Annotated in this window: 92 protein-coding genes and 3 tRNA genes (2 of these 95 cut by a window edge); 52 read left to right on the top strand and 43 right to left on the bottom strand. The window is 49.5% G+C overall.

The annotated features are described in order from the left end of the window. From MJZ26_01645 to MJZ26_01635, 3 genes are all read left to right on the top strand, one after another. Positions 1-299: the 3' end of a hypothetical protein gene (locus tag MJZ26_01645; protein ID MCQ2104471.1), read on the top strand. The gene continues 421 nt to the left of window position 1, outside the view; only the last 299 of its 720 coding nucleotides appear in the window; its start codon lies off the left edge, out of view; the stop codon is at positions 297-299. Positions 300-338: 39 nt separating this feature from the next. Next, positions 339-1487, top strand: coding sequence for an efflux RND transporter periplasmic adaptor subunit (locus MJZ26_01640; GenBank protein ID MCQ2104470.1), 1149 nt, complete (start codon positions 339-341; stop codon positions 1485-1487). Between the two features lie 127 nt (positions 1488-1614). Next, positions 1615-4674 (top strand): efflux RND transporter permease subunit, encoded by a 3060-nt coding sequence (locus tag MJZ26_01635; GenBank protein MCQ2104469.1) that lies wholly within the window; start codon positions 1615-1617, stop codon positions 4672-4674. Between the two features lie 42 nt (positions 4675-4716). On the opposite strand, the gene MJZ26_01630 is transcribed toward MJZ26_01635, so the two are convergent. After that, complete coding sequence (locus MJZ26_01630; GenBank protein ID MCQ2104468.1) at positions 4717-4947, bottom strand: septum formation initiator family protein; 231 nt, start codon at positions 4945-4947, stop codon at positions 4717-4719. 52 nt (positions 4948-4999) lie between these two features. Further along, the gene (locus MJZ26_01625) at positions 5000-5962 is read right to left on the bottom strand and encodes a DNA-protecting protein DprA (protein ID MCQ2104467.1); all 963 of its coding nucleotides are present in this window, start codon (positions 5960-5962) and stop codon (positions 5000-5002) included. On the opposite strand from MJZ26_01625, the gene mazG reads away from it, so the two are divergent. Beyond that, the gene (gene mazG / locus MJZ26_01620) at positions 5963-6805 is read left to right on the top strand and encodes a nucleoside triphosphate pyrophosphohydrolase (GenBank protein ID MCQ2104466.1); all 843 of its coding nucleotides are present in this window, start codon (positions 5963-5965) and stop codon (positions 6803-6805) included. 363 nt (positions 6806-7168) lie between these two features. Here mazG and fusA read toward each other — a convergent pair whose 3' ends face one another. From fusA to purU, 10 genes are all read right to left on the bottom strand, one after another. Next, positions 7169-9298 carry an elongation factor G gene (gene fusA / locus MJZ26_01615; GenBank protein ID MCQ2104465.1) on the bottom strand — a complete coding sequence of 710 codons (2130 nt, stop codon included), beginning with the start codon at positions 9296-9298 and terminating at the stop codon, positions 7169-7171. A gap of 159 nt (positions 9299-9457) precedes the next feature. Next, positions 9458-10144: an EcsC family protein gene (locus MJZ26_01610; GenBank protein MCQ2104464.1), complete on the bottom strand. Its 687-nt coding sequence runs from the start codon at positions 10142-10144 to the stop codon at positions 9458-9460. A 42-nt stretch (positions 10145-10186) separates the two neighbouring features. Further along, a complete protein-coding gene (locus MJZ26_01605) occupies positions 10187-10522 on the bottom strand; it encodes a hypothetical protein (GenBank protein ID MCQ2104463.1) in 336 nt (111 codons plus the stop codon). Further along, complete coding sequence (gene map / locus MJZ26_01600) at positions 10522-11283, bottom strand: type I methionyl aminopeptidase (GenBank protein ID MCQ2104462.1); 762 nt, start codon at positions 11281-11283, stop codon at positions 10522-10524. The genes MJZ26_01605 and map overlap by 1 nt, the downstream gene beginning before the upstream one ends. 67 nt (positions 11284-11350) lie before the next feature. Beyond that, positions 11351-12766 carry a DEAD/DEAH box helicase gene (locus MJZ26_01595; protein MCQ2104461.1) on the bottom strand — a complete coding sequence of 472 codons (1416 nt, stop codon included), beginning with the start codon at positions 12764-12766 and terminating at the stop codon, positions 11351-11353. Between the two features lie 41 nt (positions 12767-12807). Beyond that, positions 12808-14079 (bottom strand): hypothetical protein, encoded by a 1272-nt coding sequence (locus MJZ26_01590; GenBank protein MCQ2104460.1) that lies wholly within the window; start codon positions 14077-14079, stop codon positions 12808-12810. Further along, positions 14076-14765 (bottom strand): hypothetical protein, encoded by a 690-nt coding sequence (locus tag MJZ26_01585; GenBank protein ID MCQ2104459.1) that lies wholly within the window; start codon positions 14763-14765, stop codon positions 14076-14078. Before MJZ26_01585 ends, MJZ26_01590 begins: the two co-directional genes overlap by 4 nt. A 146-nt stretch (positions 14766-14911) precedes the next feature. After that, positions 14912-15583, bottom strand: coding sequence for an orotate phosphoribosyltransferase (gene pyrE, locus MJZ26_01580; GenBank protein MCQ2104458.1), 672 nt, complete (start codon positions 15581-15583; stop codon positions 14912-14914). Positions 15584-15622: 39 nt separating this feature from the next. Beyond that, positions 15623-16138, bottom strand: a complete 516-nt coding sequence (locus tag MJZ26_01575) for a hypothetical protein (protein ID MCQ2104457.1) — start codon at positions 16136-16138, stop codon at positions 15623-15625. Positions 16139-16147: 9 nt separating this feature from the next. After that, on the bottom strand, positions 16148-16993 hold the full coding sequence (gene purU, locus MJZ26_01570; GenBank protein ID MCQ2104456.1) for a formyltetrahydrofolate deformylase: 846 nt from the start codon (positions 16991-16993) through the stop codon (positions 16148-16150). Between the two features lie 180 nt (positions 16994-17173). On the opposite strand from purU, the gene MJZ26_01565 reads away from it, so the two are divergent. Then, a complete protein-coding gene (locus tag MJZ26_01565) occupies positions 17174-18301 on the top strand; it encodes a fibrobacter succinogenes major paralogous domain-containing protein (GenBank protein MCQ2104455.1) in 1128 nt (375 codons plus the stop codon). Positions 18302-18432: 131 nt separating this feature from the next. Here the strand turns inward: MJZ26_01565 and argS are convergent, their stop codons facing one another. From argS to miaB, 9 genes are all read right to left on the bottom strand, one after another. After that, entirely contained in the window at positions 18433-20145 is a 1713-nt protein-coding gene (gene argS, locus MJZ26_01560) for an arginine--tRNA ligase (GenBank protein ID MCQ2104454.1), read from the bottom strand. Further along, a complete protein-coding gene (gene rsfS, locus MJZ26_01555) occupies positions 20132-20542 on the bottom strand; it encodes a ribosome silencing factor (GenBank protein ID MCQ2104453.1) in 411 nt (136 codons plus the stop codon). Before rsfS ends, argS begins: the two co-directional genes overlap by 14 nt. After that, positions 20539-20895, bottom strand: coding sequence for a LytR C-terminal domain-containing protein (locus MJZ26_01550; protein MCQ2104452.1), 357 nt, complete (start codon positions 20893-20895; stop codon positions 20539-20541). The genes rsfS and MJZ26_01550 overlap by 4 nt, the downstream gene beginning before the upstream one ends. Positions 20896-20933: 38 nt before the next feature. Further along, on the bottom strand, positions 20934-21551 hold the full coding sequence (locus MJZ26_01545) for a hypothetical protein (protein MCQ2104451.1): 618 nt from the start codon (positions 21549-21551) through the stop codon (positions 20934-20936). An 89-nt stretch (positions 21552-21640) separates the two neighbouring features. Further along, a complete protein-coding gene (locus tag MJZ26_01540; protein MCQ2104450.1) occupies positions 21641-21988 on the bottom strand; it encodes an aspartate 1-decarboxylase in 348 nt (115 codons plus the stop codon). Positions 21989-21999: 11 nt separating this feature from the next. Continuing rightward, a complete protein-coding gene (locus tag MJZ26_01535; protein MCQ2104449.1) occupies positions 22000-22752 on the bottom strand; it encodes a hypothetical protein in 753 nt (250 codons plus the stop codon). Between the two features lie 22 nt (positions 22753-22774). Next, a tRNA-Leu gene (locus tag MJZ26_01530) sits at positions 22775-22858 on the bottom strand. Between the two features lie 77 nt (positions 22859-22935). Beyond that, positions 22936-23979, bottom strand: a complete 1044-nt coding sequence (locus MJZ26_01525; protein MCQ2104448.1) for an SPOR domain-containing protein — start codon at positions 23977-23979, stop codon at positions 22936-22938. Between the two features lie 41 nt (positions 23980-24020). Further along, entirely contained in the window at positions 24021-25346 is a 1326-nt protein-coding gene (miaB, locus tag MJZ26_01520) for a tRNA (N6-isopentenyl adenosine(37)-C2)-methylthiotransferase MiaB (GenBank protein MCQ2104447.1), read from the bottom strand. Between the two features lie 494 nt (positions 25347-25840). Between miaB and MJZ26_01515 the strand changes: the two genes are divergently transcribed. Both MJZ26_01515 and MJZ26_01510 read left to right on the top strand, forming a co-directional pair. Next, a complete protein-coding gene (locus tag MJZ26_01515; GenBank protein MCQ2104446.1) occupies positions 25841-26671 on the top strand; it encodes a hypothetical protein in 831 nt (276 codons plus the stop codon). Between the two features lie 40 nt (positions 26672-26711). Next, complete coding sequence (locus MJZ26_01510; protein MCQ2104445.1) at positions 26712-27335, top strand: TonB family protein; 624 nt, start codon at positions 26712-26714, stop codon at positions 27333-27335. A 14-nt stretch (positions 27336-27349) separates the two neighbouring features. Here the strand turns inward: MJZ26_01510 and MJZ26_01505 are convergent, their stop codons facing one another. Beyond that, positions 27350-28327, bottom strand: a complete 978-nt coding sequence (locus MJZ26_01505; GenBank protein MCQ2104444.1) for an HAD-IA family hydrolase — start codon at positions 28325-28327, stop codon at positions 27350-27352. A 35-nt stretch (positions 28328-28362) separates the two neighbouring features. On the opposite strand from MJZ26_01505, the gene MJZ26_01500 reads away from it, so the two are divergent. Both MJZ26_01500 and MJZ26_01495 read left to right on the top strand, forming a co-directional pair. Continuing rightward, entirely contained in the window at positions 28363-29082 is a 720-nt protein-coding gene (locus tag MJZ26_01500; GenBank protein MCQ2104443.1) for a hypothetical protein, read from the top strand. A 90-nt stretch (positions 29083-29172) separates the two neighbouring features. Next, positions 29173-29246: transfer RNA gene (locus tag MJZ26_01495), tRNA-Pro, on the top strand. A gap of 65 nt (positions 29247-29311) precedes the next feature. Here the strand turns inward: MJZ26_01495 and MJZ26_01490 are convergent. Together MJZ26_01490 and MJZ26_01485 are read right to left on the bottom strand one after the other, a co-directional pair. Then, positions 29312-31132 (bottom strand): diguanylate cyclase, encoded by a 1821-nt coding sequence (locus MJZ26_01490; GenBank protein ID MCQ2104442.1) that lies wholly within the window; start codon positions 31130-31132, stop codon positions 29312-29314. Positions 31133-31149: 17 nt separating this feature from the next. Continuing rightward, positions 31150-32703: an extracellular solute-binding protein gene (locus tag MJZ26_01485; protein ID MCQ2104441.1), complete on the bottom strand. Its 1554-nt coding sequence runs from the start codon at positions 32701-32703 to the stop codon at positions 31150-31152. 569 nt (positions 32704-33272) lie between these two features. Here MJZ26_01485 and MJZ26_01480 point away from each other — a divergent pair. Beyond that, the gene (locus tag MJZ26_01480; protein MCQ2104440.1) at positions 33273-33710 is read left to right on the top strand and encodes a DUF3332 domain-containing protein; all 438 of its coding nucleotides are present in this window, start codon (positions 33273-33275) and stop codon (positions 33708-33710) included. 203 nt (positions 33711-33913) lie between these two features. On the opposite strand, the gene MJZ26_01475 is transcribed toward MJZ26_01480, so the two are convergent. Next, positions 33914-33986: transfer RNA gene (locus MJZ26_01475), tRNA-Ala, on the bottom strand. A 184-nt stretch (positions 33987-34170) separates the two neighbouring features. Here MJZ26_01475 and uvrA point away from each other — a divergent pair. The 3 genes from uvrA (at position 34171) to MJZ26_01460 (ending at position 42486) form a co-directional block, all read left to right on the top strand. After that, positions 34171-39594 (top strand): excinuclease ABC subunit UvrA, encoded by a 5424-nt coding sequence (gene uvrA, locus MJZ26_01470; GenBank protein ID MCQ2104439.1) that lies wholly within the window; start codon positions 34171-34173, stop codon positions 39592-39594. Between the two features lie 103 nt (positions 39595-39697). Next, on the top strand, positions 39698-41923 hold the full coding sequence (locus MJZ26_01465; GenBank protein ID MCQ2104438.1) for a formylglycine-generating enzyme family protein: 2226 nt from the start codon (positions 39698-39700) through the stop codon (positions 41921-41923). Beyond that, positions 41923-42486, top strand: coding sequence for a hypothetical protein (locus tag MJZ26_01460; GenBank protein ID MCQ2104437.1), 564 nt, complete (start codon positions 41923-41925; stop codon positions 42484-42486). The genes MJZ26_01465 and MJZ26_01460 overlap by 1 nt, the downstream gene beginning before the upstream one ends. Positions 42487-42623: 137 nt before the next feature. Here MJZ26_01460 and ychF read toward each other — a convergent pair whose 3' ends face one another. Next, positions 42624-43721: a redox-regulated ATPase YchF gene (ychF, locus tag MJZ26_01455; protein MCQ2104436.1), complete on the bottom strand. Its 1098-nt coding sequence runs from the start codon at positions 43719-43721 to the stop codon at positions 42624-42626. 122 nt (positions 43722-43843) lie between these two features. Here ychF and MJZ26_01450 point away from each other — a divergent pair, with 122 nt between their 5' ends. The 4 genes from MJZ26_01450 (at position 43844) to MJZ26_01435 (ending at position 48741) form a co-directional block, all read left to right on the top strand. After that, the gene (locus MJZ26_01450; protein ID MCQ2104435.1) at positions 43844-45202 is read left to right on the top strand and encodes an MATE family efflux transporter; all 1359 of its coding nucleotides are present in this window, start codon (positions 43844-43846) and stop codon (positions 45200-45202) included. 79 nt (positions 45203-45281) lie between these two features. Beyond that, positions 45282-46463: a hypothetical protein gene (locus MJZ26_01445; GenBank protein MCQ2104434.1), complete on the top strand. Its 1182-nt coding sequence runs from the start codon at positions 45282-45284 to the stop codon at positions 46461-46463. A gap of 18 nt (positions 46464-46481) precedes the next feature. Further along, positions 46482-47624, top strand: a complete 1143-nt coding sequence (locus MJZ26_01440) for a hypothetical protein (GenBank protein ID MCQ2104433.1) — start codon at positions 46482-46484, stop codon at positions 47622-47624. 346 nt (positions 47625-47970) lie between these two features. Beyond that, on the top strand, positions 47971-48741 hold the full coding sequence (locus MJZ26_01435) for an Rpn family recombination-promoting nuclease/putative transposase (GenBank protein MCQ2104432.1): 771 nt from the start codon (positions 47971-47973) through the stop codon (positions 48739-48741). A 109-nt stretch (positions 48742-48850) separates the two neighbouring features. Here the strand turns inward: MJZ26_01435 and MJZ26_01430 are convergent, their stop codons facing one another. Beyond that, entirely contained in the window at positions 48851-49162 is a 312-nt protein-coding gene (locus MJZ26_01430; protein ID MCQ2104431.1) for a helix-turn-helix domain-containing protein, read from the bottom strand. A 901-nt stretch (positions 49163-50063) separates the two neighbouring features. Here MJZ26_01430 and MJZ26_01425 point away from each other — a divergent pair. The 6 genes from MJZ26_01425 (at position 50064) to MJZ26_01400 (ending at position 58962) form a co-directional block, all read left to right on the top strand. Then, positions 50064-56522, top strand: coding sequence for an InlB B-repeat-containing protein (locus MJZ26_01425; protein MCQ2104430.1), 6459 nt, complete (start codon positions 50064-50066; stop codon positions 56520-56522). Between the two features lie 12 nt (positions 56523-56534). Next, positions 56535-56684: a hypothetical protein gene (locus MJZ26_01420; protein MCQ2104429.1), complete on the top strand. Its 150-nt coding sequence runs from the start codon at positions 56535-56537 to the stop codon at positions 56682-56684. Further along, positions 56677-56841: a hypothetical protein gene (locus MJZ26_01415; protein MCQ2104428.1), complete on the top strand. Its 165-nt coding sequence runs from the start codon at positions 56677-56679 to the stop codon at positions 56839-56841. The genes MJZ26_01420 and MJZ26_01415 overlap by 8 nt, the downstream gene beginning before the upstream one ends. 66 nt (positions 56842-56907) lie before the next feature. Further along, the gene (locus MJZ26_01410) at positions 56908-57126 is read left to right on the top strand and encodes a DUF3791 domain-containing protein (protein MCQ2104427.1); all 219 of its coding nucleotides are present in this window, start codon (positions 56908-56910) and stop codon (positions 57124-57126) included. After that, complete coding sequence (locus tag MJZ26_01405) at positions 57123-57596, top strand: DUF3990 domain-containing protein (GenBank protein ID MCQ2104426.1); 474 nt, start codon at positions 57123-57125, stop codon at positions 57594-57596. The genes MJZ26_01410 and MJZ26_01405 overlap by 4 nt, the downstream gene beginning before the upstream one ends. A 250-nt stretch (positions 57597-57846) precedes the next feature. Next, positions 57847-58962: a nucleotidyltransferase family protein gene (locus MJZ26_01400; protein MCQ2104425.1), complete on the top strand. Its 1116-nt coding sequence runs from the start codon at positions 57847-57849 to the stop codon at positions 58960-58962. Positions 58963-58980: 18 nt separating this feature from the next. Here MJZ26_01400 and MJZ26_01395 read toward each other — a convergent pair whose 3' ends face one another. After that, on the bottom strand, positions 58981-59922 hold the full coding sequence (locus MJZ26_01395; protein ID MCQ2104424.1) for a tyrosine-type recombinase/integrase: 942 nt from the start codon (positions 59920-59922) through the stop codon (positions 58981-58983). Between the two features lie 57 nt (positions 59923-59979). On the opposite strand from MJZ26_01395, the gene MJZ26_01390 reads away from it, so the two are divergent. From MJZ26_01390 to MJZ26_01370, 5 genes are all read left to right on the top strand, one after another. Further along, entirely contained in the window at positions 59980-61284 is a 1305-nt protein-coding gene (locus MJZ26_01390; GenBank protein ID MCQ2104423.1) for a hypothetical protein, read from the top strand. Between the two features lie 69 nt (positions 61285-61353). Further along, complete coding sequence (locus tag MJZ26_01385) at positions 61354-62007, top strand: STAS domain-containing protein (protein ID MCQ2104422.1); 654 nt, start codon at positions 61354-61356, stop codon at positions 62005-62007. A gap of 5 nt (positions 62008-62012) precedes the next feature. Continuing rightward, the gene (locus MJZ26_01380; protein ID MCQ2104421.1) at positions 62013-62933 is read left to right on the top strand and encodes a peptidase M23; all 921 of its coding nucleotides are present in this window, start codon (positions 62013-62015) and stop codon (positions 62931-62933) included. A gap of 13 nt (positions 62934-62946) precedes the next feature. Beyond that, positions 62947-64071 (top strand): hypothetical protein, encoded by a 1125-nt coding sequence (locus MJZ26_01375; protein MCQ2104420.1) that lies wholly within the window; start codon positions 62947-62949, stop codon positions 64069-64071. A 22-nt stretch (positions 64072-64093) separates the two neighbouring features. Then, complete coding sequence (locus tag MJZ26_01370; GenBank protein ID MCQ2104419.1) at positions 64094-64816, top strand: NUDIX domain-containing protein; 723 nt, start codon at positions 64094-64096, stop codon at positions 64814-64816. On the opposite strand, the gene MJZ26_01365 is transcribed toward MJZ26_01370, so the two are convergent. After that, on the bottom strand, positions 64813-65022 hold the full coding sequence (locus MJZ26_01365; GenBank protein MCQ2104418.1) for a hypothetical protein: 210 nt from the start codon (positions 65020-65022) through the stop codon (positions 64813-64815). The two genes, MJZ26_01370 and MJZ26_01365, sit on opposite strands and share 4 nt — an antisense overlap. 135 nt (positions 65023-65157) lie before the next feature. On the opposite strand from MJZ26_01365, the gene MJZ26_01360 reads away from it, so the two are divergent. Genes MJZ26_01360 through ribF form a run of 6 tightly spaced genes read left to right on the top strand, consistent with a single transcriptional unit; the run spans position 65158 to position 72171 of the window. Next, on the top strand, positions 65158-65604 hold the full coding sequence (locus MJZ26_01360) for a ribosome maturation factor RimP (GenBank protein MCQ2104417.1): 447 nt from the start codon (positions 65158-65160) through the stop codon (positions 65602-65604). Between the two features lie 15 nt (positions 65605-65619). After that, positions 65620-66792 (top strand): transcription termination factor NusA, encoded by a 1173-nt coding sequence (gene nusA, locus MJZ26_01355; GenBank protein MCQ2104416.1) that lies wholly within the window; start codon positions 65620-65622, stop codon positions 66790-66792. A 26-nt stretch (positions 66793-66818) separates the two neighbouring features. Further along, positions 66819-69890 (top strand): translation initiation factor IF-2, encoded by a 3072-nt coding sequence (infB, locus tag MJZ26_01350; protein MCQ2104415.1) that lies wholly within the window; start codon positions 66819-66821, stop codon positions 69888-69890. Next, positions 69890-70243, top strand: coding sequence for a 30S ribosome-binding factor RbfA (rbfA, locus tag MJZ26_01345; protein MCQ2104414.1), 354 nt, complete (start codon positions 69890-69892; stop codon positions 70241-70243). Before infB ends, rbfA begins: the two co-directional genes overlap by 1 nt. Continuing rightward, positions 70244-71251 carry a tRNA pseudouridine(55) synthase TruB gene (locus tag MJZ26_01340; protein MCQ2104413.1) on the top strand — a complete coding sequence of 336 codons (1008 nt, stop codon included), beginning with the start codon at positions 70244-70246 and terminating at the stop codon, positions 71249-71251. 20 nt (positions 71252-71271) lie between these two features. Beyond that, positions 71272-72171, top strand: coding sequence for a riboflavin biosynthesis protein RibF (gene ribF / locus MJZ26_01335; GenBank protein ID MCQ2104412.1), 900 nt, complete (start codon positions 71272-71274; stop codon positions 72169-72171). A gap of 20 nt (positions 72172-72191) precedes the next feature. On the opposite strand, the gene MJZ26_01330 is transcribed toward ribF, so the two are convergent. The 6 genes from MJZ26_01330 to MJZ26_01305 form a co-directional block, all read right to left on the bottom strand. Continuing rightward, positions 72192-74288 (bottom strand): hypothetical protein, encoded by a 2097-nt coding sequence (locus tag MJZ26_01330; protein ID MCQ2104411.1) that lies wholly within the window; start codon positions 74286-74288, stop codon positions 72192-72194. Between the two features lie 87 nt (positions 74289-74375). Next, a complete protein-coding gene (locus tag MJZ26_01325; GenBank protein ID MCQ2104410.1) occupies positions 74376-76493 on the bottom strand; it encodes a hypothetical protein in 2118 nt (705 codons plus the stop codon). Between the two features lie 86 nt (positions 76494-76579). Next, the gene (locus tag MJZ26_01320) at positions 76580-79327 is read right to left on the bottom strand and encodes a valine--tRNA ligase (GenBank protein MCQ2104409.1); all 2748 of its coding nucleotides are present in this window, start codon (positions 79325-79327) and stop codon (positions 76580-76582) included. Positions 79328-79522: 195 nt separating this feature from the next. Continuing rightward, positions 79523-80011: a type II toxin-antitoxin system MqsA family antitoxin gene (locus tag MJZ26_01315; GenBank protein MCQ2104408.1), complete on the bottom strand. Its 489-nt coding sequence runs from the start codon at positions 80009-80011 to the stop codon at positions 79523-79525. A 361-nt stretch (positions 80012-80372) separates the two neighbouring features. Then, positions 80373-80717 (bottom strand): putative addiction module antidote protein, encoded by a 345-nt coding sequence (locus tag MJZ26_01310; GenBank protein MCQ2104407.1) that lies wholly within the window; start codon positions 80715-80717, stop codon positions 80373-80375. Further along, positions 80704-81009: a type II toxin-antitoxin system RelE/ParE family toxin gene (locus MJZ26_01305; GenBank protein MCQ2104406.1), complete on the bottom strand. Its 306-nt coding sequence runs from the start codon at positions 81007-81009 to the stop codon at positions 80704-80706. The genes MJZ26_01310 and MJZ26_01305 overlap by 14 nt, the downstream gene beginning before the upstream one ends. Before the next feature lie 225 nt (positions 81010-81234). Between MJZ26_01305 and MJZ26_01300 the strand changes: the two genes are divergently transcribed. Then, the gene (locus MJZ26_01300; protein MCQ2104405.1) at positions 81235-81792 is read left to right on the top strand and encodes a hypothetical protein; all 558 of its coding nucleotides are present in this window, start codon (positions 81235-81237) and stop codon (positions 81790-81792) included. Positions 81793-81806: 14 nt separating this feature from the next. Here the strand turns inward: MJZ26_01300 and MJZ26_01295 are convergent, their stop codons facing one another. Then, positions 81807-83279, bottom strand: coding sequence for a hypothetical protein (locus MJZ26_01295; GenBank protein MCQ2104404.1), 1473 nt, complete (start codon positions 83277-83279; stop codon positions 81807-81809). A gap of 138 nt (positions 83280-83417) precedes the next feature. On the opposite strand from MJZ26_01295, the gene mutT reads away from it, so the two are divergent. The 4 genes from mutT to MJZ26_01275 all read left to right on the top strand — a co-directional run bounded on the left by mutT (position 83418) and on the right by MJZ26_01275 (position 87284). Next, positions 83418-83825, top strand: a complete 408-nt coding sequence (gene mutT / locus MJZ26_01290; protein MCQ2104403.1) for an 8-oxo-dGTP diphosphatase MutT — start codon at positions 83418-83420, stop codon at positions 83823-83825. Between the two features lie 303 nt (positions 83826-84128). Continuing rightward, positions 84129-85565, top strand: a complete 1437-nt coding sequence (gene der / locus MJZ26_01285) for a ribosome biogenesis GTPase Der (protein MCQ2104402.1) — start codon at positions 84129-84131, stop codon at positions 85563-85565. After that, a complete protein-coding gene (plsY, locus tag MJZ26_01280; GenBank protein ID MCQ2104401.1) occupies positions 85462-86133 on the top strand; it encodes a glycerol-3-phosphate 1-O-acyltransferase PlsY in 672 nt (223 codons plus the stop codon). Before der ends, plsY begins: the two co-directional genes overlap by 104 nt. Positions 86134-86270: 137 nt before the next feature. After that, positions 86271-87284: an NAD(P)-dependent glycerol-3-phosphate dehydrogenase gene (locus tag MJZ26_01275; GenBank protein MCQ2104400.1), complete on the top strand. Its 1014-nt coding sequence runs from the start codon at positions 86271-86273 to the stop codon at positions 87282-87284. An 89-nt stretch (positions 87285-87373) separates the two neighbouring features. Here MJZ26_01275 and MJZ26_01270 read toward each other — a convergent pair whose 3' ends face one another. Beyond that, the gene (locus MJZ26_01270; GenBank protein MCQ2104399.1) at positions 87374-88300 is read right to left on the bottom strand and encodes a flippase-like domain-containing protein; all 927 of its coding nucleotides are present in this window, start codon (positions 88298-88300) and stop codon (positions 87374-87376) included. 112 nt (positions 88301-88412) lie between these two features. On the opposite strand from MJZ26_01270, the gene MJZ26_01265 reads away from it, so the two are divergent. From MJZ26_01265 to MJZ26_01250, 4 genes are all read left to right on the top strand, one after another. Further along, entirely contained in the window at positions 88413-90416 is a 2004-nt protein-coding gene (locus tag MJZ26_01265) for a LamG domain-containing protein (protein ID MCQ2104398.1), read from the top strand. A gap of 66 nt (positions 90417-90482) precedes the next feature. After that, on the top strand, positions 90483-91454 hold the full coding sequence (locus tag MJZ26_01260) for a glycosyltransferase family 2 protein (GenBank protein ID MCQ2104397.1): 972 nt from the start codon (positions 90483-90485) through the stop codon (positions 91452-91454). Positions 91455-91536: 82 nt separating this feature from the next. Further along, positions 91537-95400, top strand: coding sequence for a DNA polymerase III subunit alpha (dnaE, locus tag MJZ26_01255; protein ID MCQ2104396.1), 3864 nt, complete (start codon positions 91537-91539; stop codon positions 95398-95400). Further along, positions 95387-96526, top strand: a complete 1140-nt coding sequence (locus MJZ26_01250) for a lipid-A-disaccharide synthase (GenBank protein MCQ2104395.1) — start codon at positions 95387-95389, stop codon at positions 96524-96526. The genes dnaE and MJZ26_01250 overlap by 14 nt, the downstream gene beginning before the upstream one ends. Here the strand turns inward: MJZ26_01250 and mutL are convergent. Further along, on the bottom strand, positions 96494-98422 hold the full coding sequence (gene mutL, locus MJZ26_01245) for a DNA mismatch repair endonuclease MutL (protein MCQ2104394.1): 1929 nt from the start codon (positions 98420-98422) through the stop codon (positions 96494-96496). The two genes, MJZ26_01250 and mutL, sit on opposite strands and share 33 nt — an antisense overlap. A gap of 106 nt (positions 98423-98528) precedes the next feature. On the opposite strand from mutL, the gene MJZ26_01240 reads away from it, so the two are divergent. Then, positions 98529-99827, top strand: coding sequence for a hypothetical protein (locus MJZ26_01240; protein ID MCQ2104393.1), 1299 nt, complete (start codon positions 98529-98531; stop codon positions 99825-99827). 180 nt (positions 99828-100007) lie between these two features. Here the strand turns inward: MJZ26_01240 and MJZ26_01235 are convergent, their stop codons facing one another. Both MJZ26_01235 and thrC read right to left on the bottom strand, forming a co-directional pair. Next, positions 100008-100265: a hypothetical protein gene (locus tag MJZ26_01235; GenBank protein MCQ2104392.1), complete on the bottom strand. Its 258-nt coding sequence runs from the start codon at positions 100263-100265 to the stop codon at positions 100008-100010. A 12-nt stretch (positions 100266-100277) separates the two neighbouring features. Beyond that, on the bottom strand, positions 100278-101618 hold the full coding sequence (gene thrC / locus MJZ26_01230; protein ID MCQ2104391.1) for a threonine synthase: 1341 nt from the start codon (positions 101616-101618) through the stop codon (positions 100278-100280). A gap of 129 nt (positions 101619-101747) precedes the next feature. Here thrC and MJZ26_01225 point away from each other — a divergent pair, with 129 nt between their 5' ends. From MJZ26_01225 to MJZ26_01210, 4 genes are all read left to right on the top strand, one after another. Then, entirely contained in the window at positions 101748-103154 is a 1407-nt protein-coding gene (locus MJZ26_01225) for a hypothetical protein (protein ID MCQ2104390.1), read from the top strand. Next, positions 103154-104395 (top strand): hypothetical protein, encoded by a 1242-nt coding sequence (locus MJZ26_01220; protein ID MCQ2104389.1) that lies wholly within the window; start codon positions 103154-103156, stop codon positions 104393-104395. Before MJZ26_01225 ends, MJZ26_01220 begins: the two co-directional genes overlap by 1 nt. Before the next feature lie 26 nt (positions 104396-104421). After that, positions 104422-105669 (top strand): DUF4912 domain-containing protein, encoded by a 1248-nt coding sequence (locus MJZ26_01215; GenBank protein MCQ2104388.1) that lies wholly within the window; start codon positions 104422-104424, stop codon positions 105667-105669. Between the two features lie 170 nt (positions 105670-105839). After that, entirely contained in the window at positions 105840-107432 is a 1593-nt protein-coding gene (locus MJZ26_01210; protein MCQ2104387.1) for a DUF1957 domain-containing protein, read from the top strand. A 26-nt stretch (positions 107433-107458) separates the two neighbouring features. Here MJZ26_01210 and MJZ26_01205 read toward each other — a convergent pair whose 3' ends face one another. The 3 genes from MJZ26_01205 to MJZ26_01195 are packed head-to-tail and all read right to left on the bottom strand — an operon-like array spanning position 107459 to position 111498. Beyond that, positions 107459-109111, bottom strand: coding sequence for a hypothetical protein (locus MJZ26_01205; GenBank protein MCQ2104386.1), 1653 nt, complete (start codon positions 109109-109111; stop codon positions 107459-107461). Next, positions 109111-110988, bottom strand: coding sequence for a UbiD family decarboxylase (locus MJZ26_01200; protein MCQ2104385.1), 1878 nt, complete (start codon positions 110986-110988; stop codon positions 109111-109113). The genes MJZ26_01205 and MJZ26_01200 overlap by 1 nt, the downstream gene beginning before the upstream one ends. Positions 110989-111003: 15 nt before the next feature. Beyond that, on the bottom strand, positions 111004-111498 hold the full coding sequence (locus tag MJZ26_01195; protein MCQ2104384.1) for a hypothetical protein: 495 nt from the start codon (positions 111496-111498) through the stop codon (positions 111004-111006). An 83-nt stretch (positions 111499-111581) separates the two neighbouring features. Here MJZ26_01195 and MJZ26_01190 point away from each other — a divergent pair, with 83 nt between their 5' ends. The 4 genes from MJZ26_01190 to MJZ26_01175 form a co-directional block, all read left to right on the top strand. Further along, the gene (locus MJZ26_01190; GenBank protein MCQ2104383.1) at positions 111582-113021 is read left to right on the top strand and encodes a polysaccharide biosynthesis C-terminal domain-containing protein; all 1440 of its coding nucleotides are present in this window, start codon (positions 111582-111584) and stop codon (positions 113019-113021) included. 87 nt (positions 113022-113108) lie between these two features. Then, positions 113109-113543, top strand: coding sequence for an adenylyltransferase/cytidyltransferase family protein (locus MJZ26_01185; GenBank protein MCQ2104382.1), 435 nt, complete (start codon positions 113109-113111; stop codon positions 113541-113543). After that, on the top strand, positions 113540-114343 hold the full coding sequence (locus tag MJZ26_01180; GenBank protein MCQ2104381.1) for a LicD family protein: 804 nt from the start codon (positions 113540-113542) through the stop codon (positions 114341-114343). The genes MJZ26_01185 and MJZ26_01180 overlap by 4 nt, the downstream gene beginning before the upstream one ends. A gap of 2 nt (positions 114344-114345) precedes the next feature. Next, positions 114346-115343, top strand: the 5' portion of a protein-coding gene (locus MJZ26_01175; GenBank protein MCQ2104380.1) for a hypothetical protein. 13 nt of this gene lie beyond the right edge of the window; 998 of the gene's 1011 nt are visible here — the first part of the coding sequence; its start codon is at positions 114346-114348; the stop codon falls past the right edge of the window.

Below are 115343 nucleotides of genomic sequence, written 5' to 3'. Positions count from 1 at the left end.
CTATGGATGAAATCAACAAGGGCCTTAGCGAAGATATCCAGTGGGACTGGGGCAGTTCTGATAATCCGGAATCCACTGAGCACATGGATGAATACAAGAGCCGCTTGCGCCATTACCGTGTAAGTCGAATTGTATTCCAAGCTTCCATTGGAGCCCTGGTTTTGAACCGCGTGGTTTCAATGCTGAATACGGTTCGTGTATACAGAGCTACGTCTTCCAAGGCGTTTACCGAAAGGATGGATATCGTCCCTGAGTTCTATGAGGACGGTAGCGGTTTATTGCTTAATGTTAAGTTCTAGGGAGTGCAACGAATCTTTGGTCCTGGGAATCTAAATAGTATGAAATCTTTCTCTTCGCTTGCTTTCGTTGCTTTTCTTGTTTTTTGCTTTTCGTCTTTAAGTTTTGTTGCTTGTTCCTCTGATGCCCAGTCTGGTGAGGCCGGCAAGGGCGCTTCTGCAAGCCAGGGCAAAGCTCCTGGTGGAAAGGGTGGCCCCGGAGGTCGTGGGGCAAAGACCTTTGCTGTTGAAGGCTACATTGCGGAATCCCATGTGGCAAGTAAGAATTTCCAGACAATGGCCACGCTGGAAGCAATGAACAGCGTTGAACTGACTGCTGCAACCAATGGACGCTTGGTTCAGTTGATGGCTAAGGACGGAGCCAATGTTTCCAAAGGTGCGCTGCTTGCAAAAATTGATGATTCGGAACTGAAGGCTCAGTTAAAGCAGGCGGAGTCCAACCAGCAGTTGGCAAAACAGAAAATGGATCGAACCAAGGGATTGGTCGAAAAGAATGCTGCTACCCAAGCAGACCTTGAAGCCGCCGAGGCATCATTGAAGTCCGCTGATGCAAACATAGAATTGATCAAGGCTCAAATCGCAAAGACAGAAGTCCGTGCTCCTTTTAGTGGCAAGCTTGGTTTTGTGAATGTTTCCGTTGGTGCTTGGATGACTACAGGCACCTCCATTGCGACCCTTAGCGAAGTTAAGCAGTTGAAGGCCAAGTTTGCTTTGCCCCAGCGCTACGCTGCCAACATCAAGGTCGGTGATGCAATCCAATTGAGGGACGAGGAACGTAATATCGAAAAGACGGGAAAGGTGAAGGCTCTTGATGCTACCATTTCCGAAAGCAGCCGTACTCGCCAGATTATGATTCAGGTGGATAACTCCAAGGGCGAACTTATTGCTGGCGGTTATGCCAAGGTAAATGTGGATCTTTCCGATGCTGCTACTGGCCGTGCCAAGACGATCCCTGTTCCTGCGGAAGCATTGACGCTTGATAAGGATGGCGCCTATCTGTTTATTGCAAAAGAGGGTAAGGCCCAGATGGTCCGTGTAGAAACAGGCTTGCGTACTCCTATTGCCGTAGATGTGGTTAGTGGCCTTAACGAGGGTGATACTGTGATAACCTCTGGCTTGATCAGCATCCGTCAGGGAAGTTCCATTCGCATTCGCGAAATCCGTAACAATACCGATTACGAAGTAAACTAAGGCTTTGCCAATTACTAATTACAAGTTATGAATTACAAGAGAACGAGAATAGATGCTGTTGAAAAAATTGTTGATCTGTATAGGCGATTTCTCGTAATTCGTAATTCATAATTCATAACTGATAAAAATGAGTGTAGCAAACCTTTCTGTTCGACGTCCGGTTCTTATGACCGTTGTAGCCTTGGTGATTTTGTTGCTGGGCGCATTTGGTATGAGTAACTTGGGTATCCGCGAATACCCAAACGTTGACTACCCCTTGATTCAGGTTCGAACTTCCTATCCGGGCGCAAATGCCGCGGTGGTGGAAGCGGAAGTGACCGAGGTCTTGGAATCGTCCATCAACAGTGCGCCTGGCATTAAGGCCTTGACATCTACCAGCTCCGATGGTTCCTCCTACATCAGCGTGGAATTCGAAACCGGCATGGATTTGGAAGATGCCGCCAATGATATTCGAGACCGCGTTAGCCGCGTGCGCCGCCGCTTGCCCGATGATGTGGATGAGCCTACGGTGAACAAGAGCGACTCCGACTCCGACCCTATCTTGATGATTAGCTTGGTAAGTGACAAGCTTGATGCGATGGATGTTTCTGAGATTGCTCGCAATCATGTGAAGGAGCGTCTGCAGACTATTAACGGTGTTTCCGAGGTGATGATCTGGGGTGAAAAACAGCCCACGGTTCGTTTGTGGATCGATCCTATCCGCATGCAGGCTCTAGGCGTTACCGGCAGTGAAATGAGTGCGGCTCTCAGCAGGGGAAACCTTGAACTTCCGGCGGGTTCCATCGAAGGCTCCGAGACGACACTTTCCATTCGTACCCTTGGCCGCATTATGGATCCGGAGGCCTTTGGAAGGATTGCTGTAAAGACTGCTGCCGATGGTACCGTCATCCGCGTATCTGACGTTGCGAATATTCACTATGAACCGCTGGACACCCGCAAGGGTTTTAGGCGTAATGGCAAGAACACAGTGACCTGCGCCCTGGTGGCTCAGCCGGGTAGTAACCACGTGAATATTGCTGATGAATTCTACAAGCGTGTGGAAGATATTCGCCGTGAATTGCCCGAAGGCGTAGACATGCTTTATGGTCGCGATACGAGTATCAATATTCGCGCTTCCATCAAGGAAGTGGTGGAAACCATCTTTATCGCCTTCCTCCTTGTGATTGCCATTATCTTTGCCTTCTTGCGCGAGGGCCGAACCACCATTATTCCCATGGTGGTGGTGCCTGTGGCTGTAATCGGTAGTTTCTTTGTTCTGTACCTGTGTGGCTTTAGTATCAACGTGTTGACTCTTCTTGCCATGGTGCTGGCCATTGGCCTTGTGGTGGATGACGCTATCGTGATTGTGGAGAATATCTACGACAAGATTGAAAAGGGGATGACGCCGAAGCAGGCCGCAGTGGCGGGTACCAACGAAATCTTTTTTGCAGTGATTGCGACATCTGTTGTGTTGATGGCCGTGTTTGTTCCGGTGCTTGCCTTGGGCGGAACTACGGGTCTTCTCTTTCGAGAATTTGTTGCGGTGATGATTGGAACGGTTTTCCTTTCCACAAGTTGTGCCTTGACTCTTTCTCCTATGCTTTGCTCCAAGTTCCTGCGTCATCAGAAAAAAGGCCGTTTCTATAACTGGACTGAACCTTTCTTCAACTGGCTGAACCGTATTTATGCAGTACTTTTGGGCGGATTCCTGAAGCTGCGTTTCTTGCTGTTCCCGGTGGTGGCAGGCCTTTTGTTTGCAGCCTATTATTGCTTTAATGACATGAGTAGCGAAATGGCACCAACGGAAGATTCCGGCTCTGTCATGGTTAACGTGAACATGCCCGAAGGCGTTACCCTTACCCGAACCAAGCGCATGGCCGATGCTTTTGTAGATGAGGTCATGACTATTCTGGATAGTGGTGAATACAAGGAAGTGCAGGCTGGTGCCTGGAATGCGGGTAATTCCAGAATTCGTCTTTCCTTGAATGACGACAAGACGGCGCGCCGCCCTCAGAGCGTGATTGCCCACGAAATTCAGCTGCTGGGCAATGAATACCCGGATCTTCGAGTGATGGTGTTTGAACCCCAGAGCATCAGTACCCAGCGCGGTGGCCTTCCGGTTCAGTTTGTGTTGCAGGCGGGATCCATTGAAGTATTGCGTACTTTGGTGCCCAAGTTCATGGAAGAAGCTAGCAAGAGCCCTGTGTTCAGCGTGGTGAATACCAACTTGAAGTTTACCAAGCCGGAACTTCACATCGAGATTCTTCGCGACAAGGCTAATGAGGAAGGCGTTTCCGTTAACGATATAGCCCAGGCCATCCAGCTGTCTATCAGCGACAAGAGCTATGGGGAATACTACAAGGACGGACGTCAGTACGATGTGATTGGTGCCGTTGGTTACCAGTATAGGGCTACGCCTCAGAACCTGTCTTTGCTGACGGTAAAGAACCGAAAGGGCGAGGCCGTTAGTGTCGATAATTTCATTACCTATGTGGAACGCTCTGCGTCACCGTCGCTTCCGCGATATAACCGTTTTAGTGCTGCCACCATTCAGGCGGGCCTTGTTCCCGGAAAGACCATTGGTGATGGCGTGGAGGAAATGCGTCGCATTGCAAAGGAAGTGTTGAAGGAATATCCCAACGTAAGTACAACGTTGAGTGGTGCCTCCAAGGAGTTTGAGGAAAGTTCTTCCGGCTTGTATGTGGTGTTCCTGTTGGCGCTTGCTTTGATATTCCTGGTTCTTGCAGGACAGTTTGAAAGTTTCCGTGCACCGCTGGTGATTTTCTTTACCGTGCCCCTTGCATTGGCAGGTGCGCTGACTTGCTTGTATTTGACGGGTCAGACATTGAACATCTTCAGTGAGATTGCGTTAATCCTTTTGATTGCTCTGGTGACAAAGAATGGTATCTTGATTGTGGAATTTGCAAACCAGATTGCGGCTGCCACAGGATGTTCCAAGCTGGAAGCGGCTAGGCAAGCGGCGACACGCCGCTTCCGCCCAATCCTCATGACTAGTCTTTCAACAGTTTTGGGCGCAGTGCCGCTGATCGCCACCGGCACCCCTAGCCGCGTTGCCATGGGTATCGCCATTGCTGGCGGTCTTACCTTTGCTACCTTCATGACCTTGTTCATTGTGCCTGCAGCGTACAGCTACTTTGCAGGAAAAGTGGAGCATGTTGGCGGTACTGACGCAAGCAAGATGGCTTAAGTTTTTGGGTGTGCGTTTCGCTTTCGAAGCGAAGTGCTTGGGCTACCTGACGAGCTGGAAAACTTTTTCGCCCTTCAAACTCATGCCGTACTTAGTGCGAAGAATTTCTTCCTTATACAACGAATCATTCTTCAGTCGTTCTATCTCAATGTTGCGACTGTCAATAATCTTCTGCAGCGAATCAATCTGATGCTGATAAACGGCAATTTCCTTGGAGATACTTCTCTGCTGCTTAAGGCTGTTTTTGCCAAACAACAGCTGAGAAACAACCACTGCAATTGCAATGATTATAATCGCCAGTAAGAGAAAAAGTCGCTTATTCAAGTCAGTTGTTCCCGTTAAAGTAGAATTGGAAGTTGTCCCGTGTTTGGACCAAACCTGCAATCTCTAGCTCTGTTAATATAGCTAAAATGTTGCCAGTCTTAAAGTTAGATTCTTCTTGCAATTCAGAAAAATTCTTTCGGAACCCGCAGAACTGGTTGTAAAAGGCTTTAGCTTCTGGTGAAAGGTTGCATCCGGCTTTTTTTACGTCTTCGAAGCTGATGATGTGGCAGTCTGTTTTTTTGGAAAGTCCTGCCACAGCCCATAGGCTTTCGGGGGCGAATATGGGCTTGGCTTTCCCCTGTTCCAGGTACATGTTTGGACCGCTGGCAACTTCACTATCGTAGTCTCCTGGAACAGCTAGAAGAAGCTTTCCTTCCTGCAGGCAGTAATCCGCTGTAATCAGGGCGCCTCCTTTTATCTTGCTCTGGACAAGTACCGTGGCTTTGCTCATCCCGCTGATAATGCGGTTCCTGGCCGGGAACGTGCCCTTGTAGGATGGAAAATCGCCCTCGTACTCGGTAACCACCGCTCCACCCTCAGAAATGATTCTGCGGGCTAACTCGGCCTGGGATCCGGGAAGTCTTGCATCCAAGCCCTGGGCAATTACCGCCAACGTGGGAATGCCTGCGTCGAGAGCTGCCTGATGGCAGTAACTGTCGATGCCCTGGGCAAGCCCCGAGACCACGACGGCGTTTGTCCCCTTAAGGCTTTCAACAAGTTGCTTGCAAAGTTCCTGGGCGTTTCGACCTGGTCGCCTTGTGCCCACCATGGCGATACCGACGGCATCCTTGGGCGGCAAGGTTCCCCTATAGAATAATTGACGCGGTCGCAGCTTGGATTCCTTTAGCAGGAGGGGATAATCCTGTTCCAGGATTCTTGTGTCGCTTGCGTTGTTTGCGTTCGGCAAGTTTTCTGTCTTGAAAAAATCAAAAGCATTGTTGCAACTGTTTCTATCTTTTCCCATATGAAATATTCCTTTGACGATCTTGTTAAAATCATGGCTACCCTCCGCTCTCCGGAAGGCTGCCCCTGGGACAGGCAACAGACGCATCAGTCCTTGCTGCCCTATCTAGTCGAAGAATCCCACGAATACATCGATGCGGCTCAGGCGAACGATAAGGTTCACATGGCCGAAGAACTGGGAGATGTTCTCTTCCAGATTGTATTCCATTCTCAGGTCGCAAAGGAAAACGGGGATTTTGCCATTGACGACGTGGTGCAGGGAATCTGCGAAAAAATGATCCGTCGACACCCTCATGTGTTTGGCGACGTCAAGGTCGAGAATGAAAAGGACTTTCTCGATGTGAACAATCCTAACGGATTGCGCAGTCGCTGGGAGACCATCAAGGACGCGGAAAAAAACAATCTATCAATGGCTGGCAAGTCCGCTATGGATAAGGTTAGCAAGAGCATGCCTACGTTGGCCCGTGCCCAGGAGATTCAGCGTCGCGCCGCCAAGGTTGGGTTTGACTGGATCGAGGCTGAACCGGTGTTCAACAAGGCCGTAGAAGAATTTACTGAATTCCGTGCTGAAATGCAAGCAAGTTCCGAAGAAAATCGAAATATTGATCGCATGGAAGACGAGTTCGGCGATATCCTTTTCAGTTTGGTGAACGTGGCACGTCACTGCGGGTTCAATGCGGCTCTCGCCCTGGAACGCGCCAACAGCAAGTTCGAGAAACGTTTCCGCGTAGTGGAAGAGCTTGCCCGTGCCGAGGGCAAGGAAATGAAAGAAGAGACTCCGGAGCGCCTTCAGGAACTGTGGCGTGAGGCTAAGGCTCGTACAAAGGCGGCTGAATCCAAGTAGAAAAAGTTACGACTGCCAGGTCTTACTACAAGTTGGAACATCTCGTGTTGGAACAAGAAATTCGAAAATTCTTGTTCCATCTTTTGTATGGAGGGGTATATTAATATCGTGCTTCCAATCTATTCCTGGTTCTGGAGAGGGGATGCCTGATCGAACCGCGGGGTAGGAAAAGATAGGAAGCACACTTGTTCTCTTCTAATTCCACTGGGTTCCGCGAGCTTGTCTCGCGGAATCCTTTTTTATGGGAGGCCTTCGCGTTTGTTTGGTGTGTGGCGAAGACTCCTTGTGTTGTGTACGACGAAAAAGAATCCCCGCGATTGCTCGCGGGGATTCTTCAATCTCTAATTCAAGAGTGCTGAGCGATTAAGCTCTGGCGCCAGCCTTGTCGCCGTACTTCTTGATGAGTTCGTCCTGGATGTTGCGCGGAACCGGGAGGTACTTTGCAAATTCCATGGTGAATTCAGCCTTACCCTGAGTCATAGAACGCAGGTCAGTTGCGTAACCGAACATTTCAGACAGCGGAACTTCAGCGGTGATGGTGGTCATGCCCAGTTCTTCGTTAGTACCAACGATGGTACCACGACGCTGAGAAACGTTACCAACAACGGAACCCTGGAATTCGGTCGGGGTCTGGATTTCAACCTTCATGATCGGTTCGAGGATCTGTGCGCCAGCCTTAGCGAAGGCTTCACGGAATGCCATACGAGCTGCAACCTGGAAGGCCATATCGGAAGAGTCAACGGGGTGGAATGCACCATCCTGGACGTCCATTTCGATACCAACAACCGGGAAGCCGATCAAGGAACCAGCAGCCATGCAGCTTTGGAAGCCCTTATCGCAGGACGGAATGTATTCCTTAGGAATACGGCCGCCAACGACGGAGTTGATGAAGTTGTAAACCTTTTCGGAGTCGCCTTCCACAGCCATCGGACGCATTTCGCCGACGACCTTAGCGTACTGACCGCTACCACCGGTCTGCTTCTTGTGGGTGTAGTCGAACTTGGAAGCGCGGGTGATGGTTTCGCGGTATGCAACCTGCGGAGCACCAGTTTGAACGTCAACCTTGTATTCACGACGCATACGTTCGATGTAAACGTCGAGGTGAAGTTCGCCCATACCCTTGATGATGGTTTCGCCAGATTCCTTGTTCACTTCCACCTGGAAGGTCGGGTCTTCCTTGGTGAAGCGGTTCAGAGCCTTGGACATGTTGTCCAGGTCGTCACGGTTCTTAGCTTCGATCACAAGTTCGATAACCGGGTTAGGAACGTGCATGGAGGTCATGTTGAAGTTGTTCTTGCCATCGGTAAAGGTAGTACCGGATGCGCAGTCAATACCGAACAGAGCAACGATGTCGCCTGCACCAGCTTCGGTGATATCCACCATTTCGTCAGCGTGCATACGAACGAGACGGCCAACGGAAACCTTCTTGCCGGTGGAGATGTTGGTGATCATGTCACCCTTCTTGATAACACCCTGGTATACGCGGATGTAGGTCAACTGACCATAGCGGTCGTTCACCAGCTTGAATGCGTAGGAAACCATGGGAGCGTTGTCTTCGGACTTCAGAACAACTTCTTCTTCGTTGTTGTTCAGGTCGAGAGCCTTGTTTTCGACGTCGGTCGGGCAGGGGAGGTAGTCAACGACACCGTCGAGGAGCTTCTGGATACCAATGTTCTTATGAGCGGAACCCATGAACACCGGAGTAACTTCGAGGCTAATGCAAGCTTCGCGGATGGTCTTCTTGATGAGAGCCTTATCGATGTCATCAACACCGTACTTGCCTTCCATAGCAAGTTCCATGATTTCGTCGTTGTAGTCTGCGCAGCAGTCAACGAGCTTTTCACGGTATTCCTGAGCCTGGTCAGCCAGTTCAGCCGGGATTTCGGTTTCGCGCATGTCGTCACCGTTGTCGCCTTCGAAGTAGTAGGCCTTCATTTCAACCAGGTCAACCACGCCCTTCAGCTGGTCTTCGAGACCGATAGGAATCTGCATAACGCAGGGCTTGTGGTTCAGCTTTTCCTTGAGCATAACAGCAACGCGGAGCGGATTTGCACCGGAGCGGTCGCACTTGTTGACAAACACAACGCGAGGCACATGGTAGCGCTTCATCTGGCGGTCAACGGTAATAGACTGAGACTGAACGCCTTCCACGCCGGTAAGAACGAGGATAGCACCGTCAAGCACACGGAGAGAACGTTCAACTTCGATAGTGAAGTCCACGTGCCCCGGGGTATCGATGATGTTGATGGTGTCGGCTTCGCCAGACTTGGTGTGGGTCCAGCTTGCGAAGGTAGCAGCAGACTGAATGGTGATGCCGCGTTCGCGTTCGAGTTCCATGGAGTCCATCGTGGCACCGACGCCGTCCTTACCACGAACTTCGTGGATAGCGTGAATACGCTTGGTGTAGTAAAGGATACGTTCGGTAAGAGTGGTCTTACCGGAGTCGATGTGAGCAGAAATACCAATATTTCTGTGGGTAGTAATGTTTTTCATAGTTATTCCACAAATGGAGTTGATGTTTATTTGAGTTGCGCCCAAAGATAGAAAAAAATATGGGAGGTTCAAGGGCGGGGGGTGACAAGAGGGGTAAAACAACGGAAATCCGAGGAGTACTTCCCCGGATTTCGTGAAATTCGTTGAAATTTGGCTGTTTTAGCTGTTTTCAGGATCCGTTACAACCTCGGCATCCTTGACGTCTGGATCTTGGTTGGAAAGGGCCTTGAAGTAGGCTGCGGCGGTCTTGCCTACCTCGTTTGTGTCGTAGTAGGTATAAAGTCCGTTGCCAAGGGCTCCAATGGCAGGAATTGCTCTAATGGCGACCTTGCCCAGTAGCTTGGAGGATACCTGGATCCCTATTTTTGTCAGGATGGTCTTGAGGGCGGCGGCGGACAGCTTTTGGACGATGATGCGGCTTCCTGTTCTAACGGCCAGGTCCCTAAGCAGGGAGGCGGCGCTATGGCGGAACAGACACCAGATCATGGCTTCGCGGCTAAGCAGGGCCAGCTTGCCGTAGCTTGCAGCAATGTCGGACACCAGCTGGGCCTGGATACGCCAAACAGCGGCAATATCAGGAATGGACGTGAGGATGCCGGTGATGCCCGCTGGAATGGACAGGGTAGCGCTGACGGAGGATGCCTTGAGGGCGGCCTGCATGGTCAGTTTGCGGACCTTTTCGTCGGGATCCTCGGTTTTGTTGTGAAGGGAATCGGGAATATCCGTAATCAAATCAAGCAGAACGCTTGTTATGCGGTCTTTTAGCTTGTCTGTAGTACTCTTCTTGGAATCCTGGGAGTCGGAAACTTCCTGCCTTTCATCCAGCTGTTCGTTATTTTCACTCATACTAATAATATAACGAAAATTCCTAGGAAAAACTGTAAAATCCTAGAATAGGATCTTTGCAATGCCCCCTGCAAGGCCTGGAATATTGTAGCGAAGGGTTTTGTCGCCAAGCCAATAGTCGAGGGCTGTGTCGATCCATAGCCTTTCACAGGTGATTTTACGTATGACGATGTCGGTTCCATTGTCAGTATCGTCAAAGTAGTAGTAACCCCGGAACTTGATGGGGGCGATTTCCCCGTTGAGCAAGACGGTGGTGTCGATGGTTCCGTTTTCGGAATCGATGGAAATGGTCTGGACCTCGCCGAATTTTTTTACAAGTTCGTGGTTCCGGACGAATTTCTCCACCGCCTTGTCGCGAAAATTACTGAGCAGGGACATTAGCGAGGCAGGGTCAGGATTTCAATGCCGTCCTTGGTCTTTACCACAGTGTGTTCCCACTGGGCGCTCAAGGAACCGTCACGGGTGACTGCAGTCCAACCGTCGGCGAGGGTCTTGGTGCCGGGCTTGCCTGCGTTCAGCATGGGTTCGACGGTGAATACGTTGCCCACTTCGATGAACTGGGGGTATTCGTTGTTACGGAAGTGGAATACCAGCGGGTCTTCGTGGAATCCGCGGCCGATGCCATGACCACAGTAGTCCTGGACAACGCTAAAGCCGTGTTCGTCTGCAACGTCGTTGATTGTGTTGCCGATGTCGTACCAGCGGGCGCCCATTTCACCTGCGGCGCGAATGCCTTCTTCCATGGCGAACTTGGCGGTGTCGACCAGTTCCTGGGCGAGCTTGCTTACCTTGCCGACGCAGAACATGGCGGAGGTATCACCGTGGTAGCCTTGGAGAATGGTGGTAATGTCGATGTTGACAATATCACCTTCCTTGAGGATAGTCTTTGCGTTGGGGATGCCGTGGCAGACGACTTCGTTGATGCTGATGCAAGCGTAGCGGGGATAGCCATGATAACCCTTGCATGCGGAAATGCCCTTGTGTTGGCGAGTGTAGTCGCCGATGAATTCGTCAATTTCCAAGGTGCTGACACCAGGCTTGCACATTTCGCCTGCACGGAGCAGGGTTTCTGCTGCCAGGGCGCCTGCGTCGCGGATCAGCTCAATTTCTCTTGCGTTCTTTACTTTAATCTTAGCCATTGTATTTTGCGCCTCCGGCGCTTTTTTAATGGATAATTGACGATTGTCAACTATCCATTATCAATTGTTAATTTTTCTTCCAGATGTATCTGTCCAGCAGGTAGGCAAGAAGCATCTGCTGGTCTTCGGTTCCGTTAGCCAGTTCCTTGGCCAGGGGAATGAAGTGGCTGATGCGTTCCTTGGCCTTCTGGCCACCGAAATGCTTGCTAACTTCCTGCAGCTGCTTGAGGGTGCGTTCGCCAACCTTCTTGGCGATGGCTTCGTTGGTCAGCGGTTCCTGCTTGATGAAGTTGATGCCGAAGTCTGCGGCGGTCTTCTTGATTTCGATTTCCTCAACCGGTGTAACCAGGGAGATGCAGACGCCGCTACGGCCTGCACGGGCCGTACGTCCACTGCGGTGGACGTAGACTTCGTGGTCGTCCGGATGATCGTAGACGATAACGTGGGTTACGTGATCTACGTCGATACCGCGGGCTGCAACGTCTGTACAGATCAAGATACGCAGTTTCTTGTCGCGGAAGGCGTTCAATGTCTTTTCGCGGAGAGCCTGGCTTACGTCGCCACTGAGGGCTCCAACAACAAATCCGTAGCCGGAGAGCACCTGTTCCAGGTAGCTGACGTCGCACTTCTTGTTGCAGAAAATCATGCAGCTTTCGGGATTTTCGTATTCCAGAACCTTGATGGTCATGGAGTCCTTGTCCATGACGTCGCAGGGATACCAACGATGTTCCAGGTTGTTGGCGATAACCTTGTCGTAGCTGAGGGAGAGGAATTCTGCGGACGGGCGCTGGAATTCTCTGGCAAGGCTCTTCACGGTCTGGGGGATGGTGGCACTGAACATGGTGCAGGCCAGCTGCTTGGGAAGATACTTGCGGATCTTCTGCATGTCTGGATAGAAACCCATGGAAAGCATTTCGTCGGCTTCATCCAGGATCAGGTCGCGGATGTCCAGGAAGTCCACGTTACCGCGCTGCACATGGTCCATCAGGCGACCCGGAGTTGCAACGATGATATGAACGCCTTCCTTCAATGCCTTAAGCTGAGGCTCGTAGGATACGCCACCAAAGATGGCTACAGACTTGATGCCGGTTCCTGCAGAAAGTTTCTGCACTTCGTCCTGTACCTGGATGGCCAATTCGCGGGTGGGCACCAGGATCAAAGCCTGGGGGAACAGGTGGTCACGAACGATGACCTGCAAGAGGGGGAGAACATAAGCACCGGTCTTGCCCGAACCAGTCTTGGACTGTACCAGCATATCGCGGGCGGCAAGCATGTAGGGCATAGTCTTGCGCTGGACAGGCATCAGGTCGGTCCAGCCGTGGCTTGCGAGAATCGCCTTCTGTTCGGCGGGCAGCATGTCGAAAGTGTAATCGGGGAGCTTGTTCTTGGGCTCAATAATATTGACGGGAGTCAAAAACGGATTGACAGTTTCTTGCTTATTAACGATTTCTTCTTTAACTTCTTGATTCTGAATATCACTCATAATGAGCGCAAATCTAGAAAAAGTGCCGGTCCTCGGCAAAGTTAGTTGGCCAAACTCCAATGGTATTCAAGGCCAAAACTTATGAACCAGTCAATGGTGGAAGCGCCGATGGTTGTTGGCTCGGAGGCTGCATCAGGAGAGGGATCGGAATAGACGCTCTTGCCTCGGCTTGAAATACCTGTACGGACGCTGACGCCATAGTGGTCTGCAAATACGAATTGGCTTCCAAAGCCAAATAGGGCGCCCTTGTATGCGTCTTCAAACTTGATTCGTGATTCGTATGCCCTGGAAGGTTTCTTTACATCACTTTTCAGTTCAATATCTTCAGAGTAGAAACTGTATTGGAATCCAAGGAATGCAAAGAGGTTTATATCCATCCACTTGATTGGATTGTAGGACCTGGAAAACATAACGTTCAAGCCGATTTCGTGCTGGGCGAATTCCCAATGGTCCAATTCCTTGTAAACCGTATCGCTTTCGTCTGTTTTCATCTTGTGATTGGCGTAGCGGTAGAAAATTTCGCCGCCGATAAAGCCGTACCAGGTACCGCCTGCGTACAAAGTAAACAGCGGGCCGGAATCGTCAAGGAAGTTCCAAAGGCTAACGGAATCCTTGGTGATGCGGTAGTTGCGAACTTGGCTCCTTACGTGGCTGCGATACCAGTTGTCGGGAGTCAGGGGAATTTGGGCCTGTGCGTAGCCAGCAGAGACGCCTGCCCATGCTCTAAAGTTGGGCACTTCTTTATAGAAATCGTCCGGTTCTGTAAGTTTCTTGGCTCGTTCTTCCTTGCTTAAGCGGCGAGTTGTATTTCTGTCGAAGAAGGTGCTGGCGATGTCGTCACCAAGGGCGATTTTATCAGCCTTCTTTGGAAGGGTTCCTCCGGCTTTGGGTTCGGACGAAGTTTCGTCAAAGATGGCGAGCTGAAGCGTGCTGCCTTTGTCAGCCATGAACAAGACGATCTTGTCTTCTAGAGCTTGAATCTTGGCTCCCATGGCAGGGTGTCTGGCCTTGAGATAGGAGGCGGGCAGCCCTGGTTCCATATTGTTGGATAGCCAGGATGCGTAGCGGATGGCGACAGAGTCTCGTTCCCATTCACCTACGATGCGGCACTTGGGTTCGCCTGCGCCGGAGTTGTTTCGCTTAATGGAAAGACAGAATTCCTTAGGGTCAATGGGAAGTTCCTTGTCTGTGGTCCAGATAAGGATGTCCGCATCACGCCAAAAAGTCCACTTGGAATCAAAGTAGACGTCCTTGCCGAGAGCATAGCTTACCGCAATGGATAGGATCAGGAATACTAGGGAGCGAAAATTCATTTTGCCCCCAAGTACAGGTTGCTGCGAATCTGTCGAACGGTTTCACGAACCAAGGTTTCCAGGTCGGCGATGGTCATGTTGACTATCGGATGCTGGATTTCGTCAACGGCACTAAACAGAGGGCGCTGTTTCAAATTGTCCCACAAGGTGTAGGACACAATTGCGCTAATGTTCTTTACGGCGGTGCGTTCCTTGCTCTCGTTATGAATGAGGGCGTAGTCAAAGTAGTCTTCTCGCTTCAGGTCTGTTCCAACGATGACTTCGTGAACCAGAAGAATCATTGCGGGGATGTTGCCTGCGCTATCCTTGACGACAATGCCTTGTTCTGGAAGGCGACCTTTCATGAAAATGCGGTCGTCCAGTTTCTGACTCTCTTCAGGAAAACCACTTAGGGCCTTGTCCGATAGAATGTTCAGGTTTGCGTAACCGCCCTTGAGTTCATCAAGCATAACCTGGGCGCAGAAAGCTGTACCCTTGATTTGAATGCTGTCGGAACCAAAGTCTAGGCGCTTGGCGAACCATCCGGTTCTAGTCAGAACGAATGCGTTTTGAACCCCTGCTACGGCAAGATCTCCATAGGGCGCCTTGCTGTAGGCTGGATGTTTCTTGCTCCATTGATAACTTTGGCTGCACCCAACAAGAGCGCAAGCCAAGATAGCTACCATCAGAACAAGAACATTTTTCATTTCAATTAACAGTTAACAATGAACAATGAACAATGGTTATAAAGGCACTTCGTGCTCATTTACTTAGCGCCTTTGGCGCGACTATTAAAATTGTTCATTGCTCTCTGTTCATTATTCATTGTAAATCAAAGATTGAAATCTTTGATTTACTTAGCGCCCCACTGTTCGCGATAGGCGTACACCTTTTCCAAGATGCCTTCGGGAGCGTTGATTGCCTTGCGGTTTTCTTCCTTTTCCAGGAAGGCGATAATGTCGTTGATGTTCACGATGGAGTGGGCTTCGATGCCGTATTCATCCTGGACGGTCTGCAAGGCGGATTTGCCGTTGTCCAACTTTTCCTTACGGTCCACAGAAATCAAGAGGCCGATGACATTGGCATTCTCGATGTTCTTGAGAATCTGCAGGGTTTCGTTCACGGAAGTACCAGCGGTAATCACGTCTTCAATGATCACCACATTGGTCTTTTCGGCGTACTTGTAACCTACCAGAGATCCGCCTTCGCCGTGGTCCTTGACTTCCTTACGGTTGTAGGTGAAGGTCAGGTTCTTGGCGTATACATCGGAAAGCTTCATGGCGGTAGCTGCACACAGGGGAATGCCCTTGTAGGCGGGACCATAAAGGTTGGTTGCCTTGCCGTCAAAATGTTCCACGAATGCTGCTGCGTAGAATTCTGCCAGCTTGGAAAGGGATGCTCCGGTACGGAATTCTCCAGTGTTGATGAAGTACGGAGTATTACGGCCGCTCTTGGTAACGAAGTCACCAAACTTCAGAGCTCCAGATTCAACGAGGAAGTTAACGAAAGCGTCAGTCTTAGTCATTATAAAACTCTTTGGTTATAAGTGTTTATACAGAGCCCTTTAGGCGTTGGCACCGGTAAGCATTGCGAGGATACTTGCGAATACTCCGGTCTGTTCAGTCAATACCTCGGCGGCAATAAGAATTCCAAAGACTACGACGCAAAGGGCAATGTAGATGTAGAAGGACTTCTTGAAGCCTTTGATCTTCAGCTTGAAAATGAGCCATACGACAACGCTGAATATGGCGCTGAATACCCATGCTGCCATGGCGCCCAGGCTGACACCGGGAATCATGTTGATGGCATAAGTCAGGGCGATGCCGGGAGCGAAGAAGAAGCAAATGCAAAGCACTGCGAGAAGAGCGAAACCCACGTAGTGGGAGAAGCCCCTTTCCTTCTGAACGATAACCTGAGGTTTGGCGTCAACGGGTGCTTCCGGGGATGCTGCAGGAACTTCTTGAGAGGCTACGTTTTCTGCAGAGGATTCCTGTGCAGGAGTAACAGCTTCCGCAGTATTGTTGTTTTCGGCTGTGGGAACAACCTGGGGCTGTTCTTCGTTCTTGATTTCTTCAGACATGAGTACTCCTTACAGAATAAAGGTTCTGCCGGCTACGACAAATACACGATGTTCAAGCCAAAGTTTAAGAGCCTGGGAAAGGGTGCGCTTTTCGATATCCTTACCCAGTTCCACCAGTTCATCAATGCTGGCTGTTTCAGGAACTCGCTGGATATCCTGGGCGATGATAGGACCCTGGTCCAAGTCTTCTGTGGCGAAGTGGGCTGTTGCACCGATAATCTTCACACCCTTGTTCCATGCCTGGTGGTAGGGCTTTGCGCCCTTGAATGCCGGGAGGAAGCCGTGGTGGATGTTGATGATGCGGTACTTGAATTCTTCGGTGAATGCTGCAGAAAGAATCTGCATATAGCGGGCGAGAACCACAGTGTCGGTCTTGGTTTCTTCGATGATTTCGCGGAAACGGTTTTCCGGGATGTTCTTATCCGGATTGGACGGAACATAGTAGAAGGGAACGCCGAAGGATCCGCCGACTCCGGCGAGGTCCGTGTGGTTGCCGACGATGCAGCTGAATTCGCAGGGCAGATCGCCGTCGCGCTTTTTCAGGAGCAGATCGTAAAGGCAGTGGTCTGTCTTGGACACGAAAATTGCGACGCGTTCGGTTTTGGAGGTGTCGAACAATTTCCAGTTCAGCTGGAGATGCCCTTCCAGGGTTTCCAAGTGCTTGCGGACTTCTTCGATATTTTCGGGTTCAGCCTCGAAAACAGCTCGGAGGAAGAAAGTCTCGATATCCTTGGCGGTGTGCTGTTGCAAGTCCACAATGTTGGCGCCTGCTTTGGCGAGAACTTGGGTGGTACCTGCGATAAGGCCCTTTTGGTCAGGGCAATGAATCTGCAAAATGTAACGTGTTGTAGCCATATCCTAAAAATAAAAAAATTGAAGGGTGCGTATTCTTTTTTGAGGGCGAAAAAATGACGAAATTGCCCCTTGTAATGGTTACAACAGAATGAAAATTTGTTAACAAAAAATGAGTTTCCAAAAAGCATAAAATAAACTAACTTTAAAGAATCGTATTAAAATACAGAAATGAGAAGGACAATGAAAATTAAAACTATTCTCGCTGTGATTTCATGTCTTGCCGCTGTGGAAACTTTTGCAGCTCCGCCCAAGACCTGGGACGCCATCTATAACGCCGAAGGGGAAGGCGATTACGCATCTGCAAAGATCGAAGGCGACATCCGTTTTGGCAAGTACACTCACTATAAGGCCGTGCAGCCGGTTTCCTTCAAGGTTAAGGACGGCATGTTTGAATTTTCCGTAGCCGGAAATATGACTGTGCTCGCAGACAAGATTGAAAAGGAACATTTCTACGAATCTTGTAAGCAGACTGCTGAAGCTTGGATTTCTTACTTCAACAAGCCTCGTACCTTTACCGTGGGCAAAGGTAAGAATGCCGAAACTACCGAACAGATTATCAATATCGCTGGCGTCGACCTGGCTTGTGGCAATGAACTCTTTGCCGTTGGCGATTTGAGAATCAAGTTTGCTAACGAGGCTGCTCAGGCTGCCTGGGTCAAGGAAATCGAAGGTCGCGAAAAGTTCCGTCGTGAAAAGCTGGTGGAATTCCGCCAGGCCGAGCAGGAACATAGGGCCTCTCTTCGCGAAGTATCCGGTGTGTTTACCGATCCTCGTGATGGACAGACATATCGTACCATTAAGGTTGAAGGTCGTGAGTGGTTTGCTCAGAACGTAAACTTTGAGGTGGAAGGTCATTCCTGGTGCTACGATGACAAGGAATCCTACTGCGCCCGCGGTGGTCGTCTTTATGACCTTGAAGGCGCTCGCAAGGCTTGCCCCAAGGGTTGGCACTTGCCCCGTGACCGAGAATGGATGGATATGCTCGTTGGCATTACCCATTGCTACGACGGTGTTGACAAGTGCGAAGCCTTTGCCAAGAAGATGAAGGCTACCACAGGTTGGCAGGGCGGTGGCGGCACCGATGAATACGGTTTCTCCATCTTCTCCTCCGGCTATCGTAAGCTGATTGGCAAGTCCACTGTCCGCTACGAAGACATGGGTGAATACGCCGGCTTCTGGTCTGCACAGAATGGCCGTAACGAAACTATTTGGATTTGGGCAATGGGTCGTATGAGCGACCAGATGGTTCGTCAGCTGGTTCCCAGCAAGACCAATGCTTATTCCGTTCGTTGCATCGATGGTGACTAGTATTGAGCTATGAGCCTTGAGCCATGAGCTCGCAACCTACGGTTGCTATGAGAAAAAAGAACCGCGATTTAATCGCGGTTCTTTTTTGTTTAGAAACGGTCGCAGGTCTGGCTGCGACGCGATTCAGTTGATTACATGGAACGAATGGGGAAGAGGCCCAGGAGATCCAGGACGTTTTCTAGTACAATCTGGGTGGACTGTACCAGGAACAGGCGGGACTTTTCTTCGGCGGAACCGAGAACGCGGTCTTCATGGATGAACTTGTGGGCAGCTTCTGCAATTTCCAATGCGTACTGTGCGAGAACACTAGGCTCGTCGCCGGCTACTGCACCGAGAATCTTTTCGGACTTCTTGGAAAGCAGGTTGATGAGGCTGTAGGCGGCGTCATCGCTGAGCTGTGCGTAGTCGATTTCAGACAACTTAACGGTATAACCGGCCTTGCGCATGATGCTGCAGAGGCGAACATGTGCGTTCTGGACGTAAGGACCAGTGTCGCCTTCGAAGCTCATGACTGCATCCCAGTCAAAGCGGACATCCTTCACGCGGCTGTTCTTCAGGTCGTTGAAGGTGAGAGCGCTAATGCCGATCTGGCGGGCAATCAGTTCCTTGTTTTCCAATTCCGGATTCTTGGCGTCGATGAATTCCAGAATCTTCTTCTGGGCAGCATCAATCACATCGCGGAGAAGGCTTGCAGTACCGGTACGGGTCTTGCCCTTTTCCCACTTGCCGTCCACCAGCTGGAGGATCACGCCAAAGGGAATGTGGTACATGTTGGTGTACCAGTCGCGGCCCATCTTCTTCAGCACGTGGAAAACTTGCTTGAAGTGCAGAGCCTGACCCAGGTCCACAACGTATAGGCACTTGTCGAAGTTGTATTCCCTCATGCGGTAGTCGGCTGCAGCCAAGTCGCGGGTGGCGTACAGGGTAGAACCATCGCTCTTGCGGATAAGGCAGGGGTTCAGGTCGAACTCATCCAGCATCACCACGTCCAGTTCGTTGGACTTGATCATCAAATTCTTTTCGCGGAGTTCGTCAAGAATTGCGGGAATCTTGTCTTCAAAGAAGGATTCGCCGGTGTAGTGGTCAAAGCCTACGCCCATCATGTCGTAGATGCGCATCAGTTCCTTGAGGGTTGCTGCACGGAATGCGGTCCACAAGGTGCGGTAGAATTCGTCTCCCTTTTCAAGCTTGGTAAAGGCGGCGCGGGCTTCATCTTCAAGGCCCGGCTCTTCCTTGCTGGCCTTGGAGAAGGCTGCATAAAGGATGTTCAGTTCCTTCACGGTAAGGGCGTCGAGAGTGGCCTGGTCGGTAGGAAGCTTTTCGCGGAGGTACATCACGATGAGCTTACCGAAGGCGGTACCCCAGTCGCCCAAATGGTTGATTCGTTCAACCTTGTAGCCTGCTGCCTTGTAAATGCGGGAGAGGCTGTTACCGATCATGGTGGAGCGGAGGTGATGGAATGCCAGTTCCTTACCGATGTTGGGGGAACTGAAGTCAATGCAGACCACCTTGCCGTTGGATTCCTGATGACCATAGGCGAGGCCCTTGGCGTCAATTTCTTCCAGGGTGGACTTGGCCAGGTAACCGCGGTCGATAAAGAAGTTCAGGTAGCCGTTTACGGCTTCAACCTTGGACAAACCAGAGGGAAGCTTTACCTGGGCGGCCAGTTCCTCGGCAATCATCTTCGGAGCCTTGCGCATCACCTTTGCAAGGGAGAAGCAGGGAATGGTGAAGTTGCCGTGGGTGGTGTCAGGCGGCACAGAGATAAGCTTGAGTGCGGCTTCGGCCTCGAAGGAGCCCGTTGCTGCCAGAGCATTTGCAATTTCTTGCTCAAACGAGTTCATTGTCGTCTCCAGACTTCTTGCTTGTGGTCTTCATGAAGTCGTTTTCGTCCAGTTCAACGATCTTGCCGTCGGAATACAGACGGTCAAGGGAAATTTCTTCGCGCTTTTCTTCTTCGAACAGATGAACCATCAGGTCTAGGCCTGCATCGAAAACGGCCCAACGGACGCCTTCCTTGTATTCCACGCCTACGGTGGGGAGCTTGCGAGCCTTGAATTCCTTGTGGAATTCGTTCAAGATTGCCTGCATCTGGGCTTCGCTTTCGCAAGTTGCTACCAAGAAGAAATCGGTAACGTCCTTGATACCGCGAAGGTCGATGAGTTGTACGTTCTGGGCGCGGAGTTCAAACAGAATGCTTGCTCCGAGCTGGATGGATTCCGGCAGGTTTTGCTTTGTCATTTTGAATCTCCCTGTTCGGGTTCTATGATTTGTTTAAAGTCTTTTCCTATGTATACGGCTGCATCAACCACGGCTCTATTGCTCTTGACGTACATGATATTGTTTGTCTTGAGCGCTCTTGCTAGAGCCTGGGCTCCTTCCCATTCCGGGTTTCGCAGCACGATAATCGTTTCTTCGTAATTCTGCAGCACATCGTTTCGAGAACTTACGATGTCAAAACCGTTCTTTCGGAGGTAAGCTCTCATCTTGGCTGCTGCACCAGACATTCCGCAACTGTTCAGGACTTCTACGTCGCCCTTGTAGGAGCGAACTTCCTGCACCTTGGGCTCTACAACTTCTTCCTTGCAGCCCAATAGAGTTAAACAGAATATAAAACAGATAAACAGTCGCATCAGCGGTACAAGATAGAATTTCTCCAAGGCCTGTAATAACCGCCGTAGTAGCGGTAAGGCCCATAAGCCTTAAATGCGTCCCTTTCGTTGACGATCATCAATCGGAAACTGGTATTCTCGGTTGGCTTATACTCTAAGGTGATGTCGGGGATGACTACGTCCACGTTCCCCTGGCGGACATCTTCCTTGGCTATAGGAGTATTAAACCGAAAGTTTGAGTACAGGGGCATCCAAAGTCCGAGATCAGCGTAAAGATGGAGATTCGGTGTGAATTCGTAGGCCAGGTGGGCCATGTAACTTTGCTGGGCGAAAGAACCGAAAGTTCCGCCCATGAAACTGACGGAATAGGTGTAGGCCACCTTTAGTGCTGGGTCGAAGGTTTCCTTGCGTACAAGTCTTTCGGGGTCGAAGTGCTCTCTGTTCCAGGGAATACCTTCGTCTACAATGACGACAATGGTGTCTTCCCGGACGGTGCTGGAATCTATAATCGAAGTGGGCTGGGTCATTGCTGCTGAATCGGGTCCCGTTGCGCCTTGCGGAATTTCCCCTGCTGCAAAAAGGGCGCTGGCAAGGAGCAGCGTCATTGCGGAGACGATGGAGATGATTCCGAACTTCATGATTATGAATATAGAAAAAGGAACGGTTCAAGGCCGCTCCTGTTCAATACATGATTCTTTTGTTTTCTTGACCGCTGGAAGGTCGACTGCTAGATGATTTCGTTTTTCTCGTTGACGTGAACAACGGTGGGCTGCCAGTTCTTGGCTTCTTCCGGAGTCATGGTTGCGTAGGCCACGATGATGACCAAATCGCCGGGCTGAACTAGGCGGGCTGCTGCTCCATTCAGGCAGATTACGCCGGACTTGGCCGGTCCTTCGATGACGTAGGTGTCGAGACGAGAACCGTTGTTTACGTCTAGAACGCCGACTTTTTCGTAGGGAAGAATGCCTGCTGCATCCATCAAGTCGCGGGCAATAGTAATAGAACCCTGATAGTTCAGGTTTGCATCAGTTACAGTTGCTCGATGAATCTTGCTTTTAAGTAACTCAAGCTGCATGGTCTGCGCGCTTAGAACTTAACGTTGAGGAACCCTGTGACACCCATGCCTGCGTTTTCGTGAGCCGGGGTGGGGATGATGCCGTAGCTAAATCGGTTTGCATCCGGGTTGCTGTCCCACTGGGTGCTGAAGAAGGCGTCTGCGAAAGACCAGATGTGTGCGCCTGCCACGAAGAGCAGACCGTACCACCAGGCGGAACTTCCGTCAGCTGCCAAATAAGCGGTTGCACCAACGCTAGTTACCCAGAGAGCGTCAATCCAGATTGCCTTCATGGACTGACTGGTCTTCCACTGGTAGAGAGAGGGTACAACGAGAGAAAGGTATGCGTACTGCTGGTCGCCGGAACGGTTGCGGTAAGAACGGTCGATGTCTGCATCTTCAAGACCATTAGAACGCTGGGCCAGCCAGTCTTCTTCAGAAATACCCAGCTTTTCCCAGGGCTTCTGAATATATTCGGAGGGGCGAACGCCGAGCTCAACAAGGCGAGTCAGCTGATCTCTGGAGATGCCTTCTTGCTTTGCCTGCTGGAATTCAAACTGAGTAAGACCCATTTCTTCGTAATCGAAGCCCTTCCATTCGTCGTCGGAAGCGGTTGCCTCACCAGCTTCGGCCTGATCGGCGTCGGTGTTGTTGGCAGCTTCGAATTCTTCGGCGGTACCAGGTTCGTTGCCGTAAGAGTCTTCGGAAGATTCGTCGTCAAACTGGGCAAACACAAATGACCCGCAAAGGAGAACCATCGCCAATGTTTTGCACCACTTTACCATCAATATATCCTTCTTCCTTTAATGCCGGGGGAGGGAATCGAACCCTCACAGAGTCACCTCTACCGGATTTTGAGTCCGGCGCGTCTACCAATTTCACCACCCCGGCTTGGGGTTTAACTAAATATAGAAAGTTTATGTTTTTTTTGTAGAGCGGAAACGGAAAAATTCGGCTTTTTCTGTAAATTATTTTTTAGAAAGAGGCTGAAATTCCACTTTTAAGGGGGCCAAACGCTTAGCTCCGTAGTCTACCGCTGCTTCTTTTGTCTGGAAATGACCGGTTTGCACCAGGTACAAAAGCTTCTCCCCACGGGGTTGCTCTACGATTGTCGCAGTAACATTGTTCTTCTTTAGGGTAGATACCAGCATGTTGGCATTGTCCTTGACGCTGAATGCGCCAAGCTGGAGAACCCAGTATTCCTCGGAAGGCTTTTCCTGGGGTTGGGGGGCTGTGGACACGTTCTGGGCGGGGGTTGCCTGGGCTGTGGCGGAGGATGCGGGGGCAGCTGCGGAAGAAACCGGAGCCACGGACGAAGATGAAACTGCTGGAGCGGTGTTAGCAGGGGCAGGGCTAGATGTGGCGACTACGGAATCTGTCTTGGGTTGTGGGGTTGTAGAAGAGGTTGTCGTCAGAGGTGCGGCCTGGGGGACGGTTGCCGGTTGAACCTTTGCCCCAGGATTGTCCAACATGTTGCAACGTTCTACCAGCTCGTCGGAGTGGTACTTGCTCTTGACCGCCTGGCATACCTTCTGCAGAACAACGTACTGGTTCGGCTGGGATGTCTCGATGGCGTGGATCAGGGATTCGGCCGCCTTGTCGTATTTACCGAGATAAAGACGGAATTGGGCACTGGTCATCATCAGGTCTGCGTACAGGGACTGCTGCGGATTGACTACCTGGATAAGGCTGTCGAGACGCTTGCCTGCTTCCTTGAAGGACTTTGCGTCACCGGTCTGGGAAAGGGCAAGGACGTTCCACAGGAGGCATTCGTCTTGCTTTTCCTTAGGTTGCATGGGGCAGGCGACGCTGTATGCTGCAGCGGCTTCTTTCCAGTTACCTGCTACATAGGACTTCTGGGCGTTTGCCAATGCTGTTGCTGCAGGGCTGGCTTGAGGGGCGGTGGGTGCTGCGTCGGTTTGAGATGCCGTTGCAGCGGGATCCTGAGCGTTTGCGCAGATTGCGGATAATAGAATTGTTGCCAGGGTAAAATGCTTTCCGATGAAATTCATTCTAATGCCTATCAAATATAATCCGGTATGATTTGTCGCTGTTAGTCCAACAAAGTTCCGCGTAAAGTCCATCCGCGGATGTCGTCAATCTTTACCTTCACGTAGTCGCCGGGCCTCACGATGCGGCCTTCGGAAGGCTTGAAGATTACCTTCTTGAAGTTGTCTGTCTTGCCCATGAATTCGTTTTCGTCGCGGCTGGAGCAGCCTTCCACAAGGAGCGTCTCGGTGCGGCCGATCATCAGCTCGTTACGCTTCTTGGTGATGCCGTTCTGCAGTTCCACCAGACGGGTGTGGCGGGCCAGCTTTTCTTCGGCGGTAAGGGTTTCCGTTTCCTTGTAGGATTCGGTGCCCTTTCGCGGGCTGTAGATAAACATGAAGGCATTATCGAACTGGCAGGCTTCAAAGGCCTTCATGGTGTCTTCGAAGTCCTGGTCGGTTTCGCCAACGAAGCCGCAGATCACATCTGTAGAAATTCCGTACAGCGGGTCCTTGCTGCGGAGCTGCTCGATGACGCTCATGTACTGTTCCATGTTGTGCTGTCGGCGCATCTTCTTCAGCATGGCGTCGCTACCACTCTGGATCGGAATGTGGGCGTAGTGGCAGACCTTGGGATTGTTCAGCAGTACATCGATCAGTTCGTTGGTGTAGTGCCTCGGATGGGGGCTGGTAAAGCGGATTCGCTGAATGCCGCCAATCTCGGATACGCGGGTGAGCAGGTCTGCAAAATTGTGGTCGCCGTTCTTGTAGGCGTTTACCGTCTGGCCCAAAAGCATGACTTCCGTGATGCCCTTGTCTGCGGCCTTCTGAACTTCCGTCAAGACGTCGTCCATGTCGCGGTACTTTTCGGGGCCGCGGAGGTAGGGCACAATGCAGTAGCTGCAGCGCTTGTTGCATCCACGCTGGATGGTAACGAAGGTGCTGAAGTCGTGCTTTACCTTGGCGTAATCGCCGACGTAGTTCTGGGTGATGTCTTCGTCCAGGAACATGCGATGGTGAGTCTTGTGCAGCGGGCTATCGGGGCCTGCCAGCAGCAACTCGGGAATATTCTTGTACTGGTCCGGACCTACGACGTAGTTCACCACCTTCAGTCGCTTGAGAATTTCCGGGCCGCGGTTCTTGGCCATGCAACCGCAAACCACCACCTTCAAGTCCGGGTTAGCTTTCTTCAGCTTGCGGTACTTGCTGATGTTTGCAAATGCGGTGTCCTCTGCCTTTTCGCGAACGGAGCAGGTGTTGACGATAATGAAATCGGCTTCGGTAATGTCGCCTGTTTCCATGCAGCCTTCCATGTCCAGCTTCTGGGCAATGAGGGCGGAGTCGTACTCGTTCATCTGGCAGCCGTATGTGGCCAAGTAATATTTTTTCATGGGCGCGGGTATATAAAAGTTCTTTTTCGGATCAAAATTTAGAAAATTTTAGGATGAGGGTTGTTGCGGGTGAGGCTGGTAAGGCGCTTTTCGTGATAAATGGGCTCCATTGGGTTTGAAAGCTGAAATTGAAGAGACGTTTTGGTCAAAATGGGGTACTAAAAAGCTTTTGATTACCCCTTTGGTACCTTGAATTACGAACAAATTAACCGAAATTTGTTGTTGGGGGTGTGTTTCTGCGTGGGTGTAGGGCACTAAATTTGGTGGTGATGTGACATTAGTACCCCGGTGAGACTCAAATAGTTTAATTTTGTTTTGTACAAATTAATTTTTGGGGTACCAAAGTTGTCCACATTAGTTGTTTGGTTCCCTATTTCCACAAAATGCCCGCTGTTTTTCCAAAAATTACTTTTTCAGCATTGAAATTTGTACGTTTTTCGATTAGACACGAGTGTGCCTACGTTGATATATGGACATAAAACCTAAGAGGCTTTATGAACCAGATTGAAAACCTGTCTCCGGATCAGTTTTTGCCGGAAATGCAAAGTAGAGCAGAGAAGCTACTTGCCGTAATCATTGAAAAACGAAAATCTTTGGCGAATGCGCCTGTTGGCCGTTTGCGAGTTGCCATGCATGGAAAACAATGGCATTGCTACCATGTTTCTCCGTCATCGGATTCCAATGGTGTTTATATCCCGAAGGATAAAATAAGATTCATTAAGAGACTTGCCCAGAAGGATTATGACGGAGCCTTGCTGAAGGAACTGGAAAGGCAGCTTTCTCTGATTGAAAAATTCATGAAAGAGTATGCCAAATGTGATGCACTCAAAGTTTTTGAACGACTTCATAAAAATCGTCGTCAGTTTGTGTTGCCGGTGCAATTTTCTGATGAACAATATGCGGTTCGCTGGCTTGCGCTGCCTTACAAGGGCAAATCTTTTCGGGAGGGGGAGCCGGAGTTTCTAACCTCAAAAGGGGAACGAGTACGCTCCAAGTCGGAGATGATTATCGCTGATATCCTTGCGAAATACAATGTTCCTTACAAGTACGAACGCCCTCTGCAAATGAAGGCGGCGGTCGGCAAGCTGATTCCGGTCTATCCCGATTTTACTTGCCTGAACTTCCGGACTCGTCAGGAGTTTTTGTGGGAGCATTTAGGACGTATGGATGATTCGGACTACTCGATGAAAACGGTGATGAAATTGCGCACCTACAGCAAGAACGGTTTTATTCCTGGCAAGAATCTGATTCTTACTATGGAATGCGATGGCATCCCGCTGGATCGCAAGGAAGTGGAAGCCCTTGTAAAAACCTTTTTGCGGTAGACCGCGGCTCTCGTCGTTCGAGTTTTCTTATATTATAAACATGGCTCGTTTCTTCTACAAATGCTTAGGCCGTTTTGCCCTTATGACTGCAGCCGCCCTGTGGGCTGGTTGCGACAATGCTGAGAAGAAAGAATCTGTAAAGGAGGAGCCTGCAAGGGACATTTCTTCTAGCTCCTTGCTGAAAAAAGAAATCAAGGATTCCAAGTATCTTCCTAAACAAGAAAGTATTGTTGTCCAGGGAACTACCGTTCTCTACGGAACGATGCCTGTTGTTGGGGATTGTCTTTATGGTTGTCATACACCGATTGGCGAATCAAAAGCGAAAGGGCTAGTGAAGAAATTGACTGAACGGGATCTTAAATTTGAGGGATCTCTTTCTGGTGAGCAACTATCTAAAATTGTATGTCCACGAACACAAGGCCTTCGCCATATCTACAATAAGTTCTTAAAAAAGAAGCCTGGATTTGAAGGTCGCTTGGTGTTGCAGCTGACCATTGCTCCTGACGGCTCGATAACCAATGCTGTCGTAAAATCATCAATCACTGGTTATGACGATTTTGACGCAGAAATAAAGACGGCTGTAAGTCGTTGGAAATTTGAAAAATCCGACGGAATCACCTCTGTGACCATTCCGTTTGAATTTTCGGAATCGTCGGATAAATAGGGCTGAGCGGCCTATTAAACCAACTTCATCAAATCCTTGATATGCCTGATGGTGTATTTGGGCTCTAAGGGCAAAAGATTTTCGGGACGGCCAAAACCTTCCAGGCAAATAATGCTGTCGATGCCGGCGTTCTTGGCTGCCATCACATCCGGAGTGTCGTCGCCGATCATCACGGCCTTTTCGGGAGCGACATTCAGCTCCTTCAAAATGGCGTAGATGCCGCCGGGGCCAGGCTTGCGTTCCGGTGTGGTGTCGCCGCAAAGGTAGTAGGAAATCTTGTTGTTCTGCGCGGTCCTGCTCAGCAGTCCAAATTTTTCCAAGATCTTTTTTGCAGGTAAAACAGGCTTGTTGGTCAGCATGGCTGCGATCTTGCGACCCGACGAATTGCCGGCACCCTCGTCGCGGCCGTTACTTTCGCAAATCCAGTCGATAAATTCCAGGACACCTTCGTAAGGCACCGTTTCTTCGGTGCAGTGTTCCCAGTAATAGCCGGAGTAAGTTTTCAGGACCTCGTCAACCTTGGCTTCGTCAAAGCCAGCGCCTTCCAAAATGGCGGCGACGGCTTCCTTATCGCGGACGTCTAGATGCTTGATTTCGTCGATGGCTAGATCCTGCTCCTTCGAACCTAATTCAACTAAGGAACTAAAGTTCCTAGTTTCATTTATCGACTCCGCTACGCTCCGCTCAGGATGACACGGGAGGGGACGATTCTCACTTGCTATGGGTTCGCCGGCGGTCTTGCCTGCGCCGTACATAATGCCCGATGCCACGGACCTGCGAATCAGATTCCTGGAGCCGTTCCCGATGCAACTTCTCACGTTGTCCTTGGAAATTTCTTGAATACCGAACTGCCTTAAGGCGTAATTCACTGCCGGAGCCAAATCCCCCAGGCTGTTGAACATGGTACCGTCCAGGTCAAAAATGAACAGTTCCTTTTGGGCAATTAAAGCCTTGATTTCTGAGAGAGGCGTTTTTTCGGCATTAAAATTCATGGCGCCCAAAATAGAAAAAATGTATATTTCCTTCCATGAAAAAGATTTTAACTGCATTTGCTTTCGTTGCTGCTTCTGCAGCATTCGCTGTCGATCCCGTTGTTTTTACCCCGGCAGTTTACCAGATTGGTGAAGTGAACCAGGGAGACATCAAACATTTTGTTTTGAAGGGTGCAAACGTCTCCGGCAAGGAAATTAAGCTTGAAACGGCAATGTGTCAGGGCGTTGGATGTTCGAACTTCAAGTATCCCGCCTCCATTGCTAACAACGGCCCGGTGGTTGTTGAGTTCGATATGGATTTTTCCGAGATGGAAGGCCCTGTGGTTCAAACCGTTGTCCTAGTGGGTGTCGATGGAAAGCCCTACACGGCTTCCATGGAAGGCTCGGTAAAGGCTCCCTTCTTTTTCAATGAGAAGATGTTTGACGCAGGCTACTATACCGCCGGCGAATCCCGCGAATGGTCCTTCTACGTCTGGGAAACCGACAAGAAGGCCCGCCCTGATTTGACTCTTTCTGCTGAGTCTGCCAAGGACTTCGCTATGAAGTCGAAAAATGTTGGCGTAAGCGTGGATGAAAACGGCAAGGTGAGCGAAGGTGGTAAAATTCCCGCTTTGAAGATTACCCTTTCCACCAAGGGCATGTCTCGAAATGGATGGGAACTGAAACAAAAAAGCATTCGCAAGATCGTCTCGTTTAAGAGTAAAAAGTTCCCCAAGGCTGCTCCTGAGGTGCTGGTTATTGGCTATTGGAAGTAAAAAGGTGGCAAAAATCAACTTTTTTAAGGATTGAGCCTTGCAAAACGCTAAATATTAACTACCTTTGGTCTACTCTTTGAAAAAAGACCTCGGGATGTAGCTCAGCCTGGTAGAGCGCTTGAATGGGGTTCAAGAGGTCGCTGATTCGAATTCAGTCATCCCGATAAAAAAACTCGCAACGAAAGTTGCGAGTTTTTTTGTTTAATCTCGGTTCAAGCTTTTGTTGTAACTAAGTCGATTCCTTAAAGGGAGACGGGTCGTTGCTGTCGGTCGTTTTTGCGGGCTCGCGAATCATTTCCATTGCCTGGGTGTCGCTAACCTTTTTGGCCTCGGCCATCTCGATGGCTGCGGCTTCGTAATCGGCTTCTGTAACCCATTCAGGATTCCAGATGACCACCTGGTTACGTCCACCTTCCTTGCCCTGGTACAGGGCCTTGTCTGCCAGCTGGATGCTTCGGTCTGCTCCCAGCTTGTGGTCAAACCTGGCCACACCCAAAGTGACGGTTACGTTGATGATGTGGTTGGCGTAATGGACGGACATGGTCTCGATTTGATGGCGGAAACGTTCTGCAACAACCTTTGCTCCGTCAAGATCGGTTTCGGGCAATAGGGTCAGGAATTCTTCACCACCGTAACGGGCCAGAACATCGTACTTACGCAGCAGTCCTCGAATAGTTTGCGCCACGGACCTAAGGACAACGTCGCCGCAGGCATGACCGTAGGTGTCGTTGATTGCCTTGAAATGGTCAATGTCGATAAAGATAAAGCAGAACGGCTTGTGAGTTCGCTGGCTGCGTTCCATTTCGTTGACGACGGTTTCGTTCATGTCTCGACGATTGGGAAGGCTTGTCAGTTCGTCGGTTCTGGATATAAGGTCCAGTTTCTTGTTTGCAAGTTCGAGTTCCTGGGTACGTTCCTTCACTTCCTGTTCTAGCATGTTCCTGTGGGCGTTCAGCTCACGGAGTTGCCTTTGGATGGTGCTGTGCATCAGGTTGAATGCCTTTGACAGCATTCCGATTTCGTCCTTACGGCGGCCCACATGAATCTGTTCTACATCCATTTCGCCTTCGGTGATTCGGCGGATGTGGTAGGTTAGACGATTCAGCGGAAGACCTAGCATAAAGAACATCCATGTGGCAACGCCAAGAATAATGACGATTGCCGCAAACAGAATGACCAGGCTTCCCTGCTGTACGGACGCCACTAAGCCGTCGATTTCGCTTTTGGGCTGGAAGGTGAAAATACCGAAATCGTAGTTGGGGTCGTAGGCGTAGTTGACCAGGTAGAAGTTGTCGTCAGAAAGCTTAATGAATTCCGCCTTCTTTACATTGAAGTTTCGAGGATCCAGTTTTTCCAGACCCAGCTCGGTGATTTTATGGATTCCGGTGAGCCAGCGCTTCAGGTCGGGGTGGTAAAGGATTTCTCCCTGGGTATTGATTGCTACGATAAAGCCGTTCTTGCCGATTTTGTTGTCGGCAAAGTTCTTCCACAATCTGCGTAGTGTGAAACTGGCGATAAGGCTTCCGTCGCCAACGGCACGGTTGGAAATATTGATTCCGAAGAGTCTTTCCGGGGCGGATTCATTGCTGCTTCTGAACCACGGAGTGATGTACGGACGATGCGGTGTAATGCGTGAAAAATCAATAGGGTATTTTGAGTCGGATACGACTCCCACCATGGAATTATCGCAGATGAACTGGCCTTGCCTGTCGTAGATGGAGATGTTTTCGCCAGAAATGAAAAGAGAGGATATGTTGTAACTTTTCAGGTAACTGGCGGCGGTGGTCGGGTCCATGCTCTGGATTTCAGAAGTCTTGGCCAAAAGGGAAAGCCTGTCGCCAAACTGCTTCATTTCGTTGCTTGCGGTTGCGGCGATTTGACCAAGCTGTGCTTCGTTGTTGTTGAAGCTCCATTCCAACATGAGGTCCATTTGTTTTTTGGCGAAAATGTAAATGCCGCCTGTAACCACCAGACTCATGCTGATGGTAAGCATCAAGATGGACTTGAAAATAATACTTCTTGAAAATCTTAGGATCAAAGAATCGTTCATACGAAAAACCTTATAGGTTACTTCTTGCTCTTTCGCCTAAAGTTGAACACAAAGCCCATAAGCACCATGAACAGGAATACAAAGGGGGCCTTGGACAGATTGTTGCTAACAATGCTGGGCTCCGCTGTACTGGAATCATTTTGGGTGGGATTCATGTTTGAATGAATCTTGTTGTCAAAGATGTCCTTCCAAGTGTCCTCGAATTCGGCCAGGGTCATCATGTTGTTTGTGGGATAGTTAAGCGCCTTGTCGATTTCGATACTGTATTGCTTGAAAATTTCGTACAGTTTTTCTGTGGAGTAAAGAGACGGGATTTCCATCAGTTCCCAAACAGTACTGAACATGGATACGAGCAACTGTTCCAAGGTACCCCATTCGGGAATGGTTGCATAGGTCCTGCCTGTTTCTAGAGCCGCGACCAGTTCGCGGTAATCGTCATCCTTGGACCATTCGGCCAAAACGCTCTTGCTCGAGGGGAGCAGACCAATCTGCTGGGTGTAGGCATCAAGGTTCTCGTCATTGACTAGGAACAGGATGAGATCCTTTGCTTCGGGCCTGTTGTTGTTTGCAGGAATGGCGAGATTGCTACCGCCGATAAAGCTGACACTGCCGTTGGCACCCTTGGGAATGGGAATGACCAAAACACTGTCGCTGCCAATGCGTGCGTTGGAGAGACCGCCCATGGAACCCTCGAAACGGGTCTGCATGACGATTTCAGACGTGTTAAGAATGAAAGCCAGTTCGCCGTTATTGAATTGCTGGGCGACTTGTGCGGTGTTTGTTTGCAAGACTTCCGGGAGTACCAGGCTGTCCATGACGAAATGCAGGTAACTGCCGATACCTAACAATGTTTCCTCAGAAAGGATGCTGGCATGCCATTTGCCATTTTCGTCTTTCTTTACAAAGGAGCCGCCGTTACTCCACACCCAAGGAGCAAAATTGTGAGGAATGTTCCAGTCGCTTTTGCCAGGGAAGGCGTAACCGTGAATCTTGGTGCCGTCATCTAGACTTTCGTTGGCGGCGTTAACCTTTTTGATTGCGTTGATGAAGCCCCTGTAGGTGGAAACGGATTCCTTTGTAAAGCCGTGTTCCTTGAAGATACGCTTGTTGGCAAGAATCGGACGGATGTCGATGAACCAGGGGACGGAATAGATGGTGGAGTCGCCGTCGATATGGGTCGTATTCCAGCTTACGGGAACAAATCTGGTGGAATCGATTTCTGGAAGCCAGCTGTTGAGTGGCTTGATAACTTTTTTTGATGCGAAATAGGGAATCCAGGTGGTGCCTAGCTGGAGAACATCGGGTGCTTCCTGCTTGCCTTCGAGGGCCACGTTGATTCTATTCCAAGCTTCGCCCCAGTCCAAAACCTGGACCTTGGTAGGAATGCCGGTTTGCTTCGTGAAAATTTCTAGGCGCTGTTCCAGTTTTTCTTGAGGAGATGCGCCGTTGGGCATGATCCACATGGTGAGCGGCTTGGGCGCGGCAAAGGAAGACGTTGCGAGAAGCGTCGCCAAAAGGGAAGCTGAGAAAGAAAACTTTCCACAAAAACTCTTATTAAACCAACCCGACATAAGTTCTCCTTTTTGCAAAACGCACCAAACCTTCCTTTGGTTGTTTTGTAAGTATCTATTTCGTAATTTAGCATAAAAAAGGGAAGAATGAATTTTTTGATGAGAATTTTATATGGTTGTGGCATCTGGTATCGTGGTAAGAAATGGTCGTTTTCTAATATGCAAGAGACTGCCTTTTTGCAGGGACGGAGCTTTGTGGGAGTTCCCGACTGCGGAGATTGTGGAAGGTGAAACGGCTGAGGATGCTCTGGAAAAACATGTGTTTGTCTGCTTATCTGTGCAGGTGATGGGCTCCGCCCCCCTCGGTGCTGGGGACCTTGATACCCCCAAAGGGGCTCGTTTGCTGGTTTTGGGCGTAAAAACGGAAAATAGGGCTATAAACCTATGCGGTTATTCTGGCAAGAGGTGGGTCCGATTTTGTGATTTTAATCATTTCCGGCTAACGAAATCGGCGCAATTAGCTCTGCGTTGCATAAAAAATTTTGCTCTATGACCATTTTTTTTAGTTTATTATTTATATTTCTGCATGTCGAAAAAAACGACGAACTCAAATCCTATAGGAGTAACAAATGAAAAAAGGTATCATTACCCTTCTCGCAGCTGGCATGATCGTCCTCACCGGTTGCTATGGCAAGAACGCTTGCTTCAACAAGATTCATGACTGGAACGGCACCCTCGGTGACAAGTGGATCAACTCCATCGTTCACTTCTTCCTGATGGTTTTCCCGGTTTACGGCATTGCCCTCGGTCTCGTTGACGGCCTCGTTCTCAACACTGTTGAATTCTGGACCGGTTCCAACCCCCTCGCTGCTGGCGACACCTACTATGAAAAGGACGCTCAGGGCAACGAAATCGCAGCTGTTAAGAACGCTGACGGTTCTATGTCCGTTGAAGTGACCACCGCTGCTGGCGAAAAGGCTACCATGACTCTCGAACGCGACGAAAACGTTGTTCGCGCTCTCGACGCTCAGGGCAACCTCGTTGCTCAGTACGACATTGCTAAGTAATTGATTCCTAAGGCGAGTGTAGCGACCACGCTTGCGTGGGCATTTCCGAGCCGCAGAATCAAAACGCTAAGTAATTGATTCTTTTAATTACTGCAAAGTTTAAGGAACCTCGGTTTTAGGACCGGGGTTCTTTTTTTGTGCGCAGAGCGAGGTAAGTCGGGCTGATAAAGAAAAAGACGACCTTCATGGCCGTCTTTTTTATATGGAGGTAGGGAGAGTCGAACTCCTGACCTACAGATTGCGAACCTGCCGCTCTACCAACTGAGCTATACCCCCGTAGGTGAACTTTCGGCATAGTGAGCCGTGTTCAACTGGAATATAGATTTTGCAGGAATGCTTGGCAAGACGATGGATTTGGACGGGGAGAACAAAAGCTACTGTTGAAAAGTATTCAAATGTTCACTATATTTTATCCGTGATTAGCGCGCAGGGGTTTCTGCGCAAATTCTGAAGTTTTTATATGACAAAGTCCATTGATATTCGCGACGCCCACGAGCATAACCTTCGCCATGTTAGCCTGAACATTCCCCGTGATTCCATTGTGGTGGTGACGGGCGTTTCGGGCTCCGGCAAGAGTAGCCTTGCCTTCGATACGGTTTTCCAGGAAGGCCAGCGCCGTTTTGTGGAATCTCTTTCTGCTTACGCCCGTCAGTTCATTGGCCGCATGAAGCATCCGGAGGTTGAAAGCGTTCGCGGAATTTCGCCCACTATTTCCATCGACCAGAAGACGGTGAACCGCAATCCCCGCAGTACGGTGGGTACGGTGGTTGAGATTTTGGACCATTACCGCTTGCTGTTCGCCCGACTTGGAGTGCCTCACTGCCCGGAATGCGGTCGCGTGATCCAAGCTCAGACGGTGGACCAGATTGTAGACAACCTTTATGCCGGCGATGGCGAAGTCAACGGTGTTCCCCGTCAGGTGACAGTGATGGCGCCCATTGTGCAGGAACGTAAGGGCGAATACCGTAAGGAACTGGCGGAACTGAAGGAAAATGGTTTTGTCCGCGTCCGTGTGGATGGTGAAATTTACCGCATCGACGAAGTTCCCCAGCTGGTGCGTTACGAGAAGCACACCATCGAGGCGGTGATCGACCGCCTGACCTTGGAACGTAAGAACATGAGTCGCTTGCGTGAAGCCTTGGAAGGGGCACTCAAGCTGACCGAAGGTAAGCTGGTAAGCTTCCTGTTTGCTGCGGTGCCTGGCGCGTCGGGTGCCGCCGGTGCCGAGGAATACCGCCTGCAGGGTACGCTTTTGGCTTGCCCCAAGTGCGGCGTTTCCATTCCGGAACTGGAACCGCGATTCTTCAGCTTTAACGATCCCAAGGGCCGCTGCCCGGTGTGCAAGGGCATGGGCGAAAGCTGCGAGTTTGATATCGACTTGGTGATTCCCGACAAGACCTTGTCCTTGAAGCAGGGGGCCTTGGCAATCCAGAAGAAGGATACGGGAACCTTGCTGTTTAGCGATTACGGCTGGCGTAACCTGCGCACCATCGCCAACGAAATGCACTTCACCTTGGACACTCCCTGGAACAAACTGAAACCGGCTCAGCAGCAGGCAGTTCTCCATGGTACGCCCAGCGGCAGTGAACGGGGTGTTCTTGATATTGTCCAGGAACTTTGGAACATGTGGCACATCTTCCACTTCCGCAAGTTCATGAAGATTGACGTGTGCCCGGAATGCAAGGGCTCCCGCATTAACCGTACCGCAAACGCTGTGGATTTCCATGGCCATAACCTGACCGAGATGACGGAATGGTCCGTGGAGCAGTCGGTGGAATTTTTCAACAAGCTGAACCTGAGCGAGAAGGAACTGCGTATCGGTCGCGAAATCCTGAAGGAAATCCGAGGCCGTCTGGGGTTCTTGAACGCGGTGGGCCTTGGCTACCTGAACATTTCCCGAAAGGCATCCACATTGAGTGGCGGCGAAGCCCAGCGAATCCGCTTGGCTAGTGCGGTGGGCGCCGGACTTCAGGGTGTGCTTTACGTGATGGACGAACCTAGCATCGGCTTGCATCCTCGTGACAACGACAAGCTGCTTGGAATGCTGGACCATTTGCGTGCCCAGGGCAACAGCCTTATTGTGGTGGAACACGACGAAGACACCATGCGTCATGCGGATTACGTGATTGACGTGGGTCCTGGTGCAGGTGTAGAAGGCGGTGGAATTATTGCCGCAGGCCCTGTGGAAGAACTGGAAAAGAACAAGGATTCCTTGACGGGCGCTTACCTTAGCGGGTGTAAGGCAATCGAGGTTCCCAAGCAGCGCAAGAAAATCGACAAGGATACTCCCAAGTTAAAGATTTGCGGAGCTGCCGAGAACAACCTGAAGAACATTGACGTGGAGATTCCCCTGGATGGCGCCTTGACTGTGGTGACCGGTGTTTCGGGCTCCGGCAAGAGTACGCTGGTGAATCAGATTCTCCGTAAGGAACTGGCCCGCGTGTTCTTCAATTCCGAGGAACCGGTGGGCAAGTTCGACCACCTGGAAGGCGTTGAGAATATCGACAAGGTCATTGAAATCGACCAGACGCCTATTGGCCGCACTCCCCGTAGTAATCCCGCCACTTACACCAAGATCTGGGACGATATCCGCGACTTGTTCGCCGGCATGGAAGAAAGTAAGATTCGCGGTTATACCAAGAGCCGTTTCAGCTTTAACGTGAAGGGCGGTCGCTGCGATGCCTGCGAAGGCGCCGGCGTAAAAGAAATTGACATGCACATTTTGCCCAGTGTGCAGGTGACTTGCGAAGTCTGTAACGGCAAGCGTTTTAACGACGCCACCCGCGAAGTTTACTTTAAGGGCAAGAACGTTTCTGAAATTCTGGACATGAGCATTAGCGATGCTGCGGAATTCTTCAAGGACCAGCCCCGCATTTCTGCACCTCTGAACCTGCTTTGCGAAGTGGGCCTGGGCTACCTGACTTTGGGCCAGCCCTCTACCACCTTGAGCGGCGGCGAAGCCCAACGAATCAAGATTGCATCGGAACTTCGTAGGCCTGGAACGGGCAAGACCTTGTACCTGCTGGACGAACCTACCACAGGTTTGCATTTCGAGGATATCCGCAAGTTGATGGATTGCCTGAATCGTTTGCGCAGCCTGGGCAACAGCATTGTGATTATTGAACACAATCTGGATGTGATCAAGTGCGCCGACTGGATTATTGACTTGGGCCCCGACGCTGGCGTGCATGGTGGCCGCGTTATTGCCGCAGGAACTCCGGAACAGATTGCAAAGAGCAAGAAGTCTGAAACCGGCCGCTATCTGGCTCCTATTTTGGCACGCGCCCGCAACGGTTACAAGCCTATTTCCAACTTGATGGGAAGCCTTGCCGAAAACAAGGCCCGTTATGACGCATCTTCGGCAAAGATGGCTTCTGCCATGAAGAAGATGGGGAGCAATAGCGACGGCCCGTCCCTGGATATTGAAGTTCGCGGCGCCCGCAAGCACAATCTGAAGAATATTGACGTTACCATTCCCCGCCATAAGCTGACGGTGGTGACCGGTGTCTCGGGCTCCGGCAAGAGCAGCCTTGCGTTCCATACGTTGTTTAGCGAAGGCCAGAGGCGCTTTGTGGAAACCTTGAGTACCTACGCTCGTCGATTCCTGGGTCGCCCGGACCGCGGTAGCATTGATTCTATTTCGGGCTTGGCTCCGGCAATTGCCATTGACCAGAAGTCTGCCAGCAAGAGCCCCCGCAGTACGGTGGCGACGCTTACCGAAATCTACGACTACTTCCGTATTTTCTGGTCCCGCGTGGGTACGCCCCACTGCCTTCATTGCGGTAAGCCTGTGGACTCCTACGCTGCCGGCGACTTGATGCAGCTTGCCTTTGACAGAGACCTGAACAAGATGGTGACGGTGCTTGCTCCTTTTGAAGTCAAGGACATCCTGAAACTGTCCAAGATCCTGACGGAAAAGGGATACCGCAAGGTGTACATGGGCGATAAGCTTGTGGAACTGCCGCTGCCCAAGATTCCTACCCGCGAAAAGCAGGTGTTGGCTGTTGTGGACCAGGTGGTGGTGAAGGAAGAAAACCGCGCCCGCCTGGTGGAAGCCTTTGAACGAGGCTACCGCGACGGTAACGGAATTTTGTTTGTGGACTGTGAAGGTGAAGAACGTTTGTCTGCCAGCGAAAAGCCGGGCTGCCCCGATTGTGGCTGGTACATGGATAGCGCCTTGAATCCGAAACACTTCAGTTTCAATACCCACTGGGGCGCCTGCGAAACTTGCCTTGGCTTGGGGCACTTTAAGGATGGAAAGGTTTGCCCTGATTGTAAGGGGGAACGCCTGAAGCCTGAATACCTGGCGGTTCGCATCGGCGGAAATTCCGGTAAGAATGTACGTGATAATTCCTGCGATAAAAGTCGCGGCAAGCAGGGTGATGGAATGAACATTATGGATGTCCATCACATGAGTATTGACGAGGCCCGTGACTGGTTTGCCAATGTGAAGTTCGATGGCGAAAAGAACGGGGCGGGGAAGGCGAAGATTGCGGAACCCCTCCTTCGTGAAATCATCGGTCGCTTGGATTTCTTGAAGAGCGTGGGCTTGGGCTACATTGGCCTGGATCGCTCCGGCGACACCTTGAGCGGTGGCGAGTCCCAACGTATTCGTTTGGCTAGCCAGATCGGTAGCGGCCTGGAAGGGGTGCTGTATGTTCTGGATGAGCCTACGGTTGGCCTCCACGAAAGCGATACCGCAAAGCTTCTGGATACATTGTACCGCCTGAGGGACTTGGGCAATACCCTGGTGGTGGTGGAGCACGATATGAACATGATGGAGGCGGCCGACCATATCATCGATATGGGCCCCGCCGCCGGAGAATTCGGCGGCGAGGTGGTAGCCGAGGGCTCCCCGGCCGCATTGTCGAAGCCTTATGCGCTCCAGCAGTTCCCTCGTAGCGAAACGGTGAAGTACTTGACCCGAAACATCCCCATGGCCAATGAGGTTGCCGCAGTTCCCATTACCGAAAATACGGAATTCTACGAATTCAAGAATCTTTCCAAGAACAACCTTAAGAATTTGTCTGTAAAATTCCCCAAGGGCGCTGTCAGCGTGGTTTGCGGTGTATCCGGTTCCGGCAAGAGTTCCCTGGTCATGGATGAAATCTATCCGGCGTTAAAGCGCAAGTTTCAGGCCCGAGGTAAGAAGAAGGAATCCGGCGAGGTCCTGCTGGTGGACCAGAGCCCTATTTCGGGAACACCCCGCAGTACCCCTGCCAGTTTTACCGGCGTCTTTGACGATATCCGCAAGCTCTTTGCCAAGCTGGAACAGTCCAAGATCAAGGGCTTTGACTATGGCCGCTTCAGCTATAACCTGGCTCGAGGTCGCTGCCCCGCCTGCGAAGGCCGTGGCGCCATCTCCGTAGAAATGCACTTCCTTTCTGACGTGTGGGAAGTCTGTGACGCCTGTGGCGGTAAGCGCTACAACCAGGAAACTTTGACGGTGACCTTCAAGGGCAAGAATATTGCCGACGTGCTGGACATGCGCGTTGCCGAAGCCTGCGAGTTCTTCAAGGACCAGCCTAAGATTCTGCCCAAGCTTGAAGCCCTTCGCGATGTGGGCCTGCCCTATGTTAAGCTGGGCCAGCCCGTGACCACATTGAGCGGCGGTGAAAACCAGCGCCTGAAACTGGCTGCAGAGCTTTCCCGCAAGAACGCCAAGGAAACGGTCTATCTTCTGGATGAACCTACCACGGGTCTCCACTTGAAGGATATCCAGATTCTTTGGAACCTTTTGCGTCGTCTTTCTGCCCGCGGAGACACGGTTATCGTCATTGAGCATCACCCGGATATTATCCGCCTTGCCGACTGGAAGATGGAATTGGGCCCCGTAGGCGGTGGAAATGGCGGACATTTGCTCCAAATGGGGGCGAATGACTAGGATTTTGATACCCCGGAATAGACGGTGTAAGCAAAAAAGTTATTTTTATGTGAGAAAATTGAAATGTTTTGCGCATTTCTTGAAGTTTGCAAAAGGAGACTGTATGTCCTTTAAAACACATCGTCTTAGTTGGCTGTCCCTTCTTCTGTTGGTGCCCGCTTTGGCCATGGCTGATGCCGATCGTAATTACAAGGTTGCTCCCAACCTCTTTAAGACGGGTGCTGCAATGGAAAATATTGCAGATATGGCCATCGTAAAGGGTGGTGTAAGAGCCCTGTCCGAAACTCCTACGATTCCCCTCAAGGCAAATACCATGTATCTGCGTCATAAGAAGGGCCCGAAGGAATATCACTGGTTCTCTGGCCAGGTAGACGAAAAGAACTTTGAAAAGCTTCATGCCTTTAGCCTCAGGGAAAACTACCTTAAGGCTTCCGAAGTGGTGGGCATGCGTTTCTATGGTTCTCAGAAGAACAAGGCCTTCCAGGATGAACTGGACCTGTATTTCGATAGGGAATACATCTATTCTCCCCGCGTTCCGAAACTGTTCTTCATGAAGAACGGCCGCTGGCAGCAGCTGAACGAAGTGGATCGTCCGGGTATCATCATCATTGATACCGCAGGCATCCCTGGTCTGGAATACACTTCCTTGACTCTCAAGATGAGAAACCAGGTATCCAAGATTTATCCTGTTAAGTCAGGCATGTATGCCTTCTCCTTCTCTGCCCCCAATCGCCTTCCCTATGTAGAAGCTGTTTATGTGCAGGACGGTGAAGTCCTTAAGATTAAACCGCAGATGGCAGTTCTTGCTAACGATGGCAAGGTGACTGCAAAGACTTCTGTAACCTTGGGTGCCGTTGAATCCGCCAATACCCTGGAAGAAGTCGAAGTCCTGTTTGATAAGCTTGCTGCCGATATCCAGAATACTGTCAGCCTGGTTGACACCACAGAGTTCGCCAAGAGCTATCCGGCTCCTCGCAAGGCTTTGTCCCTTAGTGTTACCGCCGACGATGATTCCTATAAGGACTATCGTGCCAAGTTCCAGGTAAAGCGTCAGGAAGCACGCGATATGTGGCGTAGCAGCAAGCTTGGTGGCATTGGCATGATTAACCAGGTCCTTCGTCACAAGCTGGACAGCTTGCAGAAACTCCCCTTGAGCGGCACCATGCAGCCGACTAAGGTTGAACCTGTTTACCAGAAGGTTGACGGAACAGACCAGATTGCGGCCGTACGTATGACCTTTGGCCAGCCCAAGGCTCGCTTTGATGTATCCTGGTCCGGTACCGCCGAAGGTATGACCAACGAAGAATTCTATAACTTGGTAAAGGATGGTGATGCTAAGGCTCACCTGACCTTGGTCAACAACAAGCCTGTGTGGATTTACGACCAGGGTGTTTTGACCGGTCGTCATCATTACCGTTATGAGAAGATGGAACTGAATGTGAACGGATCCGATGTTCAGACCCATGGTGGTTTTGAACTTCCGGACTACATCTTTGACCAGACCGAAGTCCAGGAATGGCTCAATCGTCCTGCCGAAGAAAAGACTCAGGTTCTGACCGAGGAAGTTGAAAAGAAGGCTCCGGTACAGGAAGACGAAGACCTTGGTGTCGAAGTCAAGATGTCTGTGCCTCGCGTCATCCGCGATAAGATTGTTGGCAACGTCGCCCTGATTGACTCCGGATCCTTCCGTTACAGGGGTCATGTGGTTGCCATGTCTCCGTTTGCAATTCATACAACTGAAGTGACCCAGCAGTTCTTTAAGGAAACCATGGACCGTCTGGATTCCAGTCAGCGTATTGAGGACCGTTCTTCCTTTAAGGAAGCCCGTAAGCCTGTGCATAACATCAACTGGGATAACGCCCGCAAGTTCTGTAAGGCCATTGGCGGCGATCTGCCCACCGAAGCCCAGTGGGAATTTGCCGGTCGCGCCGATAATAACGAAGGCGCACTCTGGAATCTTGATGATGTTCCTGATGTAAACAACTACGCTGTCTACCGCAAGAACTCCTACAAGCTGGGCAAGAAGAGCCCGCTCTATGGTCCTCAGCCTGTCAGCGCCAAGAAGTCCAATCCCTGGGGCATCTTCGATATGTCCGGTAACGTTGCCGAATGGACCTTGGATAACTACTTCATGTTCTCCTTCATCGTTGAAAAGTCCAATCCGACTGGCGCAACCATGGGCTCCCATAAGGTGTACAAGGGCGGCTCCTGGAAGGATAACGAAAAGGATTTGAACCTCACCGAGCGTGACGATGAGGATCCTCGTTTCTGGTCCGATGCCATTGGTTTCCGCTGCGCATTCCCGAGGGCAATGTTCGAGGGCAAGTAATGCGGGAACTGAAGTTCTTCAAAAAGATTACAGCTATTCCGTATCTGCTGGTAGTCCTGGCTCTTTTGATGCCTATGGCCAACGTATCCTGCAGCGACGATAAGGTTATTGCAGACCCTAATCTGTACGAACTTGCCTCTGGTCTTGATCTTGAACAGGCCTTGTACGAACCGGCTCTTGGTACTCTCAAAAAGATGGAAGCTGGCAATCCTACGGCCATGGAAAAGTTCCGTGCCCAGATGCCCAACTTCCCCAAGATGGAGCCAGTTCCTTTCCTCTATGCCATCTTGATTGGCGCCGTGCTTGCTGGGGCATTTGCCTGGTTTACACCCTTGGGCTCCATCGCTCTTGGTATGTTGACCATGGTGTCCATGTGGGGATTCTTGGCACAGCTAAGCAAGTTGAATTCCGCCATGGGAATTCCTTTGCTGAAGGTGGAACCTGGAATTGGCCTGTATGCGGCAGAGGCGCTGATCCTGATTGGAACCGCGATGAATCTGGCTAGCATCATTCGCCCTATTGTAACAGAATATAAGGCGCGAAAGGCCTCGAAAAAGGGTTAATAGGTTAAAGGATAAAGGTTAAAGAAAAAGGGCTGCCTGCGGGCAGTCCTTTTTTAATTATGAATGATGAGTTATGAATTACGTGGCGAGCCTTCGTACTTCGAACCTCGAACCTCGCGCCTCGTGTCTCGCGCCTCTTACACGTTGAAGCGGAACAGCATGATGTCGCCGTCCTGCACCACGTATTCCTTACCTTCGGTACGGAGTACGCCGGCTTCCTTGGCGGCGTTCCAGCTGCCGTACTTTTCGAAGTCGGCGTAGGAGAGGGTTTCTGCGCGGATGAAGCCGCGTTCGAAGTCGGAGTGGATGACGCCTGCGCACTGAGGAGCCTTGAAGCCTGCTTCGAAGGTCCATGCACGGCATTCCTTTTCGCCTGCGGTAAGGAAGGTGCGGAGGCCGAGGATTTCGTAACCCTTGCGGACAACTGCGTCCAAGCCGGATTCCTGGAGGCCCAGGTCCTTGAGGAATTCAACCTTGTCGGCGGGTTCCATCTGGGAAAGTTCTTCTTCGATCTTGCCGGAAATCATGATGACTTCGTGGCCGTTCTTGGCGGCGTATTCTTTGAGAGCTTCTACGTAGGCGTTGCCGGTGAGGATGTCGTCTTCCTTCACGTTGGCGCAGTAGAACAAGGGCTTTGCGGTAAGCAGGGCCAGGTCCTTGATAATCTGGTCCATTTCTTCGCTTTCGCCTGCGAGACCGCGGGCTGCCTTGCCTTCCTGGAAGGCGTCGCGGAGCTTTTCGCAGGCGGCCAGACGGGCCTTGGCCTCGGCGCCACCCATACGGGCGTTCTTGGCTTCGGTAGCCAAACGCTTTTCTACGCTTTCCAGGTCCTTGAGGATCAGTTCGGTTTCGATGATTTCCACGTCGCGAACTGGATCCACGGAACCGTGAACGTGAACGATGTCGCCGTCATCAAAGCAGCGGACCACTTCCATGATGGCCTGGCATTCACGAATGTGGGTGAGGAACTGGTTGCCAAGGCCTTCACCGTTGGCAGCACCCTTTACAAGACCTGCGATATCCACGAATTCTGTAACAGCGGGAACGATGGACTTGGGGTTGTAAACCTTTACCAGGGCATCGAGACGTGCGTCGGGAACGTTCACCATACCCACGTTGGGGTCGATGGTGCAGAAGGGATAGTTGGCGGCTTCGGCGCCGGCGTTGGTGATTGCGTTAAAGATGGTGCTCTTGCCAACGTTGGGCAAACCCACGATACCACATTTAAAACCCATGATTATCTCCAGTTGTGCGGCGTTTCTATCCCGCCGATAAAATTTTCATGGACAAAGTTAGTAAAAAGGGGTTCCCGTGCGTTTTTCAAAAAGCTATTATTGCCGCCCGAAAAAGGTATTGTATGGCTAAAGCAAAAAACATGGACTTGCTCTCGGGCTCTATTTGGGATAAGATCCTAAAGTTTGCTGTGCCCCTGGCGGCAAGTTCCATTCTCCAGCAGCTGTTCAATTCCGCAGATGTCGCCGTAGTGGGTAAATTCGCCGGCGATGCGGCCCTCGCTGCCGTAGGGGCGAATACCTTCATCATCAACCTGATGGTGAATCTTTTCGTAGGCCTTTCCATCGGGGCCAACGTGGTTGTGGCCAATGCCTTGGGCGAGGGCCGTGCCCGTGCCGTGTCCCGCAGTATCCATACCGCCATCTTTATTTCCCTTGTGTGCGGAATCCTGTTGGCCGCTGTAGGTGTGGTATTTGCCAGCCCCATTCTGCAATGGATCTCCACACCTCAGGATATCTTGGACCAGGCGGTTCTTTATTTCCAGATTTATTTCGTAGGCATGCCCTTCATCATGCTGTACAATTTCTGTGCGGCAGTCCTGAGAAGCAAGGGCGATACCAAGCGCCCCTTCTATGTGCTGCTGGTGGCGGGCATCATCAACCTGGTCCTGAACATCCTCTTTGTGGTGGGATTCCATATGGATGTAGATGGGGTTGCCATCGCCACGGTGCTGTCCAACGTAGTTAGCTCCCTTACGCTATTGTACTTTTTGAAACGGGAGCAGGGGGCCTTCAAGTTTGAATTCTGGAAGCTTCGCATTACACCTTATTTTCTTGGTCGCATAGTTAAGATTGGTATGCCTGCGGGCGTACAGGGTGCCTTGTTCTCCTTCAGTAATGTGTGTATCCAGTCGGCGATTAACAGCTTAGGTTCTACGGCGGTTGCTGCATCCGCTGTGGCTATGAATCCGGAGTTGATAGTGTACTTCTGGCTGGCGTCCTTTGGCCATGCCTGCGTGACCTTTGTGGGTCAGAACTATGGCGCCAAAAATCTGGAGCGTTGCCGTAGTGTTGTCCGATGGACCCTTTTGCTTTCGGGCGTAACGACCTTTACATTGGGGGCATTGACTTGTATTTTCTATCACCCCATTTTGTCAATCTTCACCAATGACGAAGCAACGATTGCGACTGGCATGTACCGAGTCTACATTGTGATAGGTCTGGAATTCATCAACGTAATGATTGATGTGTGCTCCGGCGCCCTCCGTGGAATGGGCCAGTCCATGTCGCCCACTTTGATTTGCGTGTTTGGAATCTGCGGCGTCCGTATATTCTGGGTCTTTGCCATGTTCCCCAAATTTGGCACTTTCGCATCACTCATGTGCTGCTATCCTTTGAGCTGGCTTACTACCGGAACCATAATTTTCTGTGTTTATCAGCGTCTTGTAAGGAAAACTAAGGCTCAGTGGTCGGTTGGCAAATAATTCAATTCTATACTTTTATATATTTCAATTGATGAAATATTTTGCTCAAAAGTTTTCTAGGCTGGCACTTGGGGCTGTATTGACCCTGGGTGTAACCGCTTGCGTTTACGAGCCGGAACAGTTTGAAGCGACAGAGTCCGGCAATAAGGGCGAAGCCTCGGTCGGTGATTTCGGCAAGTTGGTGGCAACCAACGTGGGAAAGCAGATTTGTAACCCTTCCGTTTCCCAGGATCCGGTAAATTATCCCGGTTCCATGCTGTGGCTGAATTTCGGCGGCAAGCTTGTGGTGAATACAGACGATTCAAGCTACACAACTTCCAGGGTGGTTCAGCACGATCGATTGACCGTGACAGATACTTCCAATACGGTTCGTTGGTTCCTGATGCGCGATACTGCGGCTGGTGAATGCCAGTTCCAGGATCCGGAATGGAGTACCCATGGCGATTACATTGTCGCTCTCAGAGCTTACGATACCAAGGGCAACAAGTCCTGTGAAAACCTGGACTACGGTATTTTTGCCGTTCGTATGAGTGACAAGAAAAAGTTCTGGTTCTACGACAAGGAAATCAGCGAATTTGCCACACCCCACCTTTGGGTTGATGAAACCGCTGCCGTTTCCGACTCCTCCGTTGCAGACTCTACGGTAGAAGGCTTCTTCGGAACGAAGAACGTACGCCTTGTCTACGTGAACAAGAGTAACGAAATCTTGTTTGTGGATTTTTCAAAGACGGGTTCCGCAAAGGAAGAATCTGCGGCCTTGTCTAAGCCCAAGAAGTTGAAAAAGCCTGCCGGTATTGAAGGCTGGCTGGTGGATAGTCCGCTGATTTCCCCTGACGGAAATTTTGTGGTCTATAACGCCATCAACTCCAGCATGACCGGCTGGAATTCCTACGTGCAGGAACTTTCCGAAAGCGCCAATGCGGTTATGATCGAGAAGACGGCAGACATGATTTCCTCTGCAGTTCAGCCTCATTGGTTTGGTATTGGCAGCCGTCTGTTTGTGACTTGGGCTGAGTTCCCCAGCGGATCTCAGTTTGTGAACAAGAACGACCTTGGCGAAGAATCCGTCCAGAACGGTTCTGCAGGCCGTACCGCCATGCGCGAAATCAAGTTGACTGCGGGCGCTCCCTCTGACATTACTGTGGAATGGGTTGGCGATGTTCGCCAGATAGCTCCTGTTCCCATGATCGGCGGCCGTTCTCCCGATGGTCGCTTTGTGGCCACTGGCACTAACCTGGGCTTCTTGCTCCAACTTCCGTAAGGCTCTGCGAGGTGAATCATGAAGAAATTTGATTGCAGAAAGAATTGCGGAAAGTTGCTTGGCGGCGCAGCTGTTGTTATCGCCGGTGCGGCTGCCTTTATGGCTGGCCTTAACGCTCCTGTTGAAGTGGCGACCCCTTGGGAGTCCATTGGTGGTTGCGGTGCAGGCGGATCCGGCGGTGGAGCTGGGGATGGTATCAAGTGGATTGGCCAGGGAGTCTCCGGCGGCTATCTTGAAACCGAAGTTTTTACCAAGTACAGCGTTGGCCAGAATTTCTCCGGCCTGACTGTTACGCCCCATTTGTCTATTAAGCCCACCTGGTCTACAAAGCTCGGGGTGAGCATTCCCTGGATGAGCCATCAGGGCGAAGTGCAGTACCGTAGTAACCAGATTCCTACGGATCGTACCACCGGCGGCATGGGCGATATCTCCTTTGACTTTAGCAAGACCATTGGAAGTGGCGGCGCAGCCTCCCTGTCTGCAAGCTTGTCCATTCCTACGGGCCAGTACGACATTAAGCGCGGTACTGACGCTGCAGAAGAAATTCTGCCCAGCAGTTTCCAGAAGGGTTCCGGTCTTTATAGCCTTACATTGGGCTGGGATTACAGCCGCGATACAGACAAGGGAATCTGGCTTTATGGCTTGACCTATACCCATCCCTTTGCCATGCACCTGATTTCTGGCGAGAATGAGTTCAACGATTCCTACTGGGATGACATGGATGTTTCCGGAAAGCGTTTCAAGTACCGCTTTAAGCCCTATGGTGAAAACGACCTTGGCGCCTACACGCCGCCAACGGTTGGGGGCTCCATTGCCTACGGCTATCGTGGCCGCCCGGGCATTGTACAGTCCTTTGGCGTAAACTTCTCCGCACCTCTTGGGGTTGCATGGATTTCCTCAGAAAAGGCCGGTACTTACGATCCGCGCCCAGACCCTGATCATCAGGCTTGGTCTGTGGCATTTGCCTACGGCATTGAGTTCTCCGACGCCGATTTCCCTGTGTTCCTGGCTCTATCCGTACCGCTCCACGACAAGGCTAATGCCGCTGATCCCAAGGACGAGTACGACGAAAAACCCATGCGCAAGTGGAACGCTCCGGACTGGAGCGACTTTGGCCAGCAATGGACCATTGCCGTTGGCGTCAAGGGTAGCTTCTTCTAGTTTCAAGTACTAGGAAGAAAGAACAACCTTGCCCTCGGTCATCCCCGTCAAGCGAGGACAGGTGTCCAATGGCAAGTAAACTTGCCATGGTCACGACACTCGTGTCAACAGTTGTTTGTAGAACAACCTAGCATTCGGTCATGTCGGCACAAGCAAGCTTGGCCGCCGCGACTCTCATGCAAACAGTTGTTTGCAAAATGAATGTCAATTGAAAAATGGGTTGCCTGCGCGAAAGTCGATAAATATATTGTCCTCAAAATAGTTTAATAGATCCATGACGAAGTCCTCCCGGCAAAGGGACACGACGACGTTGTGGATTTTTTTTGAGGATAAAATGAGCTATCAAATGAAAAAGTACGAAGACCTGGACATTACCGACAACTTTATGTTTGCCAAGGTATTCAGCAACGAGGATGTGGCCAAGGATTTTCTGCAGGACGTCCTGAAAATTTCCATCGACAAGATTTCCGTGGTCGCCGAAGCCACGACCCAGGAAGATCCCTTCCACAAGAGCGTCCGCTTCGATGTGCTCGTGAAGGAGGAATTGCCTAGCACAGGTCGTTACTTCGATATTGAGTTGCAGATGGTCGATACCGGCGAACTGCCCAAGCGCGCCCGCTACTACCAGGGAATGTGCGACCTAGATGTCCTCGCCAAGGGAGTGAATTACACCAAACTTCAAGAACAGTACATTCTGTTCATTTGCCCGGACGACATCTTCGGCAAGGACAAGCCCGTTTACAGGTTCCAGAACCGCGAAGAAAGCGACCCAAATATTTTAATGGGCGACCTTTGTTATAAAAACTTTTATATCTTTAAGAAGTACCGCGAAATCAAGGACAACTCCATTCGCGAATACATGCAGTACTTCGCCACGCAGGAGCACGGATCCGCAAAGATGAAGCGCATCCACGATCTCGTGGAACAGTACCGCAAGGACCCTATTGCAAAGAAGGCTTACATGACCCTGGAACAGGAACTTAACATTCGTTACGAGAAAGGGCAGAGTGACAAGAACAAGGAACTCGCCAAGGCGTTGCGTGTTCAGGGAAAACTTACTTTGGAAGAAATTGCCTCAGTTTCTGGCCTCACTCCCGAAGAAATCAAGGCGCTGTAAAAAGCGTTTTTTGGCCTTCTTGAAGGGTGTTCAATCTTTACAAAAGCTCTGTTGGCCTTTGTAGTCGCGGCACTAGCCGACGTTCTCTTTTTTTAGAGTTCGCTCGGCGTCATCCAGCCATAGCCTTTAGAAGTTCTTTTTTGCTGGAGCCCAAGGAGAACAGAGCCCGAATCAACAATTCCAAAGACACGCTGGAATTTGCCTTTTCCATTTTTGCCAGGCGCGATTGACTTGTTCCCGACATTCTTGCGACTTCTTCTTGAGACAATCCACTTTTCTTTCGCTTTGCCACAAGAGCCTTGGCGAGCGCAACCTTCATTTCGATAATCGCCATTTCAGCTTCGTTCAGGTCCAGAAATTCGTCGATGTCGCCAACCTTCCATCCGTTCTTTTCTAGCCTTTCTTTTTTTGCCTTTTCCATGCAGCCTCACTTTGCCTCGTAAGCGGAAAGCCGTTTCTTGCAGAGTTCTATTACATCCTGCGGAGTTTTGTTTGTTTTCTTATCAACCCAATGAATCACGATTATCGCATCATCATCGATTCGATAAAAAATCCGCCATGTCTTGTTTTCGTCGTTGATACGCAATTCATGACAACGTGCGCCAATTGACGGCATGGGTCGACTTTGCGGCATTGACAAAGATAAGCCTGATTGTAACAAGCGAAGTAGGTATCCTGTTTCAATTCTAGCCTTTTGTGACAACGGCGGAGATTTTGGTTGAGAACTCAACCAAGCCAAAGGTTTATGTTTTGGACTCATTAAATATATGTCATTTTTGACATAATGTCAAGAGCTCTACGTTGGTCATCTGGGGCCCGTCTCCCCATAGGGTTCCTGTTGCCAGGTATAAACTAAGGCAACGACGTCAAGCAGAGAGTTTTACTTGCCCCACGAATGGGGATCACTCACTCGGTTGACAATATACAAAAACGAAATATTAAAAATCAAGGCGCTGTAAAAGCGGTTTTTGGCCTTCTTGAAGGGTGTTCAATCTTTACAAAAATCTTACGGGCAACTATATTTGTACCAAATGAATATCGTCGCGTGTGATGGACTGAAGTTTGTGGCGACCGCTGAGGGAGCCTTTGCGGGCTGTGGCCTTGTGGCGCAGGTCCGTAAGTCCATTACCTCCCCCCCCCAATGTAACTAGAAGTTTACCTACTGGCGGTCATTCCGGTTCTTCCCATACATTAAAAAAATCCCGTGCGAGTTGTTCGCCATGGGCTTTCTTGCGTTGTGCGCATTTTTGCGCCCGTTGTCGCGTTTTGCCGAGTCCGCTTTTTGCGGTCGCGGCTCTTTGGTTTTAAGGAGAAAATAAATCATGATGCGTAATGGCATTAACTCTTATTTGACCACGCTGGTCATGGTGCTGGCGCTGTTGTTCTCGGCAAATGCCTTTGCTGCAACAGAACAATCTCCCATCTCGATTGAAGGCAAAGACTACACTTTATTCACAGGTTTTACGGCAACGGATGGTTCTATCACTAATACTAGGTATACCTATTCGAATGTAGTGGATGGAGATCCATCTACAAGGTGGAGAGATATTGAACCTGCTTCAGGTTTCTCATATGTTGAATTTAGATCAGATGTTCCTATTTTCTTAAAGGGATACAAACTAAATTCATATGACGAAAGTGAATTTCATCCGTCGGAGTGGAGATTATTCGCTAAGGCTGATGAAGATGATGACTATGTTTTAGTATCAGAGTACATCGATCAGACCTATTCGGGAACAGAACATAATTACCCTGTTGTCAATGAAGTGAACAATCAATATAGATTTTTCCGCTTTGAATGTACAGAAGAAGACCGAAATATAGGTTTAACAGAAATTAGACTGTATGGCTATAATGTGACATATACTCATCTCACTCCGCAGTCGGCAACTTGCACCCAGCAAGGTGTATTGAGAGAATGTTATCTTCGTGGGGATGGAAAATATTTTGAAGACGAGAATGGTGAAATAGGGTTAGATGTAGATGAATGTGTGACAGCGATGTTGGCTCATGTAACTGAGCATCATGAAGCTGACGCGAATCATATTGAATACTGGCAGTGCTCTGTATGCGGCAAGTTTTTCTTAGATGCCGATTTGACAACGGAAATAATAGAAGCCGAGACGCAGGTTGTTTCGTATCTGAATTCTGATGGAAATATGGTGCGATTGATGGAGGACGCAACGAAAGTTACAAGCAGTATGACTACATGGGATGAAGGTTGGTATGTTGTCTATGAAGATGTAACAGTTGATGATCGTATTACTGTAAATGGTGAAGTTCATTTGATATTGGCAAATGGTAAAACACTTAATGCAAATAAAGGAATCACTGTAGCAACAACAGCATCTTTTAATGTATATGCACAAACGGAAGATGAAATGAATATGGGTACGTTGAATGCTTCATCTCCCAATTCGTTGACTCCATATGCGGGAATCGGGTGTGCGTATGGTAGTGGTGACGCGGGTTCGATAACGATTAATGGTGGAAAAATTACAGCACGAGGAAATCTAGGGGCTGGTATTGGATCAGTTCAGTTTAGATCGGTTGGATCGATTACGATTAATGGTGGAATTGTCGATGCAGCAGATGCTAAGGGAAGTGGTGCTGGGATTGGCAGTGGTCAAAGTGGAAAAGCTAGTGCCGTTAATCTAAACGGTGGTGTTATTTATGCAAAGGGCATTGGCGCTGGACAATCCGGAACTGGCAGTATAACAATTAATATTTCGAACGGAATTAAGAAAATCGTTGCAACATCTAATAATTCTGGATGTATAGGGAATAAAGAAAATATTACCGTTAATTTTAAGAATGAAGGAAGTATAGTCACTGGTGTTGCTAAGGATGAGATATTTGACGATTCTGGTGAAGGAGAATGGCGAATTATTCGAACCAAAGCCTTGAATCACCATACTGTAATTGATGATGATATTAAGGCTCATATAACAGTAAATCCAGAATATGCTCTTGCTGGAGAGTTGATTACACTGACTCTTGGTGTTGCTGTTGATGCTTCATCAGTAAAGATAAATGGAGGAGCAGTGTCATTGTCTGATGTAGGAGAAGGTACATACACCTTTGTTATGCCAGATGGTGATGTAAATGTGGCGGCAGAGGTCGCGGAAACATATTCTGTTGATTTCCCCGAGCACATGGAAATTATTAGAACATCCAATCCTGCAGATGGTGACGGTAAATATATTTCTGGAACAGTAGTTGAGTTTAGACCTTTGTTTCCTTATACAGCAACTGATGTTTCTGATGGAACAAATATGTTGGTTGCATCAAATAGTGTATATGGTGTGACTATAGGAACATCTAATATAAACATTTCTGCAACCATAAATCGTGAAAGTTTTATTAATTTGTCCGAAGCAACTAATAATTTCACTGCTGTAGATGGAGATGTACTTAGTGGTACAACTCAATATACAGTGATGGTTGCTGATAAGGCTAACATTTCTCTTTCAGGTGCTACAATCAATGGTGGAATTATCTGTGATGGTTCGGCATCCATTACTCTTGTGGGTGAAAATAATGTAACTGGTGCTTATCAAAAGGCTGGTATTCAAGTTGGAGGCTTAGGATCAACTCTGACAATTAGGGGTGAAGGTTCATTAACCGTATCGGGTAATCATAATTCTGCTGGTATTGGCTTGAGTCAAGCATGGAATGTTGATGCCATAGGTGGAGATATTGTAATTGAAGGTGGAAATATCACGGCAATTGGATATTCCCGGTGGGGTTCAGGCATCGGAACAGGAGTAATCATTAGTGAGGTTACTTCGAAAACTGCAAGACTTGGCAATATTACCATTAAGGGTGGTTCTGTAAAGGCTGTTGGCGGTACAGAAGCAAATGGCATTGGTACGGGTTATACATATTATGGTTCTAAGAATGAAATTGGTACTGTGACTATATACGACGATGTCGATGTGGTGGATGCATCAAGCATCAAGAACGGCGAAAGCATAATTTATATGCACGATGATATTGATGTGTCTGTAAGTAAAAATGATTATTTCGGCATTATTGAAAATGGAGAACGTAAAATCATATATACAGGAATCCCTGCTTTTGATGTCGAGGATCAGACATATACAGGAGAAACAATTACACCAAAGCCAACGGTTTCATTAGGTTCTCTTAATTTCACCGAAGGTACCGACTACGAATATTCATATTCCAACAATATAAATGTTGGCACCGCAACTGTAACTGTTACATTCAAGGGTGATTATGCGGAATTCGGTTCTGTTTCAAAATCCTTTAATATCACGAAGGCTACGCCCACAGTTGAACCCCCGACTTCTGCCAATCCGAAGTACGCTGGTGCATGCGTCGCACTTGTAGCCTCTGGATCCTCGAACTCTGGGGATATGCTTTACAGCGTGTTAATGGAAGGCGGGTCACAGACTGCTTATTCCACCGATATTCCTTGCGCTGATGCTGCAGGCAATTATACGGTTTACTACAAGGTCGAGGAAAACGATAACTGGTTTGGCGTGGAGGAACAGTCTGTCGATGTGACTGTTGAGTTGGCTAAGTTCAAGGTTACCTATGTTGATGAAGATGGTAGCGAAATTAGTTCAACCGATTATCAGTATGGTACGCCAACTACGCTGCTTGTTCCTACTCGCGAGGGGTATGCCTTTGTGGGTTGGTACAAAAGTGCTGACTTCTTTGGCGAAGCCGTGGCTTCCATTGCAGACGACGCTACCGGAGCATTGACCTTCTATGCCAAGTGGCAGGAACTTCCGACTCTGGTGAATAAGGGCACCGTCAGTGAATGTTTCGAAATCTCCAGCGTTAATCAGCTGTATAGCTTTGCGGCCCTTGTGAATGGAGTTATCACGGCATCACAACTCCCCAGTGGTTATCCGGTTGGTTCAAACATCTGTGGCAAGCTGGCGAATGAAATTGTGGTGAACGAGAATGTGCTGGATGACGAAGGCAAACTGAATACGGTGACCGAAGGCGGATTCAGGACCTGGACTCCCATTGGAAACAGCAGTAAACAATATACAGGAACTTTCGATGGGCAAGGCTTTGCTATCAAGGGACTGTATTTCAATGAAGGATCAAAAGATAGTGTAGGTTTGTTTGGGTATGTAGGTTCTGACGGAAAGGTTGAGAATGTAGGTGTTGAGGATTCCTACATCCGAGGTTTAAACGTTGTCGGTGGCGTAGCTGGATATAATCAAGGTTCCATTGCAAACAGCTACAATAGCAGTTCTGTTGCTGGCGGCGATAATTATGTCGGTGGCGTTGCTGGAATCAATGTAGGTTCCATCGCAAACAGCTACAATAGCGGTTCTGTCACTGGCGGCGATATTTTTGTAGGTAGCGTTACCGGAATCAACGATGGTTCCATCAAGAACTGCTTTGCAAAGTCTGGATCACCGGTTGGCCTTGTCAGTCCAGCAGGTGTTGCCTTTAGGGACGAAACTGAATTCCATGACGGTACCGTCGCAATACTTCTCCACAATGGAACGAATGGCTACGTCTGGGGGCAGAATGTTGGCACGGACGCTTATCCTGTTCTTTCCAACACTTATGATGCAGAAGGAAATCTGCAGCCTGGCGTAGTGAAATTCAATCTTGAATATGTTCTGAACGAAGGTTCTAACGCAGCTAATGCCGCAAGTACACATTCCTACGGAACCGAAACTGAGCTGCCGATCCCCACCCGCGAAGGTTATGCCTTTGCTGGCTGGTATGAAAATGAGGACTTCTCTGGTGACGCTGTCAAAACCATCGTCGCCGCCGCTCAGATTTCTGCAACAGCGCAAACCGTTGGCGAAAACACCATCTGGACAAAGAAATATTACGCCAAGTGGAGTTTTGCCTATACCATTACATACGAGTTGAATGGTAAGGATGCTATAAACTCGGATGTGGATAATTCCGCAAATCCTTCGGTTTACCTTGAGGGTGTAGAACTTTCACTTGCTATTCCTACCCGCGAAGGCTATGGCTTTGTTGGTTGGTACAACAGTGCTGACTTCTCTGGCGAACCAGTGTCCTCCATCGCAGCCGACGCCTCCGGAGCAAAGACTTTCTATGCCAGGTGGCAAGAAATTCCTGTGCTGGCTGGTAATCAGTGCTACGAAATTTCTAATGTAGAACAATTGTACGGCTTTGCCGCCCTTGTGAACGGAACTGTTAGCGTTCCAGCCGACATGCCTTCTGGAGTAAGTATTTGCGGCAGGCTGACGAAAAACATCTATGTGAACGGCAGTGCAACAAATCCATTGCAGTCTCAGTTGGTAAAGGATGCTGATGGTAATGTGACCAACGGAACTAGCTTTAGGACCTGGACTCTCATTGGAAACCGCAGTAAACAATATACAGGAACTTTCGATGGGCAAGGCTTTGCTATCAAGGGACTGTATTTCAATGATGAATCAGAAGAAAATGTCGGTTTGTTTGGGTATGTAGGTTCTGACGGAAAGGTTGAGAATGTAGGCGTTGAGGATTCCTACTTCCGAGGACAAAACTATGTCGGCGGCGTGACAGGATTCAACGAAGGTTCCGTCACAAACTGCTACAACAGCGGTTCCGTGAATACTACAGGTGAATACTCCAATGTAGGCGGCGTGACAGGATCCAACGAAGGTTCCGTCACGAACTGCTACAACAGCGGTTCCGTGAATACTACAGGTGAATACTCCTATGTAGGCGGCGTGATAGGTTTCAACTGCGGTTCTGTCACAAACAGTTTTGCAAAGACCGGTTCTGCAGAAAAACTGATTGCCCTAGTCTATGGGGATTCTTTTGGATCCGGCTTCAAAACTGGAGAAGAATTTTCTAATGGTACTGTTGCAGCCCTTCTCCACAATGGAATTGACGGTTCTGTCTGGGGCCAGAATCTTGCCGATGAAATTTCTTACCCTGATTTCAGCGGAAAGATTGAATTCAACTACGGTTCCATCGTGATTGCTGCCGACAAGTCCAAGGCGACGATTCTCGGTAATTCCACGGAAACAGCAAATGTGCCTAATCCGGTGGAAGTGAACTCTGTTGAATTTGAACGCACTTTCGTGGCTAGCCCTGAAGGCCTGAACATCGCCAATACCATTGTGCTGCCCTTCTCCACCAACGAAGGTACAACGGCCAATGCAGACTTCTACGCCTTTACGGGCGTAACTGTGGAAGACGGTGTCTATACAGCCGAATTCAGAACGGAAGTCAAGGTTGCCGCCCTGGAAGCCGGCGTTCCCTACGCCGTCATCCTAAAGGAAGAAGCTACGAATCTGAACATGACCTTGGGTTCTCCTGTTTCCGTGCAGACCGCTGAATTGAACAACCCCAAGGTGGGCGATTGGGAATTCTCAGGCTCCTACGCCAACAGATATTGGGAAAACGGTTGCACCGCCCTGGAATGCGTCTATGGCTTCGCCGCCGCCGATGATGTAGATGGCATCTACAAGGCCGGTGACTTCGTGAAGGGCGGTTCTGACGTGAGCGTCAAGCCCATGCGCGCTGTGCTCAGTAGAACCTCAGATCAGTCTAACTCCGGCAACGGAATGCTGCGTGCTCCGGCATACCGCGGCGTATCCAGAGCTATCGCAGAAGATGTGCCCGAAGTGATCGCAGTCCTGTTCGGCAATGCCGATGGCGAAGTCACCTTTGTGGGCCAGATGAACACCCGCACCGGCAATATAACCCTTGAAAAGGCTGACCGCTGGTTTGACATGAAGGGCCGTCGCCTCAACGGCAAGCCCACTGTCAAGGGGACCTACTACAACAACGGCAAGAAAGTGATTATCAAATAAGGCGACAGGAAAATGCAAAAAAAGTCAACCGACAGAAAATCTTACGCAAAACCCTGCATGAAGGTGGTGACGCTGAAGCACCGCACAAGTCTCTTGCAGGCCAGTATGAATCATGGAGAATTTACCCTGGATGGATTCCAGGAGGAAAATGAAAATGTTTAAGACCAAAGAAACAAAAATGCAGATGAATAAAAAGAAGGAATACGTACAGCCCAAACTCAAGGTCATCAAGCTGAAGCAGCGGGCAAGCCTGCTGTCGGGAAGTGGTGACCCTGACGTTATCACTCCCTGCTTCGGCAGCCAGTGCTCTCAAGATTAAGACAAAACCCTGCAGAATGCAGGGTGTTTTTTTGCGGATTAGTGGAAATATTGTTATATTCGTAGTATGTTGAACAAGTATAAAATCCCGTATATAAACATGTGCATCAGGCTTTTTGCCAAGCGTTTTCAGCTTACCCTGCAGGTGGCGGCTGAATACCTGTGCCAGTTTAAGGGGATTCGTTTTCTTGACGAACATTACGCAGTGGAACATCTTCTCCCAACGGACGAGGCCCTTGACGACCTGGTTGTCATCTGCAAGCGAAACGGGGGTACAATCGGATGATTCTATATCATGGAACCAACGCGGAATTTACGACGATTGACCTGAGTAAGACGAAACCTTACAAGGATTTCGGCAGGGGTTTCTATGTTACCGACATTCGTGAACAGGCTCTAGAATTGGCGAAAAAACGTTCAGACATCTGGGGTGGAAATCCTGTTGTCCAGGAATATTTTTTTGACGAGAATGAACTTGCATCCGAAAATCTCAAGGTTATGCGGTTTGATGGTCCTACAAAGGAATGGGCAGACTTTATCTTCAAGAATAGAAGTCGTTCACAACAGTTTCAGAACCCCTTTGACATTGTTCAGGGACCGATTGCGGACGATGGCGTTGCGTATCTTCTGAACTTGTATGAAGATGGTTTGAGAACTCTCGATGAATTGGCGAAGGAGCTAGAGTACAAGAACCTGAACAATCAGTTCTGTTTTTTGACAGAGAAGGCTCTAGGTTATTTACGGAGGCAAGGTTAATGACGACAGCGCAAAGCGAGTCCTTGGTTTCTAGGATTGTGGAGAAGAATGTCCAGTTGCTTGTGGATGATTTTTCAATTGACCTGGAGACCGCCTTTAACTTTGTTTATAAGTCAAAGATTTTTGACTCGTTGAACAAACCGGAAACAGGCTTGCGTGCCCGTAGTGCCTCGTATATTTATGAAATCCTTCGGGACGAGTATATTTCTCAAAATGCATAAGAAAGGGTGCTTTGGGGATCGTTTTGCCGGTGGATTTTTCCCGATACGATAATTTTTTCCTTCTGTTGCGTATTGCGCTTGGGTGTCCGGGGGCAAGTGTTGGCGCGTTTCCGCGGCTGTCTGCGGATGAGTGGGAACGCATTTACAACGAGGCGGACCGGCAGACTCTTCTGGGGCTTGCGTTTGACGGGGTGATGAAGTTGCCCCAGGAACTGCGCCCTCCCATGGAACTGATGTTCCAGTGGGCCAGCGAGGCGGAGACTGTGCGCGGTCTAAATGAACTCTTGAACAAAGAATGTGCTCTTCAAACGAACTTCTTTGAAAAAGAAAATTTCCAAACTGCTATTCTGAAAGGGCAGGCCAACGCTAGACTTTACCCGAATCCGCTCTGTCGGCAGCCGGGAGACATCGACATCTGGGTGTCAGGCGGAAAGAAACGTGTTGTAGAGTTTCTTGGTCAACATGGTCTCAAGAATCGTGGCTATTCTACAAAACATCATGTACACTTGCCCAAAAATAAAGATGGGGTTGACGTAGAAGTTCACTTTACTCCTTCGTCGGGAAACATGAATCCCTTTTCAACAAGACGATTAGTGAAATTTTTGAATGGCGAACTTTCTTGTCGGGAACGGACTCCTGAGGGCTACTATGTTCCGAACGTTAAATTTGCCTTGGCGATGCAGTTGTCTCATGTCCATCGTCATTTTGTCACAGGTGGTGTTGGCCTGCGTCAATTGCTGGATTATTACATTCTCCTTAGAAGTTCATCTGTCGAAGACAGAAATGAAATATCTCGTCGTCTAGGTTCCTTGGGGTTGTCTCATGCCGCCGCGGCAATCATGTGGGTCCTTCGGCAAACTCTCGGGCTTGATGAATCGTTGATGCTCTGCAAACCGGATTCATTCCGCGGAGAGTGGATGTTGAAGGATATTTTGAAAAACGGGAACTTTGGATACCACTCTGAAAAAGTCCGTTTGAAATGGCTCTATTGGTGGTTTGGCAAAAGACGGGATTCCCTGAAATATTTCCGCTACGATGCTGTAGAAACCATATGGGCGGAAATCGCCTATTGGATTGATTTTTTCAGTAAAGTTTCTCTTCGAATCAAGTATCGCAGAATATCTTTGCGGGATATCCAGTTTTAGTATTGTTCGGCAAGGCCGCTATGCTCTCGGGTGGGTTTTCTTGAAAGCCTCGCGAAGGCGTTCTGCACTGACGTGTGTGTACACCTGGGTGGTAGATATGCTTTCGTGACCCAGCATTTCCTTGACGCTCATGATTTCGGCGCCGTTTTCCAGCAGGTGTGTTGCAAAACTGTGGCGAAGTACGTGGGGGCTTGCCTTGCCTTCCCAGCCAATGAGTCGCAGTAGGTTATGGATGTCGTTACGAAGGGTACGTATGCCATAGGGCTTGCCGTCTTCGCTTAAAAAGACATAGCCGGTGGCCGTGGGCACGTGGCCCGCCTCGATCTGCATCTGCTTGAATTCGCCGATGCGGGAAAGCAGTTCTTCTGTTACGGGGACGATTCGTTCCTTGCTACCCTTACCGAACACCCGTACCAAATGCTCCGAGGTCATGATCTGGTTCCAGCAAAGCCCTTGGCATTCGGAAATTCGAAGGCCGGATCCGTATATCAGCTCTAGCAGCAGTCTGGCTCGAACCTGAGGCAGGGTAGGGTTCTCAAGATCGGGAAATTTGTCGAAGGCCAGGTCCTTTTGCCCCATGAAGCTTACCAGACGCTTGGGCTTCTTGGGCATGGGTACGTTTCCGGCGGGATTTGTCTGCAGCACGTTGGAACGGACCAGGTACTTGCCAAAGCTCTTTAGGGCGGCAAGATGTTCGCAGATGCTGGTGGGGGCCAGGCCCTGCTTGATTTTTAAGTCCCACACAAAACCCTTGACGTTCATTTCGGAAAAGGCGGCCAGGGGCTGATCCGGCGTTTCGCTTTCTTTTGCAACGCCGTTTTTTTGGGGGCTGCAATCGCCATTCAGGTGAACCATGAATTTGTCCAGGGACTTGCGGTAGGTATCGACGGTTCTGGGGGAGAATCGCCGCTGTGCCGTAAGGTAGGTCAAAAACTGTTGGATATATTCCGAAAGGTTCATTTTGCTGGGGCTGTATTGGTTTACGATTCAAAAATAATCTATCTTGCAAGACAAGATATGACAATCAGGAAGTTTTTTGCAAAATCGGCAAGTTCTACCGCCCGGAAGTTTTCGTTGTTCCGCGGGGTGCTTTTGGCTGTTGCCGCTTCCTGCAATGTCTTTGCCGCAGAACGAGTGACTGGGGCCAACGCCACCCTGGATATTGAACCGGGTGCCCGCTCGGCTGCCCTCGGTTCCGCAGTCATGGCTGTGGATGGGGACTATCTTGGATTGCTGTCCAATCCCTATCAGCTGGCCAACATGAATTACGCCTGGGCAAGTTTCTCCCATACGGAATACTTCGAGGATACCAAGTACGACTTTGCCTCGGCAACCATTCCTCTGGCTGAAGGCCAGGGCTTGGGAATCGCCTTCGCCCGCTTTGGTGCCGATGACATTCCTTACATTAGGGATGGCGAACCCTTGCCGGAAGGTTCCGACTACAGAACTCTTTCTATTGCAGATTACGTTTTTTCTGTGTCCTTCGGTAAAAGGCTTACGGACCGCCTAGACTTGGGCGTATCCTTTCACGGTCTGTACCGCGACATGGACCAGACCGGCTTTGGCTTCCGCGGTGACGCGGGCCTGCACTTTAAGGTACTGAAGGACTTGTATGTGTCTGGCCTTCTCAAGGGCTGGACCAGTTCCGCCGCCAGCTGGGAATCTGGAACCTTTGAATATTCCTCTCCCGAGTTCTACCTGGCAGCAAGCTATGGCCTGCCGGTTCCGTACCTTTACGGAAAGCTGAACTTCTACTGGCAGGGCGCAGGAATGTTCCATCACGAAGCGAGAGCACTTGATTTCGAGACGGATCCCGATGTGGGTGGCCGGTTCTGGGAAGACCCGCTGGACTGGCTGCAGGGCGGCCGCGGCGGTCTTGAATTCGCCTTTGACTTCGGTTTGACTCTTCGTGCTGGTCTCAGTAGCTTCTCTACATTGCAGAGCGTGACTGCTGGTGCCGGTCTTGTAATCGCCAAGTTCCTGAAGGTTGACTACGCCTTCGAATCTCATCCGGTGCTTTCTCCTGTACACCGCGTCAGTGTGAGTGTAAGCCCTTACCTGTTTGCCAAGAAGCCTAGGGCGGGAACTCCCGAGGCCGTGGACTATCCTAGCGGCCGCAAGGTCTTGACCGAAGAGGTGGAGGAAGACTACTACGAGGAGGCTGCTCCCGCCGAAGTGATTCCCGAAACCGTTCCTGAGACCGTCTCCGAGGAAAAGTTGGAAGAACCTGCCGCAGCGCCTGCTGTAGAAAAGGTTGAATCTGCTCCTGTAGCTCCTGCAAAACCCATGATCGTTGAGGAAGATGACGAAATTCTAGAGTAAGGCGTCTTTTTACAATGCTTTTTGTGTGATGAGTTTCACATTTTCCCTTTTTTAGTTTATATTTCTAGTATGCCTCAGTTGAAGAATTATCGCGAAGTCGGAAGTTTTGACTTGATCTCTGCACCCCTTAATCCTATAGGGGCCTTTGATGCTGAACAGTTCAAAAAGGACGTTCGCCAGCTTTTGACTGACAAGGCCGATGAAAAGTTCCTTGCCGTTGACTTGACCGGCCTGGATTTCGTTTACAGCGATGCCTACAACGCCTTTATCCAGTTCCAGCAGGAAATGCATAAGCGTGGCGGCATGTTCGCGGTTCTTACCAACAACAAGATTATTGTGGATGGCCTCAAAAAGGCAGGCCTCGACAAGTCCATTCGAGTCTTTTCCCTTGAGGAGGACTTGATGTCTTTCTCCCTGCAGGCTCAGACCGCCGAGCAGGAAGCTCCCGAAGAAGAAGTTCAGGAGCATCACCGCGGTGCGGTTGCTTCCCAGAATATCCGCGGCGACATTGCCCAGAAGGCTTCTCAGTCCCTGGATCGCCGCACCGGTACCCATCGTCGTTTTACCAAGAGCTTCAACGCCATCGTAAAGGACGAAAATAAGAAGAAGGGTGGCCTTGATGTTCCCTTTGACGAGGAACCGTCCTCTGTGCGTACGGTTGTTATCGTCGTGCTGCTGATCTTGGCTGCTATTGGTGGAACCTTCGCATTCTTTAGCTTCTAGTTTCGATGCCCATCGAATTTCAGGAATATAAGGGAAAGAAAAAGCGAGTCATTTCTCGCCACAAGTTCCCTTTGCTCCGTTTGATATTTGTGGCGGTTGCTGCGTTCTTTGTTTACTGGACAGGGCTTGTTACGACAATCGCCAATGCTCTGCCCTTGCCAGGTAACGAAGAAACCGAGGACATGGAAAACTGGGAGAACATTTGCAAAAGCTATGGTGGAACACCCTTTGCCCTTGAAAAGGGCCTTGCCCAGTGTTCATGGATTATAAACGATTCCACATTGTCCCTTAGCTTGCCCAATCCGTTCTTGCGGTATGTGGCTTCCTTGCGCAGTGGCGCTGCATCCAAGCTTCATTGGGTTGCCCCGGCAGATGATTTTTCCAATGCTCGCCTGGTACTTCATGAAGATGGCAATGTTTATGAGTATCTTCACTTGGCGAACAAGGATTCCAATTACGTTTGGGTTTCCAAGAATTCCGGATGTAGGTTCCCTGGCGTATGCCCGCAGCTTCCTATGCAGTGGTCTGCCTTGACCATTACCGACGACTTCGATTTTGAAGGCCATGAATCCCTCCTGGCAATGGACGTTTTCAGGGGAATCGGTGAAGCTCCTATTCTCCCCGTGCTTCCGGGCAAGGTTCTGGATATGGGGAAGGATTCCTTGGGATACTTTGTGGAAATAGACCACGGATACAATGTGACTAGCAGAACCTCCGGCATGGGAGCCTTGAACGATAGTTTGTCTGTAGGCAGCCTGGTTCTTGCCGATGCGTCTGTTGGCAGGCTTAATCCTCAGGATAGTTCCATTTTCTTCTTGACTGTCCGCCAGAATGGTCTGTTTATCCGCTGGAAGGATTTCTACGCTGCAGCCCATCCGGTAGACGCAAAAGACATGGCTACCTTTGAAAAAAGTCTAGGTTTTTAATAACTTTGGTTCTATGAACCAACCCCAGTACATCAAGAGTCTTGTTGCCGCCTTGTGCATGGCTTGCGCCTTGCTCATGTTTGTGGGTTGTGAAAAAGATTCCGATGGGCCTATCAGTGTTTCCTCCAGCGAAAACGAGTTTACGGGTCATGGTTTCTTCCTGGGGGCTTCTCTGGACTCAGGCCGTGCTTTCCATTTGGTCAGTGACACCTTGTTCCTTGAACTAAAGGATATCTGGTCCTTTTCCAATTGTGCCCTTACCTCCATTGAGCGCAAGTACGAAAAGCAGGATTCTGTGCTTTTGCTCCAGCCGGTCATTAACATCCATGCTACCGAAGAGGATTGTGCCGCCCCATACTTTAGGCCTGATACAACTTTGAAGATCATCCTTGGCGAAAATCTTATTTCCGGGGTTTCTGTCCTCAAGGTGAAAAACGATGCCGACTCTATCCTGGATTCCATTTCCATACGTCGAGGTTCCTTCCAACGGGATACTTTCTTTGTCTATATGGATTCCAGCTTTGCGGATGCGCACAACTTTCCTCTACGAACCAAGGAAAAGAAAAAATCCAAGGCGATCCCTTCGATGATTCGTGTACTCGACTCCCTGACGCCTCGCGTTTTTTTCTGGCGGACCATGAAGTCCAACTGCACTCACCGTATCGACATGTGTGAGTCTACGGTTCCCGATACATTGTATCCGAACAGCTGGAGCGTCAACGACACGAACTTGGTTCCGATTCATTACCGTTGTGCAGATACGAACCTAGTTTACTGCATAAACTCCAAGTGGGAGAATGATTCCAATTCTTTGGGATCCTTGCAGGAACGCCCCGATACGATTTGGCACTATAGCACATACTATACAGAAAAAATTCCGGAATGCGCTTCCTACAATTCCTTTTCTTACGCCTACTACGGGGTAGGGCAACGCGTCCGCTTTATTCGAGAACTGATGATTCCCGATGAAACGGAAACATTCTGCGGTCCTGCTTCAAAACCCCAGTGGATGGTTTACAATATGAGTGGAAGCAAGATGGTTGTGGACAATGACTCCGTAGCTATTCTTGATACGTTGTCTAAAATTTGGGAAGAAGCTTCTGTGGCTCCCGATACATTGATTGTCGAAGAGAAGTAGGCTTTTCGGCAAAAGGGGATTTATGATTGAATATTCCTTTGCTCAAGAAATTGCAGAATCCGATAAGCAGGTTGTTCTAGACTCCCGTATTTATAAGGACTGGTTGGAAGCCTCTCAGAAGAAGTTCAATGTGACCAAAGTGCATTTTGCCTCGGTTGATTTCTTGCGCAAGGGACGTCAGCCCTTGTTCATCAAGCTGGAGGCAACGGCGACTCTTCCGGATGGCCGCCCGGTTCACGGCATTGTTCTGGTTCGCGGTAATGCGGTTGGCATTTTGGTTGTACTTCGCTGCGAAGGCAAACCGTACCTGCTGTTGGTTCGTCAGCCCCGCTTTGCAATTTCAGAACAAGCCTCCTTGGAAATTCCTGCAGGCATTTTGGACTGGACCGGTGACTATCGCAAGGTGGCGCTTTCTGAGCTGGAAGAAGAAGCACAGATCAAGGCCCAGGATTCCGAACTGATTGACCTGATGGATTTCTGGTACCAGGGGGCAAGCGAAGGCTTTGCTGCTAGCTGTGGACTTCTGGATGAGCGCATTCGTTTGTATGCAATCGAACGGGAAGTCACTGCGGAAGAGCTGAAGGCCATGGACGGCAAGGACCAGGAGTACACTGAGGAAATCGAATGGATCCGTACCGAGGTGCTGCCATACGAAGAAGCCGCCCGCAAGTTTGTGGACGGCAAGAATCTAATTGCGTTGTTCCTGTATGAACGTTGGCTCCGCTCCCAGGGTCGAAGCCTTTAGCCGATCAAGTTGTTGATGGTAAGGCCCAGGAAGAAGATAATCAGGTAGCCGTACCACAGACCTGTGAGCACGTAGTTCAGTGCGCGCTTGTAAGCCTTGGGTTCGTTCTTGTTTTTTTCGCGGATGGCAAGAATATTCTTGCGCAGGAAGTATCCGGAGCCTGCAAGACCCACAATTGAGGCCAAAATAAGTAGTACGTATGCCATAGTGAGCCATAAGATAACATTTTTTTTTATATTTACCAACGGTTTTAGACTGCCCGTGGAAAATACTCAGTCCAAGGTCTGGATGTGATATCTTCCAATAGCGGGCGGCTATTTTATTATAAAAACGAGGTCTAATTGGCTAACGAGAAGTTGGATTCGCTGATTGCTAAGGCATGCGAAGCCGCCGGAGTCTCTCTGGTGGAACAGGATATGTTCCGCGCAGGCAAGCGTAAGACGCTGCGCCTCTACATTGATAAGCCGGAAGGCGTTTCCATTGATGATTGCACCAATGTGAGCCATTTCCTTTCCGACGCCCTGGACCTTGATCCCGAGATTATCGAAGGCGCCTACACCCTGGAAGTTTCTTCCCCGGGCTTGGACCGCCCCTTGAAGTCGGATGCAGATTTCATCAGAAATAAGGGTCGCTTTATCCGCGTGACCCGCCCTGCAGGTAAGCCTGTGGTGGGTAAGCTGATTGAAGTGGATGAAAAGAATTTAACCCTGGCACTCAAAGGCAAGAAGGAAGAAGAAATCATTCCTCGCGACGAAGTGCTTGTGGCAAAAGTGGATGTACAAATCTAATAGGAAGGTCATGCTATGAAGAACGAACCGAAAGAAAATTTGCTCGAGGTGCTCAAGACGGTCGTCGAAGCAAAGGATATGGAAGATTCCATTGTGCTCAATGCACTTAAGGAAGCTTTGATCACTGCTGCCCGCAAGTACTTGCACATCGAAAAGAAAATCGAAGTTGATTTCGACGAAGAAAACAACGAAATCCGTGTGTTCCTCCGCGTGGCCGTCGTTGATGACTATCCGGACTATGACCCCGAGATGACCGCTGCCCAGGTTGAAGAACTGGATAAGGGCTATATGCTGGTTGAAGAAGCTCGCGAATTCAACGAAGATGCTCAGCCCGGTGACTCTCTCGAAATGGAAATTCCTATTTCCAACTTTGGCCGTCAGGCAATCCAGACTGCTAAGCAGCTTTTGAACCAGCAGATCCGTGATGCTGAACGTCAGAAGATCACTGACACCTACCGCAGCCGCATCGGCACCATGGTTAACGGCGAAGTGATTCGTTTGGAACAAAGTAACATCGTCGTTCGTCTCGGCAAGCAGACCGAAGCCATGATTCCCTACCGCGAACAGATCAAACGCGAACGTTGGGCTCAGGGCAATTCCATTAAGGCTGTTATCGCCCGCGTTGATGAAAATACCAAGAACGGCGCCCAGGTGATTCTTTCCCGCGCTAATGGCGACTTCCTCAAGGAACTCTTCCGTCAGGAAGTTCCCGAAATCTACGAAGGCGTTGTCGAAATGAAGGGTGTTGCTCGCGAACCTGGTTTCCGTGCAAAGATCGCTGTTCATTCTCGCGACGAAAAGATCGACCCCGTTGGCGCATGCGTCGGTATGAAGGGTGCCCGCGTTCAGACTATCGTCCGTGAACTGGGTAACGAACGTATCGATATCGTCCAGTGGAATCCGGACCTGGATGTGTTCATCCAGCGCGCTCTTGCTCCGGCAAACGTTATCAAGCTGATCCACGTGCCCGACACTCGTCGTACCGTTGTGATTATCAGCGACGAAAACCTGGCTCTTGCTATCGGTAAGAACGGCCAGAACGTTAAGCTGGCTGCCGAACTGGTGCAGCGTAATCTCGACGTCTTCGGTGAAAAGGAATGGTCCGAAAAGGACGACGAAACCAAGAAGATGATTACGTCTCCTTCCGCAGCAGACATGGCCCACGCAAACCGCAAGGCTGGCCGCTAATACAGGAACTTTGGAAAAGGCTATAAATGGCAACTGAACAAATTAAACCAACAGATTGGGCTGAATCTCACGGCGTCAAGGTTGACGTTGTGATGAAGCTTCTTCGCGATGCGGGCGTCACTGTACGTACCCACATGTCCAAGGTCGATGCCGCGGACTATGCGAAGATCGAAGCCGCCGCCGAAGCCGAACGTGCCAAGGCCGAAGCCCGAAACAAGAACCTGAAGAAGTCCTCCACTTCCGAGGCTGCCAGCGCTACGGCCAGTAAGACCGCAGCAGCTCCCGCTGCCGGTGGACGCAAGCTTAAGGCAACCCTCATTAAGGGTAAGCCCACTGCTGTTAAAACTACTGCAACTGTAAAGCCTGCTGCCCCGAAGGCAGAACCTGCCAAGGTTGAGGCTCCCGCAGTAAAGCCTGCTGAAGTTGCAGCACCCGCTGTCGCTCCCAAGGCCGAGGTAAAGCCTGCAGTTAAGGCTGAGCCCGCGAAGGCTGTAGAAACTCCCAAGGCAGAACCTGCAAAGGCAGCTCCTGTTGAAGCTTCTGCCCCGAAGGCAGAACCTGCCAAGGTCGAGGCTCCTGTAGCACCGAAGCCGGCTCCCAAGGCCGAAGTGAAGCCTGCGGCACCTGCAGCTCCCACCAAGGCCGAAGCTCCCGCTGCCGCAAAGGCTCCTGCAGCAGAACCTGCCATGGTTACCCCGGGCATGGAACTGAAGCAGCCGCCTATGAAGGCTCAAGTTTTCAAACCCGATGCAGCAATTCTTGCTCGTATCGAAAAGTCTCGCCAGATGGCTCAGCAGAGCCGCGGCGGACACCGCCCTGGCAATGGTCCCCGCGGAAACGGTGGCAACCAGCAGGGTTACACAGGTACTTTTGGCCGCTTGAACAACAACGGTCAGGACAACCGCAATGGCGGTAACCGTCGTCCGGGTCAGGGTGGCCAGGGCGGCGACCGCAACAACAATAACGGCGGACGCACCTTTACAGGACGTACCGGTGGCTTTACCGGTAGCTCCATGCAGGATGCCTTTAACGCTAGCAATAATGCAGCTCAGGGCGGCTTTGGTGCCGGTCAGGGTGGCAAGGGCGGCAAGGGCTCTCAGCAGAATGGCCGTCATGGTCAGAACGACAAGAACCGTCGCAACAACGGTAAGGATCGCGACCAGCAGAGAGAACAGCAGCAGGAAGCCGTTCGTCAGAACGTTTCCCGCGTGATGGCTGACCTCTCCAAGAAGCCTGTCAAGAAGGTCTACCGTAAGGAAAAGGCCGAAGGCGAAACTGGCGACGAAAAGAAGATCCTGAAGACTTCTGACTTCATCACTGTTGGCGAACTCGCTGGCCTGATGGAACAGATGCCTGCTCGCGTTATTGCGAAGTGCATGGAAATGGGCATGATGGTGACCATCAATGCTCGCCTCGACTTTGAAACCATCCAGCTCCTGGCCGACGAATTCGGCTTTGAAGCTCAGCTGATGGAAGAATACGAAGAAGAAGCTCTCGGTGTAGAAACCGAAGTCGAAGAAAATCAGCAGCCCCGTCATCCGGTGGTTACCGTGATGGGTCACGTTGACCATGGTAAGACCTCCTTGCTCGACTGGATCCGTAAGACCCACGTTGTGGCTGGCGAATCCGGCGGCATTACCCAGCATATTGGTGCATACGAAGTTACCACCAGCCAGGGTAAGGTTACCTTCCTTGATACTCCGGGTCATGAAGCATTCTCCGCAATGCGTGCCCGTGGTTCTCAGGTCACCGACGTTATCGTGCTGGTTGTGGCAGCAGACTCCATGGTCATGCCCCAGACTGTTGAATCCATCGAACTTGCCAAGCGCGAAAAGGTTCCGATGGTGGTCGCTATTACCAAGATTGACCTTCCCACTGCAAATCCCGACAAGATCCGTGCCCAGCTTGCTGAACGCGGCGTAGAAGTGGAACAGTGGGGTGGTTCTACCAGCTGTATCGAAGTTTCCGCACGTACCGGTCAGGGTATGGACGAACTTCTTGAAACTCTTGCTCTCGAAGCCGAAGTTCTTGAACTTAAGGCTAACCCGGATGCACACGCACGTGGTGCTGTTGTGGAATCCAAGCTTGACGTGGGTAAGGGTTCCATGGCTACGATCCTCGTGCAGAACGGTACCCTCCATGTGGGTGACCCGTTTGTCTGCGGTATCTATGCAGGTCGTGTCCGTGCAATGTTTAATGAACGTGGTGAACAGCTTAAGGAAGTTCCGCCTTCTGCTCCTTGCCAGGTTCTTGGTTTCGATGGTACTCCTCAGGCCGGTGACGATCTTATCGTGGTTGAAGACGAAAAGACCGCACGTGAAATTGCTTCCAAGCGCCGTATGGCTGCCCGTGAACGCGATCTCCGCGCCCGTAAGACAGTATCTCTCGAAAACACCTTCAATGAAAAGAAGGATGGTAAGCTCTCTGAACTTAACCTCATCGTCAAGGCTGACGTGGGTGGTTCTGCCGAAGCTCTCGCAGCTTCTCTCGAAAAGCTCACCAACAAGGAAGTCCGTGTTAACATCATCCGTAAGGGTGTTGGTACCATCACTGAATCCGATATCCTTCTTGCAACAACCGCTCAGGCTATCATTGTTTCCTTCCACTTGATGCCGTCTCTCGCTGTCCGCGAAATGGCCCAGAAGGAAGGCATCGAAATCCGCAATTACCGCGTGATTTACGACTGTATCGAAGATATCACCAACGCTGTTGAAGGCCTCCTCAAGCCCACTCTCCGTGAAGAACTTAGCGGTGAAGCAGAAATCCGCCAGGTCTTCAAGGTTCCCAAGGTCGGTCTCATCGCCGGCTGTATGGTTACCGACGGTTCCGTGGACCGCGAAAGCCATGTGCGCGTATACCGCAACGGCGTAGAACTTGGTACTACCGTTGTTCAGTCTCTGAAGCGCATGAAGGACGACGTCAAGTCCGTTGCCCGCGGCTTTGAATGCGGTATCGGTCTTAAGGGTTACGACGATATTCGTGAAGGCGATAGCTTGATCTTCTTCAAGGAAGTCTCTGTTGCTCGTACCTTGAAGGACGTTGCCCGCGAAGAAGCCGAAGAAAAGGCTAAGAAGGCTAACGAAGAGGAATCCGTTTAATGAGTCGTAGAACCGACAGATTAGGCGAACAGTTCCGCGAGGAAATCTCCAAGATGATCCAGAAGGGTCTCAAGGATCCTCGCGTGAGCTCTTTGTCCAGCATTACCCGCGTCACTATTGACGATGACCTGAGCTACGCAAAGATCATGGTCTCCGTGATGGGTTCCGATAAGGAAAAGCGCGATTCTCTCATTGGTCTCAAGAACTCTGCCGGATTTATCCGCGGGGTTCTTGGCAAGGCCCTTAAGATTCGCAAGATTCCCGAACTGAACTTTGTGCTAGACGAGAACTTGGAACATGCCATGCATATCGAAAGCATTCTTGCAGAACTGAAACAGAAAGGGGAACTCTAATTGTCCAATTCTGGCTTTGTCCTGTTAGACAAGATTGCTGGTGAAACTTCTTTTAAGGCCCTTTTCCCACTGAAAAGGGTCTTTTCTACAAAGCGAGTTGGCCACGCAGGTACGCTTGATTTACGTGCCTCAGGTTTGATTATTGCTGCCACCGGCCGCGTCACCCGTTTGTTGCCCTTTGTTGAAGCAAAGGACAAGTGCTATAGCTTTAGACTTCATCTGGGCTACCAGACCGATACCCTGGAATGGGATGGCGAAGTGATTGCGACAGACGAGAGAGGAACGACGAGAGACGAGTCTCTAGACTCTGGACTTTCAGAGTGTCATTCTGAGCGTAGAACCGAAAGGTTCGAAGTCGAAGAATCTAGCAATCCACAAACGCAAATTAGTTTGCAGGATCTTGAGGCTGTTCTACCCCAGTTCATTGGTGACATTGAACAGGTGCCGCCCAAGTACTGCGCCGTAAAGATTAACGGTGTCCGAGCCAGCGACCTGATGGAACGAGGCCGTGATATCGAACTGAAGGCCCGCAAGATCAACATCAGCTCTCTGAAGGTGACCGATGTGGTCGCCAACGATGCAACCGAAGGCTGTTCTGGCAAGGCTATTGCTACGTTCGACTTGATTTGCGAATGCAGTAAGGGTACCTATATACGTGCGTTGGGCCGTGACATTGCACGGGCTCTTGGAACTTGCGGCTGTGTCTCCGGAATACGACGCCATCGCATCGGCAACGTGACCTTGGACAAGGCGGTTCGTGGAGAAAATTTGACTCGCGAACATTTGATTCCGGTGGATCAGATTCTTGATTTCCCGGTAGTCCGTTTGGATGATTCCCAGGTAGCTGTGATTCGCCAGGGTAATTATCTTCCTTGGAAAACACCCATTGAAGGTGTTGATGCTGAAGGCAATATTTTTGTAGCCAACTTGAAAGGCGAGGTTCTGAGTTTTTGCCATTATGAACCGGGCCGCATTAGACCCAAGATTTACTTGGCCGCGGACGAGTAGTTTTTTCCGAACGTAGAGATATGAGTGTAAAACGCGCTGTTACCATGGGAAATTTTGATGGCTGCCATTTGGGCCATCAAGTGCTTTTCCGTTCCCTGAAGGCTGTGGCTGAAGCCAACGGCTTGCGCCCTACGGTAATCAGCTTTGAACCTCATTCTAATTACGTAATCCGCGGTGAAGGCAATCCGCTGCTGCTGACCACCACCGATGAAAAACGTGAATTCATCGAAAGTCTCGGCTTGGATTTTTTGGTTCTGCCTTTTACCCGTGAAGTCATGAACTTGCCCTTTGACCAGTTTGTCCGTCAGGAACTGATTGAAAAGCGCAACGTGTGCTCCATGTTTTTTGGTCACGACCATAACTTTGGCGCCGGTGGCAAGGGCAACTACGAAACCATTACGGCTGCCTTCCCGGAACTGAGTACCCAGATGCTATCCATTGTGTTGCATAAGGGCGAACGGGTCAGTTCCTCTGCGGTGCGTACTGCCCTGGAAATGGGAGACGTGGATCGCGCCCAAACTTATCTTGGTCGCCCTTATCGTTTGACTGGCGAAGTGGTTGTAGGAAAACGCATGGGGCGAACCCTCGGTTTTCCCACGGCCAACCTTCAGGTTGAAAAGTTTAAGTTCCTGCCCAAGGGCGGTGTGTATGTGGCAAACGCCCGTTTGGCCGATGGACGAATTCTTCGCTCCGTTGTGAACATTGGAATTCAGCCGTCTACTCCGGGAACTCATTTTATGGCCATTGAGGCCTACCTGCTAGACTTCAACGAAGATATTTATGGCCAACATCTGGTTCTTGACCTGATGGGTTATCTGCGTCCGGAACAGAAGTTCTCAAGCCTAGAGGATTTGATCCGTCAAATAGGAATGGATGCAGATACAGCCCGTAATTACAACGGTAATCATTGGGCTGAATAAAGCTTGTCTGGGCTTAGGATTTAGTCCTTCAGGCAACGAACGTTACAAGTCAAATTGGGTTTTTGCTTGTAGGGAACGAACTTGGTGAAGTCGCTGCGATTCATCATAAGTACGTAGCCTTCGTCCTCTTCATAATCGGCGCTGCATAGGAAAATGGATGTGATTCGCCCTTGGTAGGCACCGTTCAACGTTCTATGTCCAAGAGGATATGCTCCAAAACCAACAAGGTCGAGACCGCTATCCTGCCAACCGCCGTATTCCCATCCCTTTGTTGCTCCAAGAATATGTTGGATGCTTTGATTCTTGAACCAGCTTTGTGCAAAGGTGGTGAGTGTGTCGAATTCAGCGTTGTTGGGAACGTGCCAGCCTTCGGGGCAGAAGTTTTTCTTGGGGTTGTTTACATCAATCACCTCGTTCCACGGGTAAATCTTTCCGTATTGGCAGTACTCCGTGCTGTCTCCATAGCACCAGCTGGAATCTATGTCATAGCGGAGGTTTTCTGCCAGCCAGACTTGACTTCCGATGCCGATGGTCTTGTAGACTTGATTGTCGCGAGTGTCGACGATGGAGTCTCTAATCAAGCTGTCTGTTGCGTAGGACCATCTAAAGCCATTGCAGTTGTATATAGAATTCTGGTAATGCGCGTACCCTTTATGTTCCTGGTTGCAGGCATGGCCTATGGCAAGGTCAAAGGCATTCGCCACACTGAGTTCACCCTTGTAGCAGTGGTAATAAATGGTTGTGTCGATAACGCCTTTGCGGAAATCTTCTTCCTCGCCGCAGAGGTTGACCAGTTGTTCGCGCTCCAGCAAAGTGGCTGGATTTTCCTGCTCTGGTTCTTCTGGGTTTGTATCAGTAGATCCTTGCTTGCAGACAAATTTCTTGATATAATCGAAGTTTTCAACTTGAGCGTCGGCTGAACCACGGCAAGCCTTTTGTTGCTTTTCATATTCGTCCGCAGTAGTTGTGTCCCAGAAGCGCTGACTAGTGCAGATGGAATAAAGTGTTCTGAATCCAATGATTTCCTGTTGTGCAATGGCACCAACGAGGGAACTTATGCAGGGAATGGAATCTATAAGGTGTGCGGATGTCCATGTACCAAGGATGGAATCATAGGCATAGGTGATTCCTGTGAAAGGTCCATTACGCAACTCGGCGTCTTGCCCGGCACTCCAATCAAGGGTGTCGTTTTCAGACAAAGAGATGGGTGCCCAAATTTCGTCTTGACCGCAAACAAGAACGCGGTTGTTAAAACTGCTGAGCTCATTTGCCACTTTGACTGAATTGCCTTGAATTTGATGACGGCAGAAATCGATTCCTAGGGCTCCGGCAAAATAGTCACTTGACATTTTCGCTTCGCAAAAGGGATTTCTATCTGCGGTAAGGGAATTGAATGCGAAGTCTGCCCTTGCAATCTGAACGGAGTCGGAAATCCATAGCCCGTTTCTTAGCATATTGTAGCACAGGGCAGAGTCATTTACATTAAAAGCAAAGTCAATGAGATAAAGAAGTCTACTGGCTTTATCTTCGATATCGTTTCTTGCGTATTTGCTGAATGGTTTCGAAACTAAATTGGAATCTTGGTATAACGCAGTGGTAATTTCATTACGAGCCTTCAACAAAGCCTTGTCAAAACGAATGTTCTTATCTTGAGCGATATCCAGCGTTCTGAAAGCTTCGATGGTAGAGGCTTTTGAAAAGTAAATGGAGTCTTCGCTTCTTAAGTCGGCTATGGCGAAATAGAAGGTTGTGTCTGTTGTGTGGTATGATGGCTCGGGATCGCCTCTATATCCATAATGCCCTCTCATTTTGATTAGAACGTAGGGCGATACTAATGACACCTTGGAAAAAGAAAATGCTCCCCAGTCACCCGTTGTTTCTGTGGTAAATTCCTTGCCGGTTTGGGCAAGGCTGCCGTCCAGTTCGTATAGAGTGACTTCGCTTTTGGGGGCTAAGTAATTGAAAGCGCTTCGTCCAGCGGCCTGGTAATCCGCCTTCTCAAAGATTTCCGTTTCGTATGTTAAGGAAGAGTCCGAAATTTCGGTAGAATCTTTGTCGTCAGGATTGATTTCTTCAGAATGGCTTGAACTGGAGTCCGATGAAGAGCAACCAGCCATGATTGATCCGGATAGGACAAATAATACGGAGCACCATAAAATTGCGAAAATTTTCTTTGCTTGAAAAATCATAGAAGGCCCCTCCTGTTAATCTTCAACGCAGCGAATGGCTGCCTTGACTCGTGGATAGTTATGGATTTCACGGTCCATCTTTGAAGATGTTATAGAAAGGTGTTGCAGGGCAAAACCGCTGGAGTCCGCATCGCTTGTCCAAAGGTAAACTTGCTTGTTGGCGTACACATACTTGTTGTCTTTTCCGACAAAACCGCTGGCATCAATATTTGTGCCGAATTCATTCGTTCCTTCGAGGTCCTTGTTGTCGGGAGGATACCAACTGTCCCAGGATTTTGCCTTTAAGCTTGCCGCTTCATTTTTGGATTCACGGAATTTGTTCACGAAGGCGGTTAAGGTGTCCCACTCTGCAGAGGAAGGAATGTGATAACCTTCGGGGCAGATGCCCTGAACAGGTTTTTCCAATTTGGAATCTTTCCAGGAACCTTCACTATTCATAGCGGCATTCCAATTGTAGAGCGTGCCAAGAAAATAGACGTCGTTTCCATCTCCGGTATAGATGGATTCGCTTAGAATCGGTGTGCTTACGGAATCCTGGTAATCCAGATTTTGTGCCATCCAACGTTGGTTGCCGACGCCTATTGTCTGGTAGACTTTTCCGTCACGTTTGTCGACAAGAACGTTGTCCAGGGAATCGCCGAAGGAGACTTCCCATTTGCCTGCGTTGCATATGAATGTGGTTTTGCCTACGGCTACAGACTTTTTAGGACTGCTTGTAATGCAGACGTAATCCAGGAGGGAGTCTCGTGTGGTAACCTGTCGGGCTTGGCCGTCATCACAGACATAGGCAATCGAGGGATCTACGGTTCCCTTAAATACTTCGCCATCTTCAGAGCAGGTGTGTTCATAGACTTCGCAAATGGACGGATCCACTTCTTTCCACTTCATGCCGACCCAGGAGGTGAATAAGCATTGATAGCATTTTCTTCCGCTGGCTCCGGTAAATTCAAGAGTTTCGTTGGTGCATGCCAATCCAAGTCCAACGTCTACATTGTCAGCGAATTTCCATTCCCCATCATATTTGTAGGCGTTTTCGCTGCAGTAGGGACTTTGGAAAATTTTGCCTTTTTTGAGGGGCGTTAGAGTATCTAGGATAATATCGTCTAGTTCCATGCATTGTTTCGGTTGAATCCACTTGGATGACTCGCAGTAGAAATGAGTTTTTTCGTTGTAGGCAGGAGACTTGATTTCAAGACGGTTTGAAGTAGAACATTCTCCCAGTTGTGCCATGCTTTCCCAAAGGTTCTTTAGGTAATCCTTTGCCTTGCCAGAGAGAGGACTGTAACCGAATTTTTGAATGCTTTCCTTGAACTTAAAACAGTAGGTTCCATTGATAATCTGGTATGCATTGTTCCAGTAGATATTTAAGTCTTTCGGGTCATAGGCCTCTGTGCTTAGATCCGGTTTTGGACTTAGAAGAATATGATCTATGTCGAAAAGGGCGGTAAGGCCAAGAAGGTAGGGCGAGTTGACATTTGAGTTTATTAGGTCAATCTTGTTGAAATCACTATCGATGGAATCTAACAGGAACAACTTTGCAAAATCTTGCTGGGCCTCGTTTAGGGCGTCCGTGAAGGCTATTCCCTTGTTAATATAGAAGGGCAGTTTCTGAGCCTGCAAGTGGGTCAGAATGTTCAAGTTGATTGTATCGCCTTTGCGAACGTCGGCATAAGCTTCTATGGAAATGGGAGAATATTGGAACTCATCACCACCGCATAGAGACGTGAAATCCCCTGTGACCTTAAGGTGAACGTAGGGGCTTTCCAACTTGACATTTTCCATGACATAGGAACCTGTCTCGTCCTGGATTTTTGCCTTGTAGACAGTACCGGTCTGGGCGAGAGTGCTGTCCAGTTCGCGAAGGATAACTTCGGATCCGACCTTCAGCTGGCCTCGATTTACAAAGCCTGTGATGGTGTGGACCGCTTCCGGGTCCATTTCGGAGTCTTCTACAGAGGAACTCGACGTTGGTGAGTCTGAAGTCGAAGAACCTTGGAGTTTGTCGCTAGATGATGAACTAAGTTCAGTTTCGTTTACTTCTGTTGAAGACGTGTCTGTGCTGCTGCAAGACGTAACGAATAAAAATGCTCCTAGGAGGGATGCGACTGTTGCAAAGAATTGTTTCCTAACCATAATGGGGAAAATTAGAATAAATAAATTGAAAAAAAAAGAGGGCGCCCGTTTGGACGACCTCTTTTAATCTTGATTGGTTCGAAGGATTACTTCAGTTCTGCCAAAGCCTTCTCATTCTTAGCAATGATGTCTTGCTGAGTTGCCAGCTTAACACGTTCTGCGTTGACGACGGCTTCGGGAGCGCCAGAAACGAACTTCTCGTTGCTGAGCTTCTTTTCGATGCTAGCAGCAAAGCTCTTTGCCTTTTCGATTTCCTTTTCGAGGCGTGCAATTTCTGCAGCCGGGTCAAGGATACCTTCCAGCGGGATGAAGAGTTCGCCACCGGGCACAACAGCAGAGGCGCTGAACTTGGGCTTTGCGGCCTTCACGCCAACGGTAATGCTTTCAATGCCACCCAGTTCGGTGATGATGGCGAGGCATGCATTCACGGAAGCTTCGGTTGCTGCATCGTCCACAGAAACAACGGCCTTCAGCTTGGTTGCCGGAGAAACGCTGTAACGGCCACGGACACCGCGAACGGCTTCTACCACGGCGAATGCCTGGTCGAATGCGGCTTCGATATCCTTGTTGATGAGAGATTCATCAGCTGTGGGCCAGGGGCGGCTGATCACCATTTCGGAGCCCTGGAACAGGATGCTGTTCAGTTCTTCAGTGATGAAGGGCATTACCGGATGGAGAAGGTCAAGAACATTCTTCAGCACGTAGCTGAGGATTGCCATGGCGTTCTTCTTTTCGGCGTCCAAAGTTTCACGGTTGATCACAGCCTTCTTGATTTCAAGGTACTGGCTGCAAACGTCATCCCACACGAAGCGGTAGAGGAAGCCTGCCAGTTCTGCGAAGTGGTATTCTTCCAGCATGCGGGTAGCATCCTTGATGGTGGTCTGCAGGCGAGAAAGGATCCACTTGTCTTCCAGTGCGAACAAATTCTTGTCCATGGGAAGTTCGGCGGCAAGGGCGCCAGCCTGTTCCAGCTGCGGGTAGAGGAAGCGGCAAGCGTTCCAAATCTTGTTGGAGAAGTTGCGGCCGATTTCGAACTTTTCAGAAGTGTTGATTTCGGTACCGTCTTCCTGCTTTTCCTTCTTCACCGGCAGACGAACGTCCTGGTTGTCGGTGCAGAGGCTTGCCATCACGAAACGGAGAGCGTCGGTACCGTACTTGCGTTCGATGTCCATGGGGTCCACGCCGTTACCCTTGGACTTACTCATGGTCATGCCATTGCCGTCCAGGATCTTCGGGTGGATGTAAACGGTGTGGAACGGAATCGTACCCATGTTTTCCTGGGAGAACAGCACCATGCGAGCCACCCAGAGGGTGATGATGTCGCGGCTGGTTACCAGCACGGAAGTGGGGTAGTACTTCTTAAGAGTGTCGGTGTTTTCCGGCCAACCCATGGTAGAGTGGGGCCAGAGACCACTGGAGAACCAAGTGTCAAGAACGTCGTCTTCCTGCTTGAGAACGTGACCCGGAACTGCGTCTTCTGCAAGATTTTCTTCCTGAGAGCAGACCAGGTAGCCGCCGTTTTCTGCCTTGTAGAAGAAGATGTCTTCACGGTTGCCGAATACGGCCTTCAGTTCTTCTTCGCTTGCGTCGGTGTGCCAGATAGGAATGCGGTGGCCCCACCAGAGCTGACGGCTAATGCACCAGTCGCGCTTTTCGCCCAGCCAGTCAAGGTACTTGTTGGCATAACGTTCGGGGATAATCTTGATTTCACCGGACTTCACGGCGTTCATTGCGTTTTCAGCAAGAACGTCCATCTTCACGAACCACTGGTCGCTGAGGTACGGTTCAATAACAGTCTTAGAGCGGTCGGAGTGGCCCACGTCCATTTCGTGGTCTTCCACCTTGATGAGGAGGCCCAGTTCTTCGAGGCCTGCCACAACGGCGTCGCGGGCAGCCTGGCCCTTAAGGCCCTGGAACTTGCCGGCGTTTTCATTCAGGGAGCCGTCGTCGTTCATGATGTTGATCATGGGGAGCTTGTGACGGAGGCCGGTAGCATAGTCGTTGGGGTCGTGTGCCGGAGTCACCTTCACGGAACCAGTACCGAAGTCCTTGTCCACGAGGATGGCGTCTGCAATCACGGGAATTTCGCGATCAACGAAGGGAACCTTCAGCATCTTGCCGATGAACTGTGCATAGCGTTCGTCGCTGGGGTGCACGGCAAGAGCGGTGTCGCCCATGATGGTTTCCGGACGGGTGGTGGAAACGGGAATGAAGCCCGAACCATCGGCCAGAGGATACTTGAAGGTCCAGAAGTGACCCTTCACATGTTCGTAATAGATTTCGTCGTCGGCAACGGCAGTCTGGAGCTTGGTGTCCCAGTTCACCAGACGCTTACCGCGGTAGATCAAGCCCTTCTTGAACAGGTTGAAGAAGGCGTGGCGAACAGCCTTGGCGCAGATGGGGTCCAAGGTGAAGCGCTGACGGCTCCAGTCGCAGCTCACGCCCAAGCTCTTCAACTGCTTGGTAATGCGGGCTTCATATTCTTCCTTCCACTTCCAGATGCGTTCCACCAGAGCGTCGCGGCCAATGTCGTGACGGGTCTTGTGTTCGTCCTGGAACAAACGCTTTTCCACAACAGCCTGGGTTGCGATACCGGCGTGGTCCGTACCCGGAATCCACAAAGTGTCGCGGCCAGTCTTACGGCGGTAGCGTACCAAAATATCCTGAAGGGTGTCGTTCAAGGCGTGGCCCAGGTGCAGGGCGCCGGTCACGTTAGGAGGCGGAATGACGACAGAGAACGGTTCGCCCTTACCGCTAGGTGCAAAGCTATTTTTGTCAGCCCAGGTCTGGTGCCAGCGGGCTTCAACTTCTGAAGAATTATAACGTGTTTCCATAATATCCTTCGGCTCGGTCATGCCAAAATGTAAACATTCTGTCGCGACACTCGCCTTGTCTATATTTCCATAATATCCTTCGGCTCAGAAATGCGTGCACAAGTGCCCGCGCTTCATTCGCCTTGTCTATATTTCCATTTTTTACTTCCACAAATAATTTCTTAATGTGGGCAAATTTAGAAAAAAAAGTGAACTTCACGAACGAGATGTCTTTGAACAGGACGAACTCTTGTCTTTTTTTACCTGATAAACACTTTTGGCTTCGCAGGCACAGAGGGCTTTTTGATTTGTTAGAATGGCCATGGCGTCTGTGGAATCCCGCAGGATGCGAAGCAGGTTATCCATGGAACGGCTCTGTGTTACAGTTCCTTTTTCATACTTGGCAAAGGCCTTCGGTCCGCCACCCACGATTTCAGCAAATTCTTCCTGGGAGTAACCGAACTTCTTGCGGATTTCTACGATTTCCTGAGGCTGCAATAAGCCCTCCGCTTCCCTGTAGAGAGCGTCAAGCTTTTTGTTGATGGAACCTTCTCGTTCTTCATCGCAAAAGTCTTCGCCACAGCCTGTACAGTGGTAGATGGGAATGTTTTTGATTGTGATACTCTTTCCCTTGTAGGTGTATGTATCTGTGATTTTTTTACGAATTACTTTTGCTTCGCAAATAGGGCATGTCTTTATAATCATCTATAACTCCTTGAACGAAATAATGACTCCGTTTCCATTTTTTGCTATTTGAATTTTGATGTACAGCTTTACGCAAGAACCATCCTCTTTTTTGTCGGAGGAATGGTAAACATCTTGCCAAAGCGTTGTGTCAGCGTCGGTTGTCAAAGTGTGCTTTGCCGAGGTGTTCCATTCAGAATGCCTCCTCAAAAGCAAAAGAATCTGTTACAATGAAAATATAGATATAAAAGTACCATAATGGTACTTTTGGCAAGCGATATTTTTGTCATTTTCCCTCCTGTCGCTACATGCGTAAAAAGCGACGGTTTCGTGCTTCGGTTTTATTTATCAAAAAGTGGTTTAAGTTCGGCGAAACATTTGCCTAAACTTTGTAAGCGGCTTTCTTTTCGGCCACGGCAAGTTTGCGGGAAACTTTTCTCTTTGTGCGAACTTTAGGAACCGCGATCATTTGAACATTTAGTGCGTTCAATACGCGTAAAATGGTGTCAAAACGGGGGTGGGCATCTTCATTCAGTGCCTTGTAAAGACTTTCTCTGCCGAGGCCTGTTGCTTTTGCAATTTGTGCGATGCCGCGTGCCTTGGCAACGTATCCGATGGTCCTCAACAAAATGGTGCTGTCGTTTGACTGCAATGCGTCGCTGATGACTCTTGCGATAACCTCCTCGTTATCCAAAAGCTCTGATAAATCCAGCTTACTTGTTTTCATTTTGAATCGCCCTCCACATTTCCTTTGCCTTTTCAATGTCTCGCCGTTGTGTTGATTTGTCTCCACCACATAGGAGAATGATTACAACTTGTCCTCGTATGGCGTAGTAGAGCCTATATCCAGGTCCAACATCGAATCGCATTTCGGATATCCCGTCACCAATGTTTTTGACATCACCAAGATTTCCTAGTTCAACTCTCAATAATCGAGAGAATATTCTCTGCTTTGCCTGATTGTCCTTAAGGTTCGCGTACCATTTAGAGAAGGTTTCAGTTTTCTCTATTGAAAACATCTTAACCTCCTAAATGTATCTAATCGGATACAAAATGTCAAGTACATTACTTGTGTACTCATTTTTTCCTCCTGTCGCTACATGCGTAAAAAGCGACGGTATTCATCTAAGAAACGGAGATCGACTGGTTCCCGAATTTTTTTCGCTGTGCAGAAATATAAATAAGACGGAATGCCAAATTCTGACAATTGACAAAAATGCCCGAATTTGTTAGAATTTTATTCAATGTTCGACAAAGTCAATTTGAAAGATCCCAAATACCTTCAAGATTACGAGAACCAGATTCGCAAGCTCCCGCTAGATGAGTTGTACGAAGTTCTGGATATCGTTAAAAAAGACAAGACTTCAGAAAGAATTGATATTGTAAATAAACGGATTGGTGAACTGGAAACATCGGATAGACTGTTGTGGGCAGGACTGTTGTCGACAATGCCATTGCCAGAATTACCTTCGGAAGAAAAAATCTATCGGAAAGGTGGATTGACTGCCGAGGATCTTGAAGAAGTCAAGAAAACAGTTGACGAAACCTACGAGAAACATAAGGATGTAGAAATTATTGGGTATACTTCCAGCGGCAGGTATATCAGGCCGGTTTACGATTCCAAATACAATATTGAACAGGGCAAAACCCACGAAACAATCCAGCGGTTGCAAAAAGAATCTCGAGAGAACTTTAAATGGTTGATTCTCTTAGGATCAGTCCTAGCAGTTGTATTGTTGATTGTGGTTAAGGTGATTGAATCTGTTTTTAATGTAGATATAAACCTTCGTGGATTGCATTAAAGGCTGCGGTGTTGTTAAAATTTCAAGATGTAATGCCCTTTAGGCAGGTCTCTTGATTTGTTACGTGTGCGGCCTTTGATGTCAACTAGGGATTTGGCGGTATTTGTCGGAATGACCTGTTGTGCAGTACCGATTTTCAAAGGAGCCTCGCTTGCCTCAAGCTTTGCTTGATACGGAATGGTCTTGCCTTCCAGCAGTTTGTCGCTGGTAATGGTTGGTTCGGGACTTTCGTCAGCTGCGATGTTCAAACCGTCAATCTTGCAGACGATTTCTTCGCCGGGAATCAAACCCTTCAGAGATGTTTCGCTGCGCTTGCCTTTGATGGTAACGTAGGCGTTGTGGTACAGCGGGGCGATACCGATGTTCTTTACCGTTACCGATGCAGAATTTTCGTTGGCCGTGAAGGCGGTAATTTCGAACTTGTAGCCTGCGAAGGAACTGGCTTCGTAGAGGCGTTCCTTAGTAGCGTACTTGCCGTCGGGGGAGTTATTACCGATAACATAAGTCATGTGGTACTTGCTGGCGGCCTGTTCCCAGGTGATTCCGTAAAGACCATCGGGATTCAAGAATTCCTGCTGGTCCTTGGGTGTGTAGTAGCTAACTTCGCCACCGCCGGGTGCTGTTTTCCAGCGGTCTAGACCCATGTCTCGCCAGTTCCTTTCGTTGTCGCCGTAGCCCTGCGAAATGTCGTGCTCCGCGTGCATAAAGGAATCGTCGAATAGGCCGAAGTTCAGCGCCAGCAAACTCTTGTCGTCGATAACGGGAGAGTAGCTGTTGTCCGCAGCGTCAATGGAAACGCTCCAGGGCGTTTCTGTAAATTGAGCGGCCACGTGCTTCAGGAATTCTGCTTGGTAATCCTTGGTGGCAAAGTTGACGCCAAACTTTTTCGTGGTGCCGTAAATGTGGTACTCGCCCCAATGTCCAAAGCCCACTTGCACAAACGCGATTCGCGGGTCCTTGTCGTAGGCGGCTGCAAAGTCCGTATAGAACTGCTTGTAGAACCACATCAGCTCTGTACTGCTCCAGTCGGCGTAAAAAGTGGGGCCGTCGCCACCCGGGTCTTCGGAGTAAGTCTCGGTGTAGCCCGCCATGTTCTTGATGTACAGGGGAACGGCGGTGGCGCCTTTCACATTCTGGGTGCAGCCCGATGTGTTTCTAATGGTTTCGCTGGGATACTCGATACGGAATCGCACGATGGCCTGGTGCCCGCGGCTGGCCACATCGTTCAGCATCTTTTCAAAGGAACTCCAGTCGTAATTCAGCTTATCTCCAGTCTTGCCGGTCACAACGGCGCAGGGGAGGCAGTAGGAAAATTCCAGGGAAATGGCTCCCAAATAATCCTTGCTGCTCTTGGCCTGATCAGGCCAGAACACGATGCCCTTCATGGGCTCCAAAGTTTCGATAGTCTTGTTTAGCGCAATGCCGCGATCCGCAGCGAAAGAAGTAGCCACCAAAGCGGCACTTAAAAGAGAAAGTGTCTTTTTCATAATCCCATCACATCCAAGGCAAAATTGCCTATAACATAATATATCTTATAAAAATACTCGAGTCAAGTAAACTATTGAAGACATTGCTTTTTCAAAGTTTCACAATCGAAAAAAACGAATTTTACTACATATGGCTACATGAAAAAGATTGAAGTGGTTGCTGGTGTAATTTGCCGTAAGAATGCCCAAGGTATAACTGAGTTTCTGGCAACCCAGCGTGGGTATGGTGATTTTAAGGGAGGCTGGGAATTCCCCGGTGGAAAAACCGAACCTGGTGAAACTCCGGAGCAGGCTCTAGCCCGGGAACTCAAGGAAGAACTGGCCATTGATGTGGAAGTGGGGGAGTTTATCACTACTGTTGAACACGATTACCCTGGCCGCCACATTACCATGCACTGCTTCTACTGCAATATCGTAAATGGTGAATTGACTTTGTTGGAACACGAATCTGCCCGTTGGCTTAAGGTTTCAGAACTTCGTTCTGTAGAATGGCTCCCGGCAGACATTGCCGTCGTAGAAAGCATCGAACACGACGCCGTCAATTAAAAATGGCTACAAGTCACTAACATTAGGATTCCGGCAATGATCATCAGGCCGGGAAGAACCTTCAACAACAAAGTGATGAGACAAGCGTCGCCTGCATCGCCGGCACCAAACAATGTCAGAATCCCAAGAACTATAAGAAATGCGGATAACATGGTCTTCTCCTTGTCATAGCCTAAAAATAGATTTTGCTAGTGACAAAATATGACATTTTGAAGGAAGAGTTGCGTTTTCAACAGAAAAACGCCTGTGTTGAAGTGGCGAAATGTGTGAATAATATCGGCGATTTCTATATTTCGCACCATAATGAAATTACCTATTGTATGTATTATCGGACGTCCTAACGTAGGAAAGTCCTCCCTTTTTAACCGCATCCTCGGTCGCCGTGCTGCCGTGGTCAGTGACCGCGATGGCGTTACCCGTGACCGTCATTACCAGACTGCGAGTTTCAAGGGTCATGAATTTACGGTGGTAGATACCGGTGGATTTTTGCCGGATGATTCCATCGACGTGCTGGCCGATAGTGTTCGCACCCAGATTTTTAACGCTGTACAGGAATCTGACTTAGTCCTCTTTATGGTGGATGTCCGTGTGGGCATTACCAAGCTGGATCAGCAGTTTGCCCGCCTTGTCCGCAAGCTGGACAAGAAGGTGATTCTTGTGGCAAACAAGAGCGAAAACGGTCAGGACCGTCAGGAAAGTTATGAATTCCTGAAGTTGGGTTTCGGCCAGCCCCGTACCATCAGTGCTTTGACTGGTTATGCCTGCCTTAGCCTGCTAGAAGAAGTTATTACGGTTCTTCCCACGCCGGTCCGTGGCGAACGTAAGGAAGAACGCCCCATCAAATTTGCCATCCTCGGTCGTCCTAACGCCGGTAAGAGTACCTTGCTCAATCGCCTGCTGAACGAAGACCGCGCCGTGGTCAGCGACATCCCGGGTACCACCCGCGATTCCATCGACTGCGACTTTATTGTAGATGGAAAGAAGTTCGTGGTGACTGACACTGCAGGCCTTCGCAAGAAAGCCAAGGTCGAAGACGAAGTTGAAATCTTCAGCAACATGCGCACCCTGGAAAGTATCCGTCGTTCCGACGTGTCTGTGCTCATGGTAGACTGCACCCGCGGTCTCGAAGTCCAGGACTTCCGCATTATCACCGATATCCGCAAGGCCGGTAAGGGCCTTGTGCTGGTATTGAACAAGTGGGATATTCTCCCCAACAAGAATGACAAGTCCTTTGACCACATGGTTAAGGAAATGCTGGAACGCGAACCCATGCTGGAATACGTTCCTATTCTTTCCATCAGTGCAAAGGAAGGTCAGCGTGTGGGCCGTGTGGTCCAGGCAATTCAAACTGTATATGCCAACTGCCGCCGTGTGCTTGGCCGTGACAATGTTGCCCAGGCTTTTGCCCGCTTCATCGAAGAGAATCCGGTGCCTAGCCAGAATTCTCGTACCGTGCAGCTGACCCGCGCCTGCCAGATTATGGTGGAACCGCCTGTAATCGCCATCGAAACCCGTACACCGGATCTGGTGGCTGAATCTTACAAGCGCTATCTCTTGAAAAAATTCTACGAGGAATTCCAGTTGCAGGGTGCTCCCCTTCGCCTGAATTTCGATATGAAGTTAACCCTTAGAAAGGATGAAGAACTTGAACAGTTTACTGAGTCTTCCAATAGCGTACGTGTTGGGGGCGATCCCCAGCGCAATCTGGATCGCAAAACTCGCGAAAGGAAAAAACTTTGATATTCGCGACTACGGCTCCAAGAACGCAGGTTTGACTAATACATTCCGTGTCTTGGGCTGGAAGCCTGCGCTTCCCGTAGTCTTTATGGATTTATTGAAGGGCTTCTTTGGTCCGTTCATCGCCCTTAAGATGTGCGAAGCTCAGATTGCTGCAGGTGGCGCTGATTATACCAATTGGTTGCCGCTCCTGGCTGGTATTCTAGTGATTCTCGGTCACAGCTACACTTGCTTTGCTGGTTTCCGCGGTGGTAAAGGCGTTCTCGCTGCCCTTGGCGTATTCCTTTGTCTTTGCCCTGTAACAGCTCTCAGCGCTTTTGGCGTTTGGATCATTTTCACTGTTGCAACAAAGTATGTGTCCGTTGGAAGCATTGCAGCTTGCGTTGTGCTTGCCGCTTTGCCTATCATGAAATACTGCGGTTTGCCCTATCCGGTGTACGATAACATTACCTTGCCGTTGTTGATTACATGCGTTGTAACAGGTGCATTTATCATCTTCAAGCATAGGGCGAATATCAAGCGCTTGATGAACGGCACAGAAAATGGCTTTGGTAGCAAAAGAAAGAAATGAAGAATGAAAAATGAAGTGTGAAGAATGAGATAAATGCGCCTTTGGCGAGTCATTAAACGGGTGGCAAAGTCACGTTGAAAATCATTATTAATTTTTCATCTTTCATTATTTAATAAGTTTAAAAAAGAGGTTTCATTATGAAGGTTACAGTTTTGGGTACAGGTGGCTGGGGTCTTACCCTTGGCCAGGTGATTTACGAAAATAAGAACGACATTACATTCTGGACAAATTCTCAGGCAGAAGTGGATCTGCTCTCTACGGAGCATCAGTACAAGGATAAGCTTCCTGGTGTGATTTTTCCGGCAGATTTCAAGTATACCACCGACATGAATGCAGCTCTCGAAGGCGCAGAAATGGTCATGATCGTGGTGCCGTCCCAGTTCATGGGTGGCGTCGCTGAAAATCTTGGTAAGTGGACTCCGGAAAAGGGTAAGGAGCCTGTGGTGGTTTGCGCTACCAAGGGTATTCTCGAAGGCACCAACCAGCTTATGAGCGAAGTTCTCCTTGAAAAGGTTCCTTGGCTCACCGACGACAAGATGGTTGCTTTCAGTGGTCCGTCTCATGCCGAAGAAGTTAGCCGCCATGTGCTGACTGCAATCGTTGCCGCTTCCACTAACGAAGATTCTGCAAAGCTTGTCCAGCAGGCAATGAGCTGCTCCTACCTCCGCGTTTACACTTCCACCGATATCGTGGGTGTGGAACTTTGCGGATCCGTGAAGAACGTGATTGCCATTGCTTCTGGCGTACTCTATGGTGTTGGCGCTGGCGACAATACCCGCGCTGCTCTTCTTACCCGCGGTCAGGCAGAAATGTGCCGCCTGGGTCGCGCCATGGGTGCAAATCCTGAAACCTTCGCTGGCCTTGCCGGTATGGGTGACTTGATTGTGACTTGCCTTTCTCAGCACAGCCGCAACCGCTATGTGGGTGAACACATCGGTAAGGGTGAAACCATTGAACAGGTTCTCGGCGGCATGAAGATGATTGCTGAAGGCGTTCCTACCTGCCGTAGCACCAAGGCTCTGGCCGACAAGCTTGGCGTTGAAATGCCTATCGTCAATGCTGTCTACGACCTTCTTTTCGGTGGCAAGACTGTTAAGGAAGTTTTCGATGAAATTTGGGGCCGTGACCTGAAGGCCGAAAACTGGAACTAATCTGGTTCTCGAAAGTTCTCAAGAAACTAAAAACATCTCGCGATTGCGGGATGTTTTTTTTATGATAAAACCACTGATTGGTGTAGGGATTATACGGATTCTTTCTTGCCCTTGAGCAGTGCGAATGCCACGGCTCCTTGTGCAGCCTGGAATAGCAGTGGCAGGTAGCTGAACAGGGTGGACGCAAGCACAACGTCGGCAGGAATTCCCAAGAGCCCTGTGTACAAACTAACCTGCACATTTTCGCGGATGCCAACTCCATTGATGGAAATGGGGAGCATCGTAAACGTAACCATGATTGTCGTAAATACGGTAATGACAGCTATGTCTACATCCACGCCCATGGCCTTGAGGTACGCCCAATGAATGACGATAGTTACGACTTGAAGCCAGATGGAGTCTAAGCCGGAAAGGAGGAAAGCCTTCTTGTGGCTACGGTAAATAGAGAAGGCGTCTTGCAACTTTACCAGGAATGGAACCTTGGCTGAAAGTTTTGCCGGAAGCTTGATTTTGTCCGAAAACAGTCCTGCGAAAATGACCAAAACTGCAATCAGGGCGACAACGCTGACGGTTGCAGTGTATGCGGCGGGAATGTCGTACTTTGCTGCCACAAAGGGAAGTGCCACAAAGAAGCTGAGGAACATGGCCAACAGCCCCATGACGCGAGAAATGACAATGGCCGCCACAGAGTTCGCCGTATTTCCGTAACGCTTGCCGAAGGCGATGGTCTTTACTGCATCGCCGCCGAATCCGCTGGGCAGCAGGTTGTTGAAGAAATAGCCGAGGGCGATGTAGCTGTAGAATGTCTTGAAGGAAATCTTCTTGCCTTCGTCTAGGAGCAGGCCCCGCCAGCGGTTTGCCTGAATTGCCATCAGTGCCACGGTAAGGGCGAAAATCAGCAAAAGCCAGGGAAGGGCCGCAGCGGTCCAGTGTGAAAGAGCGTCTCCTAGAGGAACCTTGTAGAAGATGTAGCCGAGACCAAGGGCGGTAACCACCAACTTAATAGCGGTTTTCATCGTCTTTTTTGCGCGGTTGGTCGTGGTCATGTCCCTAATTTAGATTTTTTGCGATTTATGGCTGATGGTTTATTGTATATTTATTGAAAGAAAAACCGGTTACGAGGTTTCCATGAACAAAATTGCAAAACTTTCGGCAAGCCTATTGGGGGCTGCTGCTTTGGCAGCTGTCTTTGGCTGTTCTGACAGTTCCAGTACCTCAGCTGATGAAAAAAATCTGAGCGAGGTTCAGAATCCATCTGAAATCGATGGTGACTTGACCGATGATGCTGAAGTTGTTTTGCCTGGCGCAGCCCCTGTGCAGGTGAATGCAAAGCAGGCTCGTTCCCGCTTGTCTCTATACACAAGAGATGTAGAACATGCCTGGGCTATTGATTCCACCAAGGGCGATACCCTGTCTGTCGCAGTAGATGAAAGTTTTATCGAAAACAGCTTTGCCGTTGAAGCTGACGTGGTTGTGGAAAGCTCCTCGGGCTACATCACCTTGGCTTCTGCAGGCGTCGATGGCAATCAGGATGCCTGGGCGCTCCGCGTCGAAAACGGCAAGCCTTTCTTTGCCTGGCGCGACGCCTCTACGGCGGGTGACTGGTATAAGCTGGAAACAGATGAAGTTTTGAAGTTGAATGAACTGGTGACGGTTCGCGCCGAACGCGTAGACTCTCTGACGGTTCTGTACATCGACGGCCAAATTGTTGCTGCAGTTATTTCTAGCAGTGAAATCAAGTCTCTGGAAGGTAGCTTTACCATCGGCTTTGATCCTACTGCCGTGACTGAAAATACTCCGGGCCGCGTCATGTTTGTTCGCTTTGAAAAGGTCCGCGAAGTCGAGATCGTTGAGACGCCTTCTGAAATCGAAGAAGAATTGCCTCCTTTGGTTCAGGCTCCGATTACCGAGGAAGGCTCTGCAGAAGAACCCGCTGTAACCACTTGGATTGCCACGTGGGAATTTAATGACGCAACTTCTGTAGGCAAGGACTTTACCGGCAACGACCACACGGCTCTTGCAGGTACGGGCTCTGTCACTGTGAGCGATGACGTTGCTCACTTTGATGGAAAGTCTGGTTTGACCGTAAAGCTTTCTGACGATTTGAAGATTAATTCCTTTGTTATCGAAGCCCGCGTAAAGCCTACCAAGTTCGCCACCATGCAGAATATCATTGTGGCCGAGCCTCCTGGACGCGGCGTTGATGGATGGATGCTTCGCGTTGACGAAGGTACTCTTCGCGTTCACATGCGAGACGCTGCTACCAATGGCGATGATTGGAAGATCTTTTCAGGAAAGGATCTGATCCTCAATGAATGGAACGAGATTCGCTTTGAACGCCTGGGCGACAGCCTTAAGCTGTTCCAGAATGGCGAGTTGACTGTTGCTTCTGTCTACAAGGGCGACGTGACCCAGATGCGTTACGACTGGGGCATCGGCTATGACGCCATGCAGCAGGCTTACAACACCCGTTATTTCGATGGCGATATCGACTATATCCGTTTTGGTACTACGGACAAGCTGAGCGGTGGTTCTGTTGCAGAAACCTCGCCCTATGTTCTGCTGGCTGATTGGGAATACAATGATCCTGCATTCCCGGGCCTGGACAAGATGGGCAACAATTCCTTTAAGTACCTTTCTGCAAGCGACATTGAAGATGGTTCCTTTGCCTTGAACGGCAGCAACGGCATGCCGGTGTACTTGACCAGCACCTTTAAGCGTAATGAATTTGTGGTGGATGCCCGCGTTAAGCCTACGGCATACGGCACGATTCAGAACATTATTGTGGCTGAGCCTCCTGGACGTTTCGGTGACGGCTGGATGGTTCGTGTAGATGACGGTGTCCTTCGTGTGCATCTCCGTGATGAAGATTTCCATGGTACCCAATGGCAGGTCTTTGCTGGTGAAGCCTTGTCGTTGAACGAATGGACTGAAATCCGTGTGATTCGCTCCAAAGGTAAGATTCAGGTTTACCAGAATGGTAAGCAGACTGTCGATGCATCTTGCGGTGGTGATGTTGGCCAGCTGGGCTACGGCCTCGGTATTGGTTATGATGCCATGAACCAGGCATATCATGATCGCAACTTTGTGGGCTACATTGATTACATCCGCTATTACGGAATCCGCAAATAAGCATTTGTGAAAATGTATATTTAGGCGAAGCCCTTGGGGCTTCGCTTTTTGCTTAAGAGGTTTTTGATGAATGTTGATGTAGGTATTATCAATTATAACGGTGGCGAGGAACTCACCGCTTGTGTCCGCAGTCTTTTGATGCAGACGACGGCTGTGCGTGTTTTCGTGCTGGATAACGCCTCCAAGGATGATTCTATCGAGATTCTTAAGAAGAGTGGTCTTCAATGTAAGGTTGTCAAGAGCGATAAGAACCTGGGTTATGCTGGCGCCTGCAATAAGCTGATGGAGAACATGGATGCTGACATCCAGGTCCTTTGTAACATGGACTTGGAATTCCATCCTAGCTGGGCCGAGAACTTGTTGGCCTGCTTTGCTCGACATCCTGATGCAGGTTCTGTGGCTAGCCTTGTGATGGAAAAGAGCGGTGTGGTCAACGCTGTCGGCGTGCTGCTGGGCAAGGATCTTTTTGCAAAGAACGAGGCCAGTGGTCAGGATATTTCTGAAGCGGATGCCCGCGAAAAGGACGTCTTTGGATGTTACGGCGCTGTTATGAGTTTCCGCAAGGAAGCCGCAGCCGCAGCAGGAAAGATGGACGCAAGTTTCTTCTTGTTCTTTGAAGAAACCGAATGGTACTTCCGTCACAACCTGGCCGGCTACAAGACGGTTTTCTGCCCGGAGGCCAAGGTGTTCCATGAACGCTCCATGACCACGGTGCGCTATTCTCCTCTAAAGCTTTTCTACTCAGAACGCAATCGACTCCGTGGTGCCATTCGCTTACTTCCTATGACGGAAGTTTTCAAGCTTCCGTTCCGGGCTTTTGTTCGATACCTTGCCATGGCCAAGGGCGTTCCCGGCCAGTCTGGCGATGGCAAGAAACTGTCCAAGGTTGCGATCTGTCAGGCTCTTGCCAAGGCATGGATGCAGGCAATTTTCATGCTTCCTAGGGAATTGAAAATTCGCAAACAGTACCGAAAGAAATTTGGCAATGTCAATGCTAAAGTTTGTAAGTTGTTGACTGATTATGCTTTAAAAGAATGATCGTTTTTTGGATGTCTCGCAAGCTCCTTTTAAAAGTTAGAAGGTCTTCCTAAGAGGGAAGGCCATTTTTTATATTAGGCATATGGCTTTTGTTCACTTACAGACTCATTCCGAATTCTCTGTTTTGCAGGCTTCTGCCCGTCTAGATGATATTTTAGCAGCTGCAGCTGAAAATGAATGTCCTGCAATCGCCCTGACAGACCATGGCGCCATGTTTGGCATTTTGGAATTCCAGACCCGTTGCCAGGGCCTGAACAAGAAACGTAAGGAGAAGGGGCTTCCTCCCATTAAGTCTGTATATGGATGCCACATCTATGTGGATACCTCCAGCGCGTCCAATAAGGACCCCATGACCTTTGAACGTCTGACTTTGCTGGTGGAAAACGAAAAGGGCTATTACAACCTGCTTCGTATTGTAAGTTACCGCTACGAAGATGGGGATCGCTGGGCTGAAATTCCTTCAGTTCCCCTGGAACGTGTGGCTGAATTCAAGGAAGGCATCATTGCCATTGCAGGCGATTTCTTCAGTAAGTATGGTCAGAGCGTTGCTGCAGGGCGTAATTCTGTTGCCCGCGAGTACATAGAACAACTGGACAAGATTTTTGACCACGACCATCTGTACTTCTCCGTCTGTGATAATGGATTCCCTCCCCAAAAGCTGGTAAACCAGTTTACGGTTCAGCTGGCTAACGAGCTGGGCCGTGAAATTGTGGCTACAGCGGATGTTCATTACATCAAGAAGTCCGACGCTCAGTCCCATAAGATCCTTCGTTGCATCGCTATTAAGGAAACCTTGAATAATTTCACGGACAAGCGTTTCCCTACGGATCAGTTCTACTTTAGAACCGAAGCGGAAATGCGGGAACTGTTTGGCCATATTCCTGGAGCCATCGAAAATACCGTAAAGATTGCCGAACGTTGTAGCTATACCGTCAAGACGGGTATCGGCGATGAATTCTGGCCGCGATTCAAGATTCCTGATGAATTCCTTGCTGGTGAGGAATACCAGAGTATTAAGGCTATCATGAAGGCGGAATACGAGGCTGAATATCCCGTAGTCCGTGAACGTGAATTGCCTGGCGTCATCAAGGATAAAAAGAAGAAAGTCCAGGAACAGTACTGCGCTGAAAAGGCTATTGAACCAGACGCTCTGACTGATGACGATAAAAAAGAAATTGATCGCTTATCTCAGCCTGAATTCTTTACGGAAGATGATCAGAAGGCTTGGAACAAGGCGGTCCATCGTTGGTGCAAACCGGGCTCTGATTCGGATATATACATTATCCATCTTTGCAACGACTTCTTGAAGTGGCGCTTCCCCGAAGAGAACTTTAAGTTCCCGGAGCATGAGACCGATGTGGGCAAGCGCATGTACAAGGAACTGAACTGTATCCGTAACATGAACGTGGCCGGTTACCTGCTCATTGTGTGGGACTTCATTAACTGGGCACGTAACAATGGTATTCCTGTGGGCCCGGGACGTGGTTCCGCTGCCGGTTCTCTTGTTACCTACATTATCGGTATTACGGACATTGACCCCCTTAAGTTTGACTTGCTCTTCGAACGATTCTTGAATCCCGAACGTGTGTCCATGCCTGATATCGATACGGACTTTGCGGATAGAGACCGCGGCCGTGTGATTGACTATGTGACCCAGAAGTACGGTAAGGAATGCGTAGGCCAGATTATTACCTACGGTATGCTCAAGTCTAAGGCTGTGATTACCGACGTTGCCCGTGTGCTTGGCCTGCCTCCTCAGGAAGCCAAGATGATTACCAAGCTGTTCCCTCAGCGTACGCTAAACTTCAGCTTGAAGCAGGCCTGGACCGGTAAGGACAAGAAGGGAAACAACCTTGAAGATGGCTATAGCCCTGAACCTTTGCAGGCAATGATTGCAAGTAGGGCTTCCTACCAGAACCTGTGGGATGTGGCCCTTACCTTGGAAGATCTGCCCCGCCAGACAGGCGTGCATGCCTGCGGTGTGGTGATTACCCCGACGCCCATTTACAACCTGGCTCCTCTTTATCGTGCCGCTCCGGAAGATACACCGGTGGTGATGTACGATAAGCACTATGCAGAAGACATTGGCCTTCTGAAGATGGACTTCCTTGGGCTCATCAACTTGTCCATCATTCAGGACACGGTGAACATGGTAAAAAAGAACCGTGGCATCGAAGTGGACATGAGCCATATTCCCCTAGATGACAAGGAAACCTTCGGCTTGCTCAGTAAGGGCATGACCACCACGGTGTTCCAGTTTGAATCTCCGGGTATGCAGAAGTACCTTCGCGACCTGAAGCCGAACCGAATTGGCGACTTGATCGCTATGAACGCCCTGTACCGCCCTGGTCCTATTGACCAGATTCCTCACTTTATTGCCCGTAAGCAGGGTAAGGAAGAAATTGACTGCTACCATCCGGATTTGGAAGAGGTTCTTGGCGAAACATACGGTGTGATTGTGTACCAGGAACAGGTGATGAAACTTGCCCAGATCTTGGGTGGCTATTCCCTGGGTGGTGCTGATAACATCCGCCGTATCATGGCAAAGAAGATGCCGGAAAAGATGGAAAAGCTTACTCCGGAATTCTTTGCCAAGTGCGAAGCCCGTGGATATGATCATGCGGTGATCCAGAAGGTTTGGGATGCTGTGCTGCCCTTCTGCGGATACGCATTTAACAAGAGCCATGCAGCAGCTTATGCCTATGTGGCCTACCAAACGGCTTATTTGAAGACTCATTACGGCCCTGAATACATGGCCGCATCCATGACTTCCAAGATGGGTAAGACCGAGGATATCGTTACGATTATCCTTGAATGCAAACGCCTTGATATTGAAGTGGTTTCTCCAAATATTAACGCATCCTACGGTGAATTCGTTGCTAACGAAAAGGGACAGATTCTCTTTGGCATGGCAGGTATCAGAAACGTTGGCTTGGCCGCTGTAGAAGATATTGTGGCTGAACGTGAACGTCGTGGCCGCTATACCGATATCTTCAGTTTCTGCAAGCGTGTGGCTGAATACCAGAGCGAACAAAAGGAAAAACGCCCGCCTATGAACAAGCGCTTGCTTGAAAGCTTAATCATGGCTGGCGCTATGGATGAATTCCCGGGAAGCCGCGCAGTCTTGATGGCTACAGTAGACCGTGCCATGGAAGTGGCTGCCCGCTGCCAGGAAGATCGTGACCGTGGTCAGATTTCCCTGTTCGACATGGGTGGTGACGCGCCTTCTATGGACTCTTCCGCAGAGGTTCTTGAAGAAGCCGAAGAATGGACTGCTATGGAAATGCTGAACAAGGAACGTGATATCCTTGGCCTTTTCCTGTCAGGTCACCCCTTGGATGAATTCCGCCCGGAACTTCAGGGCTTTACCAAGTGTACCTTGGCCGAAGAAGAACTGGAACGAAAAATGGGCAGTTCGCTGATTGTTGGCGGCGTGGTAACAAGTCTCAAATCCTTTGAAACCAAGCGTGGTGAAACACTGGGTGTTGGTGTCATTCAGGACTTCCATGGAGAAATTGAAATATTCTTCAAGAAGGATGAATGGGAAAAGTTCCGCGACTCTGTGGCCTTGGATGACCGCGTGCTGGTGAAGGGTGAGCTGGGTCGTTCTCGTGGAACTGACAAGCCTCAGATTACGGTGGAAGATGTTGTGCAGCTGGACCGCGTTCGCGCCTCCATGGTAAAGTATGTTCATGCCACCATATCTTCTTCGTCTCTCAACGATCAGTTCTTGGAAAAGCTCAACGACATTATGGACCAGTTCGCTCCCTTCAGTGAAGAGGAACATAGCTGCGAACTTGTTGTCCATGTGGAAACCCAGTCCGGCTATGTCCATGTTTTGAATCTGAGATCCAAGAAGGTTGTTTATGAACCGCAGCTTCTTCAGACACTCCGTAAGGACCTTGGCATAATGAAGATGTGGGTCTCTAGCCTTGCCAAGCGATAAACCTTACATTCTTTTTTGTGCGGGGGAGGATTCCGGGGATTGCATAGGGCAAACCCTGGTTTGGGAGTGCGTCAAGATTTTGCCCCAGGTAGAAATCCTTGGCGCAGGCGGAATCCGTATGCAGTCGGCAGGATTGAAGCCTGTCGTGGATTTTGAAGTCCTTCCGGTATCCGGATTTGGAGATGTCCTTCCTCGATATTTCAAGCTTAGGCGCTGCTATAACGCTTTGAAAAGTGCTTTGAAATCCCCACGTTGTCTGGGCCTTGTTGCCATAGACTATCCGGGCTTTAATATGAAGCTGGTTTCCCTGGCCTCGAAATTAGGAAAGCCGGCTCTCTATGTGGCGCCTCCTCAGGTTTGGGCGTGGAAGTCAAAACGGGCCAGAACTTTGTCCCGTTTGTCCAAAGTGGATTTGGCTGTATTTTTTGATTTTGAAAAATCGGTTTACGAAAATGCCGGCTGCCATGTGGTGACTGTAGAACATCCCTTTGTAGAAAATTCTCTTGGCGAAGATTTAGAATTCAATCAATCTTCTGTGCCAAAGGAACTGCTGCTTTTGCCTGGAAGCCGAATCCGTCAATGCTTGCGTAATCTTCCGACTTATTTGAAAATTGCGAAAAACGTTGTGGAGCGAGAAGAGGCTAATGTTACAATTCTTGCTGCAAGACAATCCGTTGCAGACGCAATGAATGTGTATTTGCAAAACAGGGTTTGCCCGGATTTGCGTTCTAAGGTTAAGGTTGTTGTGTCTCCTCAGAACGGAGAGGATCGCCTGCGGCTTTATCGTAAGGCGTTCGCTGCTATTTCTGCTCCTGGAACAGCGACTTTGGAACTTGCCTTGGCTGGATGTCCAACGGTTGTTTGTACAAAACCGGATTTTTTGACTTACCACTTGGTAAAACGTTCTGTAAGGACCAGGTTTTTTGCCTTGCCCAATATTATACTTGACGAAAAAGTTTTCCCGGAGTTCCTGCAGTTGGATTTTTCCGATGAAGACTGCCGGAATATAGCAAGAGAATTTGTCAACGAAAAATGCCAATTCCCTGCGGAGGAATTGGCAAAGCGGTTGTCTTCGGGAATGAAGTCCTCAGAACTAATGTCTGAATTTCTTGCTCAGTTCGTCTAGAGTCAAGCGTAGCAGCGTTGGCTGACCGTAAGGAGATTTCAGCGGATCTTCCGTAATCATCAGCTGGTTTACCAAGGTTGCCATTTCTTCGGGCTTGAGCTTGTCTCCGGCCTGGTAGGCGTTGGTCTTTGCCCAGGCCTTTGCGATTACGTCTTGAACTTTCACCATGTCTCCGCTACCGTCGTTGCGGTCGCCGATACTCTCCAGAAAATCCTTTACCGCCTTGATGGCTCGGGAAAGGGGGAGGGCGCTGGGTATGGCTCGAATCTGGTAGGTATCGCCACCGAAAGGCTCGATGTAAAATCCTAGACGCTGGAACTGGTCCTCTACGGATTTCAATACTTCGATTTCCAGCTTGGAAAGTTCCATCAATTCGGGGAAAAGCAGTTCTTGGCTTTCGAGGGCGTTTCCGCTTTGAAGAATCTTTAATGCCTGTTCGTAAAGAATGCGGGAATGGGCTGCATGCTGATCGATGACAAGCAAGCCGTTGACGTCTTCGCCGGCGATGTAGGTATTGGCAATCTGGAAGAACGCCGGCGGGTTCCATAGCGGATCCTGTACGGGCTGGTTGTGCTGTTCCCCTTCAAGAGATATAATCTTGCCAGCCTCAGGTTGGCTGAACAAGTCCTGGGCAACGTCATTATCGTAATGATTTTTCGCCCTGTTGGGCTTTGCCTGGGGAGTCCAGCTGGACATACTCGGGGCTCCGCCGTTCCATTCTTGTCCTAAATCCGTAATGGGAGCAGAAGGTTGAGCAAAATCAGAAAAAACAGGAGCTTCCCTTTTTTCTGTATCATAACTTTTGCTTAAATCCGTATCATGGATTTGGGCGGATTTCATCCAAGCCGGGATTTCTTCAGCAGTGCTTTGCTGTTCCTCGCCCAGGTCGATAATGGGAGAGTGGGCTTCCAGATCCTTCTTGAAAGTATCTCGAATGGCGTGGAGAACCACCAGGAAAACCAGGTTCTGGTTGGCGAAACGAACTTCCCTTTTAGCGGGGTGGACGTTTACGTCGAATTCCATGTCTGGCATGTCCAGGAACAAGACAGATACAGGCTTGCATTGGGCACCATAAGGCTCGTAGGATTGTGCCACAGCCTTGCTTATCAGCTTGCTTTCAAAGGGTCGGTTCCTCATGAACAAAAACTGATGGTTTCGTTTTCCGTTGGTTTCTGTAGTGGGGGAGACGAACCCGGTTACGTGAATGCCTGCCTCGGTATAATCTACGGGCAGCAAGGCTTTTGCGATTTTAGAACCGATGGCCTCTGCAATACGGCTGCGTAATTCGCCGGGAACCCCTGTAAATACGGTTTTGTCTCCGACCTTGTAGTCAAATCGAATTTCGGGGTGGGCGATGGCTGTTTTTAAGACTACGTCAAAAACTCGTGTGCTTTCGGCGGTTTCGCTGCTCAGGAATGTGCGTCGAACAGGAGTGTTGAAAAACAGGTCTTCAACAAGGAAGGTGGTTCCGCGGCTGGCTTGAACGTCTTCCTTTTCGACTACGTTTCCGCCGCTTAAGATGATTCGCCCGCTTTCGCCGTCGTCGGTGGCGCTTGTGATGGTGAGCTTGGATACCGCGGCTATGGATGCAACGGCTTCGCCGCGAAAACCGTTTGTATGCAGATGGAAAAGATCGTCTGCATTGAAAAGCTTGGAGGTGGTGTGCCTAAGGTAGCATAGATCCAAATCGGCGGCGCTCATTCCCTTGCCGTTATCCGTTACCTGTATCTTCTTTTTTCCACCTTGTTCTATGGAAACCTGAATGCGCGTGGCGCCAGCATCAATGGCATTTTCTACCAGTTCCTTGACCGCAGATGCCGGTCGCTCAATAACTTCGCCAGCTGCGATTTTATTGATGATTTCGTCAGATAGAAAATGGATTTCAGCGGATTTCATATGCAAAATATAGACATTTATTCTTTTTATAATTTATTTTTTGCTAAATTATGGTCGTTGGTTTTTTCCCGAGGGTTGTTGGGAAATCGCTTTTGTGAGGTGAATTGTGCTTTCAAATCTGTTCCTTCAGCTTACCCATATTGAGCTGCTCATTTCCTATCCTGTTAAGGATGTCTTGAGTCTGGTCAAGCGAGATTCTCGCATTAACGTCAAAATGCTGAATGATATTTATTTCGAAGATTCTTTCGTTGACGAAAGTACCCATCGCTTGATCATGAACAATGTGGTGGCTTGGCTTTATGAACGTGGCGAAAGCCCCGATGCCTTCATGCAGCGAATTATTGATCGTTGTGCAACCTTCGAAGCCGTACCCGCTCGCAGTGTTCTCCGTTCTTATCTCCCTTACGTTTCCCAGTTCTATGCAACCAAGGACGTTCGTCAGCTTTGCTTGGATATTATTCCCAAGCGTTATCCTCTTCTGACGAATGCTAATTTCCTTCGTCGTGAAGTTGTGGATGGAAACCGTCAGGAATTCTTCACCTTCCGTTTTGATACTCCGGGTGGACTTGTTGTGAACCCCATGCGTTGGTTCATCGGCTTGGTCCAGATCGGTCCCATTCTTCTGAGCACTTCTCCCTATGAGTGTGTAGAATTCAAGGCCACCCAGACCTCTCTGGTCGAAGCGCTTGAAGGCCGTGCTACTGCAGAAATGCGAGATGATGGTCATGTCTATGTAAATGGCCGCAAGGTCGGTAAGTACATGACCTTTGGCGACTGCCTGTCCGAGTTCGGTCTCAAGTGGGAATTTGAAGCAGAAACCAAGATGGCCTGCGTCAAGGCCCTTGAAGACGTTGTTGAAGAAAAGACTGGCTCCGTTCTCATTCACAAGGGTTGCTACTATGGTGCACCGGCATCTATAGTCTATTTCGACTACAAGGCCGACGTTGTTGCACCGGAGCCTTTTAACAAACTAATGAGTGCTGTGGTCAAGCAGGAATTTGATGCTTGGCAGCCCATTCAGAAGGCTCAGGAACAGCTTCTTGAAGCCATGAACGATTCTGTGACGATTGTTTACTACAAGAGTGATGACTCTGTTTCTGTGAACAATAAGCACCTGATGCGTAATGTTCCGGCTCGCATTCTTCGTAATCTTCTTCGCGAATACACTGCTACAGGCCGTGAAGAATATGAAAACAGAGAATTCAAGCGAGATCCGTCCATTTGCATGGATCCGCTTCGTCCCAACTTCGAAAGCCGCTTGAATCGTGTTATTGCCCATATCAATGGCTCCGATGACCCCAACAAGCCTACAGAAGGTGTCAAGAAGTTCTTCGAAATCGAACGTCACCGCCGTGGTGGTTTCCGTTTTGTTCCGAAGTGCAAGATTATCTTCCGCGAAGAGTAATCTCTTTAGACAAAAGCATGATTTTCAGAAAAAAAGGCAGCATTCTAAGTGAATGTTGCTTTTTTTGTTGAAAATTACCGTTTTTTGAATTTTTCGGTCAATTAAATGTAAGATAAATGGTAGTTCTTCTTTAAAAAATGAAGGATATATTTAGACTCGTGAACGGAAGAAGGGTAATCCTCAAACGACTTTATCATTGCTCCCCTCCTGATAAGTTCTAGGATCCAGACGCCGCTCATATTTTCTCCTTCTTAGGAACGGGTTCTCCTTGAGAACCCGTTCTTTTTTGTGGGAAATTGCGGGGTTGGGACGCAAAAAAGCCTCGGTTTTACCCGAGGCTTGTTGAATTTCTGGTGTGCGCGACCTTCGACCGCGCCAATGGCTCCCGAAAACTAGCGTTTTCAAAAAAGCATTTGGCTCACCCTTCGGATGAGCCATGGCTCCCGAAAACTAGCGTTTTCTTGCAGCCATTTCCTTCTTCAGGATATCCATGACAGGGCCGATTTCGGCGGGAGCCTTGAAGATGGGGTTAGCGTACTTGCTCTGGATGCCTTCAAGCTTCTGTTCGTGGTAGCCCACCTTGAATTCGGTGAACTTCAGGCCATGAGCGGTGCTGATGACGACAACGTCTTCGTCCTTGTCGATCTTGCCAGCTGCAACCAACTTTTCGAGGCCGCCCAGGGCCACACCAGTGTGGGGGCAGCAGTAGAGACCGATGCGGTCGCCGCGGTGTGCTGCATTTGCCAGTTCTTCTTCGGTAACGCTCACTACCATGCCGCCAGTCTTCTGGATGGCACGTACTGCCTTGGGGTAGCTGACGGGGTTACCGATCTGGATGGCAGAAGCGAGAGTCTTCTTTGCCTGCATGGGAACCAGCTGGTCGAAACCGCGTTCGTAAGCCTGGTAGAAGGGGTTGGCGTTTTCAGCCTGAGCCACGATAATGCGAGGAATGCGGTCGATGAGGCCCATGGCCTTGCAGTCTTCGAAACCCTTGGCCAGAGCAGAAACGTTACCCAGGTTGCCGCCCGGAATAATCACGGTGTCGGGAACCTTCCAGCCAAGTTCCTGGCAGATTTCCGGAGAAATGGTCTTCTGACCTTCCACGCGGAGGCTGTTCATGGAGTTGGCGAGGTAAATGCGATTGTCCTTAGTGACTTCCTGAACGATCTTCATGCAACCGTCGAAGTCGGTGTCAAGAGCGAGAACGATGCTGCCGTTGGAGATGGGCTGAATCAGCTGAGCGACGCTGGTCTTGCCTGCGGGCAGGAATACGATAGACGGGATGCCAGCCTTGGCGCAGTATGCGGAAAGTGCTGCGGAAGTGTCGCCGGTAGAAGCGCAAGCAACGGCGTCGATCGGGTGAATGTTCTTCTTGATGATGTGGTTTACCTGGCTGACAAGAACTGTCATGCCGAGATCCTTGAAGGAACCGGTATGGGAGTTGCCGCAAAGCTTTACCTTGAGGCTCTTGATGCCCAGTTCCTTGGCTATGGGGGCTGCGTCAAACAGGGGGCTCCAGCCTTCGCGCATGGTCACGATGTCTTCCACCGGCATGTCCGGGAGAACCATTTCGCGCTTGCTCCAGATACCACTCTGGTCAGCGGGTTCAAAGCTCATGCGACGTTCGGCAAACAGCTTCTTCCATTCTTCGGGGCTGCGTTCAGCCAGGGCCTTGCGGTCGTGTTCCACTTCCAGAAGGCTGTTATCTACCTTGGAACGGTAAATGACGTCGGTAACCGGGTAGGTATCGTCGCCGTTGATGTTTCTAAAATGAGCATTGAACTTAGTCATAGTTTCCTCTGATTTTTACGGCTCCAAAAATAGAAAAAGAAATCCCCTTTATAAAGACTTCGTTCATATTTCGGCCATTCAAACTTTCTATATTAAGGTTGAATTTACAGAATAGACTCGGAGATCTGAGTGAAAAAGAAGAATATAGGCTTGTTTTGCTTTTTATGTGTGATGGCGTTGGCTTTGACGTCCTGCCTTTTTGAGTCCGACGAAAACGGCTTGAGTTCCTGGTTGTCTGACCACGGAATGCCTGATAGCTATAAGGCTCAGGTTGTCAATGTTGAGGGAATCAAGGCAAACTCTGTTGAGGCTTTTTTGGATACCGCTCCTAGGTCTGCAGATGTAAGAGCTGCCCTGGGTGCCTATTCCAACGTATCTCATGATCTTGTTCTCGAAATCGACTTTACTGTAGATACCAGTTTTGCCAAAAGCTTAAAGAACGCCGATTCTGCCCAGACGTTCCTGACTCTGTTTTGGCTGAATAGCATTTATAAGAGCAAGTACTTCCCTAAGGATTCCTTGCCTTACGAAGAGGATTTGGACCTTAAGGTTAGTTGGAAGCTGGATTTGAACAGTAGCCGTGGTAAAAAGAAGTTCCTTGACAGCCTGACTTCCATTTCTGATAGTGCCTGGTATGAATCGCTGACCGATTGGGATGATGCTTCAACTGGCGATACAGTCTTGGCAATCTCCTATAGCAGGGGTGATACTGCGTTACGTGTTGACTTGCCCTCCGGCCTTTTGGAGGAACTCCAGAAGATGGAGAAGAATGCTCGTCTTCAGATTAGACTGTCTGCACCCGAGGCTTCACACGTCTATCGCTTCTACGGCGACAATACTATCTATACTCCGGTTCTCTGGGTGTATTCCGATGATTCAACCGGTATCGTAGCTCCGGTGTCCCGTATGGCAAACATCGTTTCTAACCATGAGGAATGCGTGGAATGCCCTGTGCTTCACGGCGGCGTTTACGACTCCTTGGTCGTAGAGATTCCTTCTGAACCGGTGATGAAGGCCCTTCAGGAATTTTATGGAGATGAATTCCCCCTTGCAGACGGTAATGACGTTCGCCAGAATGTGGTACATGCACAGATTACCATGAGCCGTGATGACGCCAATGGTAATTCCGAGTTTGGACATCCTATCCAGGTTGTGGTTGGATCTTTTGTTGATAGCGCCGATGTTGTTGTTCGTCGCATGGAGAACTACCGCTTGAATAAGGAACAGATTCTCGAGGTTGGACATCAGAACCTGGTGTTCCATGATGGTGATTCTTTGACCTTGCAGGTGACCTACGGTGCAAGAGAGTTGCTCAATAAGGCTAGCGATGGTCGTCCCATGAAGTTTATGATGCGCATGGGTTATCCGTTCATGCAGGAAAAGGATACAACCTATACCGACTATAGGACCGATGCTGGCGACACCGTTATCACGTTCCTTAATTATTTCGATTATGCCCGCTATGATTTCTCTTCTATCATGAATGGACAGATGACAATGAAACTCTGGCTGGCTTCCAAGCGGAGGGATGACTAATGAAGAAAATTCTTTGTTTGCTTGGTCTTGCCGCAGGATTGTCCTTTGGCTCCATGATTGGTATGGATGCTTTAGGCGAAGAACATGTCTTGGGTGGTACAGCCTCTGCTGCTGGTCGTGGCTTTGCGGGTAATGCAAAGACTGGAGATGCAGAAGGACTTTCTGTTGTAAACCCGGCAAGACTTGCCTTTGACACAAAGGTCGCCTTTAATTTCAATGCCCTTATTGAAACGGATATTGCCGAGAATAGTGGTAACTCCTACGTTTCCACCAATTTGTCGTTGCCTTCATTCAACCTGTCGTTCCCCATGGGTGACTTTGGTGCCATGGGTGTTTCTCTTTGGCAGCACTACGCTTCCTCTATGAATGAAGAAGTCAAGGATGCCGAGGCATCCATGGATGCAAAGATTGAGTATGTGGGCAGCGTGTACGAAATTGTTCCCACGTATGCAATCCGTTTGCCGTTCCTGCGTTCTTTCTCGTTGGGTGCATCCGCTCATGTGGTCATGGGTAATGCTTCCCGAACCTTGACTCTTGGTCCTAACACGAGCGACGTTGACAGCAGTGATGCCTGGGGTGCCGGTAATCGACTTGTGTCAGATTACGTAGATGGAACTTGGGAAATCGAGGACCATCCGGCCTATTACTCCGTAGCTATGCAGTATCGCGGTAAGCTTGCCTCTTACTTCTTCTCCTTCACGACCGGTTATACCTTGAAGAATGAGCTGGCCTACAATTTCCGCTTTAGTGAGTTGGATACTTTGGCTCCAACAAAGCATACACGAAAGATTGATGTTCCCGCAATGCTTGCCACCGGTATCAATTATCGTTTAGCCAAGCGTCATAACATTATGCTGGATTTGACCTGGCGCGCCTGGGATGACGATGTGGAAAATATGGGTGGCGGCTGGAATATGCCCGAATACACTGAAACCCAGAGCGATTTCATGCTGTCCCTTGGTTACCAGTGCGATGGAAGTCCGTTGTTTTATGACCCGTACCTGAAGCGTATCAACTATCGTGCTGGTGCCTGGTACAGGGAATGGTATGTAAAGGATGTGTTTGAAGTCGGTGGTTCTGTAGGTGCTGGTTTCCCGCTTGGCCGTAAGGGTACAATGATTGACCTTGCGTTCCAGGGCGGAAAGCGCTTTGCCGATGCCAAGGATGAATGGGACGAAACTTTCTTCGCCATTCGTATTGGCTTGACAGGAATTGGAAACTGGGGACAGACCCGCCGATAGGTGTTTAGAAGAAGGAGGCTAGTAAAATGGCTGCTACTAAGAAAACCGAAACTGCAGAAAAGGCCGTGACAAAGAAGGCCGCTACCGCAGTAAAGAAAACTACAACTGCTGCAAAGACTGTTAAGAAGGCTGCAACTTCTGCTACCGTCAAGACTTTGAAGGATGCTGAGGAAAAGGCCGAAAAGGCTGTTGCCAAGGTTAAGGCTACAAGTGCCACAGCAAAGGCTAAGCTGGCTGCAGTAAAGGCCAAGGTTGCCGAAGCGAAAAAGTCTGTTGCAACAAAGGCTACTGCCACTAAGGCAAAGGCTGCCGCCAAGGCTACTGCAGAAGGTAAGACTGTTAAGACTGCCGCTGCTAAAGCAACTTCTGCAAAGAAGCCTGCTGCTAAGGTCACTGCCAAGGCTGCCGCCAAGGCCACTACCAAGGCCGAGGAAAAAACTGAAGTCAAGGTTTCCAATGACGAAACTATTTCCGCTTTCGCCCAGTCTTTTGACGCAGAATACTTGGTCTTGATGCAGAAGGATCCTAACTGGATGCATGCCTTCTGGGAAGTATCCGAAAACCGAATCAAGCAGGCCAAGAAGGGCAAGGCTAAGCTGGTTCTCCGTTTGTTCGACATCTCTTCTGACCTGACTGTTAAGCGTAGCAAGAAGCCTAAGTTCCGTGATGTTGAAGTTCCGGCCGATGCACGCAGCTGGTATGTAGAAAATACGGCAGGTAAGTCCGTTGTTGCTGTGCTTGGTGCTGTTCAGGGTAAGAATTTCAATCCCATTGTTGAATCTGCTCCCGTAGCTGTATTTGACAAGGCTGCTCCCGCTCCTGCTGCCGACAACGCTTTTGCCAAGGCTTCCCTCGGTGGAAACACCCTGGGTAATTTCATGAGTTCTGGCTTCAGTAGCCAGACTGCTGAATCCTGGCTCAATACTCTTGGTGGAAACTTCGGTAGCTCTTCCGAGTCCATGTTCTCTGGAGCACTTTCCAGTGCTGCTCTCCAGGCAATGGACTTGAGCAATATTCAGGCTACTAAGGATTCTGTGAACTATGGCAAGGATTTCTTCCTGTGGGTTAAGACTCGTCTCATCGTTTACGGTGGCACCCGTCCTGATGCTCATCTTCAGGTTCGCGGTGAAGACTTCCCGCTGAATCCCGATGGCACCTTCAGCTTTGAAGAAGACCTGCCGGATGTAACTAAGGTTATTCCTGTGTTTGCTACCGATAAGGATGGCGATTTCCCGACCACAATCGTTCCTATCGTAGTAAAGCGCACTGAGTAACAAAATGTTGGCGAAAGCCAACATTTTGTTACAATGAAAAATGAAAAGTGAAAAATTAAAAGTATGGCGAGCTAAGCTCGCCCTACGGAAAGGAATGTTTTTTAGGAACCTTTGTTCATCCATCGTTTTTCATTGTTAATTGTTCATTGTTAATTGTTAATTGAATTAGTATGGCTCCTGGTAAAATTCTTTTCTTGATGCATGCGCATTTACCCTTTGTGCGTCATCCGGATCATGATCGTTTTTTCGAAGAGAACTGGCTGTTTGAGGCCATTGCGGAAACGTACCTGCCCTTGGTGCAGGCTATGCGTCGTCTCCTCGAAAAGGGTGTACCGGGAACAATTAATCTTAGTGTTTCCGCTCCCTTGATTGAAATGCTTTCAGACAAGGCTTTGATGGAAAAGTTCTCCGTCCATTTGCAAAAACAGATGGAACTGATTGAAAAGGAAGTGGAACGTAATAAGGGTACGGAACTGGAATCTCTTTCCAGTTTCTATTTGGGTCGCCAGCGTACTCTCATTGATACCTGGGAAAATCGAATCCATCATGACTTGTTGGGTGAGTTTCTTTCTCTTGAAAAAGCGGGCAAGCTAAACTTGCTGACTTGCGTAGGTACTCACCCCTTCTTACCTGCATACCAGAGCGATCCGGATTCTATTCGAATGCAGTTGGACGTTACCATTCGTTGCTTTGAACGTGCCTTTGGCCGTAAGCCCATGGGTGTCTGGTTGCCTGAATGTGGTTTCTTCCCTGGTTTGGACAAGTATCTTGCCGAGTTTGGAATCCAGTATTTCTTCCTGGAAACTCACGGTGTGTTGTTGGCTAATCCCAATCCCAAGTATGGCGTGTTTACACCGATGCGTACAACGCAGGGGCTGTACTGCATGGGCCGTGAACAGAAAAGTTCCATGGAAGTATGGAGTCGTCGAACAGGTTATCCGGGCCATCCTGAATACCGAGAATTCTTCAAGGATATTGCCAAGGATCGTTCTAGAGAATATCTAGGCGAATACTTCTTCTCTGGCGACACGCCTATTGATACTGGCTTTAAATATAACAGGATTACAGGCGGCGAGAACAAGGAGCTTTATCGTCCTTGGAATGCCTTGCACTTGGCAGAAGATCACGCTAAGTTGTTTGTGATGAACCGCGAAGCGACCATTTCGGAATTGCTGGTAAACATGGATGGCAACAAGGCTTGCATGCTTTGCCCCTACGACGCTGAACTCTTTGGACACTGGTGGTTTGAAGGTCCCTTGTTCTTGGAATCTATGCTGGAACGTGGCGCCATGTCTTCTGTAATCGAATTCGCTGGTGCCGACCAGATTATGACTTCCTCCGCAGCTCCTGATGCTCACGAACCTGCGTTCTCCAGCTGGGGCGAAGGCGGCTTCGGTTCCGTATGGATCAATGGTGAGACCGATAAGTATTATCCGCAGTCCTACCGTATGCGAGCCATGATCCAGCATTTGAAATCCATCCAGGAACGTATGGGCGGGAACAAGTCCAGTAAGCTGATGACCCGCTATATTAAGCAGATGGAGCGTGAACTGATGCTGTTCCAGTCTTCTGACTGGGCCTTCATGATTCATAATCACTCTGCCGATGGCTACGCCAAGCGTCGCCTTGATGACCACTATAATAACGGTCACTTGCTTTTTGCTGAAGCCTGCAAGTTGGTTCTTCGAAATTCCGATAAGCCGGCGGCAAATTCAATTCTGCCGAAGCTGGAATCCGAAAACAATATTTTCAGTTGGCTTTAGAAAAGGGGGCGAGTTAGCCCCCTTCTTTAATAGATTACAATAAAGTTCTGGGTTTTTCCGCTGGAGCCTGCTCTAAAGCGGTAAACTCCAGGAACCATAAGGTCTTTGACCTTGGATTCCTCCATACAGAGGGTTTGCCCTTCGTATTTTTCTCTTGTTACAAGATCCCCACGACGATTGCGGATTTCGATGAATTTCTTGCCTTTGGGTAGAGGTGTGAAACAGAGGTTCCCGTTACGCCAAGGTGTGGGGTAGGCTCGAAGAGTGGAATCCTTTACGATGGTATGGATTGGCTCGCTTTCGTCAAAGCGGCTTAGAATCCATAGCGTTGAATCAACGGATGGGTCTCTCGAAATGGATGAGATAACGGAGTCAATTGCGTTTGTAGTTGACAGATGGGTTGTTGTTGCCGTATTGTTCTTATAGATGGCGATGCTTACGTTTCCCTTGAAATTTTCCAGGTTCGGAGATTTATCTACAAAGAAATTGTAGGAAAGAGGTTCTAAAACGTCTGTGCCGGAATTTAAGAACTCCGACGAATTCTCGCTTATATGAGTGCGTTTGAAATTGGGCCACAGCGGCTGATCGTCACCAATCCAAAGGCTTGAATCAATGGCCGATGCCTGTTGCCCGGCGAAGGCCAGCCTTGTTGCAAAATCGTGGAACAAGGAATCTGCAGAGAGATTGTTCTTTTTTCCGAAAGCGTTCAACTGAAACTGGAAACTTTCCTCGGGGTGGGAGGCGTAGCTTTCCCAAATGAATTTGTCGGTTTGCTTGTTTACATGGTTGTGTAGATAGATGTACAAAATGCCTACACCGTAGTCCTCTATCAACCTATCGAGGGGTGTGCCAACAGACTTGGAAAGAGACTTGAGGTAGGAATGATAATCGTCGATTTCTGGAGCTGCAATTTCTTCGGTTCCTGCTGCAGAGGCTTCGAACCAGAATGTCCAATACTTGTACATGTCGACATAGCGCAGCTGTACGGCATGATACAGTTCGTGGATTGTCGTTACTCGAAGAGCGCTTTCCCATTTGTCTGCATAGGAGTAGTCGTGGGCTTCGTTAAGAAGGTCTTCGGTAGCCATGTTGTAATCGCATGTCTTACCGTTAAAATCTACGGTATCCTTGGTTGGGTGGTGTGTTGGTGTAAAACGGAAATCGTTTTCAATAACCAGGGAACTTTTTTCGGGAATGATGTCTGAGGGAATGGTGAGCCCATAACAGCCGTGGCATGATCCGCCCAACAGGTTGCGGGTGTCTCTCAGCAAATCGATGTCGACAATTTCAATGGGATAAAGATTGTCTTCGACTTTTTGCAGGTAATGATAGGTTGTGGGAACGCCTGCAGGGGACTTCATTCCCGATTTTTTTACGTGAAAATCCCAGGCGTATTCAGCATCCTTGGCCAGGGTGTCAACAAATTCCATTGTGGTCTGATGAGGACCGCTTAGGGTGTAGAAAATCTGGAAGTGTTCCGTTTTCTTTGTATAGACGGAATCGTAGAAATCTTCATCGGTGCAGCCCGTTGTTGTAGCGCGAGCCAAGACCGTTTTTGCTTGCTGTTGGGCAGCGTCGCGATGGTGCTGAACCATATGGGCAGTTCCGCAAATTCCTTTGGCGGAAACCGAGATGGCCATTAGGGCTACAGCGAAGATGAACAGCCCCACTCTGGACATTACTTCAACTCCGATTCAAGAATACGGCGTGCCCGCTCCGTGATTTCTGCGGGAAGCGTTAGTGCCTTCTGGTGGTGTGGCTTGATGCGGGCGTCAACGATCATGGGGGCGCTGCAGCCCCAGTGCTTATTGCTGATGGAAACGTCTACGCCGAAGATGTCTTGAGCGGGGTCGGAGCGGGTGAAGGTTAGCCAGAGGAAGTCTGCCAGCTTTTGGCCGTCAAGAGACGCGTCCAGCACAGGATTGCTGTCGATGACTGTTACCCACGGGTAGTTTTCTTTGTATGGCCATGCCTTGAAGGCTGCGGCAAGTTGCTCCATGTAAGCGTTACGTTCGTTCCCCTCGAAAGCGGGGGCTTGAATCGTAAGGACGCCGGCCATCGGGATTTGTACCGCGGTGACGCCTGGAAGTTTGAGGCTTGCCAAGTCTTCGGGATTGTTACGAAGGTCCCTGCGCTTGACGCCGGCGGCAGCCATCACCAGCTTGGAACCGTGATTCAGGCTGGTGCCCGAATAATCCAGCGTATCGATGGTGGTAGAGGTCTGGAAATGCAGATCTCGCCTAAGGTCTATACGTTCTAGAACGTGGGCGAAGAACGCCGGGACGTCGTTGACGTTGATTGGCTTACGGTTTCCTGCGCCATCGATGGCCTCGTCTTCCTTGGCTGCAATCAGCAGGTACTTGCTAAGGCTTGCCTGATTAAATCCCAATAGGGCGTTTGCCGTCTTGAGAAGTTCCATAGGTTCCCTGTCTTCGGGCTTGGCGTAGGGCAGGAATCGTTCGCTTGCAAGTGCGAGGCAAAGAGGGTGGACGCCGGCTGCGTCAACCGCGTGAACCGCGTGAAGTCCAGGAATGGAGGCCGGTACCATGGGCTTTGTCACCTGATGGATGAAACTTCCGAACAAGGTGTCTTCTTGAGGCGGCCGCCCTACAACCGTAAAGGGGTAGATGGCGTTCTTCTTGCAGAGAACCTTTGTTACCTTGAGGCAGGGGAAGTTATGCTTGTCGGAGTAATACCCGATATGGTCCCCGAAGGGGCCTTCCGGCTTCAGCTCTGGTTCTACTTCTCCCAGAATGCAGAAGTCTGCGTCGCTGGAAACAAGGTATCCATCGTGAATAAAATAGCGGAAGCGTCTGCCACCGAGCATTCCTGCGAATACAAGTTCGGACAGGTTCTCGGGCATGGGCATCACCGCTGCTACGGTATGTGCAGGAGGGCCTCCAATAAAGACGCTTACCTTAAGGGGGCGGCCTTCTTCGATGGCCTTACGGTGGTGCCTTGCAATATCTCGCTTAATCTGGTAATGGAGACCGCATTCTACGTCAGTTCCGTTCGTGCCGTTGCCGTATTCGTTTCCAGAAATCTGGATGCGGTACATGCCTACGTTGGTGGTCATGACGCTTGCGTTTTCAGCGGGGCGCGTTGCGACCTGGGGCAGTGTAATAAAGGCGCCGCCGTCCATAGGCCAGCTCTTAAGCTGGGGAAGGTCCGCCAAAGTACATTCCTGGAAATCCTTGATGGAGCCGGATCGGCAGGGGAGGGCGTTGAGGCCTGTGCAGGCGGCCCTCAGCAGTTTAGCCGGGTTTGGACTTTTGAAAAATTCAACCGGATTGGACTTGAACAGAACGGCGGTCTGCGTTCCCTTGAGGCTCTTGCGAAACAGAAAGTTCATGCGCTCTTCGGTTCCGAAGATATTGCAGGCGGCTCTAAAGGGGCTTCCCTTCACATGTTCAAACAGTAGGGCCGGGCCTCCCATTTCGAAGGCCTGCCTGGCAATTTCCGCCATTTCTAGATTGGGATCCACTTCCTGGTGGATGCGCTTCAATAAGCCTGCTTTTTCAAGATCCAGCAGAGCCTGTTCAAGGTTCTTGTACATGATGAACCCCGCTGGTTAACCGGCAGTGGCTGCCTGGTCGAGGGCTTCAAAGCTCTGGGTTTGTTTCTTGGCTTCTACCGCCATGATTACATCGCGGGCAGCCTTGCGGCTTACTACAGCGTAGACGACGCTGGCGGAAGCCATGATCTTGGCGAAGGTTTCTTCGGGGAATTCGCTAAAGCCCTGGAAGGAAAATTCGTCGTAGCAGGCGGTCATATTGCCTTCAGAAACGAATTCGTGGCTTGCTGTGAAACCGCGGAAGGGACCGCTAGCCAGACGGACCATAATCTTGGTTCCGTTGACGGCGCTAATGGTGCCTTTCCAGGAAATCTTGTTGAATCCGGAGACCACACAGTAGGAGACGGTTTCGCCGGCTTCAAGGGTCTTGGGAAGAGTGTAGTGTACAACGGGAGTATTTCCCACAGTCACGTTCATGGGTGCATAGCGCATAGTCTCCAGCATGTTTGCCAGAGAGTATTCTTGCCATGAAGTTTGACCGAATTGTACCATACTGCTCCAAAGTTAGTAAAAAATTAGGGGTAAAAAGGGTTTGGGGTGGAAATACCCTTTAAAAAAGCTATTTTTTGTGCCCCATGAGTAATTTGGAAACAGATAGTAAGTTCCTTAAGAAAGGTGTTATCGTCAACATTATTGGTACCATCCTTAAGGTTTGTGGCCCTCTCCTGACCATCCTTCTGGCTCGAATTTTCGGCCCAGCCGAATTCGGTGTCTTTGTTTCCACCCAAACGCTGCTCTTGACCTTGTCTCGCTCTTCAACATTGGGCCTGGACAAGGGCCTTTACTGGTTCCTGCCACAGAACAAGTTGAACAACCGCCCTGACCACGAAGGAATTATGGAATCCTTCTGGATTTCAGCCTTTGTTGCCTTGGTCATGACTCTGGTCATTTTTGCTGGCTCCCACACGCCCTTGATTTCCGAGGAACTGCCTTGGTACGCCATTTCCCTGGTATTCTACGCCACTTCCTATGTGCTGAGCAATACCTCCGAAAGCAATAGAAAGCCTCAGGTAGCTATCTTTATCAATTCCTTCTTTGTGGCAGTTCTATCTCCGGCGTCTTCCATTGCAATGCACTTTATGGGGATTCCCCACGCACTTCCCTTGGGCCTTTTGGTGGGGCAGTTCTGCGGCTTCCTGATGCACTGGAAATTGGTTCGGAAGCAGTTCGATAAGATGCCTCTGTGGCCAGCAAAACGCATTTCCAAGACCTTGTTACTTTATTCGTTACCGCTGGGTTTCAACGAGTTTGTTTCTTCCTTCTTGATTCGTTCCGGCCTTTGGATGGTTATGCTTTTCCTTGGTCCCGAAATGGCTGGCGCCTACGGCATCATGGTAACGGTTTCCAACGCCTTGCAGACCATTCGCGTTGGCTTCAATCCTATTCTAACCCCCGTCATTGCTGGGATGGACAAGTCCAGGCTTCATACGGATCTTAAGCCGGTGTTCACTTATTGCGTGACCATGATTACCTTGATCCAGTTGGTCATTGGCTTCTTTATAGTGCTGTTCCCGGAACAGATTTTGAGTATTGCCGGTAGCGATTTTATTGTGCAACCGGAGACTCTTGGTATCCTTCTTTTTGTCCATTTGCTTGCTGGATTTTTTGGCCTTACCACCAATATTATGAATGGCATCGGTAAGAGTTTTTACACCCTGAAAATGAACATCGTTTCGCTAGGTGTGGCGTTGCTTTCTGGCTATCTTCTGGTGCCAACCTTGGGCCTTGTGGGTGCAGCACTTTCCATGCTGATTTATAACGTGGTGGCCATGATTTGGAACAACGTATACCTGGCCTATCTAAAGCTTTGGCCCTACTCCGCAAAGCTCTGGTCCCAGATTGTCTGGATGTTTGGCTTGATTGGTTTTTATGTGCTTTTGAACCTCAAGATCTTTACCCTTTCCATCCCGGAAAAGATCATTGCCTATGTGGTGATTTTAGGGGCTCTTGGACTGCAGTGGAAAATGCAGAAAAAGCGTTTGGAAAGCGACAGGAACGCATCCAAACGCCACTAAGGAACGTTTTTGTGCAATTCATCGGTGAATGGTGAATTTGCGGACATTCTCACTACAAAAAAAGGCTATTTTTGTAGTGAGGAAATTATGAAAAAATACAAAGTTGGTTTTACTACTGGTGTTTTTGACTTGTTCCATGTGGGACATTTGAATTTGCTGGAACGTTGCAAGGCCCAGTGCGAACATTTGATTGTTGCCGTATGTGGCGATGATTACGTGACTCAGGTAAAACACAAGACTCCTGTTGTTCCTGAAAAAGATAGAATACGCATTGTGGGTGCGCTAAAGTGTGTTGATGAAGTATCTACTATCACGTTGGAAGAAATTGACGACAAGATGCTGGCCCTGAAAAGGTTTCATTTTGATGTTTTGTTCTCCGGGGATGACTGGAAAGGTTCCGAGAGGTACAATCGTACTGAAAAACAGTTTGCGGAACTTGGCGTAAGCATTGAATATCTTCCTTACACCAAGGGCGTTTCCACCTCTGATCTTAAGGATAAAATGAAAGAGGCTGCAAAATGAGGTTGTTGAGCCAGGATGATATTAGAAATGTCCAAATGGACATTCTTGATGATATTGTCGCTATTTGCAAGGAACATAATCTGCAGTACTACTTGGCTTTTGGATCCTTGCTTGGAGCAGTTCGTCATAAGGGCTATATCCCTTGGGATGATGATATTGACATCTGCATGGTCCGTGATGAATATGAAAAGTTTCTCCAGATTGTAAAAAACGGGCTAGGCGAAAAATACAGCCATCTTTCCCTTATTGACAACAAGTCCGAAGGATACTTTTATCCCTTTGCCAAGATTGTAGATAATCGTACAGAAGTCAATATGGAGCGCCATACAAATAAGCATGGTATCTGGGTGGATATTTTCCCTCTGGATGGTGTTACGGACTCTCCGGTGATGTCGAAGTTCCATATGACACTTTGTGCTTTTATGAGGGTCGTGGTACTTGCAATGGATGCCAACTTTTCAAAGATGAAAATCGGCTTTGATTGGGGGTACAAACGCTTATTGTATACATTGGCTCATATCGTTGGTATGAAACGTGTGTGCCGGATTCACGAATGGATTTTTAAACGCTACAAAGCAAAAGACTCAAAGTACATTGCGAATTTGTTTACGAATAACGGTACTCGTTCCATGATGGATAAGGAACGCCTGCTGCATGTTGCTGTCTATCCCTTTGAAAACAGAGAATACGAGGGGTATGCAGACTACGATTATTACTTAAAACGCATGTACGGTGACTATATGAAGTTGCCTCCGAAGGACAAACAGATTACTCACGCCTTCGAGGCATACTGGAAGTAAAAATGACCAAGTATCTATTTGTATTGACCAGCTCCGAGAAGGATTTTTTCTGCGAGCAGACCCTGATTGCCATTGCCTCCTTGCGAGTTCATAATCCGGGGGCGTTTGTTACCCTGTTGACGGATGACAAGACTGCTGCAACCTTGACTGGCAAACGTGCCGCTCTGAAAGAAGCTGTCGATGAATTCATGGCGTTGGAACTGGACGAAAAGTATACTCCTATGCTTCGCTCACGCTACCTCAAGACGGTGATGCGTAACGTTATCGATGGCGATTTCCTCTACATGGATTCCGACATCGCCATCGTCGGTGACTTGAGCATTCCCGCAGAATGGACTGGCGATATCTACGCGGTACTGGACTTCCACGTCAATCTCCACAAGGCCATTAACCGTAAGAAGATTCTGAATAACGCCAAGATGCTTGGCTTTTCTCCCATCTTGAATGATGAAATTTTCAATGGGGGAGTAATGTATGCCAAGGATACTCCTACCGCTAGGGAATTCTTCAAGACCTGGCATGAACTGTGGCTCTATTGCGTGTCCAAGAACTTCCCGTACGATATGGCGAGCCTTGCAGAAGCCAACTTCAAGCATGGTTACATCACCCAGAAGGCTGGCGGTGAATGGAACTGCCAGATGGCTTATGCAAGGGATTACATTCCCAACGGCAAGGTGTTCCATTTCTTCGGTTCCCGCATTATCAATACCTGCGGCCATAAGGTTCCCGAAAGCATGAACGTGTTCCTGCCCAAGATCTTGCGCAAGAACTTCTATACGGACCTTAAGGAAATCCCGGTGACGGTGAACGCTGACAAGAGCATTACCATTAACGAGTATTACGACGATGTGATTGCTAATGCCAAGGAAGCCTTCCTTTACCAGACAAAACATGCCGGCAAGTTTGGCGCAGACATCATCCGCTCTTACGCCTTTGCCAAGTCCTTGGGCTTTGTGTATAAGAAAATGCCCTTTGTGCTGCCCCTGCTTTCTCTAATCGG

It is taken from the genome of Fibrobacter sp., from assembly GCA_024398965.1.
In the GTDB taxonomy this organism is placed as follows: domain Bacteria; phylum Fibrobacterota; class Fibrobacteria; order Fibrobacterales; family Fibrobacteraceae; genus Fibrobacter.
The sequence above is the reverse complement of the archived record's forward strand: the minus strand, read 5'-3'. Positions and strand labels throughout refer to the sequence as shown.

Coding starts and splice junctions, on each gene's coding strand:
- MJZ26_01390 (MCQ2104423.1), top strand. CDS start 59,980: ATGACAATCAGGAAGTTTTTTGCAAAATCGGCAAGTTCTACCGCCCGG.
- MJZ26_01305 (MCQ2104406.1), bottom strand. CDS start 81,009: ATGTTTTCAATAGAGAAAACTGAAACCTTCTCTAAATGGTACGCGAAC.
- MJZ26_01430 (MCQ2104431.1), bottom strand. CDS start 49,162: ATGGAAAAGGCAAAAAAAGAAAGGCTAGAAAAGAACGGATGGAAGGTT.
- MJZ26_01590 (MCQ2104460.1), bottom strand. CDS start 14,079: ATGAATTTTCGCTCCCTAGTATTCCTGATCCTATCCATTGCGGTAAGC.
- dnaE (MCQ2104396.1), top strand. CDS start 91,537: ATGGCTTTTGTTCACTTACAGACTCATTCCGAATTCTCTGTTTTGCAG.
- mutT (MCQ2104403.1), top strand. CDS start 83,418: ATGAAAAAGATTGAAGTGGTTGCTGGTGTAATTTGCCGTAAGAATGCC.
- MJZ26_01545 (MCQ2104451.1), bottom strand. CDS start 21,551: ATGAAGTTCGGAATCATCTCCATCGTCTCCGCAATGACGCTGCTCCTT.
- MJZ26_01200 (MCQ2104385.1), bottom strand. CDS start 110,988: ATGTACAAGAACCTTGAACAGGCTCTGCTGGATCTTGAAAAAGCAGGC.
- MJZ26_01235 (MCQ2104392.1), bottom strand. CDS start 100,265: ATGGCTCATCCGAAGGGTGAGCCAAATGCTTTTTTGAAAACGCTAGTT.
- MJZ26_01480 (MCQ2104440.1), top strand. CDS start 33,273: ATGAAAAAAGGTATCATTACCCTTCTCGCAGCTGGCATGATCGTCCTC.
- MJZ26_01575 (MCQ2104457.1), bottom strand. CDS start 16,138: ATGTCTGAAGAAATCAAGAACGAAGAACAGCCCCAGGTTGTTCCCACA.
- MJZ26_01465 (MCQ2104438.1), top strand. CDS start 39,698: ATGTCCTTTAAAACACATCGTCTTAGTTGGCTGTCCCTTCTTCTGTTG.
- MJZ26_01440 (MCQ2104433.1), top strand. CDS start 46,482: ATGAAGAAATTTGATTGCAGAAAGAATTGCGGAAAGTTGCTTGGCGGC.
- MJZ26_01205 (MCQ2104386.1), bottom strand. CDS start 109,111: ATGTCCAGAGTGGGGCTGTTCATCTTCGCTGTAGCCCTAATGGCCATC.
- MJZ26_01195 (MCQ2104384.1), bottom strand. CDS start 111,498: ATGGTACAATTCGGTCAAACTTCATGGCAAGAATACTCTCTGGCAAAC.
- MJZ26_01405 (MCQ2104426.1), top strand. CDS start 57,123: ATGATTCTATATCATGGAACCAACGCGGAATTTACGACGATTGACCTG.
- argS (MCQ2104454.1), bottom strand. CDS start 20,145: ATGAACTCGTTTGAGCAAGAAATTGCAAATGCTCTGGCAGCAACGGGC.
- MJZ26_01425 (MCQ2104430.1), top strand. CDS start 50,064: ATGATGCGTAATGGCATTAACTCTTATTTGACCACGCTGGTCATGGTG.
- MJZ26_01535 (MCQ2104449.1), bottom strand. CDS start 22,752: ATGGTAAAGTGGTGCAAAACATTGGCGATGGTTCTCCTTTGCGGGTCA.
- ribF (MCQ2104412.1), top strand. CDS start 71,272: ATGAGTGTAAAACGCGCTGTTACCATGGGAAATTTTGATGGCTGCCAT.
- MJZ26_01595 (MCQ2104461.1), bottom strand. CDS start 12,766: ATGAGTGATATTCAGAATCAAGAAGTTAAAGAAGAAATCGTTAATAAG.
- MJZ26_01485 (MCQ2104441.1), bottom strand. CDS start 32,703: ATGTCGGGTTGGTTTAATAAGAGTTTTTGTGGAAAGTTTTCTTTCTCA.
- mazG (MCQ2104466.1), top strand. CDS start 5,963: ATGAAATATTCCTTTGACGATCTTGTTAAAATCATGGCTACCCTCCGC.
- MJZ26_01265 (MCQ2104398.1), top strand. CDS start 88,413: ATGAACAAAATTGCAAAACTTTCGGCAAGCCTATTGGGGGCTGCTGCT.
- MJZ26_01420 (MCQ2104429.1), top strand. CDS start 56,535: ATGCAAAAAAAGTCAACCGACAGAAAATCTTACGCAAAACCCTGCATG.
- MJZ26_01490 (MCQ2104442.1), bottom strand. CDS start 31,132: ATGAACGATTCTTTGATCCTAAGATTTTCAAGAAGTATTATTTTCAAG.
- rbfA (MCQ2104414.1), top strand. CDS start 69,890: ATGAGTCGTAGAACCGACAGATTAGGCGAACAGTTCCGCGAGGAAATC.
- MJZ26_01640 (MCQ2104470.1), top strand. CDS start 339: ATGAAATCTTTCTCTTCGCTTGCTTTCGTTGCTTTTCTTGTTTTTTGC.
- MJZ26_01190 (MCQ2104383.1), top strand. CDS start 111,582: ATGAGTAATTTGGAAACAGATAGTAAGTTCCTTAAGAAAGGTGTTATC.
- MJZ26_01500 (MCQ2104443.1), top strand. CDS start 28,363: ATGAAAAAGATTTTAACTGCATTTGCTTTCGTTGCTGCTTCTGCAGCA.
- MJZ26_01325 (MCQ2104410.1), bottom strand. CDS start 76,493: ATGGTTAGGAAACAATTCTTTGCAACAGTCGCATCCCTCCTAGGAGCA.
- fusA (MCQ2104465.1), bottom strand. CDS start 9,298: ATGAAAAACATTACTACCCACAGAAATATTGGTATTTCTGCTCACATC.
- MJZ26_01275 (MCQ2104400.1), top strand. CDS start 86,271: ATGAAGGTTACAGTTTTGGGTACAGGTGGCTGGGGTCTTACCCTTGGC.
- MJZ26_01395 (MCQ2104424.1), bottom strand. CDS start 59,922: ATGAACCTTTCGGAATATATCCAACAGTTTTTGACCTACCTTACGGCA.
- MJZ26_01210 (MCQ2104387.1), top strand. CDS start 105,840: ATGGCTCCTGGTAAAATTCTTTTCTTGATGCATGCGCATTTACCCTTT.
- MJZ26_01180 (MCQ2104381.1), top strand. CDS start 113,540: ATGAGGTTGTTGAGCCAGGATGATATTAGAAATGTCCAAATGGACATT.
- MJZ26_01380 (MCQ2104421.1), top strand. CDS start 62,013: ATGCCCATCGAATTTCAGGAATATAAGGGAAAGAAAAAGCGAGTCATT.
- MJZ26_01270 (MCQ2104399.1), bottom strand. CDS start 88,300: ATGAAAACCGCTATTAAGTTGGTGGTTACCGCCCTTGGTCTCGGCTAC.
- nusA (MCQ2104416.1), top strand. CDS start 65,620: ATGAAGAACGAACCGAAAGAAAATTTGCTCGAGGTGCTCAAGACGGTC.
- miaB (MCQ2104447.1), bottom strand. CDS start 25,346: ATGAAAAAATATTACTTGGCCACATACGGCTGCCAGATGAACGAGTAC.
- MJZ26_01510 (MCQ2104445.1), top strand. CDS start 26,712: ATGGCTCGTTTCTTCTACAAATGCTTAGGCCGTTTTGCCCTTATGACT.
- MJZ26_01460 (MCQ2104437.1), top strand. CDS start 41,923: ATGCGGGAACTGAAGTTCTTCAAAAAGATTACAGCTATTCCGTATCTG.
- rsfS (MCQ2104453.1), bottom strand. CDS start 20,542: ATGACAAAGCAAAACCTGCCGGAATCCATCCAGCTCGGAGCAAGCATT.
- MJZ26_01215 (MCQ2104388.1), top strand. CDS start 104,422: ATGGCTGCTACTAAGAAAACCGAAACTGCAGAAAAGGCCGTGACAAAG.
- uvrA (MCQ2104439.1), top strand. CDS start 34,171: ATGACAAAGTCCATTGATATTCGCGACGCCCACGAGCATAACCTTCGC.
- infB (MCQ2104415.1), top strand. CDS start 66,819: ATGGCAACTGAACAAATTAAACCAACAGATTGGGCTGAATCTCACGGC.
- MJZ26_01375 (MCQ2104420.1), top strand. CDS start 62,947: ATGAACCAACCCCAGTACATCAAGAGTCTTGTTGCCGCCTTGTGCATG.
- MJZ26_01320 (MCQ2104409.1), bottom strand. CDS start 79,327: ATGGAAACACGTTATAATTCTTCAGAAGTTGAAGCCCGCTGGCACCAG.
- MJZ26_01185 (MCQ2104382.1), top strand. CDS start 113,109: ATGAAAAAATACAAAGTTGGTTTTACTACTGGTGTTTTTGACTTGTTC.
- pyrE (MCQ2104458.1), bottom strand. CDS start 15,583: ATGACTAAGACTGACGCTTTCGTTAACTTCCTCGTTGAATCTGGAGCT.
- MJZ26_01540 (MCQ2104450.1), bottom strand. CDS start 21,988: ATGCAGCTTGAGTTACTTAAAAGCAAGATTCATCGAGCAACTGTAACT.
- plsY (MCQ2104401.1), top strand. CDS start 85,462: ATGAAGAACTTGAACAGTTTACTGAGTCTTCCAATAGCGTACGTGTTG.
- MJZ26_01370 (MCQ2104419.1), top strand. CDS start 64,094: ATGATTGAATATTCCTTTGCTCAAGAAATTGCAGAATCCGATAAGCAG.
- MJZ26_01300 (MCQ2104405.1), top strand. CDS start 81,235: ATGTTCGACAAAGTCAATTTGAAAGATCCCAAATACCTTCAAGATTAC.
- ychF (MCQ2104436.1), bottom strand. CDS start 43,721: ATGGGTTTTAAATGTGGTATCGTGGGTTTGCCCAACGTTGGCAAGAGC.
- MJZ26_01220 (MCQ2104389.1), top strand. CDS start 103,154: ATGAAGAAAATTCTTTGTTTGCTTGGTCTTGCCGCAGGATTGTCCTTT.
- MJZ26_01315 (MCQ2104408.1), bottom strand. CDS start 80,011: ATGATTATAAAGACATGCCCTATTTGCGAAGCAAAAGTAATTCGTAAA.
- MJZ26_01385 (MCQ2104422.1), top strand. CDS start 61,354: ATGCCTCAGTTGAAGAATTATCGCGAAGTCGGAAGTTTTGACTTGATC.
- purU (MCQ2104456.1), bottom strand. CDS start 16,993: ATGGCTACAACACGTTACATTTTGCAGATTCATTGCCCTGACCAAAAG.
- MJZ26_01415 (MCQ2104428.1), top strand. CDS start 56,677: ATGTTTAAGACCAAAGAAACAAAAATGCAGATGAATAAAAAGAAGGAA.
- MJZ26_01515 (MCQ2104446.1), top strand. CDS start 25,841: ATGAACCAGATTGAAAACCTGTCTCCGGATCAGTTTTTGCCGGAAATG.
- thrC (MCQ2104391.1), bottom strand. CDS start 101,618: ATGACTAAGTTCAATGCTCATTTTAGAAACATCAACGGCGACGATACC.
- MJZ26_01605 (MCQ2104463.1), bottom strand. CDS start 10,522: ATGTCCCTGCTCAGTAATTTTCGCGACAAGGCGGTGGAGAAATTCGTC.
- MJZ26_01505 (MCQ2104444.1), bottom strand. CDS start 28,327: ATGAATTTTAATGCCGAAAAAACGCCTCTCTCAGAAATCAAGGCTTTA.
- MJZ26_01450 (MCQ2104435.1), top strand. CDS start 43,844: ATGGCTAAAGCAAAAAACATGGACTTGCTCTCGGGCTCTATTTGGGAT.
- MJZ26_01365 (MCQ2104418.1), bottom strand. CDS start 65,022: ATGGCATACGTACTACTTATTTTGGCCTCAATTGTGGGTCTTGCAGGC.
- MJZ26_01635 (MCQ2104469.1), top strand. CDS start 1,615: ATGAGTGTAGCAAACCTTTCTGTTCGACGTCCGGTTCTTATGACCGTT.
- mutL (MCQ2104394.1), bottom strand. CDS start 98,422: ATGAAATCCGCTGAAATCCATTTTCTATCTGACGAAATCATCAATAAA.
- MJZ26_01585 (MCQ2104459.1), bottom strand. CDS start 14,765: ATGAAAAATGTTCTTGTTCTGATGGTAGCTATCTTGGCTTGCGCTCTT.
- MJZ26_01435 (MCQ2104432.1), top strand. CDS start 47,971: ATGAAAAAGTACGAAGACCTGGACATTACCGACAACTTTATGTTTGCC.
- MJZ26_01410 (MCQ2104427.1), top strand. CDS start 56,908: ATGTTGAACAAGTATAAAATCCCGTATATAAACATGTGCATCAGGCTT.
- MJZ26_01295 (MCQ2104404.1), bottom strand. CDS start 83,279: ATGAAAAAGACACTTTCTCTTTTAAGTGCCGCTTTGGTGGCTACTTCT.
- MJZ26_01610 (MCQ2104464.1), bottom strand. CDS start 10,144: ATGAGTGAAAATAACGAACAGCTGGATGAAAGGCAGGAAGTTTCCGAC.
- MJZ26_01525 (MCQ2104448.1), bottom strand. CDS start 23,979: ATGAATTTCATCGGAAAGCATTTTACCCTGGCAACAATTCTATTATCC.
- MJZ26_01310 (MCQ2104407.1), bottom strand. CDS start 80,717: ATGAAAACAAGTAAGCTGGATTTATCAGAGCTTTTGGATAACGAGGAG.
- MJZ26_01260 (MCQ2104397.1), top strand. CDS start 90,483: ATGAATGTTGATGTAGGTATTATCAATTATAACGGTGGCGAGGAACTC.
- map (MCQ2104462.1), bottom strand. CDS start 11,283: ATGGCTAAGATTAAAGTAAAGAACGCAAGAGAAATTGAGCTGATCCGC.
- MJZ26_01565 (MCQ2104455.1), top strand. CDS start 17,174: ATGAAAATTAAAACTATTCTCGCTGTGATTTCATGTCTTGCCGCTGTG.
- MJZ26_01625 (MCQ2104467.1), bottom strand. CDS start 5,962: ATGGGAAAAGATAGAAACAGTTGCAACAATGCTTTTGATTTTTTCAAG.
- der (MCQ2104402.1), top strand. CDS start 84,129: ATGAAATTACCTATTGTATGTATTATCGGACGTCCTAACGTAGGAAAG.
- MJZ26_01330 (MCQ2104411.1), bottom strand. CDS start 74,288: ATGGCTGGTTGCTCTTCATCGGACTCCAGTTCAAGCCATTCTGAAGAA.